The organism is Candidatus Nitrosoglobus terrae (assembly GCF_002356115.1).
In the GTDB taxonomy this organism is placed as follows: domain Bacteria; phylum Pseudomonadota; class Gammaproteobacteria; order Nitrosococcales; family Nitrosococcaceae; genus Nitrosoglobus; species Nitrosoglobus terrae.
In genome coordinates, this window is sequence record NZ_AP014836.1 from 1295685 (window position 1) to 1411027 (window position 115343).

A 115343-nucleotide genomic window follows, 5' to 3' on the forward strand; every position below is an offset into this window, starting at 1 on the left:
TTGCTGAAAGCGAAGTACTAACAGGCTAAGTGCAAGAAATGGCCAGCTACCTAGAAGAACATTAATAGTATTCATTAGATCACGATTAAGATACCCTTGAAATAGTATTGAGTTAAAATTAGCAGGGGCAACATTAGTTATAGGATCTAGTCTATTAATCGTAATAGCCCCAAAAAGCGCAGCAATACCCCCCACAATAATAATCTTGCGCGGTTGCTTATACAGCATAGCAAAACAAAGCATTCCAATCCCTGTGCCTACGATAGCTTCGGCAGTGAGTACGTGATTTATGATAGATACCTGAAGAATAAAGACTGCACTAACAAACCCTAAAAACCACCAAAATACGGGTTTATCAGGCTTAAAAGTTAAAGCAATGATTAATCCAAGGGCGGTAGTCTCTAAACTGTAGACTATCGTTTGCCCAACTTCGAGAGAAGATCGCTGAGTAAGTACATACCAAAGTGGCTTAAGCCCTTGGCGTAAATTAGAAATATCAAGTGAAGGTATCCAAGGCATGGTTTGAGAAATAGCCCATAGTCCCAATAAAAATAGGCTTATATTTGCTAGTGCCCCAGACTGTATATAAGCCTGACGTATCGACAATAACCATATATAGATCCCCTCTTGCGGGAAGAATGAAATACAAATTCCCCCACCTATGAATGCTCCAGCAACATTAGATATTATATCCCAGAGTGAAGGCACGCGAGCCGGCAAGAAAATTTGCAAAAACTCAAGAAAAGTGCTTAATAAAACTCCCCCTAATAAAGCTATCAAAAGCTTAATTACTGAAGATCGAGAAACTGTAGCATTAGCAAGTAGAAAACCCAGCGGTATATACATACTAACATTAGCAAAAATATCCGTATAACTCAGCTTCCATCCACGCTCAAAATCCAACTGCTGTTGGGTTTCAGAAGGTATTCGCCATCCCTGCCATGGATAAAGAGTCCCATAACACAAAAAACTCACATAAAGAATCACCGGCAGTAAGGAAAGCCATTTACTCTGCTGCTTAAATCTCACGGTATATAATTTTTCTTTAAGCATACAACCAGTAAACATAGCGAATAAAATTCATGAGCTAACCTTACTCACCTAGCTAATGCCTAGAAAACACCCCTTTTATCCCTGTACTTACTAGCGTTTAAATACTAATAGATTAACCAAAGTGTAAGTACAGCCCAGCCTATTGCAGAAAATAAAATATGAGGATCTCGCCTCAGATCTTGGGATGGCTCTCCCCCTTTTCCTTGGTGATGAAGCAAAAATATATACCGAAAAATAGCATAGGCTACTAACGGCAATGTATAAATGAGGTTTTCAGTCCCATGAGCTTGAATAGTTTCCGGGCTCATAGTATAAAGGCCATAGGACATTAGCACGCAAGCTGCAGTTACTGTAATCATTTTATCCAGTAAAATTGGACTATAATCAGCCAATACACGACGATGATTTGCTCCGCCTTCCTGTAAAACCATAATTTCAGCCCGCCGTTTTGCAAAACCTAAAAATAGAGTAAGCATTAAAGAGCACAGCTCTAACCATCGAGAAGGGGCGATACCTACGCCCACTGTACCTGCCAAAATACGCAGCAAAAACCCAGTAGCGATAATAAACACATCTAAAATTACGACATGTTTAAGCTTAAAGGAATACGCTAGATTCATAATAACGTAGCTCAACAAAATTAATAGGGCAGCACGAGAAACCCATTCACCTAATCCTAAGCTGATAACTCCTAGAACCATTGCTAAACTAATGGCGGCCTTTACCCCCACAGTGCCAGCAGCTAATGGTCGATATTGTTTAGTAGGATGGCTACGATCGTTTTCCCGATCAATTAAATCATTAAAAATATAAATAGCACTAGAAATCAGAGAAAAAGCAATAGCCATGGTAACCACCTGAGTAACCATAAAAAGATTACCCCAAGCGTGGCCAAAAAAGATACCCACAAGGACAAAGCTATTTTTCACCCACTGGTAAGGGCGCATCAAGTAAAACAGATCGCCCAAGCGATTCAAAAGACATTCTCCATGGGAAATTGGCGATAATAAGCATAATCTGCGTAATCTAGCAGTGCTTGATCTCCTTCACTATCTCCATAAGCATACAAACAGTAATTACGACGATCTCCTAACAACGCTGTTAAACGTCGGATTTTTTCATCGCCATAGCAGTTTTCCCCATTTAACCGTCCCGTTACTAAACCATCAATAGTTAGTTCTAGACGCGAACCAAGTACAGCAGTAAAACCTATTTTATTAGCCCAAGGTTTTAAATAAAGCTCCAAGGAGGCACTCACCAAAATACAGCGATGATTCTGACACTGGTGCCATGCTAAGCGCTGTAATGCCTTACCGCGTAATAAATAGGGAAGAGGATATTGAATAAAATATTCTGCACTTTGCTCAAGCTTAGCCAGATTTTGCCCTGATAGGAAACGGGTTAAAACCCGCTGCTTAGCTTCATGATTACTTAAGTAGCCGCATTTATAGGCCAACAAAATAGGAGATACCTTAGTTAAATATTGAGTAAAACGCAGAGTTCCAACCACAGTCCATAGAAAAGGAAACAAGCTGTCCAGATAAGTCAGCGTACCATCGAAATCAAACGCAGCAACAACAGGCAGGCTCTGATTTGCCATTAAAGCTTAAGGCGCTTAAACAAAAATTCCGGAATAGCGCAAATAATAAACATAATATAACGCCAAAACCAAGGGACGTAGACTCTATCTTGGCGTTGTTCCAAAGCAATGATAATCCGCTCACCTACGGTATAGGGTAAGGCAACCCAAAAAAGCCTAGGTAACCCAAAGGTCATTCCAGTATCTACAAAGCCTAGCTTAACTGTGAGTACCTGTACTCTTGAGACAAATAAACGGTTACGCAATCCTTGAAGAAAAATACTGAGCCCACCCTTAGCAGCACCATAATAATAATTACTTTGCCGGCCTCGATCCCCTGCCACCGAAGATAAACCAATAATAAAACCTGATCGTTTATTTTCTAAGTAATTCGCACACTCATTAAGTAGGGAAACAGCACCGATGAGATTTATAGCCATAATCTTTTTTACTTCTTCAAATTCTGTCCGAGCTGCCACCGTATCACCTAAATAGCCGAAAGCTAATACTACCCCTTCTAGTCCCCCCATTGTTTCAACCGCCTGCTCTAAAAACAAACCATGGGCTGCATAGTTACCAGCATCAACAGTTCCCCAGTGCACCTTTATCTGATAGCGAATTATAAGATCTGCTGCAATTCGTGCTAACTCAGCTTCATCTCGCCCACCCAAGTATAGCGGATGGCCACGGCGTGCCAATGCTACTGCCGTACCACGGGCGATTGCAGAGGTAGCGCCTAGAATCAGAACAGCGCCCCTCATAGCGTACCTGCCAGTTGAAGGCGGCGAGAGAGGTCAGATTGAAATCGCCTCTCTGGATCAACGACCTGCTTAATACGCTGCCATTCTTCGAGCCGTGGGTACATAGCTCGTAGACTCTCAGGACTTAAACAAGCATCCTTGGCTAAATACACCCGCCCTCCATATTTGATGACTAATTCATCTAATTGCTGTAACAGATTGAGCACCTTTTTACCCGTCATAGGTAAATCTAAGGCTAAGGTATAGCCCGCTACAGGAAAAGATAAAAGCCCCGCGTTAGCCGAGCCAAATCTTTTAAGTACTGCTAAAAACGCTCCCTGCCGACTATTGATGAGATGCTCTAATAAACGGCGTATCCCCTCATGGGCATAGGGATCAGGGATTGCTACTTGATACTGAAGGAATCCTCGTCTGCCATATAAGCGATTCCAATGAGCTAACGCATCCAAAGGATAAAAAAAGGAAGCATAATCAGTAATAAAAGATCCTTTTTTCCTTCCTTGATGGCGATAATAACGTTCATTAAAAACAGCCATAGTAAACCGGTTAAGCACAAAAGAAGGAAAGTTAAAAGGAATACTTTTTGAGCATAAAGGGGGAACGAAAAACGGATCTTTCCAATCATCTGGTAGCTCATCACGACGCGCATGATGTCCTTTCATTACAATACTGCGACCAAAATGACGGCGAGCACTGGCACAATCGATCCAAGCAACTGTGTATTGATCATCATAGTCCGTATCTTCAAGCCACTTGAAAGTGACCTCTAGATCAGAGGCGGGATTATGTTCAGCCATAATAGCTGCTGTTTCAATGGGAATTAGCCGAAAACTAGCCTCAGTAATAATGCCAGTTAAACCCATTCCTCCCAAGGTAGCCCAAAAAAGCGATTCATTTTTTTCTGGAGAACAACGCTGACGATGACCATCAGCGAGCATTAGCTCTAGTTCCGTAACATGAACACCCAATGTCCCCGCATGATGATGGTTTTTACCGTGAACATCAGCCGCTATGGCTCCACCAATAGAGACATACTGCGTCCCAGGAGTAACTGCTGGAAACCAGCCTCGAGGGACAAAAGTTTCCAAAATTTCAGCTAAAGTAGCCCCAGCCTCAGCTGTCAATATCCCTGTAGAGTCATCAAAAGCTAGAAACCGGTTAAGACGTTCACTTAACATCACTTGGCCTTGGGAAGAAATGGCTGCATCTCCATAGCTTCGTCCCTGCCCCCGGCAGATAAGACTACCCTGCTTTGGTATATTTACATCCCGCATTAGCTCAGGGCGAATAAGTATAGATTTTGCTGTGGGATAACACCCCCAGCCAGAGATAGTTTTACTCAGTGATCTTGTCATCGAAATGCGCGAGAGACCCTGGTGTTCAGGCCGGGGAGGGATAGCGCATCGGCGTAAAGCCGACCCTGTTCTCGCTTCTCCTTTGTCGTTGGCTATCTTTTTGTTTCGGCATTATCACATAATCTAAGATAAAATGTGAATTATGAAAGTCAAGCGCGCATACAAATACAGATTCTATCCAGACCCCGAGCAAACAGAACTGCTTGCAAAGACGTTTGGTTGTGTGCGCTTTGTCTACAATCACCTCCTGAGATACCGAACGGATGCGTACTATCAGGCCAAGGAGAAGATCAATTACATTGGCGCTAATGCCAAGCTGACCGAGATCAAACAAAAGCCTGAGTTTGCTTTTCTCAATGAAATTTCTAGTGTTCCTTTGCAACAATGCCTGAGAAATCAGCAGGCCGCCTTCAAAAACTTCCCCCAAGCGAACCTACGCTGCTGCCGGTTACCGATAAAAAGGTCGGCATCGATGTAGGCATTAAGAATTTATTCGTCACCAGTGATGGCTTCAAATCCGGAAATCCACGCCATAGGATGAAGTACGTCGCCAAGCTTGCCAAATACCAACGCCGCCTTGCCAAGAAAAAACTTGGCGGCAAGAACCGGCAAAAGGCAAAGCTCAAGGTGGCCCGTATTCACGCCAAAATCTCCGATTGCCGGATGGATAACTTTCCCGCAAAAACCTTGCGGTGAAGAACATGATTAAAAACCCGAAACTGGCAAAGCCCATCGCCGATGCAAGCTGGGGAGAATTTACTCGGCAGTTGGAATACAAGGCCAAGTGGGCCGGTAGAGTGTATATCGAAATTGACCGATTCCTCCCTTCGTCAAAACGCTGCCACTGCTGCGGGTTTGTTTCTGAATCGATGCTGCTTGATGTCTGCTCGTGGATCTGTCTAGAATGCGAGAGAAAACACGACCGCGATGTTAATGCGGCGTGTAATATAAAAGCCGCCGGACTGGCGGTGTTAGCCTTTGGAGACTGAGTAAGCGGCGGTAGCATTTCGCTGTTGTCGTTCCGCGATCGATGAATTAGGAATCCCCTTCCTTTGGGGAGGGGGATGTCAAATATCTGTTTTACTGCTTCTTTAATCTTAACTGATTCCGTCTATTCATTGGATATGGCTTCCTTTTAAAACGATTAGTACTTCCTTTTCTCGCTTCACTTATATTATTACCACGCTGCCACTCATCAACCTCTTTTTGCAAGATAGCACTCACAGCTACCCAAGTATAAAATAAATCAAAATAGGCAAGGCTGAGAAATGCACCCGAGACGCCATAGCCCACGAGAGAGATTTGTATAGCCTTTGCGTATGTTCTTATCCACGCCATTTCAGGGGGATATTCCAACTTGCTAAGCTTTCCTAACTGAAAAATTGTGCCCCACAGTAACAGCACAAACAAAAAAAATACGATAAAACCATGTTCCCCCATAGTTTGAAAATAGATACTGTGAGCTGCCTTTGCTTTTCTCTTCCAGTTGCCAATAAAATTGGCATAACTCAGCCAGCGCTCAGTATCCCCATTATAAAATCGCATCCCGGCCCCTAGAAAAGGGCGATCTTTAGCAACGTTAAATGCTACCCCCCAAGCCTGAATACGCTGCAGTGAGGAGCGATCTTTTTCATAGCTAACGGTGGTCTGTTGCCGAGCGACCCATTCTTGGGGCATCAGGTTTTTGCCAAACGTAAAAACTAAAGGGGCTATTAAAAGTACTGTAAACAACTGGCGCTTATACTGCCAAAAAATGACAAATATAACGACAACAAGACCCACCATGGCTCCACGGGAATAAGTTCCTAAGATAGCGGGAATAGTCAGCCAAAATGTAGCAAATAAAGCTAATCGAATCCACTTATCTGACTCCTCGCGAGCCATGAACAGAGCAAGGGGTAGTATCATAAGCAATACTAGTCCCATTTCGTTGTTATCTCCAAAAAAAGATTCTGGTGGCCCCAATACTCTATTATGCCCACCTGTTACAATAGTAAAAATCCCTCCCTTAACCCCATAAAACCCTAAGGATCCTACAATGACTAAACATAAAGCACGGATTCGATATCGCCCATAAATCATCATCGCTGTTATGAAGGTAAATAAAAAAACCTTCTCATCTCTATTCCATTCCTCATAGGCTTCTTCTGGATACCAAGCAAAAATCGTCGTAATTGTAAAATACACCATAAAGATAGCAATTGTGATCATTCCTCGCGTCCAAGGAATCGATCGCCGATCTTTAGCAAAGAATAGCCCAAAAATAGTGGCTCCCCCAATAGCCATGGCCACAGGCAAGCTTGCAAGAGTCCAGCTCAACTTATGAGGATTCATATAACTTAGCCATGACCAAGCCAATACGCCAATCCATGGCCGAATCAGACTCGCTGGCACTAACGCGACTAAAATTGCCAATATGACAATATCACGTAAACCCATGTTTACTTCCCTGAAAAAGAATTAGCAGCAGCTTGAAATACTGCATCTAATTCTTCGGCCTTCCGCATCCAAGTATAGTGACTACAAACCGTTTTTCGTCCCTCTTGGCCAAGGGATTGTTGCCATTTTCTATCCTTAATAACCTTTATTGTTGCTTTGGCTATAGCTTCGGCACCAGCACAAATAAGGATATTTTCATTTTCTTGAATTACCAACCCACCTGCAGCAACGGGTGAAGCAATAACGGGTTTACTCATTGCCCAAGCCTGTAGTATTTTATTTTTTATTCCAGCGCCCTTTCGCATTGGGCAAACAAATACGGTTGCTCGCGCTAAATAGGGTCTTACCTCTTCAACAAATCCCGTTACAATGACGTTATCTCTCGCCAATGCTTGTACGGCTGGAGCAGGATCTCGTCCCACAAGAATTACTTTTACCTCCGGTATTTGCTGTTGAATTCGAGGTAAAATCTCTTGTACTAAAAAACAGGCAGCATCTATATTCGGCTGAAATCCCATTGACCCTTCAAATACAATAGTTGCCGGATCTGAATCTCCCTCAAAAGGGTAAAAATAGTTTTCATCTACCCCATTGTGAATCGTATATATGGGCGTATTAGGGCACACACGGCTCAAAACACTTGCTTCTAGCTCGCTGACCACAATACAAGCATCGGCGGGACAAAAATAGCAGCGCTCAAATAATGCATTTTGCACTAAACGCTTTCCCATTCGTATCCGTTCCATAAAATGAGTAGCGGTACATAATTCTCGCCAATACTCGACAATTCCCTCGTCAACAATATCGGCAACAAAAGGCAGTGATCTAGAACGAGGTACATTCACCACGGTATTCCAGCCTGACATCCATACGAGATCATATGCTTGACTGGACATATGCTGCTGAAGCCAATCTATCATGGGCTGGCTTTGATGAGATAAATCTATTGAAAGCATTCTCCGTAACCGCATTCCTAGAGCCTCTTTTTTTGGTTGCGGTTGTGGAAAGACAATAATTTTATGAAACAAATCCTTTAAAGGAGAAGGGATATCCTTATCCCCGTAACAGGCCAGATCAAAACGATGTTTAGATAATAAGGAGCGCACATAATGATAAATACGAAGATTTTGCCCATTATGCAGCGGGAAGGGATAACGATCACAAAGAACAAGAATCCGCATTAGGTGTCACTTAATTGGGTCTTCGCCCTAGAAATAGCTCCACGAAAACCTTTACTAGACCAATAGCTGCAGTTTTATTTAAATTTGCCGCCAAGCTACCAAGATAACAGCTCAATGCATTCCCATAACGCCCCTGCTGCCGTGCTTGATAGGCACGCGCACATCGAACGATTCTAAGCTTCTTCATTAACGCTCTTTGCTGGCTTGTCGTTAACTTACCCACGCGTTGCCTAAATGTGGCTAATACCTGTTCCGTTTCTAATAATACTGCATCAAGAGCACTACCTAAACTATCTGGATAATCGTATGTACGCACAAGAGGCCTTTCTATGGCAGCTATCCTATAGCGCCTCGAAATTCGGAGCCATAAATCAAGATCTTCACCAATTCTAAATTGCTCATCAAAAAGATTTTCTCTAAAGAGCTCCGCACGCCCCACTACAGTGGGTGTAGCTACAAATAAGGAGGTGCAAATTCGCTCAAAGCCATCACGGAATATGAGACCCTCACTATCCCGCTCACCTCCCGGCAGATAAACGGAAGTATGTTGATCAAATCCATTTATAATAAATTGATTATTTCGCCATTTTTCAAAATTAGTACAGATTAAACCCACATCAGAGTAGCGTTGCATAATCTCCAATTCAGGGCGTAATTTGCCTTCTAGCCATTCATCATCTGCGTCAAGAAATGCAATATATTCCCCTTGGCTGGCTTTGATCCCTATGTTTCTAGCGCCTCCAGCACCTATCCCTGAGGTACGGATAACTTGCACTTCCTTATAACTAGAAGCTAGCGCTCCTGTCTCATCTGTTGAACCATCATCAATCACAATTAATTCAGTAGGTAAATTAACCTTTAAAACACTCTCAATAGCCCTAGATAATGTTTCAGTAGCATTTCGGGCAGGGATAATAACAGTTGTCTTCGCTACCCGCACAAATCACATCCTCAAGTTATTAGGTAAACCCTACCCTACCTACCAGCCGCTATCGCTTCTAAGCAAAGATTATCTAATATAGCAAGATTATGATTCGCGTCAAAGTACGTTGCTGCACGCTTATAGCCGGCTTTACCTAACCTAATTCGTAAATCGCGATCTAAGGCAAGCTGCTCAATAGCTAATGCCAATTCTTGATCACTACCTGCTTGATGAAATAACCCAGTTTGCCCTTCAAGTACAATTTCACGAGGGCCGGGTAGATCTGCAGCGATTACTGGACGTGATGCGGCCATAGCTTCTACCAACACCGTTCCAAATGGCTCTTTAAGAGAAGCATGAACAAAAAGATCAGCTGCAGTCATCACTGCAGGAATATCATTCATAAAACCTAAAAAATGCACAGACTCCGCTAATCCTAGCTGTTCCACAAGGCGGTAAATATCTTTCTTATAGGGCTCACCATCATGATAAAGGGTAGTATCACCCGCAATAATTACCTTAATTTGAGGTACCCGCCCTCGAACCTTAGCAACCGCCCGGAGAAATACCTCATACCCTTTCTGCGGTACCATACGAGCTACAAACGCTATTACCAAAGCTTCTTGTGAGATATTTAGATGAGCGCGAAGATCCTGCCCTCTATCTTGGGCAGTATTATAGGTATTGAGCGGAATCCCATTAGGGATAACTTCAACTAATGTAGGATTAACACCTGCCTCCAGCATAGCTTCCGCCTCATAACGGGTTGTTGCTGCTACACGGAATACGTTTTCATTAAGAAAGCGTACAAGTTCTTGGCGTTGCTCCAGCTTAATACCCCAAGGAACAAAGGTATCTGCTCTAGCACGCCATATCACTGTAAGCCCTCTTCGAACTGCTAACCGGCCACCCGTATTTAAATCAGGATAGGTATTACAAACAACTATTGACTTAAGACTAGATGTATTTTTTATTGTCCGGAATAAGCGATCAAGACGCCAACGGCCAAGACGTCGCGCTAGCAACCCAGTAATGCCGCTAGCCGATCCGTGCCAACCAGACACTAACACGCTACAGCCAAATGCTTGTACTCTATTTACAAGAGAACCATTTTCACCTAACACTACAGTGATATCTTTATGGGGAAACTTTGTGCCTTGAATATGATCTAATAACCTTAATTCACCACCCCCTAAATCTCCGTACCAAGACAAATAGACAAGATTACCTACAGCGCGATGAATCGCCGCTTGATCTTTATTAACGGCCATGTGCCAATATAAATTAATTTTTTTGTAAAAAATCTAAAAAACTAAGGAGTTTATCAATCGTGTTACGTTATTTATCTCTAAGTATTCTGCTGATCACCCTGCTTATACTACCGACAGAGAGCCAATCCCGGCGTGTATACGATTATTATGATCGGGCAAGCCAGCCATCTAATCTTTTAACCAACGTTGAAGGATACCATATAAATCTTATCTATGACGGATTGAGGGACAAGTATTATCCTAAAGTCGAGAATAATATTAAATTTATTCTTGATTATTTCCCCAACCACCCAAGGGCACTTACGATACTTGCGCAGTATACCTCTGAATTCCATAAATACAAATTTGCTGAGGAGTATTTTGGTCGCGCTTTAAAGCTGTTCCCTAATACAGCTTCTACCTATGGGATTTATGGATTCTATCTCCATCGCCAAGGAAAGCTTGAGGAGGCCATTGCTCAGTACCGTAAAGCAATTAGCCTAAAGGAAGATTACAGTGAAGCTTATTATAACCTAGGGCTAGCATTACTAGATGAAGGAAAGGCTAAAGAAGCTAATAAAGTAGCACAAAAAGCCTATGCGCTTAACTACCCCTTCCTAGGGCTACGTAAGCTACTAGAAAAACAAGGAGCATGGAAGCCCCTCAAAAAATCTAATTAATACCGCTTATTATCCTCACCATTACCCAGCGGCCGAAATTATATAACCGCTGGATAATTAGCTTAATATTAGTTAAATTACTGCTCTCATATTGTTTAAAAACCCTTAGGCAGCCACCTAATTATTCGGTATATTTTCCCCCGTACCCTCAAACTGTCTTAAATCCACCAGCCCAATATGAGTCATCGGATGAGAATAATCACAACCGGCATCCCCCACACAGCCAAAGAGCACCATCCAACCCGAGCTATGCCAAGTCATGGTGTTACCTTTAATCTTATCGGTTAACGTCGTCGCGGGATCATCCCACACCACCTTTTGGTAAGTATCTTTAGCGGCATCATAGACGTACACTGAAGAGGGATACGTAAACTGGTTTATCTTGCCTGATACGCCATTATTCATCTGCTTATACATGGCTATCTTATCGCCTAAGGCCGCCATGTACACTCTTCCCCAATCATCCCCATTCCCATCGCGCAAGTCATCAGGCAGCAATCCCATTTCCTCAAAGGTATGGGTATCAATATTCCAGCGCCATAAACTATAGACATCTCCAAAGCCTTTCATGATGCTGCTGGCCTCATTGGTAATATAGATATAGCGGCCTACCTGCGCTACCGTGCCATCGGCAAACAAGCCAAAGGTATGGGGATAGGTGGCCCATGTTTGGGTATCGGGGTCAAAGTAGTAGGCGCTACGGTCATCTAGGAAAATCAGTTTATCCGTTTGAGCATCATAAATCCCATGGGCAGAGGGTCTTGGTCGAGCTTGCATGGTCTTCATCGGCTCTGCCGGTAAGCCTTCCGGCTGTACCCATTGACGGCTGATAAAGTCAAAGTAAGAGAGAATACCAAAGCCCCCCCCTTGATTACAGGTGTCATTGTAGGGATACCAAATCCCAGGCCCTAGCCACATCCGTTGTCGTTTCGTATCCCATAGCTGGCCCACTTCATCGGGATGCCTAGGATAGTTGCCCGTCGAGTTACCACAGTAATGGGCTTCTATTTTCCAAGTGTTCGCAAGGACATCATAGCTGTGTAAATCTTGTCGGCCATCTTGGGCAACGACGCTATCTCCAAAAGGAAACGGGGTATAATCTCCTCCACCCCAGTCACCGGCCACCACATACAGCTTGCCATCTCCCAGTTCTGTTAAGCGCATATGCTTAGCGGCTCCATAGGGGCTTAGGCTGCTTTTTAACGGCGGTAGCGCTTGCGGGACGGCAGTCACTTTAATCTCTCCAGAAATAATCTGGGCCGGTGCACCAGAGGAACTTGGGGGGGGAGTTACCGGCGGACTTACCGGCGGAGTCACAGGGGGCGGGGGAGTAGGGTTTGAACCCACAGAAGAGCTGCCACTGATAGGAACGCCTAATTGTTGAGCTTTTTGTGCTAACAGTGCCATAAGCTCATTTTTAGTCATTACCACATCAGGATAATTTTCTGTGTACTGTTGTAGCAATATATTCAATTGCTTTTGTAGAGCTTGGATTTGGCTATCAGTAGAGCTTGATCCGCTCCCACCAGAGGAACTTGGGGGGGGAGTTACCGGCGGACTTACCGGCGGAGTCACAGGGGGCGGGGGAGGATCTGGATTTACCGGCGGTGAGGTAGGCGGTACAGAACCACTACTGCCCCCCGATACATTACCAGCCAACTGTAAGCACCAAGTATTACTACTACTATAGCCTCCAGAGATAATATTTCCATTGCTATCAAAATAGGCCCCCCCCCGATAACAGTGCTTCTCTGTCGTCGGATCATAGGCCCCAAACGGCATCCGTACCGCCGGCATATTGGCTTGGGCGGTAATGTCTACCCAAGCAGGCCCCTGGTTATGAATATTCCAAGTAAACACACTATTGGTGCCCGTCCAGTTGGCATTGGATCCCAGTGTGGTAGGATTGCCCCCATAGACAACAATGTCTCCTGTGCCTTGATCATAGGTGACTTGGGGATAGGAACGGCTAACCGGTAGATTAGGAAGACTCACATCCCATTGCCGGGTTACTAAATTAAATCTTCTAAACTTTTTGCTATCAACCAATACGCCTCCCTCATTACACACCCCGCCCACAATGTACACCCACTGTCCCGCCGCTACCGCGCTATTACGCATGTTTTCACAGGCATCGGTGTTGGCCACTCCATTTACAGGCTCCAAGCTATAAGTTCCATCAGACTGGGGATGAATCAGCGTAATAAATTTACTCGGGCTACCGTTGAACGCTCCACCATAGACAAAGCCCATGTTTTGATCTTCACTCCAGACCATCGCTGGATTAAAGGCAGACCAGTTAAATCCGGCAGGCGCTTTAAACAACCCGCCCATCACCGTATTAATATCAACCCACTGGAGGCTAGCGTAATCAAAGAAACCATTCTGGTTAGGTTTGCCATTTAAATAAGCGCCTCCCAAAATCACCAGCCCTCTACCAGGGATACTTAGACTTAAGTGGTTGTCTCGATCGTTAATTCCATTTCCCGTTATCGCAAAGGTGGGCCCTGAACCTTCATTGGCTTGTTGTAGATAGCTAAAGGTATTGCTCGATGAATCAAAACATCGTACTGAGTTGTTTGGCGTTCCTGCAGTGGCATTGCCAAATAAAAAAATAATACAGTTGCGTCCATCGCCTACCTTAGCATAAGCCCCTGAGGTCCACCCCGCAGTATAATTCGACGGATCATGATACGGGCCTGTAATCATTGCTGCTTGCGCAGATCCTGCTAGAATTACTAGAGCACATACTAATACCCAGCATTTAATAAAGCTAACAATCTCATGCTGTCTAAAAATGATGCTTAGCAAGATAAAATTAAAAGATAACATTATAAAATTATTTTTTGATTAAAATTTCATTTAAGTGTTAGATATCGAGTCTTTACTAATAATAGCTATCCGTTCACCAACCAGCGGTAGAAAATACAAAGATGGCCATCACAAGCAGAAAAACTAAAAGTATATTATCCATTTTTAGCTTTATAAATAGATAATGACTCTAGAGATTTCTGCTGCGCCAGCCGTGTAGATTCCTCTTCCTGAAGCCATTGCTCTAAAATCATAAGAACCCACGATAAAGTACCATAATAGGCTGCATGCTCATGAAGGCGTGGCCCAATAAGATCATCTATTAATGCCGGCTGTATAAACCCTCGGCCACGCAAGCTCATCAAGCTATCTCCTACAAGCTCATACAAAGGCTGATAATCCTTTAACCATACACCAACAGGCAATCCAAAACCGTGTTTATGCTTAGCTATCACCGCATCGGGGAGAAAACCTCGTAAGGCTTCCTTAAAAAAATAACGCAACTGTGTACGCTTGACTTTGAAATTAGACGGTAAAGATGCTGCAAAATCACCAACAGCATCATCTAACATCGGGAAAGCTACATCAACACCAGCAGCACTACACATCCCTACCACTTTAGGTAAATCGTTATCCGCCAACGTAATTCTTAAATCATAACCCAACATACGATTAATAAGACTCTTAGCAACAACTCCTTGATAAAGAGAAATCAAATGTTGCAGCGGTGAGTCTTGATTAATAGAAGTGAGGAAGTTTCCAGAAAAAATCTGCTCCGAACCTATTCTATTAATGAGATTATAAGACTCCATCCTGTTTGGCATTGGAACAGCTGCCCGTTCAATATAACGCTGTAGTTTCGCTATAATAGGTAGCCGCTGAGCTTGAGGAACTTTAATTATGGGCTCAATTAACCCTCTTCGCAGCATCTTTGGGATTTGCTCATAGAGAGAGAGTATCCATTGCTTAGCATAACGTGTATTGCCACCAAATAACTCATCCCCACCATCGCCCCCAAGTAAACAATCAATCCCATCTTCTTTAGCCAATTGGGCGCAGAAGAAAGTAGGAACCGCCGAAGCATTGCCAAAAGGTTGCCCGTAAGCACGGGTTATTTTAGGAATAGCCGTTATTATATCTTGGGGTGTTACATAATATTCATGGTGATCTGTGCCAAAATGATTAGCTGTAATACGAGCATAGTGGGTTTCATCATAACCATCAGCAGCAAAACCAATAGAGTAAGTACGTGCCGGCTGATCTAGGGCCTTACCTAGTAAACCCGTTACAGTAGAACTGTCTGTACCTCCGCTTAAAAACGCACCAACAGACTTATTCCCTTGCACAGATCGAGTAACAGCTTGACATAATGTATCCCGAAACGTTTCCTTAAGCTCTGCCAGTGGCGGTTGCCGAGCCTGCTCATGGAATACATAGCGCCAATAAGGTTTTGCTTCAATTACTCCTCGACGATAATGTAGTGCTTGACCTGGAGGTAGCCGCCATACTTTTTGATAGATAGTTTTTGGCGCTGGAATTATATGAAAATAGGCATAATCAAAAATAGATTGGGAATCTATTTCAGTGATTATGGCTGGGTGAGCCACTACTTCAGCGGGAGTGGGGCCAAAAACTAAAGATCCATTCATCTCGCTATAACAAAGCGCATAAGCTCCATAGCGATCTACAGCTAATAGCGCCTCATTCTCAGTGCTATCTAGTATTGCTAAAGCAAAAGCCCCTTTTAGCTGAGCTAACATTTCTAGCCTATCACGACGAAATCTGCTGACTAACCCTTGCAACATATCTTCATTTAGGGGATCATCATTCCAACGAGCATTACCCACTACAACTGCAATAACACCCTCCTGTTCTCTAATCAGTAGACGATCAGGATGATGGCCAGTGACTGCGATAGAATGGTTAACAAAAACAGGGCTACTGGCTAGATTCTCTTGAGCCATAATCGATAAAAGGCATCGCCCTATCTCTTCAGACCCTGGATTATATTGAAACCAACCCCATAGCCCTCTCATGATTTAATCTCCTTAGAGGTAGCAAAAACTTTAATAAAACTACGCAAGCGTCGCAGCAAAGGAATTCCATGCTCTTCCACAAAATAACTTAACCGGGCTAAAGCAGATTGACCATATACAAATCGCCGCTTTAAAGATTCAGCTGAATCCGTCCAGCGGAGCTTATAGCTATTATCACCGGGACCAAAGTAATAACGGGTTAAAGAAGTTTGAAATAAGGCTTCAATAATCTTCCAGTTCAGATAAGTACCGGGTGAAAGCTCTGCTTGAGTCAGATCATAGTCAGAACGTAGTGCATAAATATTATTTTGGCACTTAAGCTGATATTCACAGGCTAGCGGATGGCCATTAAGCCACAAAATCCAGATAGACAGCCAATCACAGTGTGCTGCATATTCCGTCAAACGCCGAATAAAAGCATAAGGGCCTGTTTTATTTAAAGCACCAAGCTTATCCTCTTTCCAACTGGACACGGACATTGCAACTGCAGTTTGTAGCGCTACTTCCTTCCGAGAAAAATCTTGTACCCACTCAAGCTCAATTTTACCTGCCCGAGTTAAATGATTAGCCACAAGATTATTGCCTTTTTTAAGGCGTCGACTACGCTTTTGGTAGAAATTTTCCCATCCTCCTTCTAGCGAGATATAATAATTTCGCGTTTCCGCGCCTATTGCTTGAGCAAACCCGCTAGCAGCAAGATTATCGACCAGAGTATCTATTGCAGCTGAAACTGGTAAATACCGTAAATCAACCAGATCCCACTGGTAACTGCATCTCTTTAACCAGCCTGCTAATGTACAGGTAATAAGAGATTCCTCTCCAGGCATAGCAATAAGATCGCAGTACTGAGTATCCGGCACAGATAAGAACTCTACAACGCGCAACGGTAACCCCCGCAACCGACAAGTAGAGCGGATAAAGGGACAGATCCCAATCAAAGTTGAGTCTCGCCACACCAATAATATCCATAGCTTAGCCTCTTGTCGACGCCATTGCCAAACCGAATCGAACCATTCATAGCATAGGAATATATGATGAGAACTAGAAACCTGATCTACCAACATATTCCATTGTGATTTCAGCCCTAAAAAGTGATCCTCATCCTCTACTACTTCTACTTGAATATGATTCATTATTTAAAACTGGTTTTATAGCTTAGATCTGAAAAGTCGCTTAACCGCCATATATCCCTAAGGATGATGAGCTATTTATATTTTTTATAAAGGGCAACTTACGGGTCGATATCGTAATGCATTTTCAGTTAACCTGGCGACAAAACGTAGTGGTGTACGATCCCATGGAGTAAACCGTGGTATCTGGTAAAGATCCACCCCTTGGCGAGCGGCTCCCCACGCTGTAGTCACTGCTGCTTTATAGCCAGCTGCCCTTACCATCTCCACGTGCTCCCGCCTAAAATCTATACCTGGCTTTCCATTGGGGTAAGCAAAAAGATCAATAGGCTCACCTAGTGTTTCCTCCAGTTCTTTTTTGTTAGAGATAATTTCTTCCTGTGCTCTCTCAAACGATAAGCAGGATAAAATAGGATGATTACGAGTGTGCCCGCCAATCTCCATCCCAGCTTGGCGAAGGGTCACTATATCAGAGCGATTCATCATGGGGCTATTTAAAAGCGGATTACCTGCCATTTCAAGTATATAAGCTGCTATCTCCTCTCGCCGATTAACTTCATCTGAATATTTTAGCTGAGCAATAAGCGCTGTAGCCGCCTGTCGACGAGATTCTAATGTAGTCAAATCATAGCAACCCAATTCCCGCTCTCTCAAATCTAAAATTGATCCTGAAGCTTGGCCTATCGCATCGATCACGGTATCATTCCACATCCGTCCGCCATCTAGATGCCCCGAGGCAATAAAAAAACTAGCGCATAAACCATGACGTTGTAGTATCGGTAGGGCATGGGTTACATTATCTTGATAACCATCATCAAAAGTCACACAAAGTGCTCGTCTTGGAAGACCGCCTTGATGTAAACATTGTATTGCTTCAGTAAGCGGTAGCACAGAAAAATACTGCTTTATAATTCTCATATGACCTTCAAAGGCTTCCGTATCCACTTCCCCTCGCCGTAGTGGATCGGGTTTAGGAAGCACTCGATGATAAATCAGCACGGAAAGTCGAGAACCACCTGGTAGGTTAAGAATTTTTCCTATCCAAATTTCAAAGAGATCTATCTTCATTATCTATAATACGACTACATATTAGGCAATTTGCCTACCTACTAATGCTCCCCCTGCAAAGCAGCAGGAAGAGAGGGTAATTTCTGTTTAATACTAACACTCTTAAAATGCCCAAGGTTTTCAATATTAGGTTTAGATGTGGTAACGATGATGCCATCCTAGCCGTAACAGCTTAACGCCTCGCGAAATCGGAATATGTCTTTAATATATCTGTAGCGAAAGGCTGATTCAAACTAACGACTACAAAGGGCATCTTGCCATGAAGTCTGAAGTTCTTTTCGACAATACCGATAGCTAATGCTTAGTATCCTAATTTTGTCAAACGCACCAACATAGCACCGTTACCGGCCTCAACATCAAGTACCTATCCTCCTTCAAGAATATGGTACTGAATTACTATTTCTAAAAAACCATGCAATCCTTGAATTGCATGGACAGGTAGTTCCTCAAAGGTTTCCCCTCGGTATTCTTTGCTCATCACCTGACGGTAAGAATTCACTAGTACTGTATCCTGATCTCTAAAATTCTTCATATCTTCATATTTTTACTTTAATATTACCGCCATTATCGCCTTTTTCATAATTACTTATGAGGCTACAAATGTCTAACTCGTTTTTCACCGCTTTTCATCAGTACACTCGGCGCCAACTTGGTACCATACTTGCTAAAGTAGGATTTAGATACACCAGCTATTATCAAAAGCAGCGCGCCATAGAACGACTATCTACCATTGCTGAAGGCATTAGATATCTGGAGCATTCAAGCACAGATAAAACACAACCCTCCTCGGAAGAGGCTCCTATCTTTATTTTCTCTGCCGGTTGGCGCAGCGGCTCTACCCTCCTTCAGCGCTTAATTTGCTCTAGCGGGAACACGCTTATTTGGGGTGAGCCATACGCTCATTGCAACTATATTCAAACTCTCGCCTCAACTTTACAGCCTTTCAATCAGAAATACCCACCAGAGCATTTTTATTTAAAAAATACCCCGCAATTAAAAGATCTATCTGCTGCCTGGATTGCCAATCTCTACCCAGAATCCCATCACTTGAAAGCGGCCCACCTACAATTTTTTGACTACCTTTTTGCTCAACCTGCAAAAGCGGCAGGAGCACAGCATTGGGGGCTTAAGGAAGTACGCCTTAATACCCAACACGCTTTATATCTTAAATGGCTCTACCCAAAAGCTAAGTTCCTATTCTTATACCGAAACGTCTATAATGCTTATCGCTCCTACAAAGGCCTAACTTATTATGCGGCTTGGCCTAATCACCCTGTACCAAACGCCTATACCTTTGCTAAATTCTGGACTCAGCTTGTTCAAGATTATTTACAAAATGCTAAACATATTGGTGGAGTACTAATACCCTTTGAAAAATTGACTAGTAGCTGCTATGAAATAAATCAGCTAGCCGAATATCTCAATCTTGAGTTAGATAGCAACGTACTATCTCGACGCATCACGGGGCATATAGGGATTGATGCCATACCTAGGCATCTCTCTTGGTATGAGTTAATGATCATCCGTCAAATCGCAGGTTCAGTAGCAAAACAACTCGGTTATAATCCAACGAATCATTAAACTAAGGCTGAAAAACAGGCTAGATTACCTTCCTATGGCTGAGGTAATTAAATTCTTCCATGACGACGGCATAAGCTAACCAATGCAGAGCCTAAATAGCTTCCCTTTATTTGAGGGCAGCTATCCGCTGTGGTACAAAAACCAAATCTGGTTCTAAGGCTAGATTTTACCAAAGATTATTATTCTCGTCTTATATAGAGGCAGACGCTCATTAAAATCTCCCGTTTGCTCAAAAAGGGAATAAATAACCAACATTATGCTTCCAAGCAACGTGGTGGCTAATCGCTAATTCCTCCGGCCAATTAAGTCACGTAGTTATATCATTTTTTCCAAAGCTTCAGCGACGATCCAGCCATAAAAGGCTTATCTTGATATAGGCAGCTGATTTTGATTATAAGAAATAGCCACTAAAACCCGATCCGAAAATGCGCTAGATATTTTATTGACAGATTACTCTCCTCTCACAGCATTGCAGCAGAATTTTTTCGGAATGCACGCAATGCATGGGTTATTTCATCCGCTAAAGGATGGTGAACTACCCATAAAGCAATTATCCATGCCCCTGCTGCCCCTAGAGCGGTTATTACAAACTCATTTACTGAAACATCCCACAGGTTATCATAGGCAAACCATAGGGGCATAATAGGTAGGACACTTACCAAAGTTACCAACATGCTCTTACTAAGTGATTGAAGATATCCCGCTATATCAATGCCAAGAAGTTTTTGTAACGATCTGATCCATAGGAGAATCTGGATAATAGTGGCGGCTATTAAACCTAGGGCGGCAGCCTTTAACCCGTAAGGAACAGTAATTATTAATATAGCAAGTTTAAAAATACCACTAATAATATTAATACGTAGTGTTACCCCTGGATTACTTAGTGCAACAGCAAGTTCTTGATTAAGGGAGAACAAAATCCGTAAGACACCCATAAAGCAGAGAATCTCAGCAATGGGTACCGAAGATACCCATTGAGGGCCATACAGTAACCGAATCACGGGTCCAGCCAGAAAAAATAGACACCCATAAAAAGGCCAGGCTAATCCTGTTACATAAGTCAATGCTTGCAAATAATGATATTTAATACTTTTTCCTTGACGCTTATGCTTAGAAAAATAAGGTAATATTACCGGACGGATAGAAGCTAGAATAACTTGCTCAAATATCTGGATAGTACCGACTGCGCGCCCGAATAGACCCACTGCATTAACATCCTGTAGTTTACCAATAACCAATTCAGGAGAACCCTCGCTTATCTCACGGGCAATACTTGCACTCATTGCTTTTGACGAAAAAGAAACTACAGAACGCCCACCATGCATAGAGGGGCGTAGCGGGGCTATTTCAGGACGAAAATAGGCAACCACCATCACCATAGCAAGCGTACCTGCGACTTGCGACCAAGCCATACTCATATAACTAAAACCTGTTAACGCAAGAGTAAGTACGGTTATAAACCGGGTTATCTGGGCGCTCATATGCACTAAATAAATACGCCCAAAACTCATTTCACGGTGCCAATAAGCCATGACTACAGTACACAATGGCAGCAGAAAGAAATTAGCTGATAAAACTAATACTACTTTATATACTCCAAGCTCACCGTAGAAATTCGCCAGAGGTTGAGCCAACATAACAAGCACTAACCCTAATCCTGAGGCTACCAGTAAGGTAATCCCTTGAGCTGTCTGCATTTTCTCTTTAGTCAGCTCAGAGGTGCAAATGATATACTGGCTAACACCAAAATCTCGTACTGAATCAGCAACCCTCACTAATACCATACCAATAGAGAAAATGCCTATTTCTTGAGGGGTTAATAACCGCGCAATAATTACCGTAGAGATGATCATTAAAACCATCGAAGAACCGCGCTCTGCTGTTGAAATCAGTAAGCTCTTACGAACGCTAGCCAATACTTATTTTCTCCACTTTTGAAAACTTCTCATCATAAATAAAAATATAAATAAAAAAGGTGCTAGAAGCCTTTATTGAAGTATTTTCACAGAATCAAAACTCTTGATTAATTTTTAAAGAAAGCGCCATAACTATGGGTGTGTTATTACATGGCTTACAACATAGCGAAATTTACCTGAGCGCTCAGGAGGTATTTCCGTAACTAAATTAACAATCACAGAAACCTCTTTACCAAGGCGATCTTGAAAACCCCGCCGAATCAGATCTCCCGTAAGATTATCGTATTTTTCTGTAGGAATTACTAACACTCGTATCTCAGCTTTACTTTCTTGAATAATCTTAAATGATCTCACTCCTGAAAGATCCCGCAAAACATAGATTAGAGCTAACCCGTGCATTACAGTTCCATCTAAGGCCACAATAAAATCGGTAGTTCGCCCCTGGATTTCTTTAACTACGGGAAGAGATCGTCCACAAATGCATCGTTGATCATCAAAAGCGGCTATATCTCCAGTACGGTAACGGATGAAGGGAAACCCATTAGTGGCAAGATGGGTAATGACTATCTCTCCTGAATCGCCCATTGGCACGGATTTTCCTTTATGGTCGATAAGCTCCACGACAATATCCTCAGCCATAATATGCAGGCTGCCGGCCTGACATTGATGGGCAATAAAACCTGCATCACGCCCACCATATCCATTTGCTACCGAACACCCAAACACCTCTTCAATAAGGAGACGCTGATTATTATAGAGGCGCTCTCCCGTGACAAAAGCTACCCGTATACCCAGAGTATTCATCTGCGCACCATACTCTTGTGCATGCCTTGCAACATGGGCAATAGCGCTTGGATAGCCAAATAGCATTTTTGGGCACAGACGCTGAATTTCAGCGATAAAATAATCTAAATTATGCTTAGACATCTCAAATGCCGGCAGTAAGCGGCTACGTAGAAGATGATCCCGCCATTTTCGCAGCCGATCTTGACTCTTAAGCTCTATTGGCGATCCCCATATGACAACTTCTGGATCGCCAATATCCACTCCCCACCATCGAGTTGCTCGCCATTTAGCAGCCACGTCATGGCTAACCCTATCTTTACTAAGATAAAAAATAAGCGGTTCACCCGTTGAGCCACCGGTGTTAAACGGCATTAAGGTATCTATATTATCTGCTTTAAGCTTTAAAGCATACTCGCGGATCGTCGATTTATCTAATAAAGGGATTTGTTGAAGATCTTGAAGGCTAGTTAGCTGCTCTGGCAAAAACTTTATCTGGTGAAATAAATCTCGATAATAAGGCGCATGTAATTGTGCTTCTTTGAGAAATACTCGTAGCCGTTCAATACGAAGAGATTCAAGCTTCTCAGGGGGCAGCCATTGTGATTTTTCTAGCCGTTTAAGAATTTGCGTAGTGGTATGACCTTTAAGCCGCTCATGCAAAGGAAATAACGCAGAAGCTACTAGCTTTGTATACAAGCTACGCTGCACCTGATCCCGCCTGACTTAAGTTATATCTATCATCGGTTGTTGAATAGCCATAAGCGGCAAATAATTTTGGCCGCACTGAATCCCATTGAAATTGCCGTACTTTATCCAAACCCGCAGAGATGATCCTATTCCGAAGATCAGCGTTTTTTAATAGCTCTATAATACAGGCAGCTAAAGCCTCAGCATCCCTTAAAGAGGTAAGAAGCCCATCGATACGATGGGTGATTAAATAAGGAATACCCCCAGCAGCAGTACTCACAACAGGTACGCCACTTGCGAGTGCTTCTAAAATCGAAATAGGCATATTATCAACCAAGCTGGTATTCAATACTATATGAGCAGAATCATAAAGATTCGCCATAGAATCGTTATCAATTCTACCTGTAAAGTAAATGCTATCGGAAAGTTCTAACTCATGAGCCAAAGCTTGTAATGACTCTAACTCAGCTCCTGACCCTGCAATCGTCATTCGAGCCGTAGGAAACTGACGATGTACTGCTTTCAGCGTATGTATAGCGGTAGGAATATCATAAATGGATTCTAAATTCCGAGAGACAACAATATGCGGATCAGTAGTAGCTAAATTTTTAGATCGCCCCTGTGGAGAGAATCTCGACAAATTAATAATATTAGGCACAATTGATACTGAGAATCCATATCTAGAAAAGATATCCTCAAGAAACCCCGAGGGTACAATAATCTGATTAACCCGCTTTAGGGTAGATCGAATCCAGCGAAATGATCTCTCAAAAAATACCCCAGCTTCTCCTCCCCGATAATTCAGAACAACACGCACCCCATGCCAAGAGCCAATCCATATAGCAGGCGCTGCAAAAAGATACCAAGACCAACCAGAGTTTCCCATAATATGAAATACATTCACCCGTCCTGATACTCTCCATAGTTGGAATAAATAAGGCAACAAACGCGCTATTGCCCTTAAACCATGAAACTGGCTTATCCACATTGGATGATAAGGGGCGTTCACCTGGATCAACTCAACTTGGATATTTGACTGACGTAGCAAACTGGCCAGCTGCAAAGTCTGATTTGCCATACCACCGCTCGGCGGAGGTAATGGACCAATCAAGCCAATCTTAAGCAATATCTTTAGCCTCTTATCTATCTATAAGACGGGAATATAATGAAGCATACTTCATCACGCTTTGCGTCCAAGTTCGCTCTGTCTCTACGAAAGCACGACCTGCCTCACGGAAAGCATCCCAACAATGAGGACTCCCGAGTAAAGCTATAATCGTAGAGGCCAACGCCTCTATATTTCCAGCTTTAAAGAGAGAACCAGTCTGCCCATCTCTAATCAGCTCTCGATGCCCGCCCACATCAGAAGCTACAACAAGCTTTCCCTGAGCCATCGCCTCCAGTGGTTTAAGAGGAGTCACTAGATCTGTAAGTCGCATCTGAAGGCGTGGGTAGACGGCAATATCCACTAAATTATAGTAGCGATATATTTCCGTATTTGGTACCCGACCAGTAAAAATCACCTTATCAGTTAGCCCTAACTTTAGAGCAAGCCGTTGTAAATGTTTACTCTGAGGTCCCCCGCCAGTCAACAACACTCGAGCATTTGGATATTCTTTTAGAATCTTTGGGAAAGCTTGTAATAATAGATCCAATCCTTCATAAGCGTAAAATGAACCTAGAAACCCTAAAACTAATTTCCCTTCAAGCCCTAGAGAAACTCGCAGCTGAGAATCTTCAAAATAACTATAACGAAACTGTTCAACATCAACTGCATTAGGTACCACAATAATTTTTTCTGACGGAACATCCCGCTCAATAATCTCACTCCGGAGTCCTTCACATATAGTCACAATACCATCTGCATGGGTTAATACCTGAGTTTCTAAATTTCGGGATAAGCGATAACGTATTCCCCATGCTTGATGTTTTCCATGATCTACGGCAGCATCTTCCCAGAAGGCTCGTACTTCATAAACTACGGGTATCCCAAATTGTTTGGCAGCACGAATAGCAGCCTTACCATTTAGGGCGGGTGAGTGAGCATGTATAATATCAGGTTTTATTATTGGAATTAATTTTAGTAGCCTATATTCTAATGCTTTAATAACCACCCATTGCCGTAGAAGAGGAATTTTATCTACCCTACTTAATGGATCTAAGACCCGAAAAAACTCAAATCCATCAAACTCTTCTTTTTCTACCACTTTGCCTGCAGCTACATTATGCTTAGGACTAGTGACATGAAAAGTTTCCCAGCCCAAGGCCCGTTGTTGTTTGAGGATAGACCAAGTACGAAAACTATACCCGCTTTGAAGTGGTAGAGAGTGATCAAGGACATGGAGGATTTTCATTCTTAACTTAAGCCCACTTCAAGGCTAATTTTAATTACGAACGCTAATAGCCTTATACCACTTTACGAAACGGACTCTCAGACTCATGAGTTATAGCGCTTTCCCCTTTAAGAGTTTGTCGTAAAAATGCCTCAAACATCAAAAGAGACCAAATAGGTGCACTATAATCTCGTAATCCTGATAAATGCTGATCAACAAGCCGTTGCAGAGATTTCATCTCAAAAAAACCAGTTTCAGTTAAATTTCTTCCAGTAACCACCGTCCGTACCCGTTCACGTAATGGTCCTCGAAACCAAGCTGCAAGGGGTACTGCAAAGCCCATTTTCGGCCGATACAAGATCTCATCCGAAAGATAAGGGCGTAAAGCTCGTTTAAATATATATTTACCTTCCCCGCTTTGATATTTAAGGCTAGGGTCAAGCGTCCCAACCCACTCTACAAGTGGATGATCTAATAACGGTACCCGTACTTCAAGCCCATGGGCCATGCTCGCCCGATCTACCTTAGTCAGGATATCTCCAGGTAAGTAAGTCTTCATATCTAAGTACTGTACCTGCAACAATGGGTGCTTAGGTCCATGGCAGGCATGCTCTTTTAAAACCTCCAGTGCGCTATAGCCTTGAAGATCACGGCGCATATCTTCACTGAAAAAACTATTACGTAATCCCTCCGAGATTATCGCTACACTGTGAAAGTAAGCTTCAACAGTATCTCGTGCTAGTGCCTGAAAAGTGGTTTTAGCACGAAAAACGCGAGGAGCCCAATCCAGCTTGGGATAAATTCGCCCAAGCCTACCAAATAACGGTCGTCGTAAACTTAATGGTAATAAATCACGTATTCGCTGCTCATGTAAGTGCCACCGGTAACGTCGATAGCCTGCGAAAAGCTCATCCCCTCCATCGCCAGATAAGGCAACTTTTACTTGTTGGCGAGCAAGCTCACAAACCCTATAGGTGGGAATTGCTGATGAGTCAGCATAAGGCTCATCATAAATTCCAGCTAAGCGATCAACCAGCCCAAAATCATCCTGATTCACCTGAGCATGGTAATGATCAGTACCATAGCGATGGGCGACTTGCTGTGCATAATTAGACTCATCAAATGCAGGGTCTGAAAACCCAATTGAGCAGGTATGTACCGGTTTATCCGAAAGCTGAGCCATCATCGCTACAACAGCACTGGAATCTACGCCTCCAGAGAGAAACGCACCCAGAGGTACGTCTGCAATCAATCTAATATCGACCGCTTCACGAATCTTCTCAACTAAAGTCTTTTCTATGGTTTCTTCTAACTCTAATGCTCTTGGCTCAAAAATGGCATCCCAGTATTGTCGTGGTTCTGGTATTACTGATCCCCGACATAACGTCAGCGTATGCCCCGGCGCTAACTTATGGACGCTAGAGAAAATAGTACGTGGATCTGGAATATATCCAAAGGCAAAGTAATCTTCTACTGCTAAAGGATCAAGATGACGAGGTAAATCTGGGTGTACTAATAACGCCTTAAGCTCAGAGCCAAAAACTAAACGCTTATCGGGCAGTAGTCCATAGTAAAGTGGTTTAATGCCTAATCTATCCCGAGCCAGAAAGACCGTTTCCTGTTTCCGATCCCATATAGCAAAGGCAAACATGCCCCGGAAGCGATGTACACATTTCTCTCCCCACTCCTCCCAAGCGTGGACTATAACCTCTGTATCACATCGGGTGCGAAAAATATGGCCACGACGACTCAGATCATCCATTAGCGCCTTAAAATTATAGATCTCACCATTGAAAATTACCCAAACTGTACCATCCTCATTACTCAATGGTTGATGACCAAAGGATAAATCAATGATAGAAAGACGGCGATGCGCAAAACCAATACCCGATTCAATATGAATGCCCCTATCATCTGGTCCTCGATGACTCTGAATATCATTCATACGAGAGAGAATGTCAGCGTCAATAGGACGGCGCTCGTAGAGATCAAAAATACCTGCTATGCCACACATACAAGAGTTTTGAAAAGTTATTTTTTCCTGAAAACCACCCTATTATTGTTAGCGACCTATTTCCATCTTACTTTAGATCATCTAACCAACCCAACATAACATCTCGAATTCTAAAGGCAGCTTTTCCATCCCAAAACTCTGGAATACGGCCAGATTTCCCGCCTGTAGCTAAAATATCATCAACAATTGAAAGTACTCGTTCCAAAGCAATACCTGCGACTGTATTCGTTCCTTCTTCTACCGTAATAGGACGTTCCGTATTATCGCGTAAAGTGATACAAGGAATCCCCAAAGCAGTGGTTTCTTCTTGTACTCCTCCAGAATCTGTGAGTACTAACCGAGCTTTCTTTAGTAATCCAAGCATCTCTAAATAACCTACTGGAGGGATAGGGAATATCCCCGGGATTTGTGCTAATTTTTGACGTAAACCACTTCGATCAAGCGCTGCATTTGTACGGGGGTGCACTGGAAAAACAATCGGGATACGCTCACTAATTTGCTGAAGTAGCAGAATTATACGCTGTAAGGTAGTAATTTCATCTACATTAGATGGACGATGCAAGGTTAATATTGCATAGCCTTTAGCACAGGATTCTACCGCACCCTCTCCTCTAGATTTCATCAGTGTTTCTTTGGCTATAACTGCCTTTGAGCAATGATTAAATAGGCTATCAATCATAACATTGCCGACAAAGTGAATACGATGATCTTCTACACCCTCTCGCAATAAATTTCCCCTAGCCGACCGTTCAGTGGTAAACAATAGCTGGGCCAGCTGATCAGTTAAGACCCGATTTATCTCCTCTGGCATACTGCGATCAAAGCTGCGTAAACCTGCCTCAACATGAATAACAGGGACTTGTTTCTTGGTAGCTACCAACGCGCAGGCAATGGTCGAGTTAACATCCCCGACCACTAATACTGCAACTGGATCTGTTGTTTCTATTATAGGTTCAAAACGTTGCATGATTTGCCCAGTCTGCCAGCCATGGCTACCGCTGCCAACTTCAAGATTAATATCCGGCTTAGGTATGCCCAGTTGCTGAAAAAATAGCAACTGCATGGCTGCATCATAGTGCTGCCCAGTATGTATTAAGCTTAAGGGTGCCAAACCATCAAGTGCTGCCATAATCGGTGCAATCTTCATAAAATTAGGCCGAGCACCCACAATACACATCACTGTTTTTTTAGGCAGACTCATCACTTTACTTCTTGTTATTAGTTATTTATAGCTAAATTTTAAGTCTGAGCTTCTAGTAAAGAATCATATAATGCAGTATAGCGAGCTACCATGGATTTAATCCCAAATTTCTCTTCAGCGCGCTGGCGTGCTGTATGACCATGCATTCTTATCAATTCTCGATTATCAACATAATTGACTAAAGCTCCCGATATAGCTTGGGGATCAGCGGCAGGTACCAAAACCCCAGTTACAGAATCTATCACTAATTCTGGATTTCCTCCTACATGGGTGGCCACTACAGGTAAACCTGTTGCCATGGCCTCTAATATAGTGTTGGAAATTCCTTCTGCTAACGAAGGCAAAGTAAATATATCCATAGCTTGTAACAATACGGGTATATCGTCACGATCACCTGCTAACCAAACAAGATGAGTAAGATCTGACTCTGCAATAAGGGCTTCAATCTTAGGATGCAGAGATCCAGCGCCTACAATAACAAGTCGTAAATAATTTTTACCACTTGGTATTTGATTCACTAATTTTACAAAAGCGTGCACTAAAGTAACTTGATCCTTAATAGGTTCAAGCCGGCCAACAGTCCCAATTACTAAACTGTCTTCACTGGCAAATCCTGTGGGTAATACTGAGAGATCTCGCTTAGGATAAAAACGTTCTGTGTCAACACCATTACAAATAGGATTGATACGGGAAAGTGGTACATTTACTCCTTGATGTAAATAGTTAGCAATATGTTGTGATACCGCAATATATTGATGTATTAACGGTTGATGTAAGCGACGTAACCAGCGATAGCGCCAATTTTTTCCCTCCGGATCCTGAACATCCCAGCCATGCTCACCATGAATGCGTGCTCTTACTCCTGCTAGTGCAGCAGATCCTTGCATTTCCAAGGCCGCAAGGTTCCGCGTATGAATAATGTCAGGTTTAATATTACGTATCAGCCGCCAAAATCGAAAGTAAATGGCTATATCCTTCCCTTCTCGTTTATGCAATGCATAGATAGGCAAATTAGGCTGTTGAATACGCTGAGCAAAAATTGATGAGAAATCTCGCAGGCAAATGATAATATGCTGATACCTATCAGCAGTATGATTAATCAGATTAACAAGCCCATTTTCTAAGCCACCTATTTGCAACCGGAAGATCACATGGGCAATCACGGGTCGATTTTTATGGTTAAAAACCACAGCATAGGGCTGACCTCTTCTTAGAGAAGATACAATCATTGATTTTATGCTTTTCTCTAATTTTGCTTACAAGCAAGCATGGAACTAGGCACTGAAATTACTGGCATACCATTTAAAAATTTTGATAACAACGCGCGAGCCTCCTCTATCTCACTATCATCTTGGCTATCGGCAGCTACTGCAATAAGCATAGAACCTCTAGTTTGCTGAGTTAGGTGAGCCCAAGATTCAAGAAATTTAGCTTTTATAGGATTTATCGCCAATTGACCTGCAATATCATACCAATGCCAGACTACACGTACTGTATTAGCGGAACGCATTACAGTTTCATGAACCTGAAAATCGCTATTATCTAAAGAAACTACGCGATCATTTTCCGCTATTCGACGCCATCTCTCCTCATCATAAAGATGATTCTGAGAGCTAACAAGTTCAACCCCTTGGTGTTCCTGTGCGTAATAGATCACCAGAAGCTGCACCGAGTTGCCATCCGACAGATAGGTGCGACGGATACTTTGATCCATCTGTAGAAAATTGGGCTCCCATATATCTACCGGAGTCGAAGGACCCACCCAATTGTATTGCCCATTAGGAATGGATATCGCGCAATCAGTAGCAAACTTTTGGGGTTTTAATAGCGCACTGCTACCTACAGGGCCTACCCCCGCTATTATTAGGAGGATGATACTCGTTAGAATTAATTTTCTGATTAAATAAGGATTATTGTCTCTAACAGAGCTAGGCTGCTTTTTAGCTAATGAAACTCCACTGTTGTTGTGATTAATTTCACGCCAAAAAGATCCAATCCAAAAAAGTAAAAACATGACAATACCAAAAAAAATCCATCCGTAAATAATATGATCTACTCCGGTAGCAAGTTTCATATTACTTAGATGAGCCAGCATTATAATACCGTATGCACGAATACCGTTAGCAATAATAGGCACAATAACAGCGGCAATAATAAATAGCGCTCGACGCCAATAGCTATAATAATTCAGATAGGCGTAGAGCGTACCAAGAGCAACTGAGGCAATCAGATAACGCACGCCGCTACAGGCCTCTGCGACAACGAAAGTCCCAGATGGAATCACTAAATAACGCCCTTCCCAGTAAACGGGTATTCTACAGAATTGTAGGCCTTTAACAGCAAAAGCGGCTGTAAAATCTTGTAATGGTGGGATTAATGCTTCACCTAGAGGTACCGCAAAAAACAAATATGCAAGCGGAAAGGCAAGTGCACGCACCACCTTATCTCCAAGCATTCCCCATACCATCACCAAAAGCATAGCCATTAACAGTAGTTGTTTAGCAAATAGCACATCAGCAGCCTTAGCAAACAACCATCCTATGGTTAATAGCAGCATTGGTAACGCAGCAATGAGTCGAGGCCTTGGCTGAAGCTGACGAAGTATTTCCCGTCGTGTCCAAATCATATAGGCACTGATCGGGAAAACAAGCATACCATGGGCAAAAGTCTCAGAACGCCACCAAATAGCCGTGATAGAAGTTATAGTACTAAAATAAAGTAGCAATAGGCTTATAAGTGCTAGACTGGTAACTCCTGCCGCTAATGTCCAGCCAGAGACCCAATCTAATCGTTCTTTATATCCTTGCATCACAAAACTCATTGGTAACCTCCTCTAGCATGGCGACTATTGAGTAATTCCCCAAAACGTTCAAGATGGCTATTCCAGCAATAATTTTGCAGAACATGCCTCCGTCCAGATAAACCTGCACTAGATTCATCCCCATTTACCAGCAGATTTATTGTTTTTTCCTTTAATTCTTCAGGGGTTATACCGATTAGATAGCGACATATCTGTGGTAAATCAATACCTTCTTCAGCCTCCGGAGTTGCAATGACGGGCCGCGCCATAGCCATAGCTTCCAGCATTTTATTTTGAACCCCACGGGCAATACGCAGCGGTACTGCTACTATATAGGCATGGGCCAAATAAGGACGAACATCCGTAACCGTACCCGTTACATAGACCTGAGGATAAGCTGCAAGACGACGAACTGCCTTAGTTGGCTGTGCACCAACGATATAAAAACAGGCTGAAGGAACTACTTCCAAAATTTTCAGAAAAACTGATTTAACAAACCAAATAACCGCATCAACATTAGGGCGATAATTCATTGCTCCAGTAAACACAATGACTTGCTGATTAGACTCATAAGGAGAGGGATAATGTCGATCGGGTGAGAAAAAATCAGTATCAACCCCATTCGAAACATAAGCAACTCGATGGGCTACCTCTGGGGCTAAGCGACAAAATAGCTTAGCTTCGGCTTGAGAAACAAATACAGAAGTCTTTACTTGAGCAGCTATCTGTCGTTCAAAAGCCAACAATGTACGTGCTTCACGACGGTAGATCCATGAAAAAGGAGGCATAGATGCTCTGCTATAGATGCGCCACTTCTCTGAATCTACATCAACAAAATCCACTATAATTGGAATTTCCGGCGAAAGAATAGGTAGATACTGCGCCATCGTAGAGGAGAATATCACCACGCCTTCTAACGAGTACCGCATAGCAATATCTTGTACCCATTGTTTCATATGCCGATCTTCATAATAAGACAAGCCAAGAGGCTTCCCAATTATAAGCCCTTTCAAAGAGCGGGCTAGCGCTAACCTAGGCGATAAAGGTCGTAAAAACACCTCACCTGTACATAATTTCTGCAGATCAGTAGTATATTTCCAATCGGAGCCATCATCTACAAAAGCCCCCATATGTACACGATAGCGCTGAGCAAGGAAGTGCAATAAGTGATAGGAACGTATTTTATCCCCCTTATTGGGCGGGAACGGTATTCGGTGTGCAAGAAACAGTAAATCACCCATAGAACTATTTACCCAAGATTGCGTGCAATTCTAGGCCCTATCAACCAAGTAAGGGGAATGGGTAGTCGCTGCCAAGCTTTAACAAAGAAGCGATAACGTGGGTTAAGGGGATTTTTTTCTGGTATCTTATTGGCTTTAATCAGTTTATATTCATAGTGTAGCGGCTTAGGCTCAAACCCCCAATGAGTTTTAAACCGATAGGATCCCGTATTAAGCTTGCTACGCCCATAGTCAAACATCTGTATGCCTCTTTCAGAAGCCCGTCGCATTAGCTCCCAGTACATAAAATCATTCGCTTTAAAGTCCCTAGCGCTTGCAATCCCTCCTCCATAATAAGGAAGGACTTCATCACGAAAATAAAAACTCATCACACTGCTTACTGGACGCTCATTGTGAAGAATCGTCAACACTTCACAGCGATCACCAAACACCTTCTTCAGCACTTTAAAATAATATTTCGGAAAAACTGGCGTACCCAAATTGCGTACACTTTCAGAATACATACGAAAAAAACGTTCTATATTATCTGTATCAATTACACTGACTAATCCTGATTCTATCCCTTTACGCACTATCGCTCGTTGCTTACGTGGAATTGCTCCTAGATTTTTTTCTGGATCAGGATCAATAGGTTTGCGAAATGTCACATAAAGATCAGATCTAGGCCAATTTGGATAACGGGGCTGAAGATTACGTAGCTCCAGATAATCTACGCCTAAATGCCAAGCTAACCTGCCGGCAGCTGCTTCTAAAGCTTGACAAGCTTTTTCAGATCCTACGGCTCCCCCATAAACACAAAAAGGTGTTGATATCAGCGCATCTCCAAATAATCGGCTACGAACGCGCCCTAAAGGCAATATCCCTATAATTTTTCCATCCTCTTCTGCATAAAAATAATAAGTTTTATGCTGATAAACTTGCTCAAGCACTTCTCTCCAGCCAGCTAAGTGGAAAAAGGTTGCCTCTGGATGAGCCTCCACAAACTCATCCCAGCGGATTTCTTCTGCTTTAGTTAAAGTGCAAACCCTTAAAGAAGGCTCTTTGCTTTTTTGAGCTATAGTATTAATCATCTGGATTTAAATTTTTGATGCAAACACTCGATCCATGCGATCCCATTGGAAATCTTTTAGCAATTGTAATAATCGCTGCTCCATATGCTGGAGATTAAGATAATGTCGAACACGCGTTTTTATATTAATTCCTTGCTGACGCGGTTGATCAGGATCGATTTCCCAAGGATGGAAATAAAAAATACTGGGCTGATTATCATGCTGATTAACTCTACGTAATGCCCAGCGAAATAAATGATAGGGAAGAAGACGAAAATATCCTCCTCCTCCACAAGGAAACTTATAGCCAAATATCTCTACGGTAGTTACAGGAATCTCAAGAATAGGGGCTTGTGTAGATCGAAAGGCAAAACGAGGCGCTTCCGGCATACCGTAAAGATCATGGTAGATGGGGTAAATGCTCGAACTATAACAATAGCCTACTTCTGCTAATACCTCATGTGCCCACAGATTATCTCGACCAATAGAATAACTTGCTGCACGATATCCCACCACTGGAGTACCTGATAGATCTTCTAATAACTTTCGGGTACGCAATACATCTTCTCGAAAGCTCTCTTGATCCTGCGCGGTTACTCTTACGTGGGAAAACCCATGGGAGGCAAGCTCATGGCCTGCGGTTACAATACGCTGTATCAGAGCAGGATAACGCTCAGCTACCCAGCCCAACATAAAAAAAGTACCATGTACCTCATGATCCGCAAAGAGCTGCAGTATCCGGTCCGTATTTTGCTCAACACGGCATGGCAAGGAATCCCAAGAACTACGGGTAACCACCGTTTCAAAAGCGGATACCTGAAAATAATCTTCCACATCCACCGTCATTGCATTAGTGATTGGGTTGAGTTGTTCCAAATAAAAACTCCCTAAACAGTACCTACTAAGAATAGATGAATAACATTAGCAATTCTCTCGTTTCAAAATCACTCAGAAGTCTTAATTTTTATGCCTATCCCAAGATAAAACCAAAACAAGAGAGCATCTCAGCGCTCGATATTTTTCTACTCCTTCTCCTTATAGATAATGCTATCAGCCATCAAGGGGTACAACCATCTTAAAGATATGTATCGGCTTTAATCATCCAGACATGAGCTTTAATCAATAGTTATTTAATAACTCATTTCAGAATCGCATAAATACCATAGCGGTAACCATATTCAAATTAAAATTACGACTAAGGTCATTCGGATTATTAGCATTTGTAGCTGTGCTCTGATTACTTCCCGCCCCACCTCCTTGCCCATAAACATACTCCAACATTAGGCTCACATCTGGACCGAGTCTATGTCCTACTCTGAGAAATGCATTCCATAGATTAGTGCTACCCATACCAGAGTTCTCAGAGGAAGAAGGAGGTATCGAAGGAGAGGAAGAGCTTAAAAATTCGGGAAAAGAAGCATGCATCAACATACCTCCAAACATAATATTGGTCTTCCGAGAAAAATTCCAAGCCACAAATGTGCTCCCACCTTGTAATTGTTCTTTAAAACCATTTCCTTGAAATTGGCGATCTACATCAAATCCATCAATCATAAATCGGATTTTCTTGGTTAGCCTATGGGACCAGAACAATATAGTATTCGTGCTTAAAAAGGTTTCTCCCGCCAGAGATAGAGACGGTAAAGTGATAATTGGCCCGCTATTTGTCGCTCCGGTCTGTGCAAATAATAGCTGATCAAAGGTAAAAAGCGCCTGGCTATAACTGGCTCCAAAAGTATTACGCTTTGTACTATAGCGAGCCGTGACAAAACCCGTAGTGCCAAAAAAACGCTGCCCACCACCACCCGAAATAAAAGTTCTACGAGTTGGCTGATAGGAGAGTCCTACCGTCCATAGTAGCCCGCTGTTTAACCTATTTCCAATACCTCTCTGAAAGCTGTTATCCTCGTAACCCGCTATTCCAAAAAGTGACACTTTTTGAAAAACACGCATTTGACCCCTAAAATAATTCATATCGAACTGAGTGCTCGGCTCATTACCATTATGATGCAAATAATATTGGTTAGTGAAAAACATCCAAGTAAAACGGTTAAAGCTTGGACCACTTTGAATCGTTCCATTTACCCTATCTGCGCTGGTTCCAGATAAATTCGCTGGAGCCACTAGAACCTCTTGGCGCCCATAATTTAATCGGAATCTAGCGCTATCTCCCCATCGCCAACAGCCGGAGACCATTGGCTCCGCAGTCAATACAGTATCGATATTGTTGGCACCCGCTACATTTCCTGTTCCACCAAACCCACCGCCCATGCCACCACCGCCCATGCCACCCATACTCATGCCGTTGCTACCACAGCTTCTGCCGCCAAAGCCACCGCTCATACCCGTCATACCCATACCGCCCATACCGCCCATACCGCCCATACCGCCCATACCACCAAAACCGCCTCCTCCAAAACCGCCTCCTCCAAAACCGCCTCCTCCAAAACCGCCTCCTCCAAAACCGCCTCCTCCAAAACCGCCTCCTCCAAAACCGCCTCCTCCAAAACCGCCTCCTCCAAAACCGCCTCCTCCAAAACCGCCTCCTCCAAAACCGCCTCCTCCAAAACCGCCTCCTCCAAAACCACCACCACCAAGCCCACCTAGACCACCAAGCCCACCGCTGCCAAGGCCGAAGCCGCCACCACCAAAGCCAAAACCACCTTCACCGAAACTACCAAAACTACCTAATGGCGTACCAGTAGATAAGTTAAATATCTGAAAAGCTGACGTTCCAAAATTGAAAACGAGATGATTTTTAATTAACTCTGCGCCCGCTATGCCAAAAAGCCGATGAAAAATCCTATCTGTACCTTCGTTATCAAATATAAGGTTTTCCATAAAGTAGGTTGCCCCTATCCGAAACCGCCCGCCGCTACGGCTAAAAGATAAGCCTGGTATAATTTGTGTAATAAAATTGCTTTGGCCCCCACCCGATGACAGGGAAGCGGAACTATTTAAATAAGTCTCTCCTGTAACCAGCATAGGCCTAAATCGCCATTTTCCATTAGCAGTTTGATTACCAGCAGCAGGAGCTGCGGTTGCATTAACTGCTGTTTTATTAGCAGGAGCCTGATTAGCTGGGGCTGCATTAGCAGAAATACTAAAAAATAAAAACCCTGCACCTATAAAAAGACCAGAGTAATCCTGTATCCGCACCAAAAAATTCCTTTATAAGCAAATGCCTGATATCAAGTCCATCATGAATAATTATAATTATTAGAGAGTTTACCGTAATATGAAGATCCCCATGGTCGCTTTCCTTTATTCATAATCATCCAAACTGATTTAGTTTCATCTAAGTGGGAAACTGCCTCTTTAACAGCAGTCTGTGGTGTACGTCCAGATTCGACAACTAGCACTACTTGTCCTACGAGATGAGCTAACACGCTAGATTGACTAGTAGCAAGCAAAGGCGAGCTATCGATAATAATAATCCGCTCTGGATAACGTTTAGCGATATTATTTGCAAGGGCTGCCATCTGGTAGCTAGCAAGCATCTCTGTTGATAAGGGATGGGGGCGCCCTGATCCTACAACACGAAGATTAGCGATATTGGTACGTACCATCACATCAGCTAAATCCACACTACTCTCCATAAGTACTTCCACCAAACCAGATTTCTCTCGAATGTTAAATATACGGCTGAGCTCTGGTTTAATCATATCTGCATCTATTAAAAGCACAGTATGATCGTACTCCATGACTATACTCATGGCTAAATTAATTGCAGTAAAAGTTTTCCCCTCTCCTGCCAGTGCGCTGGTCACGAGAATTAAATTGTTATGCTCATCGGCTGGGAGACTGCGATCAAGAGCTCTTTTTAAAAGAGGTCTTTTTATCCTACGATACTCCTCTGCAATTTGGCTCCTAGGATCATCTGGCGTAATAAAGCCTTTTTCGCTAAGTATTTTCAGGTCTAAATCCACAAAAAATCCTGTCTTTCGACGATTAGATGATACCTGAGCGCTGGCCAACTTGCGATCCACTGCATCCAAGGATAAGGGATTTACCGTAGGGGCAGCTCCTTCGCTACTGCTACTAGCTGTCCCTATCTGATTCATTGCTTTTTCGATACTATTATTCATAAGGTATTCCTTGGTTTTTCTTTTCGTCAGCCTATCTGCAGTAGCTCGGAGGGTTCATTTTAAGTAGGGTTTATTTTAAAAAGCTTCTTAGGGTTTAAAGATTATTGATAAGAGGGGTAATACTTGCAGTCTTAAATAAATTCTTCTACTGGATCCTACTCAATTTAGCCCCTCCTCACGCTCTTTGATCTTAATAAAGCACTTTAAGACTCAATTCTAAGCTTAGCATTAAATTATTTTTGAAGCGGCTTTCTTCAGGAAGGAGTGGATAAAATCTGAGTTTATAAATCTTCATACTTACCTTATTAAAAAATACAAGATAAGCCAGCAAGAAAAACACTAATATTATAGTGCTTTTTCACTTTGAGCGATTATACGTTATGGTATTGTTATACGCTCTACGGATTAAAAATGGTTAAGAAACCAATTTCTTAACCATACTGAATAATTGAATATTAAATAAATAATTTGCTATTAATAATCCATACCCAGCTACAAGAACACCCAACGCAGAAAAGAAATATATTATATCAGCTCGCTTTTTTCGTAGATCACCACCTGATATCGCTACTGACACGATTCCTAAAACGGGAACTCCAGTTGTATCTTCTAAGTTTTCACGAGTGTAAAAAACCAGCTTTAACTGAGATAGAAGAAACGCAAAGGCTGCCCCAGCACCTATAGCGACAAATAAAACTGCTGTTATTAATAATGGCCGTTTTGGACTAGAGGGTATCACTGGCTCAGTAGGAGGATCCACGATCCGAAATTTAACATTTTCCGGCGACTCATCTACATTTCCCCCTATCTTTGCTGACTCCCGGCGAGCAAGTAGTTGCTCATAATTTTTTTTATAAACCCCATAATCTCGCGTTAAAACAGCTAACTCCACTTCCACCTTAGGGATAGTATCCACAAGTTCCCGCAGATGAGATACGCTCTTATCTAAGGCATCAATTCGAGCTTTCTGTGTCGCTATCTCGGCATCAGCTTCAGCCAAAGAAACCTGCATTTGCTGATAATAAAAATTACCCGCTAGCGGAGAAAGATTAATCTCTGGCTGATATTTTTCTGCTTCACCCCCACTAGCATCATTCATTTTATTGTTAGCTGAATTTTTCGATGGAGATTCATCTTTTTTCCTACGTAACATCGCAATTGTTTCTTTAAGCGCCGTAACATCTGGATGTTTATCTGTATACTTAAGTAATGCCTCATTTAACTGCTCTTGCAGTAATTGAATACGCATATCACCAGCCCCGGTAATAGAGCCTATAGGATCTTTAATTGAGCCAGCCTCATAAGAAGAGCCAAACCCGATAACTGGTGCCTCCCCACCTAATTGACGCTTAATTGCTTCCCTACGGCTTTTCGCTATATTAAATTTGGTATGAGCGTCCTCTAGCTTCTCCAGCTCTCCTTGTAATCGCTGATAATAATCTCCTTTTTCACTTGGCATTAACCCCACATGCTCACGTTTAAAATCCATTAACTCTTTTTCGGAAGAATTAAGTAATTCTTCATATACTTTTATCTGCTGTTCAATAAACTGCCTAGCATTAGTACTATCGCTTTGGGAAGATCCCAACGTTTTTTCTACAAAGATATTTAATATGGATTGCACTACACGTCGAGCAAGCTGTGATTCAGAAGCTTCATAAGAAATTTGATATAAATTATCTTTGCTTACTTGCAGCTTGATAGCTTGTTTCAGCTCCTTCAGCAGGATTTCTTTCTCCTTTGGCGTTTTAATCGATAAATCCATGTCCGTTTGTTGTATGACTTTGTCTAGGTTAGGCTGACTTAATAAAGTCTGAGTCATAATTGAAAGACGCTGCTCTACATTAGGCTGAACTGCTAAACCACTTAGAAGGGGGCGTAATAAAGATTCAGTATCCACATAAACACGGGCTGTAGACTCGTATTTATTAGGCATATGAATTACATATGCCCAACCCACGATAGCAATTACCCATGCCCCTAAAATGCCATACCAACGATAATGTTGGATTCCACACCAATAGCCATATATCTGTGACCAAATCTTATCCATAGCTTATTCCCTAAAAAAATGACTCCGGAATAATTAATATATCGCCTGGTAACATTTGGATATTAGCCGTGATATCTCCACCCTTAACTAAATCATCTATCCGCACTCTAAATTGTCTTGTTTTGCCATTTACAACCCGTACAAGGGTCGCACTATTACCTGAAGCAAATTCTGTAAGTCCGCCTACTGCGATCATTACATCTAACAGACTCATATTTTCTTCATAACTCAATGCTTGAGGATCTGTTGCTTCGCCAACAACCCGAATCTGTTCTTTAAAGCGGCCAACAAACTCGCTTACCATAACCGTAACAATAGGTGTTCTTACATAATTGGACAGAAGTTTTTCTATATCACGAGCAAGCTCAGTGGGTGTTTTACCACTTGCCTGTAGATCATCAACTAAAGGTGAGCTAATACGCCCATCAGGGCGAACAACAATACTGCTTGAAAGCTCTTGATTTCCCCAAACAAATATGGCCAACTCATCCCCAGGACCAATCACGTAATAAGGAGATTCACCCTCTTGAATAGCGACAGCAGGGGCCAGTGGTCTAGCGCAGCCATAAAATAAAGTACTCATTGCAACTATTCCAATAAAAAACATGGGTGAGAACCAGAAAAATTTACGAGCTTGAGGGTACATTATTATAATTAACCTTATCTCTTAGTTTGCGAGAGCAATATCCTTTAATTTTATAACTATAAGAATAAAAACTATGTATTCCTATAATATTTAATTTCAAAACTAATATTATTGGCTAATACTTTGATTACTTTATTTAAAATTAAGATACTGAAGATGTATATGTTACGAGGATTATGTATGGCAGATTAAGACTAGACTCTTCTCCTTACTAGGAAAATAGCTTATTCACATCAGATAATTATCAGTTCATACTATATTTTATCTCATAGCTTTTTATTGAGTATAAAGACTCAATTACTTCCCAAAACAACCTTATAAGCACAACAGTAGATAAAATCTCTATCCCTAATAATCTAGGATTTTTTGACCCTATATATAATCGACCTGGGCTTATATCTATACTGCCAAATCTATTTATAATACCTATCAATTCACATGCAGCTAAATGGACTTTTTACATTCGATTCATCCTTCTTTAAAGATACGGCGAAATATTATACATAAATAGAGAGAACAGCAGCTAAGCAACTTAAGAAATACGCAATTAGCAACACTATTAAAAATTATAAATATTTAAAAAACTACTTAACTTAACTAGTTAAGGCTTTAATAAAAAAACATACAGCAGAATATGAATCTAGAGCACATTCGGCTAGATTATAGTTAATTTCTACACCTATAGTGATAAATTTTCGTCAAGCTACGCCGATATGCTCGTAGATATATTCTATAAGTTTAGTACTGAGGCCACCTATGTTTAATAATTTATCAACAAACCCTATCGCGCTCTGCTTATTATTATTAACCGCTACACTCTTATCTAGCTGTGATAATAGCGCTAACCTTACTCCTGAGGAGTATATTTCCCGCGCTAAAGCGTATCAAAACAAAAACGAAATGAACGCAGCTATCATTGAGCTAAAAAATGCACTACAAAAAGCGCCCGATAACATACAAGCCCGCTGGCTATTAGGTAAAGCCTATGTAGAGATTAATAATGGCACCGCTGGTGAAGAAGAATTACAACGATCACTTAAGCTGGGGCTTACCCCACTGGATGCTGCTATCCCACTTACTCAAGCCAGGCTTTTACAAGGAAAATTTAAGGAGGCCATCGATCACTTAGCCGATTATCCAGATGTATCCAATCTATCTAAAGATGAGCAGGCACAACTACTAACACTGCAAGGAAATGCTCATTTTGGGCTAAATGATCTGGGGAAAGCAGAAAAATCCTATAGCTCTGCTCTAGCTATTAAAGCTGATGAATCAAAGGCTATGTTAGGAGAAGCACGGGTTGCAATGGTTCAAAATTCTTTTGATGAAGCCCGAAAATGGATTAATAAAGCCCTCCAAACCACACCTAATTTCGCACCCGCTTGGACTCTGTTGGGTGATTTAGAACAGTCTCAAGGAAATACTAAGGAAGCTGAACAGGCCTATGGAAAGTCAATTGCCCAGCAAAATAACCTTGATGTTCTGATTAATAGAGCTTTAATGCGTGTCTATCTTAATGATTATGAAGGAGCAACCAGTGATATAGCCACCCTCAACAAGCAGGCACCTAATCATCCAAACACGGGTTATGTTCAAGGACTCATTGATCTTCAGCAGAAAAGATACACTGAAGCTCAAATCAATTTTCAAAAAATGCTGAACTATAACTCAAACTACATGCCAGCTCTTTTCTATTTAGCGACTGCTGAGTATATGCAAGGCCAAACTAAACAGGCTGAACAGCATTTAACTCAATTTCTAACTCGTCTTCCCCAATCCGATCCGGCAGCAAAACTTTTAGGAGAAATACGTGTTAGAAAAGGAGATTACGCTGGGGCTAGCTCCGTACTTAACGATATACTGGCCCGAAACCCTAATGATGCACAGGCATTAACCTTAATGGGGGATGCTGCTCTAAGGCAAGGAAAACCTAAGGAAAGTGTCGATTATTTTCAAAAAGCGGCTATCCAAGAACCTACATCTGCTTCGGCCTATATGAATTTAGGGATAGGTTTAGGGCTTTTGGGCGCGCATGAACAAGGAATAGAAGCGCTGAAAAAAGCAACAGAGTTAGGGCCTCAAACGCCGCAAAACGATTCTCTCTTAATTATAGGCTATTTACAGGCTCATGAATTTGATAAAGCTATCATAGCCAGCCAGCAAATGCGAGAGAAATATCCAAATAGCGCAATCCCCCTAAACTTAATAGGTGCTGCTTATCTTGGAAAAGGCGAGGAGGCTAAAGCTAAAGACGCTTTCCATGAAGCTCTAAAGATTACTCCCGGTGATTCCAGTGCTGCTCACAATCTTGCTAACCTTGAAATTCAAAAAGGTAACCTTAAAGAAGCGGCTGCTTTATATCATCAAGTGTTAAAGTATAACCCTGACGATGCTCAAACTCTGATACGGTTAGCTGCCCTTGAACAACAAGAGGGAGATATTCCTAAAGCTAAAGCATTAATTGAGCAAGCTATGGAAAAAAACCCTCAAGCATTGGAACCCAGAATCCTGCTTGGAGAATACTACCTTCGAAACAAGCAGCCCCAAAAAGCCTTAGATACCCTCTCGGACATACAAAATACTTATCCGAATAACCCAGCCTTAGTAGCGCTCACTGGAAGAAGCCAATTAGCTCTAGGAGAATCTAACGTCGCTTTAAAATCATTTCAGAAATTGGCTAAGTTACAGCCAGAATCAGCATCGGCTCATTACGAGCTAGCACGCGCCTATAATGAAACAAAACAACCTACTAAGGCCCGACAAGAGCTAGAGAAAACGCTAGCCTTAGATCCAAATCATCCGGAAGCTAGGTTTGTTATGGCAAATATATTCATACGTGAAGGAAAGCTAGAAGATGCCCAGCAGCAAACCCAAATGCTCAAGAAAATGAACCCAGATGCACCTCCGGTGGCAATTCTTGAGGCAACAATTGCTCTGCAACAAAATCATCCCCAACAAGCAATAGAAATCTACCAACAAGCAAGTAAACGCTTTCCTAATAGTAACTACTGGCCTCTTCAGCTAGCTAAAATTCAGCAGCAAACAGGGCAATCAGAAGCTAGCTTAGCGACTTTGGAGGCTTGGCTTAAGACACATCCAGATGATTTTCTGGTCAGATTCACTGTAGCCAGTAACTACCTTTTCCTAGGACAACACGATCAAGCACAATCACAGTTCACTAAGCTGTATGAACAGGCACCAGAAAATGTACCTGTGCTCAACAATTTAGCTTGGCTTACCCGTAAAGAGGATCTAACAAAAGCATTAGGATATGCCCAGCAGGCAGCAAAATTAGCACCGGATAATCCAGAAGTCATGGATACTTTGGGTACTATTTTATTAGAAAAAGGTAATACCCAAGAAGCGCTGCGGTTATTTAAAAAAGCAGCCGACCAGCTGCCTCAAAGCCAAGATATTCAATTTCATTTAGCCCAAGCGCTTATTCAAACTGATAGCGTGGAAAAAGCAAAGAAAATACTACAGAGTTTATTATCTAATGATCAACCATTTCTAGAGCGTGATAAGGCGCAAGCATTACTTAAAAAATTAGGAGGGTAACTTATTATATAATAGCTGTTACTGCTCTCCAGCCCAAATAAGTTGAGGACAAGGGTTTCGTTTGAGAATTACTAAAGCTTTTAGCAGCTTAGATTTTTCTTACTTTCCCTTGTCCTCTATACAAAGCTATAGCTATTATTTTATTGACCGTCGCATGGATCTAACAGGTTCTGTTTCACAATAGCCAATGCGTAATAACATATATAAAAAGCTATCTGTAATGTTTAGCTCAGATTGTAGCTGACTCTTCAAGTCAGTAAGCTGCTGTGATAAGACCGGCGGGATCTGTTTCTCCCTTAGTCGATATAATTGATCAGAAACCACAAAGATAGGCTGAATACTTAAACCAAGCTCATTTAATCTAATCCAAATTTTTTCCATCAACTGACCGGTCTTAATGGCCGACTCAGTGTCTAATGGGGCAATCAGCCCCACTAAGGCTGAGGAATTTTTAATATTTGCAACCTCCATTTTTGCAATCAGCTTATAGGCACCAAATTTATTTAAAACCCTCATGCGCGCCCATGATCTTATAATCCTCAGAAAATACTTACCGCCAAAAGGTAACCCAAGCGTATTTACATCTAACCCTTCGTTAGCAGAGACTTCCCTAGGCGTAAACTTAAGGCTTTGGCCAAACCATTCATGAACACTGGGTGTTTGAAAGCGAACCTCAGAAGCAGCCCGAATCCATTCAGACCATTGATTTAACTGTTCTTTCTTTTGAAATAATAAAACTTGGCAAGTAGCATTAGAGAAGCTTAACATCTCATGGACAACCCTATCGGGTAACGCTTTTTTAATAAAGGGTAAACGGTTGGTACACCTCGTAAATAACGGGTGAGCTCTAGCATTTTCTGGAAGTCCAGTAGGCATCCCAGCAAGATAAAAGACTGCACATTTCCCAGTCTCTGAGCATAAACAATCACTATAATCAATTTTTACACTAATCCAGTTTGCTGCCTGAAGAATATTCTCTATAACAGCGCCAATAGCCAGCAAAATGGCAGGGTGGTATATATCAAAACAACTGGGTTTTATTTTTTTTAAGTCTATAAATAATTCAATACTTTGCTCGCTTAAAACAAATTCCCAAGGCTGGGAATTATCTGCTGAGGGCGCAGATTGGCCAGCGCTAGCTAAATATTTGATGAGTTCAGGTATCATAATTCTAAAATCCCAATAGTGTTTTTAATTATCTAGGATAGTCGTGTTTAATCTTAGCAAAACACTCGCTCCAAGACACAACATAAGGAATTAAAATAATGACACCTCAACAACCTTTGGACGATCTAGATCTTGACTCATTTTTCTTAATTTTCGCCGGACATAGCGCCTTTCAGCTCCTTTGGGCAGGGGTTGAGCTTGGGCTTTATGATGTATTATCAAAAACCCCGGAAAGTTCTTTTGACGACATTTCCTATGCCCTTCATTTGGAACCGCAACCTACCCGAGTATTGCTCACCGGTTTAACTGCTTTGCGGGTTATCAAAAAAAATAATGAAAAATACACCAATGCAGCACTAATTGAGGAAATACTGGTAAGCGAAAAACCAAACTCATTTGCCCCTGTTTTAGGCTGGCAACGTTATATTGTCTACGAGGGGTTAATTGATTTTGTTGAATCCCTTAAAAAAAACAGTAACATCGGCCTCAATCGTTTTCCTGGACAAGGCAATACTCTTTATGAACGCCTCGCCAGCGATCCCTTTAGAGAAAGGGTCTTTCAAGACGCTATGAGCGCTTTATCCCATCAAGCTAATTTCTGTCTACACAATTTAGAAGCGCTAAAAAACATAGGACATATCGTGGATGCTGGCGGGGGGGGGGATGGCACAAATGGGATTTCACTCTGTAAACACTACCCCAAAATAAAGGTCAGCATTTTTGACTCTGAATCAGTGTGTAAAATAGCTACACAGCATATTGAAAAAGAAAACTTATCAGAACGTATAAAAACATGGCCAGGTAATTTCCTCTATGATCCTTTTCCAGAGAATATAGATGCGGTTCTATATGCCCATATCTTCACCATCTGGTCGCCTCAAACAAATTTAGCCTTATTGAAAAGAACCTACGAAGCCCTGCCTAAAGGCGGGAGTGTCATTATTTTTAACATGATGGGCGCTGACGATGATAGTGGTCCCATCAGTACTGCCCTCGGATCACCCTATTTTCAAGCAATTGCAACCGGTGAAGGGATGCTCTATTCAAAAGCTGATTATGAAAAATGGCTTAAAGCATCTGGTTTCTCAATTATCGAAAAGCATGATCAACTCCCACTTAATCATGTAATACTGATAGGTAAGAAATAAAGCAAAAATATTGAATAGGTAAAGCTCATGACAAATTTTGATTATGATACCGCTTTTATGAGAAACCGAGGGTTTATTAGCCTCAGTGAACAGCAAAAACTTAAGCAAAGCCGAGTAGCGATTGCTGGATTAGGAGGCACTGGGGGTGCTCAATTAGCGGCACTGAGCCGACTTGGAATAGGGCGCTTTAATCTTGCCGATCTGGATGAATATGAGCTGAAAAACTTTAATCGCCAGTATGGGGCCACTATGAAAACGCTGGGGGAGCAAAAAACCACTGTAGCTCAAAATATCGTGCAGGATATTAACCCCGATGCATGTGTAAAAATTTTTGACAGTGGTATCCACTCTGGCAATATAGAGTTGTTTCTTGAGGAGGTGGATATTGTGGTTGATTCACTGGATTTCTATTGCTTTAAGGAACGATTTCTTCTTTATGCTGCAGCCAAAAAGAAAGGCTTATGGGTATTGACCTCCCCTCCGCTGGGTTTTGGTTTTACGTTACTGTGCTTTGATCCAACCGGAATGGGGTTTGAAGAGTATTTCAACTTTAACCCTCATGACAGTGAGTTTGAGTTATCGGCAGCATTCATCGCTGGGCTTGCCCCTAAAGCCTATATGTTTCGATACCTCGATCAAGCTGGGCTTGATATCGACAACCACCAGTTACCCTCTGTTTCCCCCGCCCCTTTTATAATTGCTGGCGTGATTGCGACCCAAGTGTGTAACCTGCTCTTATCCAAGGTAAAACCGGTAGCGGTGCCTACTGTCATTCAATATGACGCTTTACTTCACATCTATAAAAAACACCAGCTTAGATGGGGAATGAAGGGGCCACTACAACGGATCAAAAAAATGATCTTGCAGGCTAAGCTACGTAAAGCAAAGCCCCACTAAGCTAAGCTTAGTAGGGCTTTATATTAGTAAGATAAAAGCTTACGTATGTTACGAGCTGGCGTTATGCTTTTTTACGACGCACTGATGAAGAAGCCGCTAGCCCAAGCAAACCAATGCCTAATACCGCTAATGAGCTAGGCTCAGGTACAGTTTTCAGAGTCAAGCTACCACTGACCGCATAACCATTAGTTGCGCCACTATTAAAGATACTCCCTAAAGAAATAGGGTTATTACCTACATTGCCCAGCTGGCTACCGCCAGTCGCCTGTAAAAATCCCGAGCCAGAACCTGCTGTAATTTTTTGCAGTGATCCACTATTGATAAAAGATTGCAAGACAACGTCTTGGGTACCGTTGCTACCCACCAAACCCCCAATAGGAGCGCCAACAGCACTTAAAAAGAGGCCTGTTGAAGTACCTGTGATAGTGCTCTGATCCTGACTAAAGCTACCCGTTGGCTTAATACGGCTATTAGAAGTATAGATATTAAGCGCACCACCCGTAAACAAAATTTCAATAGGCGCAGTTGTTCCGCTTATAGTATCAGTCCTAAAGCTATCAAAGGTTATATTCAGAAATTCGCCACCATCACCAGACTGCCACACCGTATTACCATTAACGTCATTAATGGCATTTACATACCCTACGCCCTCAAGCATATCACCCATCTGTGTAACAGGTCCCTTGCCATCGGTAGCCGCTGTTCCTTCATAAATAGTTGAAACTGTAAAAGAGCCGCCTTTGGGGATAGAAGGAATAGCCCAGCTCACATTAGCCCATAAAAAAGCGTTGGCAAGGACAAGAATAAGTTTAGTTTTAAAGCTCATTGCATTCATGGTATTCAATCCTCGGAAAATGAAAGGTAATAATACTTATGCAATAGATAGGCCAATATTAAATTTTAATGATAAAACAATAAGATATAAATAATAGAAAATTCTAATGATTTTATTTAATCCTAATATGTAAAGAAACATGACAGTTAAAACCCTGCAAATAGAGTAAGAAAGTAATTTTACAGCAGAATATTTGTATTTAAACTATTGTTTTAAAACATAAAAATAAAAAATAAACCTACCTATGGCTACTCAAAAAATAATATAAAATTTTTTGACACATACCGCAGATATCCCACCCTATTTATGTTACTATGCACTTGAAAATTAGAGACCTATCTGGCTTTGCAGATTAAGATAAAATCGGCAGCTGCTTTCTAGCAGCCACTATTAGCTGGTTTTAGTAAGGCTCAACTATGAGAAAGGTAATTAAATGATTTTGAAGGTTTGAGTATTAAACAAGTACCCTGCCCAAACAAAACAGCGATTAATAGCAGCCTGTATCAATTCAGGTGGCGATGCTTTCTTATTTATTCATATAGATATCACGATAGAGAAGTTACATTTAGATTTGTATAACTAACTGTAAAAGGAAATACGTCTTGTTAACAATATCAACTAAAAAATATAGCCAACCCTATAGATATTCTCCTCTACTAGATTCTGTCTTTTCAAAGAATTATCCCTGTCTTTGCACTTAAACCATAGCCGAAGCACAGTGCATTTCTAGTTTAATTTAAGAAAACCGATGAATCCTAGTTATCCACTATGAGTAGCCTATTAAGCTGCTCTAGTTTGAATAATCAGGATTTTAAGCATCTTATAATTCATCAGGTGAGAGAGAAAAATCATGCATATTTCCACTTATCATCCGCGCAGCTTTCAGCAAACAGCTAATAGTAACCTAGAATTATCCCGTATCCATAGATTTTTTTTACAGCATTTTGAGGTACTAGAAGCCAATAGCTCACCTCATCTATTAAATGAGGTGTATACTTTACGCTATCAGGTGTATTGCCTTGAAAATCCTTTTGAGGAGGCTAATCGTGTCTATCGCCAAAAAGAAAGGGATATATTTGATGAGCATGCTTTACATATCCTGATCCGCCATAGAAATACGGGCGAATCTATTGCAACTGCTCGACTAGTACTCCCTAATCCTTCTAATTCTCGCTATCAATTGCCCCTCGAACTTCACTGCACTACCCTACGTAAAGCCGCCTTAAAGCATTTAAGAAATTCAACAGTCTATTCACCCGCAGAAATTTCTAGGCTTGCAATCTCAAAAAACGCTAAACAGCAGATTATAGATACGCTTCCAAAACTGATAGGGCATATTAGAAAATTAACCGACAATCAGACTTATTGGAGTCGCTTACTTCACTCCCACCTGACCTTAGAGCTGCTGGCGGCTGCAATGAAATTGAGCTATAAGCATGGAATTACTCACTGGTATTCACTTGCCACACCAGCACTCATCAGAGTTTTAAATCGCTTTGCATTTCAACTTACCCCTATTCATCCCGTCATTGAGCATCGGGGCAAGCGCTATCCATGTTTAAATAATTTAAAAATCTTATTGGCACATACCTACCAAGAGTGCTCCGAAGCTTGGAACATCTTAACCAGCAACGGTGCCTTATGGCCTGATTCTATCCATAACGTGCTATCAGAATCAGAGGAACATGGAATTAAACCCAGCTTATCTGAGCTGTTTTTTAACCATAGTAAAGCGCCTGTAAAAAGTATGGCTTTAAGCTAAATTTACCCAAAACGCTGGGTAATAATAATTACAATAGCCTATTTTCTAAATTTTTATAAAACTGGATAAGAAGAGATAAGAGCATTGTATTACTCTAAATCAGTGAGCTTAGTTTCCCAATACTTGTATAACTTAGTGAATATTCCAATTATCTATAACCTAAGATAGCTACTATGCTTCTTTAGCTACGCATCTCATATTTATCCAGTAATGCATATAATGTAGGGCGGGTGATTCCAAGCAACTCAGCAGCCCTTGATAAATTGCCATTTACAATAGCCACCGCTCGGGATAGGGCCTCACGCTCACTATGCTCCCGTATTTGGCGTAAATTCAATGATAAATTTTCCTGCTCTACTGAAATGGATAAACCCAAATCTTTCGCCGTAATACGGCTACCCTCTGCCATTACAACAACCCGTTTGATGCAATTCTCAAGCTCCCGCACATTACCAGGCCAAGAATATCGCTCAATGGCGGTCACAGCATCATCGGTAAAACCTCTAATCGCTTTACTATAAGTTTGTGCAAAGCGATCAAGTAAAACCCGAGCAATAGCTACCGCATCACCTAAGCGCTTTCGTAAAGGCGGAAGGGTAATAGTAATTTCAGAGATTCGATAATAAAGATCTTCTCGAAATTGGTCTAGGCTAATAAGCTTTTCCAGATTCTGATTGGTTGCGCAAATAACGCGAGCATTTACTGGAATCTCCTCCCGCCCCCCTACTCGTTCAATGACTCGCTCCTGTAAGAATCGCAACAGTTTAGCTTGTAGACCTTGGGGTAAATCTCCAATTTCATCTAAAAATAACGTTCCCTTATCAGCATATTCAATCTTACCGCGGTTTTGTCGAACAGCGCCGGTAAAAGCGCCTTTTTCGTAACCAAATAGCTCGCTCTCTAAGAGATTTTCTGGAATAGCAGCGCAATTAATAGCTAAAAAAGCCTGATTATTGCGATGACTCATTTTATGTAAAGATCGAGCAATGACCTCTTTCCCAGTACCACTTTCACCTAAAATAAGCGCAGTCACATCTGTAGGGGCAATTTTCTCAACCGTATGGCAGACTTTCATCATCTCGGGACTAACCGCAATAATCCCCTCTAAAGGAAACCGATCGGCCCGCAAACACCGATTTTCCATCTCTAGCCCATAAAGCTGATAAGCTCTATCAATGATGAGCTTAAGCGTGCTTGGATCAATAGGCTTTGAATAAAAATCATAGGCACCCGCGCCTACTGCCCGCACTGCATGCTCTCGGCTATCGTTCCCAGTAATAACAATAATTTTGGTATAAGGCGCAATAGTTAAAATTTCTCGTAAGGTTGCCATACCCTCACTAACCCCACCAGGATCTGGTGGCAAACCAAGATCTAAAGTCACTACCGGTAGCTCATGGCGACGCACTAGCGCAATAGCTCCTTGACGATCTTCCGCCGTTGCAATTTCATAATCGGAAAATGACCATTGCAATTGCTTCTGCAATCCAAGATCATCTTCCACAATCAAAAGATTTTTTTTATCGCTCATGAAACCGCCTTTTTCAGATCTGTTATCTGGCTTTTCTCTATTTTACTTTTAGGCACTTTCAATATAAAACAGGTTCCTTTACCTAGGGTGCTATGAACCTCCATTTCTCCTCCAATGGTGTGAATATATTCCCGGGTCTCAAAAACACCAATACCCATACCTGTCAGCCCCTTAGTACTATCAAAGGGACGAAATAAGCGCTCCCGAATAAATGCGGAATCCATACCCTGGCCAGTATCTTCAATTTCTATTTGAATCCATTCTTTTTTATCCTTTATTCGCAAAATAACCCGTCCTTCAGCAGACGTAGCTTCTTGGCTATTCTGAATCAAATGCCCTAAAACAGCACCGAATCGATCTCTATTAGCATGTATATTAAAAATAATCCCCCCTTCCTCCTCTAGCTCTGGCAATGGCTGGCGAGCAGCGTAACGAATCACCAGCTCTTGGGCTAACATTCCTAAATCAAAATGCTCCTGCTGCTCACTCTTACCTGCGCTACGAAGCTGACTCATAAGCCGTTGCATACGTTTAACCGCATGCTCAATAGTTTGTAGTGCATCATCAATAAACTTTGGATTATGCTTATGATGGCTAGCATTACTTACCAATAAAGATAGCTGGGCAATTAGGTTTTTTAGATCGTGGATCACATAAGCAGAAAAACGATGAAAAGCAGCAAATTGTTGAGCTTCAGCCAACTGCTTGGCAGCTTCTTGATAGGCTAAATGGCTAGCAACTTGCCTACCAACAGTACGCAAAAGATCCCGATCTTCCCAACCTAAAGTGACCCCAGCCTGAGATCGGGCTAAAACTAAAAAGCCAATCAATAGCTCCCTATGAATCAAAGGAACAACAAGCCAGAGATTTTTAAAGTTAGCAAACCAAGCAGGCATAGCTACAGTATGAGCCGCTGATCCTTTGGCTCCTTCTTCTATGATCCACTCTTGTTCGCATAAAAGGGAAATAAATGATGAATGCATAGACTCCGAAATACTTTCAGGAAAAGGAAGATTCCAACTATAAATCGGCACATAATGCTTTTCCTTTAGCTGCCATAAGATTCCTGCTGGACTCTCTACAATCTGAGCCATTGCTCGAACAATGCGTTCCCCTAGAGGAGTTGAAGAATCCTCTGACAGTAAAGTAATCAGGCGCAACCATTGATCGCGATAATCATATTTATAGTTAAAGAAATGCTTACTAATAAAAACCCTTAGTTTAGCCTTTAATCGATCAGAAGAGAGTAAGGATAAAAATAGTAATCCAGCCGCAAAGAAAAATACGGCTTGAGCTAAAACTCCCCAAGATTCACCAAAATAACGAACATAATAGCCAGCGCTGGCCATGGCTAATAAATATAGCCCTGCCCCTAAAAAAGTAGCAGTATGAAACACCATCCATCGAGACACATAAACATCAGGTGACCATTGAAGATTACGCGCTGCTGAAACCGCGATAAAAGGAACCACTATGGCATTTACTAACCCACGAGCAAACCATACCCCAGCATCGATTGCTTGCAATAACAGAGCGTCCGTGTAGAGAAAAAAATCATAAATAAATAACCCGCCAAGACCTAGACATAGGTATTTAACTGCCCATCGCTTCTCTCGGGGAACAGATCGTAGTAACTGCTCTACCAACATTAAACCAATAATGGCAAATGATATTTGCCCTATCAGTACAGTTTTATAGTTTAGGAGGCTAGCGAAATTTCCTGATAGAAAAAACTCCCCTAACAATATTCCTATTTGTAAGGAGACTAAAATAAAAATTAGTAAAGCAGTTCTACGAGCAAGGCTTTGAATTTTATAATCAAAGCTAAAACCTAGCGCCTGAAGAAGAAAAGCATACCAAGCACCATCTCGAAGAGTCTCCATGATTTGAACCCAAGGAGGTAAAAAATCACTCACATAAGAAGCATAGGCTGAAACAGCAAGCCATACCGTATTTATTCCCACCGCAGCTAGCAGTAATCCACCTGAGCGACTCTGGCCACGATAACCAATCACGAGCACTATAAATAGCACTGTAAAAGAGACCGCGCCTACACCATAGCTAATCAGTCCTAGATTAGTGCCCATAGCATGTATTCATAAGGGTAGATTTAGCGAGCGCCTTTCCCGATAACCACTACTTCAATGGTTTGTAACAAGATCATAAAATCTAAAAAAAGGCTATAATTCTTGACGTAATAAAGATCGTACTCAAGCTTTTCAAAAGCATCCTTTTCTGTACTGCCATAGGGATAACAAATCTGAGCCCACCCTGTTAACCCCGGCTTGACTCGATGCCGCTCGCTATAATAAGGTATTTTTTTAGCTAAAATTTCCACAAACTCTGGTCGTTCAGGCCTTGGCCCTACAAAGCTCATCTTTCCTTGAAGGATATTAAAAATTTGTGGCAGCTCATCGATTCGTGTACGCCGCAACCATCGTCCAACACGAGTAATACGAGAATCGCCACTGGTGGCCCAACGGGCTTTTCCATCAGACTCTGCGTTTTGAAGCATCGTACGGAATTTAAAAATATTAAAAAACTTACCCTGCTCCCCAACACGGTATTGACGATAAAATACGGGGCGACCACTTTCAGTTAAAATCGCGATTACTGCAAATAGCATTAGCGGCGAGCACAAAATAAGTAGTACCATGCTGACAATCACATCAAAAATTCGCTTACTCACTTGCCGTGAAAAATCACGATGAAAGCCAGTGGAAAATACCAGCCAACTGGGGTACATCACATCGATCTTTATTTTACTAATTGTTTGTTCAAAAAAATCAAGCACATCTGTAATGTCAACTCCAGCTAAGCGGCAGCTTAATAATTCATCTACAGGGAGATTCTCTTTACCCTCATCGGCTGCAACTACGATCTCATCAATACCTTCACGCTTTACATATTGCTGCAAAGAAGGCTCTACCTCAATTAATTGCTCATTCGGAATCAGAACTGACTCCCCCGATAAAGGAGCGTAGCCCACAATATCAATTCCAAGCCGATCAGATCGGCGACGTAGTGTCGTACCGATGGACATAGCTCGTTTACCCGTCCCCAATATAAGAAATCGCCGCTTCAGGCCCTTTATTTCCATTATGTAGGCAAAAAGCTTTCTAGCGAGCAATAACGCAGAAAGGGTAATCATAAAACTAAGCGCAAGAATACCTCGCCCCATATAAAATTCAGGTACTATATAAAAAGCGGCTACCATTACTAACCATGAGGCTAACAGTGCTACTATCAAACGGTTGAAAATACCAACGAATCCATAGCGCTGACGACGACGATAAAGCCCAGATGCAATCAGAGAAATAGCTACTATAGCTGTGTAACCTACTGCCTTAAGCCATACAACTCCCAGATTTTCTTCGATAATCTGATGTTCCCCAGTAAAACGGATATAGGTTGCTAACCAAGGACTAGAAAACAAAATAATTAGCTCAAAAAAAGCAAGGATCAAAAAAGCGTCTTTAACATAATGATTGAAAAAGCGAACAGTATTCACTTTTATTGTCCTATAGGTTGATAATAATCATTTCTCTTCATACGAAATTTTAATACCAGCAATATTTTTCGTACTCAGCCTAGAAAACTTGAATTAATTTATAAATAACCCTAACTAATAAAACCTAGCTATCAAGTTAATCTGGTTTTATTCTAGGAGGTTAATTACAGCACAAATACCTAAAAATATATCCCCAATCATAAGGTAAAAATTGGTGCTCGCCCACATTACTTTCAATACGCTTGTCTATTCATTGGTACTGAGTTATCGATTTTAGATAATAACTACATTAATCACGAACTATTAAAACCATCCTCTTTTTTATGCTTAAACTGTGATCTATTTCTCATATCAACTTTTATTAAAAAACTTTAATAGATGTACTATTAGAATAGATTTCAATTTTTATCTTTTATTAATTATGGAAATATCCCCTAGGTTGAGTGATCTAACCCCCTTTATCATCATAAAACCCTTGAATATTTATTGCCCCGGATTAAAGACTGGCTAATTAATCAATAAAGCTAAAGAAAGCATTTATTGAACCGAATCCCCTTATCTCAGGAGGGGCATATGAATAAGCAAGATCGACTAAAAAAAGCAATAGAGAGGGGAGAAGTATTAAAAATAATATATTACGATGGAGGTCAATCTGGGGTTTTTAGATATATTTCACCACTTCAAATCGAGAATGGAAAAATTAGATCACACTGCTATTTATCAAAAAATATTAAATTTTTTAATATCAATCAGCTTACAATTGTAGAAAAAAATAACAGCTCAAAAATTAAACTATGGAATTCTGATTTTAAAGAAAACCTCTACTATGAATCTGTTTCTGATTTCATTAACAAGGAAATTATTACCCTTACTCAACTTGGGTGGTATATCGCCAATGATAAAGATCAAGTTTTTCTATATAGTAAACCTAATAACAGGTACTTATATAGCAATAACTATGCTGACATATGGTTAGTGCAGCAAAAACACATAAATAAATTAAAGATTAATAACCCTAATGGGATGCCAGTATATGGGGCTAATAAGAAAATGCTTTGGGATGTTGGGGGTAGAAATCGGAATACTAAGACTTATAAAATGTTAGATAAAGCAGCAGGTCAATTTATGAATCTGGCTAGATTACTTGCCCCCAAATTAGAAGACATGATTATTTATGGCAATTAAATTACTTTTAATAACAATAAAAACTATAATTCTTAGTAAATTGTTATTCTTTAAATATTTTAAGGCTTGTATAGATATGTATATAGATAGGATTGGCGCGCCCGAGGGGACTTGAACCTCTGACCTTTGGCTCCGGAGGCCAACGCTCTATCCAACTGAGCTACGGGCGCTTTAACCTTAAAAATAATACCTGTTTCTAAGCTTGTCGTCCACGTCTCTAGCAAAAAGTTTATTTATTAACAAGTTTTTATATCACTAGGATTAGTAAAATCTGATTTTTATCAGCTTAAAAGTATTTACTGCTATCTATAAAAATTCTGATGTAGATGCATATAGATCTCATCAAATAAATTACTGAATTTTTTAATGACTTTGCCTAAAATACTCATCATTTAAAATTTAGATGCAAAAACTCATAGCGCTACTCAAACAAAATAGGGTAGCTACGATTAGTATGAAATATTTGTATAACAGTAATTTATAAAGAGAATTAATTTATCTTTTGCCTTTGATCCAGTAAGCCAGCACTGAGAATGGATATTAGATAATAATCTTCCTACTTGTGAATAAAAAAATAATCTTGCTACTTAAAAAGTGATTTAATTTAAGGAGGCTGTCATGAAAAATTTCACTACTATTATCTGGGATTTAATCTTAGCCATTATTGGCGCAACCATTGTGATTGGACTTATTTTCCTTTTTGTAAAATTTTATCTTACTCCAGTGGGTTATTCATGGAAAAATTTCTTTTTCCCTACATCTATAATTTGCTTACGTTGTTAAATGCAAAACCTCCTAAATATATCAACCCAAAGTTAGTTTAACAGCAAGATCTATATCTTGATCTTAGCTACCTTCAAATGATCACAAAATGAAACCTGCTTTAAAATAGAATTATCAAACCAAGCTAGCCAAGGAGCCTAGTGCTTGCCGTTACGTCTGGAACTGGGTGTTACCTACTGGTAGCGATATTTAAAAAGAGCATAAAGAGAGTTTGAATAAGGATTGGGTAGCCTTCGCGACCTTTCCTAAAGTAAAGGTCGCCAGCGCTACACGGCAAGGATGCCGTTAGCAAAGCATATCCAATCCTTGCGATTACGACGCATAAGCGGTTAACTCCGAAAATAAATCAGATCAATACTTTCGAATCTAGGCATTCAAAGTTTTTTATAACCACTCAATTTAGGGAGCAAAAGGCCGCTAAAATAAATTAATAGCTTAATTTATATTTAGGCTAGACTTTGATTATCTACATAAACTCCTGAGGTCAATATGGACTGGAATCCAGAACAACACTATAAAAATCAAACTATCGCGGGCGAATATGATAAAAAAAGATTTTCTAGCATTGCAGGGAGGGTTTTCAATTACCTAGAGAAACGAATAATAACTAAGTGCTTCGGTGAATTACCAAAAGACAAGATCATTGTTGACGTTCCATGTGGTACAGGACGCCTTGCTGAAATATTGTTGGAGCAAGGATATAAAGTTCATGCAATAGACATCTCTGATGAAATGCTTACCATAGCGCGCCAGCGATTAGCAAAATATAGCGATCATTTTACAACAGAGGTAGGGGATGCTAAGCAGTTAGATCAGCATCCAGTCCAATACGATGCAGCCTTATGCGCAAGAGTACTTATGCATTTTCCATTAGAGCAGCAGATTCATTTTTTGCGCGGTGTCAGCAGCTTAAGTAATGGCTTAGTGGTTATCAATCATAGCCTAAATTCAAGATATCAGCGCTTTAGGCGGCTGATTAAGAAGTTATTAAAACACCAAGCATCAGTGAATTATCCAGTCACAGATGAAGAATTAAATACCCTGCTAAGTAGCGCTGGACTAAAAGAGATAAAGCGCTACCGTATGCTTCCCATTATCAGTGAGGCTATCTACGTAGTTGCAAGCAAAGGCGTGATATCCGACGATAACCATCATCATGAAATTTAACGCAACTAATCGAAAAGCTCTAAATAAGATAACAATTTGTGATTTTATCACTACCTATCAATGTGCTTATTGCAAATCACAGAATAGCTGGCATAGCAACGCTAAAGCTGCAATGAGAGATAACTCTGTTATTAATTATTTAATTTGTAGCCACTGCAGAAAAGAAGTCATCATAAAAGTCCCTTTTAAAGAGAAATTGCTAGAATATGATATAAGTCAAGGGTTAAATGAGTATTTAATTCAAAGAAAGCTTGAGACTAAATACCCCCAAAGCCATCAGTTTGGAACCATCATTCCATTTGGCTATATGGATAAATATGGGGCAATCATTATGGAAAGAATTAGAGGAGATGATCTTAAAACCTATCTCCTGAAATCTAATCACCATCTTCATACAAAAGCCCTTGGCTGTGCTGGTGCTTGGCTCAGATATCTGCATAACTCATGCCCTCGAGGATATGAAAATCAACATATTGATGTTGAAGCAAGAATTCAATATCTCGACTACACTTATGGTAATCCACTTCGCAGAAATAAAACTGCGTATTCTGCGTTCTCTTATCTAAAGAAAGAAAGCGCTAAGATTAAGACAATATCTATTCCGGCAACCTGGGGTCATGGTGACTATAAGCCCGAAAATATCATTTATGATGGCGTAAAATATATTGGACTGGATATTCAGCTCAAAGACTACAGCGTATTTGTCTATGATTTAGCCTCATTCCTAAATCACCTCATCATTATGGGACAGGGTATCAGATACCGTAGGATGAAATCCTGTTACTCTCAGCTAGAGAAGGGCTTTTTAGAGGGATATGGCAATATCGGTCAAGCTGATAAATATTTGCTTCATTGGATACAACTTTATTTTATGCTGTGCTACTGGGGGCGATATCAGCTTCAGAATCGATTCTTTGCCGCATACGCTAACGGGTATATCCTACCTACCCTTACAGATTTACAGGCTAAGATTTATAGTGAGCGCATATATGAAGTTGGATAATCTCTAATAAACTCATAGAATCTGATTGAAAATCTATCTCTAAAAAACTAGCATAGTAAATATATGATAAGTATCTTTCAATTTAAGTTAAGAGCATAGATTCCTATGGGCTTATTTCGTCGCCTTATAGTACGTCAAATAGTGACTGCAATCTTTTTGCTCATGGGCCTATTTACCCACGCCCAAGAAGTTTTTACCTGCCAATTGATGGGTAACCAGCCTCAGTTTTCCTGTTGCTGCCTTCAGCCTACTGATGGCTGTGAAATGGGCGACGGATGTGGAATTCTTGAAGGTGACAACAGGACAGATTGCTGCGAGATAAGTGTAGTAGATTTACCTAGCTTTCAAGCGCCTTCCTCTATTTCACCCCATCTGTTAATGGCATCGCTAGAGGGGCCACAACCCCCTCTAGGAATCCTTCTTTTTACCCTTAGCAATATAACTTTATCAGACCAACGTCTTACCCATTCTCAACCCTTCTCTCTTCCGCCTTGGTACTCAGGTACATACACCTATCTTTTAACTCACCGCCTTCGTAACTAACTATTCCTCTGGTTTTTCAGATTCTTAGGCGCATAACTAAGATCCACTTAAGTTATGTGAGCTTTGATCTTCCTTTTACCGGAGGTATCCGATGCTTCAGGCTATCCCAACACTCCATAGGCTGGTTTTGATTGTTGCAATGGCGACAGTAGAAACACAAATATTCGCAGCCAATCCCAATTTATCTACCGATTCACAACTCATGACAGTCACCCAGTTAGTAGAATTAGCACTTAATCGCAACCTAGGGATTAAGGCCCAGCAAGCCTCAACTGAGGCGGCTCAATATCGCATTGCCCCAGCAGGGGCTTTAGACGATCCAACCCTCAGCTATTACACTGCTCCTGGCACCCTTGTTGGCAATCGATTTAGTGAGCAATTAGAATTTAGCCAGCCCCTACCTTGGCCTGGCAAGCTGACACTGCGTAAACAGGCTGCCCAAGAAGAGGCCCAAACCGTAGTTGAAGATGAAAAAATCTTACGCCTACAAGTCGCAACAGCAGCTAAAACCCTCTTTGCTGAATGGTTCTATGTATATCAAGCATTAGCCATTAACCAAGAACACCAAGCACTGCTAGAAGAGCTTCGGCGCAACGCTGAGGTTCAGCACGCCGCTGGACGCGTAGGACAGCAGGATGCGCTGCAAGCAGAAATAGCGCACACTCAACTTGAAGTGGAGGCAGCGACTCTTGATCATCGCCGCCATGAGGTTCAGGCTCGAATTAATACCTTATTAAATCATCCACCTCAAGCCCAGATACCGCTACCTGCTGATCTTCCCGAACCCATTGAACTCCCTTCGCTTACTGAACTTCAAGCGATCTCTCTACGAGAGCACCCCACGCTTGCCAGAATACGAGCGCAGATTGCCAAAGCAATAGCTCAAGAAAAACTTGCTAAGAAAGACTTCTATCCAGATTTTCGTGTTACCACTGGCTACAACAGCTTCTGGGATAATTTTAGCCAACGGCTAGCCCTTGGCTTCTCAATTAATCTTCCCCTTAATTATGGCGATAAACGATCAGCAGCTTTGGACGCTGCCCATGCTGATCTTCGCCGAGAACATTGGCAACTTACCGATCAAGAAACCCAGTTACTGAGTAAACTCGCCATCAGTCGCTCAGCGGTGGAAGAGATTGAAATTGTTATCGGCGCCTATACTCATCGCCTGATACCTCTTGCGCAAAATAGCCTTAACGCCGCTCAAGCCGATTACCGCGCCGGAGCTGGCTTATTTATCACTATCATTAATGCCGAGCGTCAACAGCTACGCACTACAGAAGGATTAGTCCGAGCACGAGCTGATTACTCGCGCCAGCTCGCTGAGTTAGAACAGGGAATGGGTATCCCTCTCAATAGGCCAATTGCCCCCTCCACTCCCTACTCTCAACCTACTAAGGAGATCATCCCATGATTCGATTCATCCGCCTGTTTACCATCAACGCTACCCTGCTAGGCTTGGGGATTATCATTGGATTACAGCTCCAGCCATTAGCCTATCCTCAGCAAGCTGTCCCAAAACCTGTGCATCCTCAGCTACCCTATCGCTCAGGCCCCTTCCAAATCGATGTAACCATAGCACCACAAACCCCAAAGGTAGGCAAAAATACCTTAACGCTTCAGCTTCAGGATTCTAAAGGTAATCCCGTTGCCAATGCGAGTATTAAGGCTACAGCCACTATGCCCGCCATGGGTTCTATGGCCGCTATGCCCATTCCAATAGAAATGACAGCGATCAGACAAGGCTTATATCAAGGTACCTTCAATCTGCCCATGGGAGGAAGCTGGCCCCTCACTTTAGAAATTACTACCAGTGCTGGTAAAGCTCAGCTTAGCTTTGATATGGTTACTGGACGCCTAGGGTTACAGCTCATTTCAGGAGCTATCGCTCAAGATAAGAAGCAACAAGCAATGAAAGCTGAGGAAGTGCCGTCAAATGCCATCATGGTGGATAGCCATCGTCGCCAGCTCATTGGAGTAACAACTGATAAAGTTACCTATCAACACCTTACCCACACTATCCGTGCCGTCGGCCTAGTCATTTATGATGAAACCCGGCTAGTGGATGTAGCCCTCAAATTCAATGCTTGGATTGGTAATCTGTACGTAGACTATGTAGGGGCTCCAGTTGAGAAGGGAAAGCCTTTATTTACTGTCTATGGCCCAGAGCTGCTCGCCACTCAGCAAGAATATTTAGAGCTTAAGCATCATCATGAACAAGGCACCCATTCCAAGGCGCTACTCACCGCATCCCGTAAACGCCTTTCTTTATGGGATATGACAGCTAGTGAGATTACTGCCTTAGCACAACGCGGCACCCCCAATGATTATGTGCCCATCCATGCGCCACGCAGCGGTATAGTCATTACTAAAAACATTGTAGAAGGCACAGCCCGTCAAGCGGGAGAGACACTGATGCGCATCGCCGATTTATCTCAAGTGTGGGTGGAAGCTGAGGTCTACGAGGATGAAGTACCCTTGATCCAGTTGGGCATGCCAGCTACAGTCACGCTCCCTTATTTACCTAACAGGATTTTTAAAGCTAAGGTTGATTATATCTATCCTTATCTTCAAAACACCACGCGTACTGGTCGTATTCGATTAATCCTGCCTAATCCGATGGGCATCCTCAAACCTAATATGTATGCCGAAGTTAATCTTAAAGCCGATTTAGGAAACCATCTAATAGTGCCCGAGGAAGCCGTCCTGTTTGCAGGTCAGGATCGAGTGGTATTTAAAGATTTAGGAGAGGGGCACCTAACAGCTCGCAAAGTTGAGACTGGGCAACGTAATGAAAATTACATTGAAATCCTAGCTGGGCTACAGTCAGGAGATAAAGTTGTGACTTCTGGTAATTTCCTGATTGCCTCGGAAACTCAATTAAAGACAGGCATTAAGCAATGGTAGCCTCTGATCAGCTCACCATTTTACAACGAATTATTGGCTGGTGCGCACGAAATTGGCTCTTAACCTTCATAGTCACTGTAGCAGCAACACTCTGGGGGTATCGCTCACTGATAAATGCTTCCTTAGATGCCATGCCTGATCTCTCAGAGGTGCAAGTCATTGTTTACACTAAATGGGAGGGGCGTAGTCCAGATCTAATAGAAGATCAAATTACTTATCCCCTCGCTACCACACTACTTTCCATCCCTAAAGTCAATTATGTGCGAGGGCAAAGCATGGAAGGATATTCCTTCCTTTATCTTGTCTTTGAAGAAGGCACCGATATTTATTGGGCGCGCTCACGGGTGTTGGAGTATTTAAGTACAGCACAAAATAAGGTTCCAAAAGAAGTACAGCCGACACTTGGTCCCGATGCCTCTAGCGTTGGCTGGGTATATCAATATGCCTTAAAAGACACCAGCGGCCATCACAATGTTGCCGAACTTCGTAGCCTTCAAGATTTTAAGCTTAGATATGCTTTAGCATCCGTTAAAGGGGTTGCTGAGGTAGCCTCGGTTGGGGGCTATGAAAAAGAATATCAAATTGATATTGATCCCAATAAACTAGCCTCCTTTAAAATTCCACTAAATAGAGTTATTGCTGCCGTGCGGGCATCAAACAATCAAGTGGGCGGCCGAATGATTGAAGTCAGTGGCTATGAGCAGTCAATTCGCGGTCGAGGCTATATCAGTTCCATCGAAGATTTAAATAAAGTCGTCCTGAAAGTAAGTAAAAACGGTACGCCTGTAATTTTAGATCAAGTGGCTACCGTCCATCTAGGCCCTGCTTTTCAGTCTGGGCAAGCCGATTTAAACGGCGAGGGAGTCACCGTAGGCGGTATTGTGGTAATGCGCTATGGCGAAAATGCCTTGAGCGTCATTGCGGCAGTCAAACAGCGCTTGGAAGAACTTAAAGCTAACCTTCCCCAAGGGGTTGAAATTGTACCGGTATATGATCGATCTGATCTCATTAAGCGGGCAACAGCAACTCTAAATCATACTTTGATTGAAGAAATGCTTATTGTCTCTTTGATCATTACCCTCTTTTTGCTTCATGCTCGATCAGCCCTCGTGGCTATTATTACCCTACCCATTGCGGTACTACTGGCATTTATCCCTATGTATTACCAAGGACTCACTGCCAATATCATGTCTTTGAGCGGCATAGCGGTAGCTATCGGCACCATGGTAGATGCAGCCATCGCCATGATCGAAAACGTGCATCAACGATTAAGCTTATGGCAAACCCAAAAGCTTGTTGGCCTAGCGTCCAGTCCCTCTTCCCGTACCGAGGTTATCATCAGCGCTATGCAGGAAGTGGGGCCTAGCATCTTCTTTGCGCTGCTAATTATTACTATTTCCTTTATCCCTATCCTTACCTTGGAAGGTACCGAAGGTAGGCTCTTTAAACCACTCGCCTTTACAAAAAGCTATTCTATGTTTTTTGCCGCCTTACTCTCCATAACCTTAATTCCAGCACTAGCTGTATTGGTTATTAAAGGGGCTATTCACGGCGATCAAAGCTGGCTTAATCGTACCCTAGTAGCGATTTACATACGGGTAGTTCGGCTAACCGTAAAATTTAGATGGCTTGTGATCATTGCTGCCATGATGGCGCTCATTACCGTAGTGCCCATGTATCGAATGCTGGGTACAGAATTTATGCCGGCTCTCAATGAAGGCACGCTCCTTTATATGCCAACGACTTTACCTAGCATCTCCATCAGTGAGGCGACTCGAATTCTACAGACTATGGATCGAATGCTCGTAAAACTTCCAGAAATAGCGCAAGTGTTTGGTAAAGCGGGGCGCTCAACTAGTCCTACTGATTCCGCTCCTCTTTCTATGTTTGAAATTATGATTCAGCCCAAACCCCAGAGCGAGTGGTCTCAAGGGATGAGCTGGGATCAGCTTATCCAAAAACTAGATCAAACTATGCAATTTCCAGGAATGCCTAACATTTGGTGGATGCCGATTCAAACCCGTACTGAAATGCTGGCTACTGGTATCCGATCAGCCCTAGGTATTAAGGTATTTGGCCCTGATCTTGAGAGCATCCAAAAAACTGCAATTGAGATTGAAAACGCCCTTCAACAAGATCCACGTACTAAGCCTTATACTCGCAGCGCCTTTGCTGAACGCACAACAGGGGGCTATTTTCTCGACTTTGATATTAGCCGTGATAAAGCAGCTCGCTTTGGACTTAATATTGCCGAGGTACAAAATATCATCGTGGCGGCTATGGGCGGTGAAGTCATCTCTCAAACCATAGAAGGACGAGAACGATATGGCATTCTGGTACGTTATGGGCGACCGTACCGAGATCATATTCAAGCACTTAAGCGGGCATTAATTTTTACTGCAACCGGTGCTCAGATTCCTATCTCTCAGGTAGCAGATATTAAATTTCGCACCGGCCCAGCGATGATTCGCAGTGAAGATGCGCAATTAGTCGGCTTTGTGAACATAGAGGTGACAGACAAAATTGGTATCGTTGATTATGTCCAAAACGCTAAGCAAGTCGTGGCTGATAAAGTTAAGATTCCTGATGGCTACCGCTTAGATTGGGCAGGGCAGTTCCAGTACTACACCCGCGCTAAAGCCAGTCTGGCAATCCTAGTGCCCTTAACCCTCTTCTTAATCTTCTTTATGCTGTATTTTCACTGCAAATCTCTTGTGGAAACTTTGATTATCATGCTCGCACTACCCTTCTCATTAGTAGGTAGCGTAGGGATTCTCCTCTGGCTTCAATACAGGATTAGTGTAGCAGTCGCCGTGGGTATGATTGCTGTTGCTGGGTTAGCAGTAGAACTTGGCGTGCTCATGCTGCTTTATCTGAATATGGCTTGGTCCCGCTATCAGGCTGAAGGTAACCTGAATACCCAATCCGATCTAACCAACGCTATCGTTGAAGGTGCCGCTAAACGCCTAAGGCCAAAACTGATGACTGGATTGGCGCTTTTTATCGGCTTAATACCCATTATGGAGGCAAATGGTACTGGTGCTGATGTCATGAAACGTATTGCCGCACCTATGCTAGGCGGCATTGCCTCTTCATTGCTACTTGTCCTTATTGTATTTCCAGCTATCTTTGCTATTTGGAAAGGAAAGGCACTGCCCTCATCACCTAAACAACAGAAACCTAGATCTTGCCATACTGTATAAGGCGATATAGCATAATGATATTATAATTTTTATGCCAAAAACCTTATGCTGATATATGACGCTGAAAGCCCAGCACCACGATGTTTACGCATGTTTTTATTGGAAAAGCAATTACAGCTACCAGCGGTCGCCGTAGATGTCTTTGCAGGGGAAAATCGCCAGCCTGCTTATTTAGCAATTAATCCCGCTGGGCAGATACCTGCCCTACGCTGTGATGATGGTAGTATCCTAGCTGAATCAGTAGCTATTGCTGAATATTTGGAAGAGCTATACCCTTCCCCACCTTTGATTGGTAGCAGCTCCAAGGAACGAGCTGAAACCCGCCAGTGGTGGCGCCGAGTAGAACTCAATATCACCGAGTTTATCCACAATGCCTATCATTATGCTGAAGGGTTAGCTCGATTCAAACCTCGAATTCCGGTATTACCCGAAGCCGCCGAAGGCTTAAAACAAGTAGCACAGGATCGTTTGCACTGGTTAGATAGTATGTTAGGTAACGGCCTCTATCTATGTGGTGATCGTTTCAGCGCCGCAGACATTTGGCTTTATGTATGGCTAGATTTTGGATTAGCGGTTAACCAACCATTTGATCGCAATCTTTCAAAGATTACACCTTGGTTTGATCGAGTAGCCAAGCGACCAAGCGCAACCCTTAGCCGCACCTTACTCTCAGAGATTTCTTAATAACCTGCTATCACTAACACTAAAATCCTAAGTTTTGCCCTACTAAGCACCTTTAGCTTAATAAATTTAGGTTAGGATTTCGCTAAGTAGCCTAGTTTTTTCAAATGCTCTATCACCGCTTCTCTGGTTTTATAAGGATAAGCCACTTTCTTTCCCTCCAGTACCCCTTCAAATCCTTCAGATATGTCTGAGAATTTCGTTTCAAAACTATCTAAGGCTCCCCAACCAACACCCTTTGCATTAGCAAAATCCCGGGCTGAAAAAAACATAGTATTATATAAATACCCTCGCGTCTCTAACGCTGGTATGTCTCCATTCCACCGTACAATAAGTACCATGGTTTTACCAATACCATGGCTTAATTGCACGGTAAACGCGTCTACAACCTGCGGATCGACACCCGTTTCATTACCAAATTCTTGCGGTAAAACTAGATTCTTCCCCCTCTCATCTACATAGCGTAAGCAGCCGACCATTCCTATCTCTTCATCCCGCTCAGCTTTAAGTTCAGGTTTAAGCTCAATCCCCGGGTTAAGGTAAAAAAACTGAATACTTGACCCAGGGTTAGGAAAGTCTACTTCCAACGCTTGGGAAGCGGCGCGCACGCTACCCATGTCAGCGACTGAAACCGTATAGAGGCTAATGGCATCGGTAGAAGCTCGTGTTTCAGATTTATAGGTAATAGCGCTACTGGGTATCTTACATATTTTGCTTAATTCATTAGCGTAAGCCTGAGGGGTTAAATACCCTAGCAATGCAATAACAAACATAGCATATACGCTAAATACCCATATTTGCTTCATTTTCAATACTGTTTCCATCCCCTTTGCCTCAAAACTATTATTTACTACGAGGAATCACCTTTCTATAGTTTCTTCCCCATTAAAAATAAAAAGCCAAAAAATCACCTAAAATTTTTCACTGATTATAATATTACTTCTATTACCTTAAATATTACTAGAAATTCATTTTCATTTAATCTAAATAAGGTATATTTCACCCTAAGAAAAACATTCTTGCTCTCAATTAGATTAGTGAGAGGAGTTGCTACAAATCCATTATAACGGAGAAGATAGATGCAGCGTAAGGATTGCAGTTTAAAGCAGGGTTTTTATAGCTTCATGCTACTACTTACCGGATTATTAAGCTATAGCGGAGTAAGCTGTGCTGAAAATGTTGATCGCGCTGCTCAAAACGCACTACATATGCTGGATTACATTAGCGTAGATTACCCAGAGTTTATCCGCAATGGCCAAGTACTTAATCCGCAGGAATATCAAGAACAGCTAGAGTTTGCTCAAGCAGTAGTAGATATAATAGAAAATCTACCCACTCAACCACAAAAAAATACACTCATTAAACAATCCCAAGGACTGTTAGTCGCTATTCAGAGTAAAGTCCAAGGAGAGAAAGTCGCAGTAGCCGCTCATCATTTACATACAAATCTTGTTAATATTTATCATCTTAAGATTGCCCCTCAAAGCCCGCCAGATTTAACTATTGCCAAAACGCTCTATCAAACTCACTGCGGGAGCTGCCACGGTACCGAAGGCTATGGAAATGGGCTTGCTGCCCAAAACTTAGATCCAAAACCAAGCAACTTCCATGATGAAAACCGTCAAACGCAGCGCAGTATTTATAGCCTCTTTAACACCTTAACTTTAGGAGTACCTGGCACTGGAATGCCTAGCTTTCAGCAATCGCTAAACGATGAACAACGATGGGCCTTAGCCTTTTTTGTCAGCGCCTTTCCAACTACAACTGAAGAACTAGCTTCCGGGAAAGCCCTCTGGCAACAAGGGACAGGTAAGAAATTTTTTACCAATTTACAAGCGCTCACTAGCCAAGCACCCAAAGAAATAAAAACCCAATATGGAGAAGATGCTTACCAAGTATTTACCTACCTACGCAGTGATCCTGCTCAGTTAGTTAATGGGAGATCACCGCTACAGCTTAGCCGTCAACGCCTAGAACAAAGCCTTGAGGCTTATCAGCAAGGCCATCATTCACAAGCACAACAGCTGGCCGTAGAAGCCTACTTAGAGGGCTTTGAACTGATAGAGAGCAGCCTTGATACCGTAGACTCACCCCTACGGCTACGTATTGAGCAGGAGATGATGGCTTATCGGCAGCTGATCCGCCAAAAAATCCCTATAGCGATGCTGAAATCCCAGCAAGTACAGTTACAAAGTTTATTAGATCAAGCCCAAAATCGCCTTGAAAACACGCAGCTCTCCGCGACGGCCATTGCTTTTAGTGCGCTGACTATTATCGTGCGGGAAGGACTGGAAGCTGTTCTCGTTGTGGGCACTCTAATCTCAGTATTAGTTCGTACTGGGAGGCGCGACGGGCTAGTATACGTACATCTTGGGTGGATAGCGGCTTTAGGACTAGGCGTACTCACATGGTTTATAGCAACGTACTTTATCGCCATCAGCGGCGCTAGCCGAGAAATTACTGAAGGCGTTGCAGCTTTGGTAGCCGTGATTATTCTACTATACGTAGGATTCTGGCTACACGGCAAAACCTACGCTGATAGCTGGCAGCGCTTTATTACGAAACAAGTTCAAGGTGCACTCAATAAACGTACCCTCAGAGCGCTGGCAGTACTCTCCTTTTTAGCAGTCTATCGAGAAGTCTTTGAAACCATACTATTCTACGAAGCACTATTGGCCCAAGCGGGAACTTCCGAGCAAATGGCGGTATTTAAGGGTTTTGGCGCGGGCGCGGGAATATTGGCTATCTTAAGCGGAGCTATCTTTTATTCTAGTATCCGCCTTCCTCTTAAGCTGTTCTTCGGGGTGACATCTGCAACTATGGCTTTGCTTGCTGTGATTATGACCGGTAAGGGCATCGGCGCTTTACAAGAAGCAGGTTGGATTCCTTTAAATCCAATCGCTTTTCCTGCCATACCCACTTTAGGTATTTACCCCAGTTGGCAAGGGCTCACACTCCAAGCGTTGATCTTAATTCTAATTACTGCTGGCTTTCTCTATCAACATTATATTTCCCGGCAATCTTCAGTAAAGAACCCTTAAAAGATTTATAACAACGGCTAGTAGCAGATGAATAAACACTCATTAATTGGTAGCATCTGCCTACTAGCCTATCTTTTAGGCTGGTTAGGCAGTGCTCAAATGACAGTGCTACTGCTAGCCAATCTAGGGCACTCCCATAAACTATTTTTAGCCCAACAAGGCAGCGCCCTCCAAATCACCTTACACCATCCGGGCTATATAGATGATCATAACCCAGACTTAACCCTCCATCAGCATGATCTGCTAGATGAAATCATCTTTACCCTTTCTAGCCAAGATAATAGCTATGACTGTACCGACCATATTATTCATATCCCTACAGATAAAGAGCTCATCGTAGCTACCAGTAACAACATCAACGATAAAATTAACTTATCTATAGGTTTTACGTTCCTAGCTACTATTTTTCTGTTTCCTATTTTCATCTCGAAGGTTATTGATTCCTCCTGCTCAGATCAGCTGCAACCAGATATTCCTTCAGTTCCATTACACTTACCTACTACTGTTCTTCTAAATTAAGCCGTTAAAAAAGCATTATTTACCTTCTGCCTTCAGAAGGGGTTTTGTTATTTTTTTACCTTGCTTTGACCATTACTATAACTTTATGCAGAAGATATAGAACATTTGTTATGTCCGTTCAAAAACTCTCTCCCTTACTACTAGTTAGTTACTGCTTAGTATTAACCACTGGGTGTACGACTACTTATTCGGCCTCCTCTCTCTCAGCCGCAGGAACACCTGCACTATGGAGTGAAGAGCCCATAATTAAAAATGTGATGCAAACCCCCTTAGTAACGGCAGTTAAAGAAAAATCTCAGGCTTCCCCAGTAGAAAATAGTGAGCCTACCGGAAATATTACTTTGCAACAGATCCTTGCTTTAGTGCTCATGGGAAATCCTCAGTTGGCTGTCTTTTCGACAGAAATTCGGGCTAGAGAAGCAGAGATGATCCAAGCCAGCTTACTACCTAACCCCGTATTTAGTATAGAGGGTGAAGATCTCGCTAATAGTGCTCTCAGAGGACTTGACGGTAATATTATAACGAGCAAACTTAGCCAAGTGATTCTACTTGGAGGTAAACGAGTCAAGCGAATGATTGCAGCCGGACTTACCCGAGATCTTGCTGGCTGGGACTATGAAGTCAAACGCATTGATGTGCTCACTCAAGCCGCTAAAGCTTTCATTGCAGTGTTAAATGCTCAAGAAAAAATCGCTTTGACCCAAGAGTTTATACGTTTCTCCGAGCAAATTGTCAATTCCGTGACTAAACGGGTACAGGCGGGTAAGACCTCGCCAGTTGAAGAAACTAAAGCTAAGGTAGCCCTCTCTTCGGTCAAGATTGAGCTTGCCTTAGCTGAACAGAAACTCAGAGCTGCTAAGAAACGGCTAGCTGCCACTTGGGGCAGTACAGCACCACAATTTCAGAAGGCGATCGGTCAACTACAAGCTATTTCCCCGATTCCTCCTTTAGAACAACTGGCTAATCTCATAGACCAAAACCCTGATCTTGCCCGATGGACAACAGAGCTTGCGCAACGGCAAGCCCTTATTGAGCTAGAGAAAAGCGAAGCTATACCTGATCTTACGATCAGTTTAGGAGAAACTTATTATGCTAACGGTGCCCCTCATGTCTTGGATATTGGGGCTCCAGCCGCTTCTGCTCCGCATGCTAATGCTCTGATGGCGGGTATTTCCATTCCTATTCCTATATTCAATCGAAACCAAGGGGGAGTTCGGGAAGCTCAGCAGCATTTTACTAAGGCACGACAGGCTTGGCGAGCTACTCAAGTACAGGTAGTCGCTGACCTAAGTACTGCCTATCAACAATTAGCGGGCGCTCACGCTGAAGTTACTATACTTGAAACTGAAGTTCTCCCTGGGGCAAAAAGTGCTTTTAAGGCAGCTACCCGCGGTTTTCGTCTAGGTAAATTTGATTTTCTAAGCGTTTTAAATGCACAGCAAACCCTGTTTGATTCTAAATTACAATACCTAGATGCCTTAACAGAATACCATCAAGCGGTCGCTGGAGTTGAACGACTCATTGGAGAGCGACTTGAAGTGGCTGCAAGCACTGATAGCCCTGAGGGATAATTCATGAGAAACAAAACCTCATCGGCTATCTTAATAGTGATTGGGATAGGAATTGTGCTTGGATGGCGTATCCTGCAAATAGACTCTTCCCATGAAAATAATGAACAGACAGAAGATCTACAAGTTGAAACAAATAAAGAGGGAGATCCAGCGGAAGAATCCCAAATTCAAATCAGCAATCTTGAGCGTAATTATATTAAGCTCACCCCTGAAGCTCAGCGAAAGGCAGGCATTCAAGTAGAAGCAGCAGGATCAGGGATCATAAAAACCACGCTCACGCTTCCTGGAGAAATCCAGCTCAACCCTCGTCAAGAAGCCCATGTAGTCCCGCAGATACAAGGTATTGCTATTGAAGTACGTAAATTTCTTGGAGATAAAGTCAAAAAGGGTGAGGTTTTGGCAATACTACAAAGCCGAGATCTGGCCGATCTGAGAAGCCAATATCTCGTGGCACTGCAGCAATTGGATTTAGCCCATCAGATTGTAAATCGAGAAGAGATCTTATGGAGAGAAAGAATATCAGCTAAGCAAGACTATCTCATTGCTAAGATAGAGCTAGCCAAAGCTAAAGTCATGGTTGAGGCCGCCGCTCAAAAACTCTATGCCTTAGATTTATCTAAGGCTGATCTGGCTGAAAAAGACGTGGCGCTTTTCAGCCATTATCGACTGCTGGCCCCTTTTACCGGCGAAGTCGTTGACCAAGATCTATCACTAGGTGAGTCCGTCTCGGTTGGCACAATAGTCTGTACGATTGCTGATCTTTCTACCGTTTGGGCTGGAATCACGGTTTATACTAAAGATTTAGCCACCATTCAGCTAGGCCAAAAAGTAAAAATTAAAGCCGTAAATACTGGACTAGCCACTAAAGGCTCTATATTTTACATGGGGCCATTGGTTGGGAAGCAAACCCGTTCTGCTAAAGCTTATGTAGAAATTCCTAACCCCAAGGGGTACTGGCGACCTGGATTGTTTATTACTGCTGAAGTATTGCAGGAAGAAATCGAGATCCCGGTAACTGTCGTCCCTGAAGCTATCCAAACCTATCAAGATCATCCCATAGTATTTGTTCAGCATGAAGGTATTTTCGAACCTCGAGAAATTATCCTAGGTCGACGAGATAGTCATTGGGTTGAGATCAGTGAAGGCCTCTTAGCCGGTGAACGGTACGTTACCCGTAACAGTTTTGTACTTAAATCCGAACTCAACAAACCTGTTGAAGAAGATTAAAAAAACAGATCATGCTAGATCGCCTCTTAAAATTCTCTATCAACCGACGATGGCTAGTCATGTTAGCTGTCTTTGGGTTAGTTCTGTTTGGGATTTATAGCTACCACCAGCTACCTATCAGTGCCGTACCTGATGTCTCTAATATCCAAGTCCAGATTAACACGGAAGCACTAGGCTACTCTCCCTTAGAGACAGAGGAGTTAATTACTTTTCCGATGGAACTAGCCATGCTAGGGACACCCAAACTTCACAAAACTCGCTCTATCTCAAAATATGGATTATCTCAAGTCGTTGCTATCTTTGAGGATAGCACCGATATTTATTTTGCCCGCCAGCAAGTCAACGAACGCATTCAGCAAGCAAGAGGCTCGCTCCCCCTTGGGATTAGACCCCAGATAGGCCCTATCGCTACTGGCTTAGGAGAAATTGTACTATGGACTGTAGAGGCTATTCCCAGCGGGCGTAAATCAGATAAGAATCCTCATACGCTCACTGATCTACGCACCCTTCAAGACTGGGTCATTCGACCCCAATTGCTGACTGTCCCTGGGATAACAGAAATCAACAGCATTGGTGGCTATAAGAAACAATACCATGTCACCCCGGATCCCCAGAGGCTTATCGCCTATGGTTTAAATTTTCAGGATGTGATGAGGGCATTAGCCAAGAACAATAACAATATAGGCGCTGGCTATATTGAGCATGCGGGAGAGCAATACCTGATTCGGGTGCCGGGGCGAGTTTATACCTTTAATGAAATTGGTAATATCCAAGTAGGAATCTCTCAAGGAGTACCTATCCTGATTCAGGATGTGGCTGAGGTTTTATTAGGCAAAGAGTTACGCACCGGCGCAGCTACCCGAGACGGTAAAGAAGCAATTATTGGCACGGCGGTTATGTTGACAGGGAAAAATAGCCACGTTGTTGCTCGGGCAGCGGTAAAAAAATTAGCTGAGGTTAATCACTCGCTGATCGCAGAAGGGGTGGAGATTAAACCCTTTTACGATCGGACTGTTTTAGTAGATACGGCTATTGCCACCGTCAAAAATAATCTGCTCGAAGGGGCGGCTCTAGTCGTTACCATCTTATTTCTGCTACTGGGCAATATCCGAGCGGCGCTGATTACCGCTCTCGTCATCCCTCTTGCTATGCTCTTTACTATCGCCGGCATGATCGTAAGTGAAGTCAGTGCCAACCTAGTCAGCCTAGGCGCAATTGATTTTGGGATTATCGTTGACGGTGCTGTCGTCATTGTTGAGAACTGTATCCGCCATCTGTCAGAAACACAAGAGCAGCTAAAACGGCCTTTAACCCTAGATCAACGCCTCAAGATAGTCTATGAGGCTTCTGCAGAAACCCTCCGAGCGCTCCTATTCGGGCAACTGATCATCATGTCCGTATATGCCCCTATTTTCGCCCTTACTGGAGTAGCCGGAAAAATGTTTCATCCGATGGCCCAAACGGTCATTATGGCCCTGCTTGGGGCTACACTCCTCTCTGTCACCTTTATCCCGGCAGCGATAGCGTTATTTATTGGTAAAAAAGTCTCAGAGAAGGAGAGCGGGCTTATCAGGCTAGCGCAAAAAGCTTATCTGCCCATCCTAAACTTCGTACTTCATAATCGTGCCTTGATGACGACCATTGCAGTCGTCATTGCCATCCTAAGTGGCCTGATCGCCACCCGTCTAGGCACGGAATTTGTCCCTCATCTTGATGAAGGCGATAGCGCTTTGGTAGTTGTTCGCTCGCCAGGTACCAGCCTGAGCCAATCCATTGCCATGGAAAAAAATCTGGAAAAATTACTGAAAACATTCCCTGAGGTAAAAACAGTAGCCGGTCGAACAGGCACCGCCGAAGTAGCTAATGATGTAATGGGGCCAGAGCAAACCGATGTCTATGTGATGCTCAAGCCCAAGAAAGAATGGCCTGACCCAAGCCGACCCAAAGAAGATCTTGCCCAAGCGATTTCCCAGCAGATCAACGATCTTCCTGGCGGCGCTAACTATGAGGTGAGCCAACCCATTGAGGATCGAGTTAATGAGATGCTTTCCGGCGTTAAGGCCGATGTGGCGATTAAAGTCTTTGGTGATGATAGATCAATCTTATTAGCCACTGCAGAGCAGATCGCCACTATTCTCAGGACGGTGCCAGGAGCCACAGATATACGGGTGGAGCAGATTGCAGGACTGCCGACGCTAAGTGTGAATATAAAGCGGCAAGAGCTAGCCCGTTATGGGCTTAATGTGGCCGATATTCAGGGAATCGTGCAAATTGCCATGGGCGGGGTAGCCACTGGTAAGATCTACCAAGGAGATCGTCGCTTTGACTTAGTAGTACGACTACCGGAGCAATATCGAGTGGATATTGAGACCCTAAGCCGTCTACCTATTCTGCTTCCTGCTATCCCCCCTACTCAACAAGCACCAGGACAGGTTACCGCTCAAGCTATCGGGGCAGCTTATGTTCCCTTAAGTACGGTGGCTGAGATACAAATTCAATCTGGCCCTAATCAGATCACACGAGAAAATGGAAAGCGCCGGATAGTGACCACTTTCAATGTTCGAGGTCGAGATCTAGGATCAGTGGTGGCAGAAGCCCAAGCTAAAATTCAAAAACAAATTATGCTTCCGGCAGGCTATTGGATTCACTGGGGAGGAGAATTTGAGCTGATGATTGAGGCGGCAAACCGCCTGACTATCGTCGTTCCTATTACGCTACTGCTTATATTTCTTTTCTTATATAGCGCTTTCGGTAATTTTAAAGACGGCTTGTTGGTTTTTACCGGTGTTCCCTTTGCATTAACGGGAGGAATAGTTGCCCTTTGGCTACGGGATATCCCCCTTTCTATCTCCGCTGGAGTAGGCTTTATTGCCCTCTCTGGCGTAGCTGTACTCAACGGCTTAGTCATGATTACCTTTATTAATAAACTCTATGCAGAGGGCTTACCTTTAGATCAAGCTGTTCGGCAAGGTGCACTCACTCGCTTACGCCCGGTACTAATGACTGCCTTAGTCGCTTCCTTAGGTTTTGTACCGATGGCTATAGCGACTAGCGCAGGAGCGGAAGTACAGCGCCCCCTTGCAACGGTAGTCATTGGCGGTATTATTTCCTCGACTATTTTGACTTTACTGCTTTTACCTATGCTCTATCATTGGGCTTACGCCACTCTATCCAGCCGGTATAAAATAACTAATAATAACAACGTACCTCCAAGCAACCATAACGAGCCAAATAACCATAACGATAAGGGAATAGAAAAATAATAACCTCGCATCCCTAAAGTGTAGTGATTTGCCCCTCGTTTCAATATCTCTATGACGGCATTGACGCTAATACCTGATTCTTGGTATTCAGCGATATTAATCATAAAGCTGGTATGGTTATAGTAGCGGATTGCTAGCACAAAATTAAAAAAAGAAAAAAAGAAATCTCCGCTCAGTATTATCAGCTTTAATAGCCACAGTATTTCATTGTTATAGCCAAAATAATTAAATAATTTAGATAACTCAGGCTGTTTCTCGACGAAAAAAGCGGCATTAAGAATACCTAAGGCAAGTAGAATCGCTGTAGAAGCCAGAAGGGTTGCGGCCATAGTCCAATTGCGTAAAGTTTGGACCGCCAGTATATCGCGCCCGTCTTGTATGATTTTTCGTACCCACAACCTGCGAGCCTGTTGCGATAACCCAATCGCAGTTGATAACGGCTGTCTTCGTATTTGCCGTAATAGCTGAACATGGTAACCCCCTAACAATATAAAGGCTAACAGTATTAATCCGTATTCCCAGTCAGGCATAAGATATATCAAAGCATATTAGGATCAAAACCACTTTCGCCGCTTAAAAAATGCTAAAAGCAAGACGGCTATGGCAATCATCACTAACCATACCCCCGGATACCCATAGTGCCATCTAAGCTCTGGCATTGCCCAAGGATTATTAGGGTTACTCTCAAAGTTCATACCATAAACACCCACAATAAACGTTAGCGGAATAAAAATAGTGGCAATAATGGTCAATACCCGCATAATCTCGTTAGTATGATTGCTAACACTAGAGAGATAGATATCTAGCATATTGCTAGTAATTTCCCGATAGGCTTCTAATAACTCCATAAGCTGGATGCTATGATCATAGCAATCACGTAAATATATTTTAGTGGCGCTACTAATTAAGCTATGCTCCTCTCGTAGTAACCCATTCACCGCCTCCCGCTGTGGCCAGAGTGTCCGCCGCAGCGACAATAATCCCCGCCTAAGCTGATGAACCCATAGCAAAGTATCTGAGGTTGGGTTGCATAAAAGCTCTTCTTCTAAATCATCAATCTCCTCACCTACTCTCTCTAAGAGAGGAAAACCGCTATCAATGACTAAGTCAATTAAGGTATAAAATAAATAATCTATAGCATTAGATTGGATGTGGTTACCTTTTTTCCGCAATCGTTCTCTAATTGACTCGAAAGGATCCTCATTGCCATCACAAAAACTCACTATATAACGTTTATCTAAAAACAAGCTAATCTGTTTGGTAGTTATTGTTAAATCGTCCTCCATGGTCGCTAGCCCCAAAATTACAAATAGCTGATCATCATAGCTTTCCATTTTTGGGCGCTGTCCTTTTTTAGAAACATCTTCCATGGCTAACGGATGAAGATTAAGCAATGTCCCAATATTATGTAAGATCGCTGATCCCGGAGAACCTTGAATATGGATCCAGAGATTAGGTGAGTCATGAAAATAATCTTGGCATTGGCTAATATCAGCTAGCTTCTCCTCCTGAAATTCGGTGATGGTATAGCTCATTAGGTTAATTGAATGTTGGCTTTCTATACCCTCTTTTATTGCCATCAAAGTACCTGGTGGGGTACCCGGAGGAGAATAATCCTTAATAAAATAACTCATATTTAGCCCCCTACCTCACCATGGATCATCTTCTGCTTACCTATATTTTATTCGCCTAAATAAATAAGTGTATTTATTATCCTTTCCATAAACCCACACACTTATTACTTCTGTACATTAAATTATTTGTAACCATACTACTAATAATATAGTGAGCCATTTATATCTACACTTACCAGATGGGATTATAATCTTAGCCCTTTAGTAAAACTGTAACTAACTTAAGAGAGGATAATAATGAAAACACTTGGAAAAATTATATTTGGAGTACTCATCACACTACTCATTATCATCAGTATTGCCTTATATTTCGCTTGGTCAAATCTTGATAGCATAGCGGCAGGGGCTATTGAAAAATATGGCTCCCAAGCCATTGGTACCCCAGTAACCGTAGGTAAAGTAGAGATCTTACTTGAGAAAGGTACAGCTCAAATCAATAACCTGACGATTGGTAACCCCCAAGGCTATCAATCAGACCATGTCATGGAAATTGGAACCATTCAAGCAGGTTTAGATATCTCTTCTCTGAAGACTAACACCATCGTGGTGAATGAAATCGTTATTGACGGTGCCGGTATTAACGCAGAAATTAAGGGGACACAAAGTAACCTTACTCAGATTCGTGATAACTTAAAGCAGCAGGCCAGCTCTGCAGAGCCATCAGCTCAGCCGGCAGAAACAGAGACAGAAACAACAACAGAGCAAAAACCAGCAGCGCCGGGTAAAAAATTCATCGTCAAAGCATTTCGCTTTACCAATGGGCAGGCCACTGCACTTATCGATGCGGTCAATATCAAGCAGGCTATTAAAATTCCCGATATCTCGCTTCAAGATATTGGGGCAAAATCAGGCGGCGTAGCCGGATCTGAGCTAGCGCAGCAAATACTACAGCCCGTAATTGAAAAAGTGATGGAGCAGGTGCGTAATCAAACAGGAAAACAAGCTATTGACACTTTGAAAGAAACAGGTAAAAAAGCGCTAGAGAATTTACTGAAGTAGAAGCAATAAAAAGAAGCAAAATTTTATCCAAGAGATAGGGTGCTACATCGGTAGCACCCTACTGCCATTACAAACGCCCTGCTTGAAAATCTTCCATAGCAGCTCGAATTTCATCCTTAGTATTCATCACAAACGGCCCATAACGGGCAACCGGCTCCCGAAGAGGTTGGCCAGCAACCAATAGTAATTGTACTGGGTCAGCATCTGTTGCAGCCAGCGTTACTAACCCCCCAGTTCCCAGTACCGCCAACTCGCCCTGAGTCACTAACTTAGCTTGGGCACTAATCTGGGCAGCTCCACCATAAACATAGACAAAGGCATTATGATTTATAGGTAAATCAAGCTTATAGGTTGTTTTTGGCTGTAGCTTAATATCAAGATATATCGGTTGAGTAGCCACTGCCGTGATGGGTCCTTTAATACTGTCAACCTCACCAGCAATTACTTTAACCCAAACCCCCTCTTTTACCTTAACCTCTGGAATGGCCTCTGGGGCAATATCCTGATAACGGGGTGCCGTCATTTTATCCCGCGCGGGTAGGTTGACCCAGAGCTGAAAACCCCATAGTAAACCATTCTCCTGTTCGGGCATTTCAGAGTGTACAATGCCACGCCCAGCGGTCATCCACTGCACGCTACCCGCAGTCAGCAATCCACTATTACCTTGATTATCCTCATGACGCATACGCCCAGCTAACATGTAAGTTACCGTCTCAAAACCACGGTGAGGATGATTGGGAAAGCCTGCAATATAGTCATCGGCATTATCGGAATGAAACTCATCAAATAGTAAAAAAGGATCTAATTGAGATAATTCAGATGTTCCTATAATCCGGCGTAGACGTACGCCTGCTCCATCATTGGTTAGCTGCCCTTGCACTATTTGCATCACCTCTCGCTCACTATTATTTGCCTTAGATTTCGTCATAATAATCCTCGCTTATAGTCGTACTCTCGGCTCAAAATACCGGCTCTTAAATGGTTTTTTTATCCCATATAAGCAATAGCAGCACGGGTATATTCTAGTAGGGTTTTATTGTCTGTAGGATTAAAATGCAAGCCAATTGTTTGAGGAAGTACAGGGGTTTCCCCTGTCAGCCGATACTCTTTTGCCACGCTATTTAGTAACCTCCCTTTATCTTGGTGTGCGAACAATATAAATAATACTTTTGTAAGTGAACGGCTTAGTTTCTTATTCTCATCTAATTGATGGATATTCAATAGGTATTTCAAAGTTAAACTATCAAAATCATACTCTTCTACGGATTGTTGGTCTTTATACTTTGCATCTAAAATTAAAATTAAAGAAGCTGACCACCACGGAGAGGATATTTTTATAATAAAATCTGGGCAAATATGATAATGCCCATATTTTTTTGAACCATTATTATTAGAGATATTAATTAAATCACCGCTCGCATTCATATCATTTAGCGAAAAAATCTTAGGCTCATAGTAGAGATCTATCGTTTTATCTTCATAACTAAATGAATAAAAATTATTGACAGCCCCTTCCGGAGCTTTAGATTTCTTACCGCCAAATGGATACTTTTCGAATGGGCTATATGCTCTATACGCTCTACCGACTTCCTTTGCATTAAATTCTGTCGTTATCATCTTATATAAACTAACCAGTACCACTATCTCGTAGATAATGGCTAAATTCTTCAACCCTAATAGTAATTCGCTTCCAACTATTTTGGGTGAAGGTGATTTTAGGCATCTTGTGATTAATGAAAACATTTCCCTATAATGAAAATGCCTATTCACGTATGGCGTAAATCTCGGGTATATGTTTTTAATTACTTTGCTGGGGAGTATTTTATTAAATAGATGGTGTATTTCTTTTAGTTTTTGTTGCAGGGTATCAATCTCTCGTACTTTATATTGCAATGTAATATTCATATACCCAGACATAGTATGATCAAAGCGGACATAATCGCTTTCTCTACTCTGGGGGATATCCTGTTTATATTTTGAATATTCTCGCTTTAAATGGTTTAAAAACTCCGCTGCCTGCAGCAAAAACGAATTGATGACCCTATTCTCGTAAGTATCGGTATCTTCAAGTATTATTTCCTTTGGCACCAACGGGAGTGAATACCCCCGATTGTTATAAAAAATATTAATACCCTCATCATTACAAGGTGATATTTTATCTAAGTTAGAAAGTACCCAATAGATTGAGTCAATACCCGTTGGCTGGCCGCTCTCAGATAACATCATATCTGTTTTCCAAACATGCTTATGCTCTCTAGAGAATAAAGAGATATGCTCTCTTAAGAACTCGACTGTTTCTTTAATCAAGTTATATTTATTAAAATTAAACTTTTCATTATCAGAATAATCTCCTTTTATATGACTTCTTGAAAAACAAATCGCTACAGCATCCTCCACTTTAGAGGTTAAATAATCTAGCATTTGTTTTGCAAACGTTGCATTCTCCTTTCTCGCTAAAACATTAAATCTTAATTTAATCTGCCTTTCAGTGTCATTCTCAAAACCAAGGGTAATTTCGCTTTCACCAAAAAAATTATAAAAATACCTAGACTCAGCTGAGCCAATATCTTTAGAGGTTTTGAATATAATTTCATTTTCAGCATCACTTTCACGATTGAGTTCAATCGGTATATCACCAATGATTAATACCGGTGCCCCAAGCTTAGCTAAGCTGTCCTCAGTATCCTCATTGATTTTAATAGTAAATAACAACCTACCTGTTTCCTTAACCTCTATTGGTGGCATGCCTGCTCTTAATTCAATGGGATTATCATTATCAATCTTTAGCCACCAGCTAATCATAACAATCCATATCCAAACATATTCTGGCTATCATAGCTCATGAGTCTTTTAAGCTGTTTTTTAGATATTTCCATCTCATCTGGCAGCGCTTGATCTAAAGCCTCCAATCTTTTTTTAAATCCACCTCCATAGCCATTTAATAAGGGAATAACATGCTGAGAGATTGCGTAATCTAGGGCGGTATAATGACCACCCACCATAGAGTGGGCAACATTACAATAAGCGCGAATGAATTTTATTTTTCTAGGAGAGATATTAATTGGATGGCCAAGCGCTAAATTATCCTCTCTTAATGTTCTCCTTATTGCTTCTAGCACGGATTCAATATCCTGGGGCATCATTTCCAAAGGGTTGGGGCGAAAAATCTCAATAAACCTGTTCCCGCTGATAGCTTCTACTTGTTGTTCTTTTGGTTGTTCTTTCGTGTTCCATTCCAGTACATTTAATTCATCATCTGGCTCAAATTCATCAAAATTTATTATTGCAGCCCTATCTAGTAAACGGGGAGTTAACGTTTGAACTGATTCGTCTTGATTCAGTGTTCCTAAAAACCTCAGATACTGCGGGATCTGTAAATAAGGTTCCTCGGGGTTCCCAGTGGTCAGCGCTCTTTTAGATTCGGGATCGGCCATTTCCAAGAATGGGCTAAAATAATGTTCTGGCTGCGATAGGTTAAATTCATCCAGTAATATTATGGATAGGGCACCCTCTATTTTTTCCTTATGTTCATTATGTTCATTATGTTCCTTATGTAGAAACTGTAATAATTCAAATAATCCTGATGATGCGCTTGTATAACTTTGAGATAAGGCATTATAAAATCCTAATATATCCCGATATGAAGTCCATCCACGGGCAACGGGAATATTTAAAAATCTATTACCTAACCCTAAACTGATACCCAGCATTTTTGCTAAAGAGGTTTTACCCATACCCGGTAGGCCGCTAAAGAGCGTAAATTGGCATTGGGCAATGGTGATTAACAGGTTGGCGATAAAATAATAATCGAGTTTTCTTCCTTGGCTATTGAGGGAATCTAATACACTATTGATTAATTCTTCTCTAGTATCTTCCAGGCTTTCATTAGAATTGGTCCTTACCTTAACCCCATAATCTAAAGATTTAAGCGCTGGTTTAGGGCTTAGCCCACAGAGCGCATCTACCTCTGGTTTTAACTTAACTAATTTAGCAATCAGCTCGTGATTTTCTTTATTTAACTCGTCTTTAACTTTTTTTACTTGCTTCTCCATTTCCTCCTTTCTACGCAAGAAGCCATCTCGTTCATCTTCTAACTTTTTAATTTTATTCTTTAATTCATGAATAGTTTTATATGAGTCATGCTTTTCTTCTAGTTTATCTAACTTATTTTGTTTATCGGCAATACTTTGGGTTATATTTTTCTCTTCTTCGGTTAGGGCTGAAACCCGTGAGGGGTTATTTGTTTCCAATTCATCTCGTTCCCTAGATTTTTTTATAATATCTAACTTTAATTCCTCTTTTTCTTGTTTAAATTTTTCGATTTCTTCGCGTTCTTTTTTAGAATTTTCCTTCAGCCCTTCAAGATATGATTGCTTTTCCGCTTTAAAATAACGCTCTTTGTTTTCCTCAATATATTTATTTAAAATTTTTTCCCCTTTTGGGCTTGAAAAGAAATTATCCAATAATTCTGTACGAGTATTCCCCCACTGCCCTGCATTGTCTAAGCATTCAAAGAACCGCTCAAATCTGTCAGGGAATCTCTCATAGTCTGGTATAGAGGAATAATGTTTCTTTATCTGATCAATAGTACTTTTACTAAAATTTTTTATTTCAGAGTTTGAGGCAATTTTCTTACCATAGGTGGAAATGAGCTGCTCATCAGATATAAAGTCGATAAAATTATTATCTTTACGGTCTATAATTGTTTTTACATTGCCTAAAAACACTGTGCCTTGTGTTTTATTTTCAGCAATGAAGCTTTTTATTTTTGCTTTATTTATTTTAGCAATATGAAATTTTGGAATATCACTTGGTGTGTCTATGCTTTTTAGCGTTAACGTATATTGATTCAATGTATTAACAGATGTGTAGCTAAATGGACCATAAATTATTTGGTTATCTTCTAAGAAGATTATGTTGGCACTTAGGAAGATCTGAGACGCTGATGGTAGGGTTAGATATAGCTGGTAGTGGGAAAGACAAGATCTGACCTACCATTAACCCCCTAATTTCCTCACAGGGGAATATGTTGTTATTCGTTACATATCTACAAGCACCCTCCTTGAATGTATTTTGATAATATGCATTTTGCTTCAAAAATAGAGTCCTTAAAACGTTCTTTAATCTCGCCATAGCCTCCCGTTACAAAAACTTGTTCTGTTTTACAAAAAAATTCATCTTTATTGACTGGGTGAATACCGCTTGGAAGGATTTCAAATAGAACCCTTAATTTCCCTTGGTCCTTTTCAGAATAAAATTCTTTTTCTAAGGTACAAATAATTTTTCTTTCTTCTGGCATCATTTAATCCCTATTTGGAGCAAAATTCATTAAAATCAAATAATTAGATATAATATTACATTGTTAAAATTCACAATTTGATATATCGGCTATAGGCAGAACACCTTTACCGCTAGCGGTTTTTAGATAGGCGGTATTAGAAGATGTTAAATACGTAGTGCTACAAAGCTTAAGTAAAAGTGAATATTATATATAGCTTATAGGTTTATGTTATATTTAACTTGATTATCTTCACGTTTTATAATTAAAGGAGGTTCGATATATGATCAAACTCTACTACAAACCCGGTGCCTGCTCCCTTGCTCCTCATATCGTGCTCGAATGGATCCAAAAACCGTATGAAACTGAAGCGGTTAACCTGAGTGATCCGGCATTTCTAAAACTCAATCCCGCAGGCTCCGTCCCAATCCTCGACACAGGTGAAGGTTGGATGTTGACTCAGGCTGGCGCCGTACTCAACTATCTTGCTGATCGCTTTCCCGAAGCAAACCTTGGTGGAGGGGGATCAATCCGTGATAAGGCTGAGCTGAGGCGCTGGCTATCTTTTTTTACCGGCGATCTACACCCCTCCTTTTACCCTGTCTTTGCACCCCAGCGTTATACCACTGCTGAGGATGAGGCAGCACTTAATATGGCAAAAGCTGCAGGGATAAAACTTGTCCACAAACGCTATCAATTGCTTGAAGATCATCTCAAAGGTAAGAAGTATATTTTAGGTGACAACCGGTCAATTCTTGATGCTTATGCTTTTCCCATGCTTCAATGGGGTAAAAAAGTACTCCCTGAAGGGATTAGCCATTATCCAAATTTGGTTCGCCTTCACGATACGTTAGCAGCTGATTCAGCCGTACAAAAAGCATTGAAAAAAGAGGGGTTAATATAAATCTATTAGCGGTCACTGCTTACAATCCTTGTTTACTACTTAAATAGAGGCCGACGCGTTTTACTTAAAACCTAGAAAAAGGATTTCTAGGGAATGTATCCTACCCAGATCGGTCTCTTTTCTTGATTTTAAAGATATTTACTTATTAGCACTTCTGACGATTATCTGACGTTAGCAGATTAATACTGTTGATCGCTCATGCTAGAGTAAATTAATCTCCTCCGCCTTAAAAAAAGATAGAAAATTGCCCACCTTTAGGCATTATTAATCTCCTTTACAGGCTCGTAATTCTAAATTTCCCTACTAATAGCGTATAAATTAACAGTTACGCCATAAATCGATACCACCTTAGGTGTTTCTATTTTAAAATCGTTAAATTAAATTTAAGCTTGATATAAGGAGAATTATCTACATGCTGAATATATACCTTAATTCTACTACCCGTACCCTACTCATTAGCAGCACCTGCGTTTTAGCACTTGGCTGCCAAACGGCTTATTATAAGGCCATGGAGAAGTTTGGTTATCAAAAACGAGATATCCTATCGTACCGTGTTGAGAAAGTACGGGATGCTCAAACAGAAGCTAAACAGCAGTTTAAATCTGCCCTAGAGCAGTTTTCTTCTGTCGTTAATTTCAATGGCGGCGATCTAGAAGTACTTTATAATAAACTTGATGGAGAATACCAAGACAGCAAGGATAAAGCTGAGAAAGTGCATAGCCGAATTTCCGATGTAGAGAGTGTTGCTGGCGCTTTATTCTCTGAATGGAAAGAGGAAATCGGTGAATATCACGATGCATCTTTGAGACGTAAAAGTGAGCAGCAATTAGCTCAAACTAAAGTTAAGTATGAGAAGCTACTTGAAGCTATGAAACGCGCCGAATCGAAAATGGAGCCAGTACTGGGTACTTTTCATGATCAGGTATTATATTTAAAGCATAATTTAGACGCGCGAGCCATTGCTTCACTACAGAGTGATCTTAGCACCATAGAAGCCAACGTAAATCAATTGATTAAAGAGATGGAATCCGCTATCAATGAGGCGAATACCTTCATTAAAACCTTAAACTAGCCCGTATTGATACATTGTAGGGAGGGGGTAACTCTTCCTCCCTATTTATCTAAGATCAGGAAGGAAAGAAAGGAACGACTCTCAGATCTCTAGATAGAATTTCTATCTTCGGTAAGTCGTTGCTCTAAGGCTTGGCTTAATTGTTCAACTGCTGATCCCATAATAAGACCCGCATGCATATGATAAAAACACAGCTCACATTTTACCGGCTCATGAAGACCCTGGCGTTCAACCATAGCAAAAGATCGCCACGCGAGAATTAACCGATCTTCATGGCAACTATCTACGCATAGCCACACTTGATTATCTAAAATAACCTCAAGTCCACGATGCTCCGGTAGTGCAACCCGCAGAGGACTCCCCAGCCGCCGTAATGCCAAACGTACTCGATTAAAATCAGCTGCATCAATCGTTTTTGATATGACTCGAAGGGGCGATACCTCATCGGATATCATCTTTAATTAAAGCTCTTCTTTGTATCTATTAATTTCTCAGATGATCATCTGGCGTACCTTCCAGAAATACGCGACTTGCTCGAATATCTTCAGCTTCTATTGTAATTAAATCAAGCTGGGTAAGCTTCTTTCCGCGGGATGCAAAAAGCCGATTTGCCTGACGAAGACGTGCTCGATCTAGGGCATTACGAATAGATCTGGCGTTAGCAAAATGGGTAAGTTTCATGCGCTGTGGAATATACTCAACAAATGCTTGTTCTCCGGTGGTACTAAAACGGTAGTTCTGGCTTGCTAGCATCAGTTTAGCAATAGCCATCAGTTCTCCCGATGAGTAATCTGGAAAATCCAGATGATGGGCAATACGTGACCTCATGCCAGGATTACTCATAAAAAACCGATCCATCTTGTCTTTGTAGCCCGCTAAAATTACCACTAAGTCATCCCGATTATTTTCCATCACCTGTAACAGGATTTCAATTGATTCTTGGCCATAATCCCGTTCGTTCTCAGGCTTATAAAGATAGTAGGCTTCATCAATAAATAGCACCCCCCCCATAGCTTTTTTGATAACTTCTTTTGTTTTAGGGGCGGTATGACCAATATACTGACCCACTAAGTCATCGCGGGTTACCGTCACTAAGTGGCCTTCTCGCACATAACCCAGTCTTTTTAAGATCTCACCCATCCGCAATGCGACAGTGGTTTTACCCGTACCTGGATTACCCGTGAAGCTCATATGCAAAGTGGGTGTTTCAGAGGTAAGCTCAAATTGCCGACGCAGCCGATCTACCAGCAAGAGCGCTGCAATTTCATGGATTCGAGTCTTAATCGGCTTTAAACCGATCAGCTCGCGATCCAGTTTATCAAGTACCTCTTGAATATTAGAAGATTTGAATTCCGCATCCAGATCCACTGGCGTATCACTCTCGCAGCCCGTTTGATGCTTCATAGCGCTCCCGTTCTCAGCGTTATTCATGATATCTACTCCTTTAATATCATAAAGTAAGTAACGGGCCTTACTTAAAAGACCCGCTACCCCTCATTTCACTTTATATGGTATTAATACCGCTCGCCTTCTGGCTTCTCTGTAGCATAGCTACGTACAGTATAGCGTACGCGTCGCCCATCGATTTCTTGCCGCTCCAGCCCAAACCCAGGCTCGTTTTTAGGGCGATTGACAATAAACGACATAGCTGGGGACTCAGTACCCCGTACACTGCTATACGCCGTTACCCGAACATAATGGTTAGAGAACGTTTTACGGCACTCATTGATTTCCATCAAAATACCAGCGGGATCTTTCAAATCAAACATTGGAATGCCAAACATTTCCCAATAGGTATTACGTGGATGGGGGTCGTCTGTATACTCCACATTCACGGCCCAGCTATTCTTTAGCGCATATTTAACTTGAGCTAAAATTTGCTCATCCGTCAAATCAGGCAGAAAAGAGAACTGCCCTTGCGTTAGACGGTTTCCAGGGTTAGTCATCATAACTGAATTTCCTCACACTTAAACATTAACGGCTAGCAGTAGCTGTGGGTACAAAGTCCGCAGTATCTGTGGACTCGTAGTTAAAGGTGATATCCTTCCAAGTATCAAGGGCTGCTCTTAGGGGTGAGCACCACTTCGCAGCCGCTTCAAGAATCTGAGGACCTTCCTTCACAAAATCACGGCCTTCATTGCGCGCCATCACCATAGCTTCTAAGGCTACCCGATTAGCGGTTGCACCCGCTTGAATTCCCTGTGGATGCCCGATGGTGCCGCCACCAAACTGTAATATCACATCTTCACCAAGATAATCTAACAGCTGGTGCATCTGTCCTGCGTGAATGCCGCCAGAAGCCACGGGCATAACCTTATTCAAGGAGCCCCAATCTTGGTCGAAGAACAATCCATGCTCAAGGCTGGTTGGGGTATGGGTATCACGTAGGGTATCGTAGAAGCCCTTAATCATGAGCGGATCGCCTTCGAGTTTACCGACGACGGTACCGGCATGAATATGATCAACTCCAGCCATACGCATCCATTTACAAATAACGCGGAAGTTCATGCCATGATTCTTCTGGCGAGAGTAGGTAGAATTACCTGCGCGGTGCAGATGTAAAATCATATCGTTCTTACGCGCCCACTTGGCCATAGACTGAATAGCGGTATAGCCAATGACCAAGTCAATCATCACGATGACTGAGCCTAATGATTTGGCAAACTCAGCCCGCTCATACATATCTTCCATGGTGGCAGCCGTGACATTAAGGTAATGTCCCTTAACTTCGCCGGTAGCTGCAGAGGCCTTATTGACGGCTTCCATACAATAGAGGAACCGATCACGCCAATGCATAAAAGGCTGAGAATTGATATTCTCATCATCTTTCACGAAATCTAAACCGCCTTTCAGAGCTTCATACACAACGCGACCATAGTTACGGCCAGAAAGCCCGAGTTTTGGCTTAGTGGTTGCTCCAAGCAGCGGACGACCAAACTTATCCAAGCGCTCCCGCTCGACCACAACACCCGTGGCCGGACCCTGGAAGGTCTTCAAATAAGCCACTGGAATGCGCATATCTTCTAAACGTAGGGCTTTTACAGCCTTGAAACCAAATACATTACCAATAATGGAAGCGGTTAAGTTAGCAATAGATCCAGGCTCAAAGAGATCCAGATCATAAGCAATATAAGCAAAATATTGTGCTTCGGTTTTAGTGCCTGCACCGGTATTAGGTACTGGATCTATGCGATAGGCTTTAGCGCGATAGAGTTCACAAGCAGTAAGGCGATCCGTCCATACCACTGTCCAAGTTGCTGTAGAGGACTCTCCTGCAACGGCAGCAGCAGCTTCTTCAGCATCAACACCTGCCTGGGGAGTAATACGAAACAGGGCGATAACGTCAGTCTCTTTAGGCTGATAGTTAGGCTCCCAATAACCCATTTTTTTATAAGGGATAACGCCAGATTTATAGCGTTCTTTCCCTTCGGCCATAGTCTCTGATTTGCTCATAGTCTATTCTCCTACGTTAAAGATTTCCTACATTCTACCAAGCTTAAAACCGCTCTGGCTCAATGTTCAGGATTAATCTATCATGATAAGTCAGTTAATAATATTAGATTTTTCATATGATAATGATAGATTATTATCTATGATGAAAGATAAAGAACTACAACTTGCACGTCATGCAACTCTCCGGCAGTTGCAAATCTTTGAGGCTATGGTTCGTCACAACAGCTTTCGGAAAGCTGCTGAGGAGTTATTTCTTACCCAACCCACTGTGTCTATTCAAATCAAAAAACTTAGCGAAGCTATCGGGTTACCCCTATTTGAGCAGATTGGAAAAAAAATACATTTAACCCCCTCTGGTAGAGCGCTCTACAAGGTATGCTGTGAGATAATTGATTCTCTAGCTAATCTTGAAGTCGAAATTGCTGATTTAAAGGGACTTAAACAGGGGCAATTAAAATTAGCAGTGATTACTACAGCAAAATATTTTACTCCCCGTTTACTGGGTTTATTTTGCCAGCGTTATCCTGAGATCGATATCTCCTTAAAAGTCACTAACCGAGAAAAACTTCTAGAACGTATCATTCAAAATATAGATGATTTATATATCCTTGGCCGCCCACCTCAGAATTTAGCCATGATGTTTCGGCCTTTTCTACCCAATCCTCTAGTCATCATCGCCCCTAGAACTCATCCTTTAGTAGGGGCAACTAATATTTCACTCCAGAGAGTTGCTCAAGAGCGCTTTATTATCCGAGAATTAGGGTCAGGAACTCGCATAACGCTAGAGCAACTTTTTCAGCGAAACGGCTTGGATTTAAATGTTCGCATGGAATTAGGTAGTAATGAAGCCATTAAGGAAGCTGTTGCCAGCGGCCTAGGGCTTGCTATTTTATCTCAGCATAGCCTTGCAATTGAGGGGATAACAGGACAAGTAGCAGAATTTGAACCAGTCACGACACTTGATGTGCAAGGATTCCCAATCCTACGCCATTGGTATATTGGTTACCCTACTGGTAAACAATTGTCTGTGGTAGCCCTAGCTTTTCTTGAATACCTTCAAAATGAAGGTAAACAGCTTACAGAATCACCTTACTATTGAGCCTCTCTGTTAGATACTATTAGATTCTCAAGAGCAGTTAACTTAGCTAACAAATAATTAATTTATCACGGAATCCCAGCTCACTATAAACTAAGTTAATTTTTAGCCGCTAATACTTGGTGCGATTATTTAATTTTTCTAGAGATTATTATTTGGATAAGATAGAATAATGATTAAGATTTTAGGATTGAAACTATAGTTTTCACTTTAACTATCAAGTGTGGAAAGCTTTGAGTTCAATTCTTACTAGATGTATTGGCAAGCAATAATATATGTTCTGGTCCCGCATCACTCTACTTCCATATTCTTACCGCCACCTCTAATTCAGGGTTTTTCGTTAGAAAATATGGCCGCCTATCCAATCCCGCCTCAATCTTGGGATCTAGTAAAAATACAGGAAATTTAGGTTTAAAAACTGCGGGATATTAATATTAAGCCAAATTCAAGGAGATAATTAAAATAAATGGTCGAAAGCAATACATATCGGTCTATTTTTTCCCCTTGTTCAGCCCAAGAGCAGGAAGAAAACTTTGAAAGCTACTGGCGCTTCACTCAGCAGCACGCGGGTAAACTTTTAGAAGAAGATAAAGATCTCACCAATAAGCGAGAAAAGCTTAAGTACTTTCAGGATAACCCCGTTCGCTCTCGCAACCCACTCCCAAACCCCGAGTTGTTTTATCGTAATTATATAAAATTTAAAGACGATCCTCAGCTTATTGATCGCAAAACTCTGCTTTTAACAGCCATTTATAAATTTGCTCGCCACGAATGGGTAGGTATTTCAGAGGCATGGAACGTCATACCTGATATGGCAGCATCAAAAAAACTTACCGATAAGATAAGCCGAGTCCATTTAGCTGAAGAGTTCTGCCACATACGATTCTTTAATGAAATGCTATGTATCTTCCACTTAGATAAAGTCGAATGGGTGCCCTTAGGACCTATAAAACAAAGGGTATATCGTATTTTCCCACGCCTACCTGGCGCTTTAATGGATGCCCCCGCCTTTATTACCGAGCTTATGGGAATGACATTTTATCAACACTTAGATACGTTATTTGGAGAAATACTTGCTGATGAGCCTGAAGCCCAGCAACGACTCAGGGAAATTCTCCATGAAATTATGGTCGATGAGATGGCGCACGTAGGCCAACGTAGAAATTTCATTGGTCCCGTTGGTATCAAATTGGCACAGCTCATGCTGCCCACTATTTATAGGTTATTTTTCTGGGGAATCCCAGAGGCAAAATACTTATTTAACGTTGAAAAAATGATTCAAGATGGCCTCTCGTTTGATTATACCTCGGTATCCTCTAACCTATTAAAGCGCAGTTGGGTGCCAAGCTATTGCCAAATCCAAAATTAAGCTAAAGTAGATAATAAAAATGATTACCTCATAAGAATTACTATGCTAGATTTTTTACGTCTTATAACTGCGGGACTTAAAATAAAGCTCACATCTCGGCTCGCTAACCAATGACTAGCTAGATAATATTAGGCTTAATTTTATTCTTCCACTCCCAACCGTTTCACGCCATTTTTATCCCCACCTTCGTGCTGTCTTTTTACATCTCTAATCAAATTTATACTAAGCTATAATTAAGCTTTCTAATCACGCCAATAAAATATCACATGGATTATTCACCGCTCACTGCTATTTCTCCAATTGATGGCCGTTACGCTAATAAAGTGGATGTTCTTCGCCCAATTTTCAGTGAATATGGATTATTGCGTTACAGAGTAATCGTAGAGATAAGATGGTTACAACTATTAAGCGCTTGCCCTAAAATCCTTGAGATCCCAGAATTAAGCAAAGAATCTGAGCTATTTTTAGAATCTACTATAGATAATTTTTCAGAAAAAGACGCTAAGCGCATCAAAGCTATTGAAGCTGCAACTAACCATGATGTAAAAGCCGTAGAGTATTTCTTAAAAGAAAAGTACAAACCTCAGGATGAGCTAAATAAAATCAGTGAATTTATTCATTTTGCCTGCACTTCAGAGGACATTAATAACATCGCCTATGCGCTGATGCTTAAAGAATCTCGGGAGAAGATACTACTCCCGCAGATGAAAGCTTTAATAACTGAAATACGAACCCTTGCTCACCGCTACCAGCAAGTCCCTATGCTCTCTCGCACTCATGGACAGCCCGCTTCGCCAACCACCCTAGGGAAGGAAATGGCAAATTTTGCCCATCGCTTAGAGTTACAACGCCAATCCATCGAAAAAATCCATCTCTACGGTAAAATGAATGGCGCAGTGGGAAACTATAATGCTCACCAAATTGCCTATCCAGAAATTAACTGGCCCCTAATAACTCGCACCTTCATCACTCAGTTAGGCTTACAGTGGAATCAATATACTACGCAAATAGAACCTCATGATTATATGGCTGATCTCTTTCAAGGGGTGATGCGTTTTAATACGATATTGCTTGATTTTTGCCGCGATATTTGGGGCTATATTGCTTTAGGATATTTTAAGCAGAAAGTGGTAGCCGGTGAGGTAGGCTCCTCCACCATGCCCCATAAGGTAAATCCTATCGATTTTGAAAATGCTGAAGGTAATATTGGAATTGCAAATGCTATTTTTCAACACCTCGCAGAAAAACTCCCCATCTCTCGCTGGCAGCGAGATCTCTCTGATTCCACTGCGCTGCGAAATTTAGGGGTTGGATTTGCTCACTCTCTGATTGCCTATTCCTCTGCCCTCAAAGGAATTGGGAAATTAGAAGTTAATAACCCACAAATAAATGCAGATTTAGAAGATAGCTGGGAGATTCTCTCAGAAGCAGTACAAACAGTTATGCGTCGCTATGGAATCGATGAACCTTATGAAAAGCTCAAAAAATTTACTCGGGGGCAGCGTATTGATAAAAACAGCCTCCAAGCATTTATCCGCAATCTAAATCTTCCGATCGAAGCTAAAGAGCAATTATTAAATTTAACCCCTCAAACTTATGTAGGTAATGCTGCACAGCAGGCAAAGGAAATCTGATGATTAAATCTCCCACCCCTTTTTCTTACAAAGTAGTTTAAAAATCCTGTATAATATATAGCTTAGCGCATTCTTAAGTGCATCCATTTCTATTGCCTCTTTTCTTCCTCTTTTTTTCTCTTAATTTCTTCTAATCGCTTATTTCTCTCTATAAGATCAACATATTGGCTAGAAAACTCCCTAAAATTTAATACTCTATCTTGATTAATATCTGATTTTATGAAATACCTATTTAAATCTGATCTGTTTAGGATAGTATCAATCTCATCAAAACTTAATACCTTATCTCTCTCTATTCTTACCTGCATTAGTAAAATCAATATAAGACCTCATTGTAGTAGTAAATCTAATATATTTATCCTTTATTTTCTTCTTCTTTAACTTCTTATCGTATCCTTTTTTGGAAATAACCTTATTACTATATTCTTCGTAATCTAATCCTCTATTGTCAGTCATCCTTATCGTAATTTGAGAAATCCCACATATCTTCACTTCATAATCAGGCGTGTGCATAAAGCCTGAATAAGCTTCATTTAAGTCCAGAAGTTTATCTTTGTTCCTATCCCTCTTAAAGAACTTATGATGGATATTCAGATCAGTTTCAAATTTAGTGTCGTAATCTCTAGCTATAACATTAGAACTAATACCTACTACTAAAAATACCGCTACTGCTAGCTTATTAAATTTCACGCCCTAACCTTTTTTAACTTAATTAATTTCATAAAACCTATCGACAGCACTCATCTTAAATTGAGTGTAAAATTAAAGAAGAATCAAGGGAGTTGGGCGTAACAGCACCCTTAACAAGCCAATTTTATAACTTGTTATGATGAGAAATGATTATAGGTTTTTATTCTAGGAGAGTCTGCTCCTAGGCAGTTTTTGCTGAATAAGTTGGGGGGTTATATTTGAAAAGGAAGTTTAATAAGCTTAGGCTAGAGAACTTATTAAATTGTTTCCCTTTAGAATTATCTCATCTTATTATTCATCGCTTTAATACGTAACCGAAGGGCATTAAGCTTAATAAAACCTTCAGCATCTTGTTGATTATAAGCGCCTAAATCTTCTTCAAAAGTAGCCATCTGGGGCACAAATAGGCTATCAGTTTCAGATCGACGGCCTATGATCATCACATTACCTTTATACAACTTAAGACGCACTACGCCATTAACGGTATTCTGAGAGGAATCAATAAACTGCTGTAGTAAAATGCGCTCTGGAGACCACCAGTAACCATTATAAATAAGGCTTGCATAACGGGGCATCAGCTCATCTTTAAGATGAGCCACCTCTCGATCCAAAGTGAGAGATTCTATCGCTCGATGCGCTTTAAGCATAATTGTGCCCCCCGGAGTCTCATAACAGCCCCGAGATTTCATTCCAACGTATCGGTTTTCTACTAAATCTAAACGACCAATACCATTTTTGCTACCAAAGCGGTTAAGGGTCTCCAGAACCTTGGCGGGGCTAAGAGATTCCCTATTAATTTTGGTAATATCACCACAGCGGTATTCTAACTCTATATAGGTTGGCTGATCAGGCGCTAGCTCTGGAGATATAGTCCAGCGCCACATGGTTTCTTCAGACTCAAGCCAAGGATCTTCTAGGATACCTCCCTCATAGGAAATATGCAATAAGTTGGCATCCATAGAGTATGGAGATCTAGATCCTCGCTTTCCTTCCACTGGAATCCCATTTGCTTCTGCATAAACCAGTAGTTTTTCTCTTGAAGTTAAATCCCACTCCCGCCATGGGGCAATTACTCGAATATCAGGCCGTAAGGCATAAGCCCCCAGTTCAAAACGTACTTGATCATTTCCTTTACCCGTAGCCCCATGGGCAATAGCATCGGCAGCAGTTTCATTAGCAATCCCCACTAATCGCTTAGCAATCAGGGGCCGTGCAATAGAAGTACCTAGTAAATATTCCCCCTCATAGAGGGTATTGGCTCGAAACATGGGAAAGACATATTCTCGTACAAACTCCTCACGTAAATCCTCAATATAAATTTCCTTGACTCCTAAAACTTTAGCTTTAGCTCGGGCTGCTCCTACTTCCTCCTCTTGACCGATATCTGCAGTAAAGGTAACCACTTCACAGCCATAAGTTTCCTGTAGCCACTTAAGGATTACAGAAGTATCTAATCCCCCTGAATAAGCAAGTACAACTTTTTTTATCGTGGTCATGAAAAACTTATCTGATTTTCAAAGAAATATTTGAGAACTTAAGTATACGACTTTTCCTATCAACTACCGCTGAGTACGGCGTAGGCGCGATAACAGTCTACGGGCCATCTCTCCAAATATCTCAGTCTGGGTAGGATGGGGATGGATAGCTCTAGCTACTTGTTCCAAAGTCATCTCCCCCGTAACAATCATGACTGCTTCTCCAACTAACGTATCCGCATGATCAACCAAGAAATGAACCCCAATAATGCGATGGCTTGCTTTATCTACTACCATCTTAATAAAGCCCTCAGTCTCATGATTAATCATGGCCTTTGCATCAATGCGAATAGGTGATTTTACCTCCACCGCATCAACCCCTCTCTCCTTAGCTTGCGCTGTGGATAGACCTACAAAAGCCGCCTGCGGTCTAGTAAAGATTACGCCGCAGTCCTTCTCTAACTCATAGATATGAGGTTTTCCTAAGATAGTGGCTGCTGCAACTCGCCCTTGCTGCCCTGCTGTATGGGCCAGCATCAAACCGCCAATCACATCACCCACTGCAAAGATATGAGGCTTAGAAGTACGGCACTGGGCATCCACCTGAATGACTCCATTTTCTACTGCTACCCCCACCACTTTGTCTAAGGCTAATGGCTCTAACTTAGGCCGCTTGCCCGTAGCCATAATAATGCGATCCACTTCTAACGTATGGTGATTACCTTCAGAGTCATCAAAGGCAACTTGCATCACCCCTGATTGGCTGCTGATGATCTTTTGCACTTTAGCTGAAGTATATACGATAAGATTTGGATCAGCATTCAATACATCCCTTAATTGTTTACTGACTTCTGGTTCTACTTCTGCTAGTAAGCGATCTTGAGCTTCTAGCAACACAACCTCAGAGCCAAAATCCTGAAAAATTTGAGCCATCTCTACACCAATAGCCCCACCACCAATTACGGCTAAACGTTTAGGGACATGCTCTAATCCCCACACAGTATCGGAAGTAAGTACTCCACCTGTAGCTAAACCCTCTTGAGCACCTAGGATAGGCGGAATAAATGGAGGGGCACCTGTGGCAATCACTGCCCCTGCAAAACTTATCTTTTGTCCTTGAGAGCCCTCACTAGGCTGAGTACGAGTAAACGGATCTTCGCTATTGCCTACGGTATCAACAATAATATGGTGCTCATCAACAAAACGAGCATACCCGTGGATATATTTAATCTTCATCCCTATATCGGCTTTTAGCGCCATTTCACCTCGGGACTGAAGAATATATCGGCGAGTTTTTTCGAGCGATTCCCAATTAAGGGATGGTAGCCCTGCATTTTTTACCCCTAAATGAGAATCATGAGCCCGATCTCGAATACGATCGGCAGCCGCCCGCCAAGTCTTAGAAGGGATACAGCCACGCCATAAACACTCACCTCCTGGTAAAGATGAGTCGTTAATTAAAGCCACTTTAACACCATGCTCAACTAGATCTCGGGCGCAATCCTCTCCGCCAAGACCTCCGCCAATCACAACGACATCATAATCCCAGCTCCCCTCTAAAGATAATGGGATGCTAAGCTCCTTAACTGCTGATGAAGAACTACTACTGTCTTTAATCCATGTCTCGGGATGCTCTACTCGTTCTTTAAGGGTATTTAAGAAACGAGCTGCATCAGCGCCATTAATGATCCTATGATCAGCAGTAACGGTTACCGGCATTCCCTGAGATCCGGTGGTTGCCACTGCTAGAATAGCCGAAGTTCCAGGTGAAGGAATAGCATCAAAATAAGCTACTCCTAACATCCCCATATTGGAGATAGTAAAAGTTGGATTAGCGTACTCCTCCGGCTTTAATCGCTTAATTCTTGCTCGCTTTGCCAGATCAACCCAATTAGCGTTTAAATCATCAAGGTTGCGTTCGAGCGTATTTCGTAATACAGGCACAACTAAGCCCATACTTTCTGTTTCTACCGCAATTCCTATATCAATTTGCTTCCGCTCTAAAATATGGTCTTTATGCTGGTAAGCGTTATTGATTTTAGGGTGATCTTGAATAGCTAATGCTGCTGCTTTCGTTAAAGCTATAGTTACCGAAACGCCTTGCTTCTTAGATATTGCAACTAGCCGCGAAGAATCTATGTAAATAGTTGCTCTAAACAGAGGCGTGGAGAGAGAGTATTCCATATTATGAGCAATAGCTTTCTCCATACTATCCATAGCTCTGCCCACACCCGAAGCTTCAAAACCCTGACGATTTACCTGATTAGAGTCTGTATTAGCGAGTACGTCAGCCGCTATAATTACCCCTTTACGTCCATTTCCTGTAATCCCAGTAAGATCAACTCCATAGGTACCTGCAAGCTGCCGGGCATAAGGAGTTGCCCGAGTATGATTTGGATGAGGTGCAGGTACTCCTGCTTCTAACATTACTGGAAGAACTTTGATTTCAGATTTTGGTTTCAAGGTATTATCAGAATCAATCTCAGCTTTTTTCTTTGGCTGAGATTGTTTAGATTCTATCGTGGCCTCACCTTTAGTGACTTGATCAACTTCAGCCACTAAATAGGCAATAGGATTACCTACCGCAGTAACTCCGTCTATAGGTAAGCGAGGTCCAGAGAGATAGCCTTCGCGAAATACCTCCACGTCCATAATAGCTTTATCGGTTTCTATTGTTGCGACGACAGTACCACGCTCGATAAAATCACCGATTTCCTTTTCCCATGAAACCAGCACTCCTTCAGTCATGGTATCTGAGAGCTGGGGCATTTTGATAACATAAGGTTCAGCCATAAGATCAACTCAAATATTTACTTGCTACTCACTCTTCCCTAATACTTTAAGTACCCCTTGATAAACACTCTGAGCATTAGGAATTGCTGCTTTCTCTAAACGATGATTATAGGGTACTGGTACATCTGCCGCGTGGACTCTTACCGGTTGAGCATCCAGTGCAAAAAAACAATCTTCAATAATTCCAGCTATTATCTCGCTACCAACACCCACAGGCCCTTCATCCTCTTCAGCTACTAAAACCCGATGAGTTTTTTCTATAGATAAACGGATAGTTTCCCGGTCGATAGGTTTAAGAGATCGTAAATCTATTACCTCAGCATGGATATTTTCCTGAGCTAATTTATTGGCTGCGGCGATACACCAATGCGCGCTATAGTTATACCCTATCAGGGTAATATCAGTCCCTTTACGGACAACTTCAGCACCCTCCAACGGGCGGAATATTTCCTCATCGGGCACTTCTCCTTTCAGGTTGTACATGCTCTCATGTTCAATAAAAATCACCGGATCGTTACAACGCACTGCAGATTTGAGCATGCCGTAGGCATCTAGGGGGGTGCTAGGGGTAACAACTCGAAGGCCAGCTACCCCCATAAACATCTTCTCTAGCCGTGCTGAATGCTGGGCTGCTAATTGATGTGCAGTTCCTCCAGGAGTCCGCATTACAATGGGGCACTGAGCACGACCTCCAGACATATAGCGGATTTTAGCAGCCGCATTTACCAAAGTATCCATTGCAAGTAAAGCAAAGTTGATGGACATAATCTCAATAATAGGCCGCATCCCGGCCATGGAAGCGCCAATGCCTATACCAGTATAAGAATTCTCAGAGATAGGGGTATCAATAATTCTCTCCTCTCCATATTTCTCATAAAGGCCAAGCGTAGCTTTGTAAGTACCTCCTGCTACACCAATATCTTCACCCATCGCAATAACACTGGGATCATTCGCTAATTCTTCATCATGGGCTCGCCGTAATGCTTCCCAATAAGCGAGCTCAGCCATGGGCTTCCCCTCCTGCCCGTAATGGTCCAATCCAACGCGGATCTGGGTTATCCTCAAACACGTATTTAGTTAAATCTTCTACTCTTGGCTCTGGGCTTTCTTCAGCGAATTTTATAATATCATTATCAATCTCATTCTGAACTTCCTGCTCTAAATCCTTTAACTCTCCTTCAGTTAGCTCGTTGGCATGGATTAATCTTGTAGCTAAAATTTGAATAGGATCTTGTTGCATCCAGTCCGTTACTTCCTCCTTACTACGGTAAGCCCCAGAATCTGACATAGAATGACCTCGATAACGGTAAGTTAGAAACTCTAGAAAATAGGGTCCATTACCATTTCGTACATGGGTGACAGCTGAACGAGTAGCCTCCATAACTATCTCAATATCCTGTCCCGAGTGTTGGCTAGCAGGTATCTTATAAGCACCTAAACGCTGGTATTGATCAAGGACAGCCGTTGAGCGCTCAATAGCAGTACCAATCGCGTAAAGATTATTCTCACACACAAATAATACCGGCAGTTTCCATATGGATGCCATATTCATGGTTTCATGAAATGTACCTTGGTTATTAGCGCCATCCCCTAAAAAACAAACAGCAATTCTCCCTTCTCTTTGATGCTTACAGGCTAAAGCTAATCCGGCAGCAAGAGGAAATGGCTGTCCTACCAAAGCATAACCGCCCATAAAATGCGCGCTCGGGTCAAAAATATGCATTGATCCCCCGCGACCTTTGGAGCTTCCAGTTTCCTTACCATAGAGTTCAGCCATTACTTCCCGAGCTGGTGCTCCACTTTTAATAGCATGGATATGATCTCGATAGCCGGTTATGACGTAGTCAAAGCCAATCCCGCGATCAGCCTGTACCATCTGAAGCACTCCCGTTGCTACCGCCTCTTGTCCCGAGTACAGGTGCAAAAACCCACCAATTTTACGTTCCATGTAAGCTTCAAACGTACGCTCCTCGAAACGTCGGTAAAAAATCATCTCCCGCAGCAGTCGTTTACGATCAGTTTTACTCATATCCCCTCAGCGTATAAATCCGCAATTTTGTCAAAAACATCGTATAATGGCTTTTTTTATACTAGGCGGTCAAGATCTAATAGAAAATCGGCAAAAATATCCTAGATTGCTATCATTTAATATTCTCTAACATATGTAGCTCTGATTCAGAAAACCCTGCCTCCAGACGCGCTTGACGATGCAAGGAGCTATGCGCTTTACCCTTAAAATAACGGGTAACCAAATGACAAAACGTGGTCTCTGGATCAAGTCCACGAATCTTGCATAGGTAGTGAAACCAATGAGATCCTATTGCTACGTGACCTACTTCATCGCGAAAAATAATTTTAAGAATTGCTACCGCTTGTAAATCACCTGCTTGCTGTAATCTATCTACCATCCCAGGGGTAACATCAAGTCCTCTTGCTTCTAGTACCCTAGGAACAAGCGCCATTCTTACAAGCGGATCATGGGCTGTCTTTTGAGCCATTTCCCAAAGCCCATTATGGGCTGGGAAATCTCCATATTTATAACCTAACGAGTGTAAATAGGTATCTAATAAACAAAAATGATAAGCCTCCTCAGAAGCTATTTGTATCCAATTATCATAAAAAGCTTTAGGTAACCCATGAAAGCGGCAAACAGCATCCCAAGCCAAATTAATGGCGTTAAATTCAATATGGGTAATTGCATGAATCAACGCTGCCCGTCCCGCAGCTGAAGTTAATTTACGTGTCGATAATTTTCGTGGGGCTACTAAAGTTGGCCGCATAGGGCGACCTGGAATATTAGGTAAGCAATTAATCGTAAAATTAACTTCTAAGCATTCAGCCTTCCAAAGCTGTACTACATTATGGGTAGCCTTAATTTTCTCTTCTGGATCACAGGCTATAAGGCACTTAAGAGCAGCATTACCTAAAGACAATTTTTTCATACTTGAAATACTTTTAGTATCCATGCTTATTCTAGCTGCCCCGTACTTATTCCTCCCCTTTTTTCAATAGACCATAAACTTGTAGCAAGAAACCTTCTCTAGAAAACCCGCAGCTATTAACGCCTTTATACGGAAAATTAAGAGATTAAATCCAATGAGATGACCAATTTCTAATTATTTAATAATACCAAACAGTTAATTAACATTAACCTTAAAAATATTTAATATAGCCTCTCGGGTTACATTGAAATGCCCTCTGTAGAATAGGCTGGAACCTGATCTAACCTCCAAATATCGGTATTATATTCCTTAATAGTCCGATCCGTAGAAAATTTACCACTTGCAGCCGTATTTAGAATAGACATACGAGTCCATCGCTCTTGATCTCGGTAAGCCTCAGCAACCCGGCGCTGAGCATTAACATAACTTCTAAAATCAGCAATCACCATCCAAGGATCTCGAGGATTACGTAATGAGTCTATAATAGGATTAAAAATCCTCGAATCGACACGTATTGAGTCTAAAACAGGATTAAAAGCCCCTGGCTGAAACTGATTAAAATGACCACTCTCAAGTAAGTGCATCACTCGTTGCAAATCCTCATCACCAGCGATGATAGCATTTGGATCATAGTGATGGCGTGTCTCTTGTACCTCTTTAGCTGTTAATCCAAATAAAAAGAAATTTTCATCACTTACTTCCTCACGAATCTCAATGTTAGCGCCATCTAAAGTACCAATAGTAATAGCACCATTCATCATAAACTTCATATTACCAGTACCAGAGGCCTCCTTTCCTGCAGTGGAGATTTGCTCCGAGAGATCAGCGCTAGGGCAAATAATCTCCATAGCTGAAACTCCATAATTAGGAAGGAAAAATACTTTAAGCGCATCACCTACTTTCGGATCATGATTAATTACCGTTGCAACATTATTAATAAGCTTAATAATTAACTTTGCCATCTGATAGCCTGGCGCCGCCTTCCCGCCGATCACCACACAGCGAGGCACCCAATTTGCTATATCTCCTCGGATGATTCGATCATACAAATGAATAATATGTAAAACATTAAGTAATTGCCGCTTGTACTCATGAATACGCTTTACTTGCACATCAAATAAGGAATCAGTACCAGCTTGAATACCGTGATGAGAAAAAACTGCGAGCAGCTGCTTTTTATTCGCTTGTTTAATATCACGCCAACGCGCTCGAAATTTTTTATCATCTGCATAAGAGGCAAGGCGGCGAAGTTGACTTAAATCAGTAACCCAACCTTCTCCAATAGTCGTAGTAATTAAACTGGCTAACCTTGGATTACATTTAGCTAGCCAGCGGCGTGGAGTCACACCATTAGTTTTATTATTAAATTTATGTGGCCAAAACTCGGAAAAATCTCGGAATAACCCCTGCTCTAATAAACGAGTATGCAAAGCAGCCACCCCGTTAACTGAAAAACTGGCAATAATAGCAAGATACGCCATACGCACCTGCTTAATCTCATCTTCTTGGATGATAGACATACGAATTTGTCTATCGGTATCATGAGGCCAGCGCTGCGCTACTTCTGCTAAAAATCGAGTATTAATTTCATAAATAATTTCCAAAATTCGAGGCAGCAACGAGCCAATCATATTTACCGGCCACCTCTCTAAAGCTTCTGGCAACAAGGTATGATTAGTGTAAGCTACTGTACTGCTTGTAATCTTCCAAGCCTCCTCCCACTTTAGATTATATACATCCATCAATAGACGCATCAGCTCTGGTATTGCACAGGTGGGATGGGTATCATTAAGCTGAAACCGATTTTTCTCAGCAAATTTAGTGAAATTCTCCCCATAACGATGTACCCAATCATGAAGAACATCTTGTAAGCTCGCTGAAACAAGAAAATATTGCTGGCGCAGACGTGTCTCTTTACCATGTTCTGTCGCATCATTAGGGTAAAGTACCATGGTAATGTTTTCAGCAGCATTCTCCTCTGCTACTGCTTCTGGATATTCTCCGGCATTAAATTTACCTAAATCAAAGACATGAATAGCCTTAGCTTTCCATAAACGCAAGGTATTTACTGTACCGTTGCGATACCCAGGAATAGGAATATCATAAGGCACAGCAAGAACATCCTTGGTATCAACCCAGCGTATACGCCAATTCCCACTGCCATCATCTACATACTCTGTGCGTCCACCAAACTTAATTCTTTGTTTATATTCAGGTCTTTTTATTTCCCATGGGTTACCTTCTCGTAGCCAGTTATCAGGCTCTTCTACCTGATAGCCATTATTAATGGTCTGACGAAACATACCATACTCATAGCGTAAACCATACCCAATAACAGGAAGCTGTAAGGTTGCGCAACTATCTAAAAAACAGGCGGCCAAACGCCCTAAACCCCCATTACCTAAGCCTGCATCCGGCTCTAGCGTAGTTAACTCTTCTAGCTTCAAGCCATAAGCTTGTAATGCAGCCGCTAACTCATTTTCAAGATTTAAATTAAGCGCAGCATTGCCTAGGCAACGGCCAAGTAAATATTCCATAGAAAGATAGTGAGATCGAGGGCAACCGCTTTCATCATAGGCACGTTTAGTGCCTTTCCAGCGCTCTATTAACCGATCACGGATAGTAAGTGCTAAGGCAAAATATAGATAATGCTTCTCAGATTCTCGCCCCTCACGCCCTAAAAAATAGGAAAAATAGCGCTTATAGTCACTCGCTAAACTCTCTTTATCAATACCTAATGCTGGTAATTTTGTAAGCTTAGATAACCCCATTATATTGTCTATAGGTTCAGCTACCACGGCATATCTCCTTGCGCTATTTAGGTATGATTTAGTGAGATCTTTTCTCTATATTAAATTGAGGCTTAAATGTTATCTATTTATTCTCAGCAGTAAATATTGCCTTCATACTTAAACGAACTCGACCTTGTTTATCTATTTCTAGAACTTTAACACGGATAATATCCCCCTCCGATAGCTTATCACTAACGTTATTTACCCGTTCATCCGAGATCTGTGAGATATGAAGTAAACCATCTTTACCGGGTAAAATCGTAACGAAGGCGCCAAAATCCATTAACCGAGATATTCGTCCTTCATAAATTTTACCAACCTCCACATCAGAAACAATTTCCTCTACTCGACGTTTAGCCTCTTGTCCATCCGCCTTATCAGAAGAAAATATTTTCACGGTTCCATCGTCATTGATATCAATGGTAGTACCTGTTTCCTCTGTAAGCGCCCGGATAGTAGATCCTCCTTTGCCAATCACGTCCCTGATCTTTTCTGGATTTATTTTAAAAACAATCATACGAGGTGCATATTCAGACATCTCTTGGCGTGGTACAGAAATAATCTCGTTCATTTTTTGAAGGATATGAAGACGTCCTTCCCGTGCCTGAGACAAAGCAGTACGCATGATCTCTTCAGTAATACCATCAATTTTAATATCCATCTGTAAAGCAGTAACACCTTTCTCTGTACCTGCTACTTTAAAGTCCATATCACCTAGGTGATCTTCGTCACCAAGAATATCAGTTAAGACAGCAAACTGATCTTCCTCTTTAATGAGACCCATGGCAATACCCGCAACAGGAGATCTGACTGGAACCCCTGCATCCATTAAAGAAAGGCTAGTACCGCATACAGTTGCCATAGAACTAGAGCCGTTAGATTCCATAATCTCCGAAACTACCCTTATCACATAAGGAAAATCCTCCTCATTGGGCACTACAGCATTTAGACTACGTTTAGCTAAACGGCCATGACCAATCTCTCGTCGCTTAGGAGAACTTACAAACCCTACCTCACCTACACAGTAAGGGGGAAAATTATAATGTAACATAAAGCGCTCCCGGTGCTCCCCTTCGATAGAGTCTACCACTTGAGCATCACGTTCAGTACCCAAAGTAGTCACTACTAGAGCTTGAGTTTCACCTCGGGTAAATAAAGCTGAACCATGGGCTCGTGGTAACAAACCGGTTATAATACTAATAGGCCGAACAGTCTTAGTATCACGGCCATCTATACGCGCTTTACCCGCTAAAATTTGTTCCCGTACGAGGGATTTTTCTAGAGCATGAATAGCCTCTAGCACCTGAGCTTTATTCCATCGAGGATTTTCTTCTGAGACTAAATGCTCAATAATAGAGTTTCGTACTTCCACTAAACGGGCTTGACGTTCTGGCTTTGATCGTAATTGATAAGCGATTTTTAGAGAATCCTCCCCCGTGCTTTGAACAGCAAATTTCAAATCTTTCTCTTCGGCTAACGCCTCCCAATCCCAAGCGATTTTTCTAGTCTCTGCGGCTAATTGTTGAATTAATTTAATCACTCCTTGCATTTCTTGGTGACCAAATACCACAGCGCCAAGCATTATTTCCTCAGGCAACTCTCGGGCTTCAGATTCTACCATTAAAACTGCTTTTTCTGTTCCAGCTACTACTAAGTCAAGGGCTGATTTCTCCATTTGATCCAGTGTTGGGTTGAGTACATATCGACCATCAATATAACCAACCCTAGCAGCTGCAATTAGGGTATTAAAAGGAATTCCTGAAATAGCTAGAGCAGCAGATGCCCCAATAATAGACGGGATATCTGGATCGTTCTCTCCATCGGAAGAAATAACAGTTACAATTACCTGAACCTCATTGGTAAAACCTTTTGGGAATAAAGGTCGTAATGGGCGATCAATTAGTCGCGAAGTTAATGTCTCCTTCTCAGTAGGTCTCCCTTCACGTTTAAAAAATCCTCCTGGAATTTTACCAGCAGCATAGGCTCTTTCTTGATAATTGACTGTCAGCGGGAAAAAATCGCGACTCTCAACTGTCTCCTTCACCCCTACTACTGTCACCAGCACGGCGGTTTCACCGTAATGAACGACAACAGCTCCATCAGCTTGTCGAGCCATATGACCGGTTTCAATAACTAAGGGACGATCACCGTATTCAGCTACCTTTCTAACTGGAGTCACATTCTATTTCCTTATTATATATGGCTAGAGGAGCAGCTTATAGATACCATAACTATAAACTACTTACTGTATGCGCTTGACCTCGTCTATAGAGCACCTGCTTAACTACGGCAGCAATATTCCACTTTAATTTAATAACATAGGGGTTATTAGCGGCGCAACCCCAATGCGCTAATTAAATTACGATAACGATCCAAATCTTTTTTCTTTAAATAATCTAGTAATTTACGGCGCTTGCTGACAGCTCGTAATAACCCCTGTCGTGAGTGATGATCATGTATATGTTGTTTAAAATGATCAGATAACTGACCAATACGCTCTGATAGTAAGGCAACTTGTACTTCAGTTGACCCTGTATCGTTGACAGAGTGCTGGTAGTCCCTAATAACTTGTGCTTTTTTTTCATGGCTCAAGGGCATATCTCTTTATTCCTCATCTCAGATCACATCTAGTATGTCTTTTATTTTATATCATCGGTTAAATCAGCAATTTTACTAATATCAACTATCCTAGGTAAAGATCAACCGGCGTGGGGCAATACGACCATCTTCTGTTACTTGTCCTATTCCAAAGAATCCCTTGTCGCGTTCTATTAAACGAACCCAGCCTTTATCAGGAGTTTGTGAAACCCGTACTGGTCGCCCTTGTCGAAGATAGTGAGCCAGATCAGCAATTAAATCTATTGCAGGCCAGTCTCCCAAGGCTCGTTCTAAAGGTAAAAGCAATGTGTTAAGCTGCTCAATACCAGCTTTAGCTAGCTCTTTTAATCGTTTTAGTGATACCATTTCAGATGAATCAAAACATCCAGACTGAGTACGCCGCAGTGCTGTCACATGAGCACCACATCCAAGCGCCCAGCCTATATCTTCTACTAAAACCCGAATATATGTTCCTTTAGAGCAAAATACCTCAAATTCTAGCTTATCATTCATCAGATCAATAAATTTAATATTATAAATAATTACCTGACGAGGCTCCCGTTCTATTTCAATACCTTGACGGGCAAGCTCATAAAGTCGCCGCCCTTGGTATTTAAGCGCTGAATACATTGGAGGTATCTGTTTCTGTGAGCCAGAAAAACTAGCTAAGGTTTTTACTATTTCATCCGCTTTTAACGCTTTAATCGCGCTAACTTTAACTACCTCACCACTCACATCTCCAGTTGTAGTGGTTATACCTAAGCGACAGGTTACCTGATAACGTTTATCAGCCTCTAAAAGGAACCCTGAAATTTTAGTAGCTTCCCCAAAACAAATTGGTAATAATCCAGTAGCTATAGGATCTAAGCTACCTGTGTGGCCTGCTTTGCAAGCTTGGTAAATTTGCTTAACTTGCTGCAAAGCACTATTAGAGCTAATCCCTGCTGGTTTATCTAGTAAAATTACCCCATGAATGTTTTGGCCTTTAGGCTGGCATTGTTTCATATTAGCGTTTACTCACGCTCACTAACGTTTATTTTAACACCTGAATCTTTTTTATAGCTTCATCAATAAGAGCGCTTAAATATCTGCCACGTTCAATAGAATGATCATAAACAAACTGTAAATAGGGAGTAACTCGCAGGCTGACTCGCTGACTTAAACTACGCTGAAGAAATCCTGACGCTCTATTTAAAATCTTTAATTGCTCTTGGCTATCTACCTCCCCGTGGAAGAAGGTAACGTAGACCTTTGCTTGCCTAAGATCTGGTGCTACATCTACATGAGAAACTGTGATTAACCTTATTCGAGGATCTTTAAGATCCTCTTGAATCAGCTGCGCTAGTTCTCGCTGTAGCAATTCACCAATACGACGAGTACGAGAAAACTCTTGACTCATAATATATTTATTTTATAAAACAATTTCTATTTTTACTCTCTCATAGACTTCAATCTGATCTCCTACCTTAATATCCTTATAGTCCTTAACGCCAATACCACACTCGGTTCCCGATCGTACCTCTTGAACATCTTCCTTAAAACGACGTAAAGACTCTAACTGCCCTTCAAATATCACTATATTATCACGCAGCACCCGAATAGGGCTGTTACGACGTATAGTACCTTCAATGACTAAACAACCCGCAATAGCACCAAATTTAGGCGAACGGAATATATCATCCACACGAGCTAACCCAATAATGTTCTCCCGATATTCAGGATCTAACATACCTGTTAAAGCCCGTTTAACCTCATCAATAGCATCGTAAATTACACCATAATAATGTAAATCAATTCCTTTTTCAGTAATAGAACGGCGGGCTGTTGCGTCAGCACGAACATTAAAACCAATAATAATAGCATTAGAGGCTACCGCTAAATTAACGTCAGTCTCATTAATTCCACCTACCCCAGAAGCTACAACCTTAACCTTAGCTTTATTAGTAGAGATTTTTGCTAACGCATCAGAGAGAGCCTCAGCAGATCCCTGCACATCTGTCTTAATTATAAGATTAAGTACTCTAACTTCACCTTCTCCCATCTCACTAAACATATTCTCTAGTTTAGCTGATTGTTGTCGTACTAATTTAGCTTCACGCTCTTTAGCCTGGCGAAATTCAGCAATTTCTCGTGCTTTACGTTCATCCGATATTACTATTGCCTCATCACCAGCATTTGGTGCCCCAGATAATCCTATAATCTCCACTGGTGTTGAAGGCCCTGCTTCCACTATCTCATAGCCAGATTCAGTAAGCATAGCTCGAACTCGACCCGTCTCTATCCCGCTAAGAAGGATATCACCCTTACGTAAGGTACCGCTTTGCACTAATACGGTAGCTACCGGCCCTCGCCCTTTATCTAGCCGAGATTCAATTACTACTCCACGAGCGGAACCTTCAGGAGAAGCTCTAAGCTCCATTATCTCAGCTTGAAGTAAGATAGCTTCAATTAAGCTATCAATTCCCTCTCCAGTCTTAGCTGAGACACTTACAAACTGAGTATCACCTCCCCATTCCTCCGTGATAACCTCATGATTAGCTAACTCTTGCTTAACTCGATCCGGATCAGCATTAGGCCGATCAATTTTATTAATTGCCACCACTATTGGAGCCCCTGCTGCTCGAGCGTGCTGGATAGCTTCTATAGTTTGTGGCATTACTCCATCATCTGCCGCAACAACCAACACAACAATATCTGTAACTTTAGCCCCTCGAGCGCGCATCGCAGTAAACGCCTCGTGACCTGGAGTATCAATAAAAGTAGTTTCGCCTCTCCCTGATCGTACCTTATAGGCACCAATATGCTGAGTAATGCCACCAGCTTCACCAGCAGCAACCTTAGCTCTTCGAATATAATCAAGAAGTGAAGTCTTACCATGATCTACATGACCCATAACAGTCACCACAGCAGCACGTGAAATTTCTTTCCCTTCTTTTTGCTCAGATTGGGCTAATTCAAGTTCAAGTAGATTTTCCTGTAAACGCTTAGGTTTATGTCCCATCTCCTCTACAATAATTATCGCCGTATCTTGATCCAAGGACTGGTTAATTGTGGCCATAATACCTAAATTCATCAGCGTCTTAATTACCTCAGCTGCCTTTACAGACATTTTCTGAGCTAACTCAGCTGCAGTCGTTGTTCTAGGCACAGATACCTCCCGCACAATAGGGGCTATAGGTCTCTCAAAACCATGCTTAGGTATTAGCATTGGTTTTTTAGGCCGTAATTTCTTGCGCTTACTAGAAGGTTTACCTGGAGCTATATGTAGCTCTTTACGGCTAGATTTAGATTCTTGCTGTTCTTTATCATTAAACTCCCAATCCCCAACAGCGTGGCGGGGTTTACCTTTTCGTCCAATAAATCTATCCGGTTTATCTTCTTCAGAACTTAGCTTAGATTTTTTCTCTTCCTCAGCTTGATGTTTAAGCCCTTCCTCAGCTTGATGTTTAAGCTCTTCCTCAACTGTTTCAGTTATAAACTGCCTCGTTTGCTCTTGTTGAGTATGAGGTTGGATCTGTTCTTGAATTACCTGCTTATCTTCTTCCTCTTGATAACCTCTTGCTTTCGATTCTTCTAAACGCTTCTGTTCCTGCTCTAATATTACGCTGCGTTTAATATAGGTGCGTTTTTTACGCACCTCAACGCTAATTACCTTAGACCGACCTCCACTTGCATTTACCTGAATTTCACTATGGCTTCGGCGCTTTAGGGTAATCTTTTTAGGCATAGCAATATCTGCATTAGCCCCAGGACTATGCCTTAGATATTGCAGCAATTGGAGCTTCTGTTCCTCTGTAATTGTCTCATCTTCACCATTGACACCAATACCCGCTTCTCGCAACTGCTCAAGCAAACGACCAACAGGAGTGCCAACCACATCAGCCAATTGTCGTACAGTTACATAACTCATTGCCGCCCCTCCATCCCTTCATCCTGCTGCTCATCTGCAAACCAGGATTCCCGTGCTGCCATAATTAAGCAGGCAGCCTGATCCCTGTTCATTCCCTCAATCTCCATTAAATCATCTACTGACTGCTCTGCTAAATCATCTTTGGTAATAATACCTACACGAGCTAGCTTATAAGCTAGCTCGTGATCAATTCCTTCTATCTCTAATAAATCCCTATTTGGATCTGTAGTATTAACAGCTCCTTCACTAGCAATTGCTCGCGTAAGTAGGACATCACGAGCCCGTTTCCGTAGCTCCTCAACAATTTGGGTATCAAACTCTTCAATAGCAAGGATTTCTTGCTCTGGCACATAAGCAATTTCTTCAATACTCGAGAAACCTTCATGTACTAAGATAGCAGCTACTTCTTCATCTACATCAAGCTGTTTCATAAACACTTCTTGACGCGCTTTAGCCTCAGCCTCACCTTTCTCCCCAGCTTCCTGCTCAGTCATCACGTTAAGATCCCAACCAGTTAATTGACTAGCTAGGCGTATGTTTTGCCCTCCACGACCAATGGCCTGAGATAGACCTCCTTCAACCACAGCAATATCCATACTGTGACTCTCTTCATCAACGACTATAGAAGCCACTTCTGCTGGAGCCATTGCATTAATTACAAAACGAGCAGGATTTTCATCCCAAAGCACAATATCTACCCGTTCCCCTGCAAGCTCATTGGATACTACCTGAACTCTAGAACCACGCATACCCACACAAGCCCCTATAGGATCAACGCGAGCCTCATTAGTTTTTACCGCAATCTTAGCTCTTAGCCCTGGATCTCGTGCAGCTCCTTTAATTTCAATACGATTCTCATTAATTTCAGGAACTTCTAATTTAAACAATTCGATCAAAAGCTCTGGAGCGGTACGACTAATTATTAACTGAGGGCCACGCCCCTCATTCTGCACTTCCTTAAGATAGCCACGTAATCGATCTCCTGGCCGAACCGCCTCACGAGGTATCATCTCTTCCCGTGAAATAATACCTTCAGTATTTCCTCCAAAGTCTAAAATAGCGTTACCACGGTCAATGCGTTTAACAACGCCTATGACCATTTCTCCAATCCGTTTTTTATAGGTTTCAACAATTTTAACCCGCTCTGCCTCTCGAACTTTCTGCACAATAACCTGCTTAGCAGCCTGAGCAGCAATACGCCCAAATGATATGGATCCTACGGGTTCCTCTATAAAAGCGCCGACCTTAATATTAGGATCCTTTTTATAAGCCTCGCTGAAATATATTTGCCGCTGAGGTGCTTCTAGTTTCGCCTCATCTTCGATGACTTCCCAAGTCCGAAAAGATTGATAATCACCCGTAGCTCGCTCAATTGCTACGCGTACTGCAATATCTTCTGGGTAGCGCTTGCGGGTTGCTATCGCTAAGGCGGCCTCTATTGCCTGAAAGATAACTTCCTTACTTACACCTTTCTCATTAGAAACAGCATCTACTACCATCAATATCTCTTTATTCATTGCTGCCCCCAAGACAGATCTACTCCAAACATCTTCCTCCAAATTCAAAATTCTGGTACTAGTCGAGCTTTTTTAATATTCTCTAATGACAATTCAATCTCTTCATTTTCCATCAAAATCACTACATAATCACCATGAATTTCTTTAAGTAAACCTTTAAATTTACAACGCCCGTTTAATGGTGTCTTTAACACAATAGAAACATCTTTCCCCGTAAAACGTCTAAAGTGCTCTCTATTAAACAGCGGTCGATCTAATCCAGGGGAAGAAACTTCTAAAATATATGCTGATGCTATTAGCTCTTCCACATTTAATAAAGCGCTAACCTGATGACTCGTTCGCTCACAATCTTCTAATGTAATCCCAGAAGGGGCATCAATATATATCCGTAAAAGTACCTTTTTACCTCGTATTAATAGATTCTCGACTCCTAATAATTCATAGCCTAAAGCAGTAACCACGGGTTCCACTAGTTTTCTAGTTTTTTCATCGCCCCACATATAGCTAAAAACAAAAAAGGGCCAGTGGCCCCAATCTTTTTATTCTCTGATTAATATAATAGAGATAGAAACACTATAGAAAAATTTATGTATTATAGATACATACATTAAATCTATATCTTGGGTTTTACTATCTTAAATTTGGTAGCGGGGGCAGGATTTGAACCTACGACCTTCGGGTTATGAGCCCGACGAGCTGCCAGACTGCTCCACCCCGCATTCGTAATTCCAACATATTTTTACATGATACTTAATATATAGAAAATTTTCAAGTAGCTACACTAAAAATGCTTTCTTAATGCAAGTATTTTTATATAAAATAATAGCACTACATACCAGAGTCTAAAATGAACCAAATTAAAAATGGAATCTCCTACCCAGCAACTCATTGAAAAAACATCCAATCTCCTTGATCGGCTGGAAGGTTTACTCGTTCCCCAAGCACCGATACCAGATTGGGAGCATTCAATTGCCTTTCGTTGGCGCCGAATACATTTACAAAATTCCGGTTATTTAGAGGCAGTATCTTATATTCACAATATCCAATTAAGCGATCTCCGTGGTATTGAATTCCAAAAACAACAGTTAGTTCAAAACACCCGCCAATTTCTCTCCGGTTTACCGGCAAATAATGCTCTTCTTTGGGGAACTAGAGGTACTGGTAAATCTTCACTTATCAAAGCCTTACTTAACGCTTTTGCTAAACAAGGCCTACGGCTTATCGAAGTAAATCGACATGAGTTGGTAAATTTACCCGATATTATAACACCTCTCACTCAGCGCCCAGAGCGTTTTATTTTATTTTGCGATGACCTCTCCTTTGAAGCCGATGACCCTAGCTATAAGGCCCTTAAAGTAGTCCTTGATGGATCGGTTAGTGCTACTCCCGAAAATATTCTCGTTTACGCTACTTCCAATCGTCGCCATCTACTACCTGAATATATGGAAGAAAACCAGCGGTCTCGGCTAGAAAAAGGAGAAATCCATCATGCTGAAGCAATAGAGGAGAAAGTAGCGCTTTCTGATCGGTTTGGACTCTGGCTGTCTTTTTACCCTTTTGATCAACAACATTATATTGAGATTGTTAACGCTTGGCTTCAGCACTATGGTATTACTGCGGAGTTAAGGAATCAGGCTACCGAAGCTGCTCTACAATGGGCTTTACTTAGAGGATCTCGCAGTGGCCGTACCGCATGGCAGTTTGCTCGTGATTTTTCTGGTCGCTATAAACTTAACAATACTTTATAAGTTTTAACAGCTTACTCCTCCCATGATAAATCCTAGATTTACTAAACTACAATCTTACCCCTTTGAGCGCCTAGCTCAACTGATCCAAGGAATTACTCCATCAGCATCAAAATCCCCTATCACCCTCTCCATTAGTGAACTAAAGCATGCCACACTTAGTTTTATTATCGAAACCGCTATTAGCCACTTACAAGAAGGTCTATCCATTTACCCTACAACACGAGATACTATAGCTCTCTGAAAAACTATTGCTAATTGGCTAATCCAGCGCTTTTATTTACAGGTAGAGACAATTGACTCCGAGCGCCATATTTTACCCATTATATGGAACACGTGAAAGGCTCTTTGCAATTGCTCATGAAAATAATTTTATACCCAATTACCACACTGTACCTACACAAGTATGGCAACGTTGCCAACTTCTCTATCTCTGCTCACCTAATAACCCTACTGGTGTAGTTCTAGATTTAAAAACACTTATGGAACTTATTGAGCTAGCGCAACGTTTTGATTTTGTTATTGCTGCAGATGAATGTTATTCTGAGATTTATTTTAACGAAGATAATCCACCACTCAGCCTACTGCAGGCCGCCATCCAAGCTGGTTTAAATGATTTTCGCCACTGCTTAGTATTTCATAGCCTATCTAAACGATCTAATGTACCTAGATTACGCTCAGGTTTTGTAGCAGGGGATAGTCATATTATCCAGCAGTTCCTGTGCTATCGCACCTATCATGACTGTGCCATGTCACCACTAGTACAAACCACTAGTATTGCAGCTTGGGGTGATGAACAACATGTCATAGAAAATTGCCAAATTTACCAAGAAAATTTGCTGCCGTGTTAGATATCCTAGCACCTGTAATACCTATCTCTTTGCCTGAAGCAGGCTTTTATCTCTGGCTAGAAACACCCATCTCTAGCACTGATTTTACTCGTAAGCTATATCAGCATGAAAATATATTAGTATTACCGGGCTGCTTTTTTGCCTGGGAGATTAATGGCATTAATTTAGGAGATCGGCGGGTACGTTTAGCGCTCGTAGCTCCAATGGATGAATGTATTGAAGCAGCACGGCGAATTAAAAATTTCATGCTTACTTTTTGCAAATAAAAATTATTAAGGAATTACTTATGAATAGTACCCAAGCAATTATTGAAGAGGCTTTTGAACGTCGAGCTGAGATCAATCCGCGTAAAGCAGAAGCTTTAGTCAAGGACGCTATAGAGGAGGTAATCCAACAGCTAGATACCGGTCAAATTCGAGTTGCAGAGAA

The 115343-nt window shown here is 41.8% G+C and carries 90 protein-coding genes, 2 tRNA genes and 1 pseudogene (2 of these 93 cut by a window edge); 32 read left to right on the top strand and 61 right to left on the bottom strand.

The window, feature by feature from the left end; translation table 11 throughout:
• The 5 genes from TAO_RS06190 to TAO_RS06210 all read right to left on the bottom strand — a co-directional run.
• Positions 1 to 1029, bottom strand: partial view of a VanZ family protein gene (locus TAO_RS06190; protein ID WP_096527783.1) — the 5' portion only. 192 nt of this gene lie to the left of the window's left edge; only the first 1029 of its 1221 coding nucleotides appear in the window; the start codon lies at positions 1027 to 1029; its stop codon lies beyond the left edge, outside the window.
• A gap of 128 nt (positions 1030 to 1157) precedes the next feature.
• Positions 1158 to 2030: a decaprenyl-phosphate phosphoribosyltransferase gene (locus TAO_RS06195; protein WP_269459385.1), complete on the bottom strand. Its 873-nt coding sequence runs from the start codon at positions 2028 to 2030 to the stop codon at positions 1158 to 1160.
• Positions 2027 to 2653 carry an HAD-IB family hydrolase gene (locus tag TAO_RS06200; RefSeq protein ID WP_096527100.1) on the bottom strand — a complete coding sequence of 209 codons (627 nt, stop codon included), beginning with the start codon at positions 2651 to 2653 and terminating at the stop codon, positions 2027 to 2029. Before TAO_RS06200 ends, TAO_RS06195 begins: the two co-directional genes overlap by 4 nt.
• Positions 2653 to 3393: an SDR family oxidoreductase gene (locus TAO_RS06205; protein ID WP_096527101.1), complete on the bottom strand. Its 741-nt coding sequence runs from the start codon at positions 3391 to 3393 to the stop codon at positions 2653 to 2655. Before TAO_RS06205 ends, TAO_RS06200 begins: the two co-directional genes overlap by 1 nt.
• The gene (locus TAO_RS06210; protein ID WP_096527102.1) at positions 3390 to 4748 is read right to left on the bottom strand and encodes an FAD-binding oxidoreductase; all 1359 of its coding nucleotides are present in this window, start codon (positions 4746 to 4748) and stop codon (positions 3390 to 3392) included. The genes TAO_RS06205 and TAO_RS06210 overlap by 4 nt, the downstream gene beginning before the upstream one ends.
• 142 nt (positions 4749 to 4890) lie before the next feature.
• On the opposite strand from TAO_RS06210, the gene TAO_RS09935 reads away from it, so the two are divergent.
• Genes TAO_RS09935 through TAO_RS09945 form a run of 3 tightly spaced genes read left to right on the top strand, consistent with a single transcriptional unit; the run spans position 4891 to position 5737 of the window.
• Complete coding sequence (locus tag TAO_RS09935; RefSeq protein ID WP_231910608.1) at positions 4891 to 5226, top strand: helix-turn-helix domain-containing protein; 336 nt, start codon at positions 4891 to 4893, stop codon at positions 5224 to 5226.
• Entirely contained in the window at positions 5133 to 5444 is a 312-nt protein-coding gene (locus TAO_RS09940) for a transposase (protein ID WP_102135942.1), read from the top strand. The genes TAO_RS09935 and TAO_RS09940 overlap by 94 nt, the downstream gene beginning before the upstream one ends.
• A 5-nt stretch (positions 5445 to 5449) precedes the next feature.
• A complete protein-coding gene (locus TAO_RS09945; protein WP_102135943.1) occupies positions 5450 to 5737 on the top strand; it encodes a zinc ribbon domain-containing protein in 288 nt (95 codons plus the stop codon).
• Positions 5738 to 5828: 91 nt separating this feature from the next.
• Here TAO_RS09945 and TAO_RS06220 read toward each other — a convergent pair whose 3' ends face one another.
• The 4 genes from TAO_RS06220 to TAO_RS06235 are packed head-to-tail and all read right to left on the bottom strand — an operon-like array spanning position 5829 to position 10561.
• Positions 5829 to 7187 carry a putative O-glycosylation ligase, exosortase A system-associated gene (locus TAO_RS06220; RefSeq protein WP_096527103.1) on the bottom strand — a complete coding sequence of 453 codons (1359 nt, stop codon included), beginning with the start codon at positions 7185 to 7187 and terminating at the stop codon, positions 5829 to 5831.
• 2 nt (positions 7188 to 7189) lie between these two features.
• On the bottom strand, positions 7190 to 8368 hold the full coding sequence (locus TAO_RS06225; RefSeq protein WP_096527104.1) for a glycosyltransferase family 4 protein: 1179 nt from the start codon (positions 8366 to 8368) through the stop codon (positions 7190 to 7192).
• Between the two features lie 10 nt (positions 8369 to 8378).
• Entirely contained in the window at positions 8379 to 9308 is a 930-nt protein-coding gene (locus tag TAO_RS06230; RefSeq protein ID WP_096527105.1) for a glycosyltransferase family 2 protein, read from the bottom strand.
• A gap of 35 nt (positions 9309 to 9343) precedes the next feature.
• Complete coding sequence (locus TAO_RS06235; RefSeq protein WP_096527106.1) at positions 9344 to 10561, bottom strand: glycosyltransferase family 4 protein; 1218 nt, start codon at positions 10559 to 10561, stop codon at positions 9344 to 9346.
• A gap of 59 nt (positions 10562 to 10620) precedes the next feature.
• On the opposite strand from TAO_RS06235, the gene TAO_RS06240 reads away from it, so the two are divergent.
• Positions 10621 to 11220: a tetratricopeptide repeat protein gene (locus TAO_RS06240; protein WP_172419069.1), complete on the top strand. Its 600-nt coding sequence runs from the start codon at positions 10621 to 10623 to the stop codon at positions 11218 to 11220.
• A gap of 117 nt (positions 11221 to 11337) precedes the next feature.
• Here the strand turns inward: TAO_RS06240 and TAO_RS09645 are convergent, their stop codons facing one another.
• The 5 genes from TAO_RS09645 to TAO_RS09650 form a co-directional block, all read right to left on the bottom strand.
• Positions 11338 to 14031, bottom strand: a complete 2694-nt coding sequence (locus TAO_RS09645; protein ID WP_172419070.1) for a Kelch repeat-containing protein — start codon at positions 14029 to 14031, stop codon at positions 11338 to 11340.
• Between the two features lie 155 nt (positions 14032 to 14186).
• Entirely contained in the window at positions 14187 to 16067 is a 1881-nt protein-coding gene (locus TAO_RS06250; protein WP_096527109.1) for an asparagine synthetase B family protein, read from the bottom strand.
• Positions 16064 to 17200: a GNAT family N-acetyltransferase gene (locus TAO_RS06255; RefSeq protein ID WP_096527110.1), complete on the bottom strand. Its 1137-nt coding sequence runs from the start codon at positions 17198 to 17200 to the stop codon at positions 16064 to 16066. Before TAO_RS06255 ends, TAO_RS06250 begins: the two co-directional genes overlap by 4 nt.
• Before the next feature lie 84 nt (positions 17201 to 17284).
• On the bottom strand, positions 17285 to 18265 hold the full coding sequence (locus TAO_RS06260) for a polysaccharide deacetylase family protein (protein WP_096527111.1): 981 nt from the start codon (positions 18263 to 18265) through the stop codon (positions 17285 to 17287).
• Between the two features lie 364 nt (positions 18266 to 18629).
• Positions 18630 to 18797, bottom strand: coding sequence for a hypothetical protein (locus TAO_RS09650; RefSeq protein WP_172419071.1), 168 nt, complete (start codon positions 18795 to 18797; stop codon positions 18630 to 18632).
• Between the two features lie 68 nt (positions 18798 to 18865).
• Between TAO_RS09650 and TAO_RS06265 the strand changes: the two genes are divergently transcribed.
• Positions 18866 to 19846 (top strand): sulfotransferase, encoded by a 981-nt coding sequence (locus TAO_RS06265; protein ID WP_172419072.1) that lies wholly within the window; start codon positions 18866 to 18868, stop codon positions 19844 to 19846.
• Between the two features lie 461 nt (positions 19847 to 20307).
• Here TAO_RS06265 and TAO_RS06270 read toward each other — a convergent pair whose 3' ends face one another.
• From TAO_RS06270 to TAO_RS06345, 15 genes are all read right to left on the bottom strand, one after another.
• Complete coding sequence (locus tag TAO_RS06270; protein ID WP_145955147.1) at positions 20308 to 21762, bottom strand: lipopolysaccharide biosynthesis protein; 1455 nt, start codon at positions 21760 to 21762, stop codon at positions 20308 to 20310.
• A 132-nt stretch (positions 21763 to 21894) separates the two neighbouring features.
• Positions 21895 to 23256, bottom strand: coding sequence for a phenylacetate--CoA ligase family protein (locus TAO_RS06275; RefSeq protein ID WP_096527114.1), 1362 nt, complete (start codon positions 23254 to 23256; stop codon positions 21895 to 21897).
• Positions 23246 to 24361 carry a glycosyltransferase family 4 protein gene (locus TAO_RS06280; RefSeq protein WP_231910609.1) on the bottom strand — a complete coding sequence of 372 codons (1116 nt, stop codon included), beginning with the start codon at positions 24359 to 24361 and terminating at the stop codon, positions 23246 to 23248. The genes TAO_RS06275 and TAO_RS06280 overlap by 11 nt, the downstream gene beginning before the upstream one ends.
• Before the next feature lie 13 nt (positions 24362 to 24374).
• Positions 24375 to 25589, bottom strand: coding sequence for a TIGR04063 family PEP-CTERM/XrtA system glycosyltransferase (locus tag TAO_RS06285; protein WP_096527115.1), 1215 nt, complete (start codon positions 25587 to 25589; stop codon positions 24375 to 24377).
• 52 nt (positions 25590 to 25641) lie between these two features.
• Positions 25642 to 27582, bottom strand: coding sequence for an XrtA/PEP-CTERM system amidotransferase (locus TAO_RS06290; protein WP_096527116.1), 1941 nt, complete (start codon positions 27580 to 27582; stop codon positions 25642 to 25644).
• Between the two features lie 67 nt (positions 27583 to 27649).
• Entirely contained in the window at positions 27650 to 28783 is a 1134-nt protein-coding gene (wecB, locus tag TAO_RS06295; protein ID WP_096527117.1) for a non-hydrolyzing UDP-N-acetylglucosamine 2-epimerase, read from the bottom strand.
• Positions 28784 to 28821: 38 nt separating this feature from the next.
• On the bottom strand, positions 28822 to 30012 hold the full coding sequence (locus tag TAO_RS06300; RefSeq protein ID WP_096527118.1) for a TIGR03088 family PEP-CTERM/XrtA system glycosyltransferase: 1191 nt from the start codon (positions 30010 to 30012) through the stop codon (positions 28822 to 28824).
• Positions 30013 to 30029: 17 nt separating this feature from the next.
• Positions 30030 to 31604, bottom strand: a complete 1575-nt coding sequence (gene xrtA, locus TAO_RS06305; RefSeq protein ID WP_096527119.1) for an exosortase A — start codon at positions 31602 to 31604, stop codon at positions 30030 to 30032.
• Positions 31601 to 32824, bottom strand: a complete 1224-nt coding sequence (locus TAO_RS06310) for a TIGR03087 family PEP-CTERM/XrtA system glycosyltransferase (RefSeq protein ID WP_096527120.1) — start codon at positions 32822 to 32824, stop codon at positions 31601 to 31603. The genes xrtA and TAO_RS06310 overlap by 4 nt, the downstream gene beginning before the upstream one ends.
• Before the next feature lie 8 nt (positions 32825 to 32832).
• Positions 32833 to 33894: a FemAB family XrtA/PEP-CTERM system-associated protein gene (locus TAO_RS06315; RefSeq protein WP_096527121.1), complete on the bottom strand. Its 1062-nt coding sequence runs from the start codon at positions 33892 to 33894 to the stop codon at positions 32833 to 32835.
• 6 nt (positions 33895 to 33900) lie between these two features.
• On the bottom strand, positions 33901 to 34719 hold the full coding sequence (locus TAO_RS06320) for an XrtA system polysaccharide deacetylase (RefSeq protein ID WP_172419107.1): 819 nt from the start codon (positions 34717 to 34719) through the stop codon (positions 33901 to 33903).
• 297 nt (positions 34720 to 35016) lie between these two features.
• Positions 35017 to 37032 carry a TIGR03016 family PEP-CTERM system-associated outer membrane protein gene (locus TAO_RS10175; protein WP_231910610.1) on the bottom strand — a complete coding sequence of 672 codons (2016 nt, stop codon included), beginning with the start codon at positions 37030 to 37032 and terminating at the stop codon, positions 35017 to 35019.
• 41 nt (positions 37033 to 37073) lie between these two features.
• Positions 37074 to 37961 carry an XrtA-associated tyrosine autokinase gene (locus TAO_RS06335; RefSeq protein WP_231910611.1) on the bottom strand — a complete coding sequence of 296 codons (888 nt, stop codon included), beginning with the start codon at positions 37959 to 37961 and terminating at the stop codon, positions 37074 to 37076.
• Positions 37962 to 38376: 415 nt separating this feature from the next.
• Positions 38377 to 40014, bottom strand: coding sequence for an XrtA system polysaccharide chain length determinant (locus TAO_RS06340; protein WP_096527125.1), 1638 nt, complete (start codon positions 40012 to 40014; stop codon positions 38377 to 38379).
• A gap of 10 nt (positions 40015 to 40024) precedes the next feature.
• Complete coding sequence (locus TAO_RS06345) at positions 40025 to 40597, bottom strand: XrtA/PEP-CTERM system exopolysaccharide export protein (protein ID WP_231910612.1); 573 nt, start codon at positions 40595 to 40597, stop codon at positions 40025 to 40027.
• Between the two features lie 819 nt (positions 40598 to 41416).
• Here TAO_RS06345 and prsT point away from each other — a divergent pair.
• Entirely contained in the window at positions 41417 to 44218 is a 2802-nt protein-coding gene (prsT, locus tag TAO_RS06350; RefSeq protein WP_096527126.1) for an XrtA/PEP-CTERM system TPR-repeat protein PrsT, read from the top strand.
• Positions 44219 to 44353: 135 nt separating this feature from the next.
• On the opposite strand, the gene TAO_RS06355 is transcribed toward prsT, so the two are convergent.
• Positions 44354 to 45385 carry a hypothetical protein gene (locus TAO_RS06355; protein WP_096527127.1) on the bottom strand — a complete coding sequence of 344 codons (1032 nt, stop codon included), beginning with the start codon at positions 45383 to 45385 and terminating at the stop codon, positions 44354 to 44356.
• 98 nt (positions 45386 to 45483) lie between these two features.
• Between TAO_RS06355 and TAO_RS06360 the strand changes: the two genes are divergently transcribed.
• Together TAO_RS06360 and TAO_RS06365 are read left to right on the top strand one after the other, a co-directional pair.
• Entirely contained in the window at positions 45484 to 46533 is a 1050-nt protein-coding gene (locus TAO_RS06360; protein ID WP_096527128.1) for a methyltransferase, read from the top strand.
• A 27-nt stretch (positions 46534 to 46560) separates the two neighbouring features.
• On the top strand, positions 46561 to 47430 hold the full coding sequence (locus TAO_RS06365) for a ThiF family adenylyltransferase (protein WP_096527129.1): 870 nt from the start codon (positions 46561 to 46563) through the stop codon (positions 47428 to 47430).
• 61 nt (positions 47431 to 47491) lie between these two features.
• On the opposite strand, the gene TAO_RS06370 is transcribed toward TAO_RS06365, so the two are convergent.
• The gene (locus TAO_RS06370) at positions 47492 to 48265 is read right to left on the bottom strand and encodes a PEP-CTERM sorting domain-containing protein (protein WP_096527130.1); all 774 of its coding nucleotides are present in this window, start codon (positions 48263 to 48265) and stop codon (positions 47492 to 47494) included.
• Positions 48266 to 49115: 850 nt separating this feature from the next.
• Between TAO_RS06370 and TAO_RS06375 the strand changes: the two genes are divergently transcribed.
• The gene (locus TAO_RS06375; protein ID WP_096527131.1) at positions 49116 to 50027 is read left to right on the top strand and encodes a PEP-CTERM/exosortase system-associated acyltransferase; all 912 of its coding nucleotides are present in this window, start codon (positions 49116 to 49118) and stop codon (positions 50025 to 50027) included.
• A gap of 181 nt (positions 50028 to 50208) precedes the next feature.
• Here TAO_RS06375 and prsR read toward each other — a convergent pair whose 3' ends face one another.
• From prsR to TAO_RS06390, 3 genes are read right to left on the bottom strand one after another with little or no spacing between them, the layout of a single operon-like run.
• On the bottom strand, positions 50209 to 51558 hold the full coding sequence (gene prsR, locus TAO_RS06380; protein WP_096527132.1) for a PEP-CTERM-box response regulator transcription factor: 1350 nt from the start codon (positions 51556 to 51558) through the stop codon (positions 50209 to 50211).
• Positions 51555 to 53645 (bottom strand): XrtA/PEP-CTERM system histidine kinase PrsK, encoded by a 2091-nt coding sequence (gene prsK / locus TAO_RS06385; RefSeq protein WP_096527133.1) that lies wholly within the window; start codon positions 53643 to 53645, stop codon positions 51555 to 51557. Before prsK ends, prsR begins: the two co-directional genes overlap by 4 nt.
• Positions 53646 to 53668: 23 nt before the next feature.
• On the bottom strand, positions 53669 to 55069 hold the full coding sequence (locus TAO_RS06390) for a TIGR03013 family XrtA/PEP-CTERM system glycosyltransferase (RefSeq protein ID WP_096527134.1): 1401 nt from the start codon (positions 55067 to 55069) through the stop codon (positions 53669 to 53671).
• Between the two features lie 573 nt (positions 55070 to 55642).
• On the opposite strand from TAO_RS06390, the gene TAO_RS06395 reads away from it, so the two are divergent.
• A complete protein-coding gene (locus TAO_RS06395) occupies positions 55643 to 56254 on the top strand; it encodes a WYL domain-containing protein (protein WP_096527135.1) in 612 nt (203 codons plus the stop codon).
• A 93-nt stretch (positions 56255 to 56347) separates the two neighbouring features.
• On the opposite strand, the gene TAO_RS06400 is transcribed toward TAO_RS06395, so the two are convergent.
• Positions 56348 to 56424 (bottom strand) — tRNA-Arg (locus tag TAO_RS06400).
• A 448-nt stretch (positions 56425 to 56872) separates the two neighbouring features.
• Here TAO_RS06400 and TAO_RS09655 point away from each other — a divergent pair.
• The 8 genes from TAO_RS09655 to TAO_RS06435 all read left to right on the top strand — a co-directional run bounded on the left by TAO_RS09655 (position 56873) and on the right by TAO_RS06435 (position 66544).
• Positions 56873 to 57037: a hypothetical protein gene (locus tag TAO_RS09655; protein ID WP_172419074.1), complete on the top strand. Its 165-nt coding sequence runs from the start codon at positions 56873 to 56875 to the stop codon at positions 57035 to 57037.
• Between the two features lie 489 nt (positions 57038 to 57526).
• The gene (locus tag TAO_RS06405; RefSeq protein ID WP_096527136.1) at positions 57527 to 58204 is read left to right on the top strand and encodes a methyltransferase domain-containing protein; all 678 of its coding nucleotides are present in this window, start codon (positions 57527 to 57529) and stop codon (positions 58202 to 58204) included.
• 112 nt (positions 58205 to 58316) lie between these two features.
• Positions 58317 to 59207, top strand: coding sequence for a phosphotransferase (locus tag TAO_RS06410; RefSeq protein ID WP_172419075.1), 891 nt, complete (start codon positions 58317 to 58319; stop codon positions 59205 to 59207).
• Positions 59208 to 59312: 105 nt separating this feature from the next.
• The gene (locus tag TAO_RS06415) at positions 59313 to 59750 is read left to right on the top strand and encodes a hypothetical protein (RefSeq protein ID WP_096527138.1); all 438 of its coding nucleotides are present in this window, start codon (positions 59313 to 59315) and stop codon (positions 59748 to 59750) included.
• Between the two features lie 91 nt (positions 59751 to 59841).
• On the top strand, positions 59842 to 61164 hold the full coding sequence (locus TAO_RS06420; protein ID WP_096527139.1) for a TolC family protein: 1323 nt from the start codon (positions 59842 to 59844) through the stop codon (positions 61162 to 61164).
• Positions 61161 to 62657: an efflux RND transporter periplasmic adaptor subunit gene (locus TAO_RS06425; RefSeq protein WP_096527140.1), complete on the top strand. Its 1497-nt coding sequence runs from the start codon at positions 61161 to 61163 to the stop codon at positions 62655 to 62657. Before TAO_RS06420 ends, TAO_RS06425 begins: the two co-directional genes overlap by 4 nt.
• Positions 62651 to 65860: an efflux RND transporter permease subunit gene (locus TAO_RS06430; RefSeq protein WP_096527141.1), complete on the top strand. Its 3210-nt coding sequence runs from the start codon at positions 62651 to 62653 to the stop codon at positions 65858 to 65860. The genes TAO_RS06425 and TAO_RS06430 overlap by 7 nt, the downstream gene beginning before the upstream one ends.
• 45 nt (positions 65861 to 65905) lie before the next feature.
• Positions 65906 to 66544 (top strand): glutathione S-transferase family protein, encoded by a 639-nt coding sequence (locus TAO_RS06435; protein WP_096527142.1) that lies wholly within the window; start codon positions 65906 to 65908, stop codon positions 66542 to 66544.
• Positions 66545 to 66615: 71 nt separating this feature from the next.
• Here TAO_RS06435 and TAO_RS06440 read toward each other — a convergent pair whose 3' ends face one another.
• Positions 66616 to 67365: a hypothetical protein gene (locus TAO_RS06440; RefSeq protein WP_096527143.1), complete on the bottom strand. Its 750-nt coding sequence runs from the start codon at positions 67363 to 67365 to the stop codon at positions 66616 to 66618.
• A gap of 255 nt (positions 67366 to 67620) precedes the next feature.
• On the opposite strand from TAO_RS06440, the gene TAO_RS06445 reads away from it, so the two are divergent.
• From TAO_RS06445 to TAO_RS06465, 5 genes are all read left to right on the top strand, one after another.
• Positions 67621 to 69582 (top strand): cytochrome c/FTR1 family iron permease, encoded by a 1962-nt coding sequence (locus TAO_RS06445; protein WP_172419076.1) that lies wholly within the window; start codon positions 67621 to 67623, stop codon positions 69580 to 69582.
• Between the two features lie 27 nt (positions 69583 to 69609).
• Positions 69610 to 70101: a hypothetical protein gene (locus TAO_RS06450; protein ID WP_096527144.1), complete on the top strand. Its 492-nt coding sequence runs from the start codon at positions 69610 to 69612 to the stop codon at positions 70099 to 70101.
• A 110-nt stretch (positions 70102 to 70211) separates the two neighbouring features.
• Positions 70212 to 71672, top strand: coding sequence for a TolC family protein (locus tag TAO_RS06455; protein WP_096527145.1), 1461 nt, complete (start codon positions 70212 to 70214; stop codon positions 71670 to 71672).
• Between the two features lie 3 nt (positions 71673 to 71675).
• On the top strand, positions 71676 to 72899 hold the full coding sequence (locus tag TAO_RS06460) for an efflux RND transporter periplasmic adaptor subunit (protein ID WP_096527146.1): 1224 nt from the start codon (positions 71676 to 71678) through the stop codon (positions 72897 to 72899).
• A gap of 11 nt (positions 72900 to 72910) precedes the next feature.
• On the top strand, positions 72911 to 76162 hold the full coding sequence (locus tag TAO_RS06465; protein ID WP_096527147.1) for an efflux RND transporter permease subunit: 3252 nt from the start codon (positions 72911 to 72913) through the stop codon (positions 76160 to 76162).
• Here the strand turns inward: TAO_RS06465 and TAO_RS06470 are convergent.
• Entirely contained in the window at positions 76057 to 76692 is a 636-nt protein-coding gene (locus tag TAO_RS06470; protein WP_096527148.1) for a DUF599 domain-containing protein, read from the bottom strand. The two genes, TAO_RS06465 and TAO_RS06470, sit on opposite strands and share 106 nt — an antisense overlap.
• Before the next feature lie 24 nt (positions 76693 to 76716).
• The gene (gene corA, locus TAO_RS06475; protein WP_096527149.1) at positions 76717 to 77796 is read right to left on the bottom strand and encodes a magnesium/cobalt transporter CorA; all 1080 of its coding nucleotides are present in this window, start codon (positions 77794 to 77796) and stop codon (positions 76717 to 76719) included.
• A 237-nt stretch (positions 77797 to 78033) separates the two neighbouring features.
• Between corA and TAO_RS06480 the strand changes: the two genes are divergently transcribed.
• Entirely contained in the window at positions 78034 to 78795 is a 762-nt protein-coding gene (locus TAO_RS06480; RefSeq protein WP_096527150.1) for an AsmA family protein, read from the top strand.
• Between the two features lie 67 nt (positions 78796 to 78862).
• On the opposite strand, the gene TAO_RS06485 is transcribed toward TAO_RS06480, so the two are convergent.
• The 4 genes from TAO_RS06485 to TAO_RS06500 all read right to left on the bottom strand — a co-directional run bounded on the left by TAO_RS06485 (position 78863) and on the right by TAO_RS06500 (position 84097).
• On the bottom strand, positions 78863 to 79723 hold the full coding sequence (locus tag TAO_RS06485; RefSeq protein ID WP_096527151.1) for a pirin family protein: 861 nt from the start codon (positions 79721 to 79723) through the stop codon (positions 78863 to 78865).
• A 59-nt stretch (positions 79724 to 79782) separates the two neighbouring features.
• On the bottom strand, positions 79783 to 81597 hold the full coding sequence (locus TAO_RS06490) for a DUF2357 domain-containing protein (RefSeq protein WP_096527152.1): 1815 nt from the start codon (positions 81595 to 81597) through the stop codon (positions 79783 to 79785).
• The gene (locus TAO_RS06495; RefSeq protein ID WP_197702529.1) at positions 81594 to 83648 is read right to left on the bottom strand and encodes a hypothetical protein; all 2055 of its coding nucleotides are present in this window, start codon (positions 83646 to 83648) and stop codon (positions 81594 to 81596) included. The genes TAO_RS06490 and TAO_RS06495 overlap by 4 nt, the downstream gene beginning before the upstream one ends.
• A 194-nt stretch (positions 83649 to 83842) precedes the next feature.
• Positions 83843 to 84097: a hypothetical protein gene (locus tag TAO_RS06500; RefSeq protein WP_145955149.1), complete on the bottom strand. Its 255-nt coding sequence runs from the start codon at positions 84095 to 84097 to the stop codon at positions 83843 to 83845.
• Between the two features lie 259 nt (positions 84098 to 84356).
• On the opposite strand from TAO_RS06500, the gene TAO_RS06505 reads away from it, so the two are divergent.
• Both TAO_RS06505 and TAO_RS06510 read left to right on the top strand, forming a co-directional pair.
• Positions 84357 to 84977: a glutathione S-transferase family protein gene (locus TAO_RS06505; RefSeq protein WP_096527154.1), complete on the top strand. Its 621-nt coding sequence runs from the start codon at positions 84357 to 84359 to the stop codon at positions 84975 to 84977.
• 412 nt (positions 84978 to 85389) lie between these two features.
• Positions 85390 to 86049 carry a DUF2959 domain-containing protein gene (locus tag TAO_RS06510; RefSeq protein ID WP_096527155.1) on the top strand — a complete coding sequence of 220 codons (660 nt, stop codon included), beginning with the start codon at positions 85390 to 85392 and terminating at the stop codon, positions 86047 to 86049.
• Between the two features lie 89 nt (positions 86050 to 86138).
• Here TAO_RS06510 and TAO_RS06515 read toward each other — a convergent pair whose 3' ends face one another.
• The 4 genes from TAO_RS06515 to TAO_RS06530 form a co-directional block, all read right to left on the bottom strand.
• Positions 86139 to 86504: a hypothetical protein gene (locus TAO_RS06515; RefSeq protein WP_096527156.1), complete on the bottom strand. Its 366-nt coding sequence runs from the start codon at positions 86502 to 86504 to the stop codon at positions 86139 to 86141.
• A 28-nt stretch (positions 86505 to 86532) separates the two neighbouring features.
• Positions 86533 to 87480 (bottom strand): CbbX protein, encoded by a 948-nt coding sequence (cbbX, locus tag TAO_RS06520; RefSeq protein WP_231910613.1) that lies wholly within the window; start codon positions 87478 to 87480, stop codon positions 86533 to 86535.
• Between the two features lie 83 nt (positions 87481 to 87563).
• Positions 87564 to 87998 carry a ribulose bisphosphate carboxylase small subunit gene (locus TAO_RS06525; protein ID WP_096527157.1) on the bottom strand — a complete coding sequence of 145 codons (435 nt, stop codon included), beginning with the start codon at positions 87996 to 87998 and terminating at the stop codon, positions 87564 to 87566.
• Between the two features lie 25 nt (positions 87999 to 88023).
• Positions 88024 to 89502, bottom strand: coding sequence for a ribulose-bisphosphate carboxylase large subunit (locus tag TAO_RS06530; RefSeq protein ID WP_096527158.1), 1479 nt, complete (start codon positions 89500 to 89502; stop codon positions 88024 to 88026).
• Between the two features lie 142 nt (positions 89503 to 89644).
• On the opposite strand from TAO_RS06530, the gene TAO_RS06535 reads away from it, so the two are divergent.
• From TAO_RS06535 to purB, 3 genes are all read left to right on the top strand, one after another.
• Positions 89645 to 90601 carry a LysR family transcriptional regulator gene (locus TAO_RS06535; protein WP_096527791.1) on the top strand — a complete coding sequence of 319 codons (957 nt, stop codon included), beginning with the start codon at positions 89645 to 89647 and terminating at the stop codon, positions 90599 to 90601.
• A 463-nt stretch (positions 90602 to 91064) separates the two neighbouring features.
• A complete protein-coding gene (locus TAO_RS06540; protein ID WP_096527159.1) occupies positions 91065 to 91967 on the top strand; it encodes a hypothetical protein in 903 nt (300 codons plus the stop codon).
• A 266-nt stretch (positions 91968 to 92233) separates the two neighbouring features.
• Entirely contained in the window at positions 92234 to 93601 is a 1368-nt protein-coding gene (gene purB, locus TAO_RS06545; RefSeq protein ID WP_096527160.1) for an adenylosuccinate lyase, read from the top strand.
• A gap of 282 nt (positions 93602 to 93883) precedes the next feature.
• Here purB and TAO_RS06555 read toward each other — a convergent pair whose 3' ends face one another.
• From TAO_RS06555 to TAO_RS06625, 15 genes are all read right to left on the bottom strand, one after another.
• Entirely contained in the window at positions 93884 to 94291 is a 408-nt protein-coding gene (locus TAO_RS06555; RefSeq protein ID WP_096527162.1) for a hypothetical protein, read from the bottom strand.
• A gap of 278 nt (positions 94292 to 94569) precedes the next feature.
• Entirely contained in the window at positions 94570 to 95787 is a 1218-nt protein-coding gene (locus TAO_RS06560) for an argininosuccinate synthase (RefSeq protein ID WP_096527163.1), read from the bottom strand.
• Positions 95788 to 95850: 63 nt separating this feature from the next.
• Complete coding sequence (locus TAO_RS06565; protein WP_096527164.1) at positions 95851 to 98559, bottom strand: FAD-dependent oxidoreductase; 2709 nt, start codon at positions 98557 to 98559, stop codon at positions 95851 to 95853.
• A 24-nt stretch (positions 98560 to 98583) separates the two neighbouring features.
• Complete coding sequence (locus tag TAO_RS06570) at positions 98584 to 99567, bottom strand: alpha-ketoacid dehydrogenase subunit beta (RefSeq protein WP_096527165.1); 984 nt, start codon at positions 99565 to 99567, stop codon at positions 98584 to 98586.
• Positions 99560 to 100588, bottom strand: coding sequence for a pyruvate dehydrogenase (acetyl-transferring) E1 component subunit alpha (pdhA, locus tag TAO_RS06575; RefSeq protein ID WP_096527166.1), 1029 nt, complete (start codon positions 100586 to 100588; stop codon positions 99560 to 99562). The genes TAO_RS06570 and pdhA overlap by 8 nt, the downstream gene beginning before the upstream one ends.
• A 112-nt stretch (positions 100589 to 100700) precedes the next feature.
• Positions 100701 to 101501: a ferritin-like domain-containing protein gene (locus TAO_RS06580; RefSeq protein ID WP_096527792.1), complete on the bottom strand. Its 801-nt coding sequence runs from the start codon at positions 101499 to 101501 to the stop codon at positions 100701 to 100703.
• Positions 101502 to 101740: 239 nt separating this feature from the next.
• Positions 101741 to 104272 (bottom strand): glycogen/starch/alpha-glucan phosphorylase, encoded by a 2532-nt coding sequence (locus tag TAO_RS06585; protein ID WP_096527793.1) that lies wholly within the window; start codon positions 104270 to 104272, stop codon positions 101741 to 101743.
• A gap of 103 nt (positions 104273 to 104375) precedes the next feature.
• Positions 104376 to 106472 (bottom strand): polyribonucleotide nucleotidyltransferase, encoded by a 2097-nt coding sequence (gene pnp / locus TAO_RS06590; protein ID WP_096527167.1) that lies wholly within the window; start codon positions 106470 to 106472, stop codon positions 104376 to 104378.
• A gap of 149 nt (positions 106473 to 106621) precedes the next feature.
• A complete protein-coding gene (gene rpsO, locus TAO_RS06595; protein WP_096527168.1) occupies positions 106622 to 106891 on the bottom strand; it encodes a 30S ribosomal protein S15 in 270 nt (89 codons plus the stop codon).
• 90 nt (positions 106892 to 106981) lie between these two features.
• Positions 106982 to 107896, bottom strand: a complete 915-nt coding sequence (gene truB, locus TAO_RS06600; protein ID WP_096527169.1) for a tRNA pseudouridine(55) synthase TruB — start codon at positions 107894 to 107896, stop codon at positions 106982 to 106984.
• A 28-nt stretch (positions 107897 to 107924) separates the two neighbouring features.
• A complete protein-coding gene (gene rbfA / locus TAO_RS06605; protein WP_096527170.1) occupies positions 107925 to 108290 on the bottom strand; it encodes a 30S ribosome-binding factor RbfA in 366 nt (121 codons plus the stop codon).
• Positions 108291 to 108302: 12 nt separating this feature from the next.
• The gene (gene infB / locus TAO_RS06610) at positions 108303 to 110801 is read right to left on the bottom strand and encodes a translation initiation factor IF-2 (RefSeq protein WP_096527171.1); all 2499 of its coding nucleotides are present in this window, start codon (positions 110799 to 110801) and stop codon (positions 108303 to 108305) included.
• Positions 110798 to 112318, bottom strand: coding sequence for a transcription termination factor NusA (nusA, locus tag TAO_RS06615; RefSeq protein WP_096527172.1), 1521 nt, complete (start codon positions 112316 to 112318; stop codon positions 110798 to 110800). The genes infB and nusA overlap by 4 nt, the downstream gene beginning before the upstream one ends.
• Before the next feature lie 44 nt (positions 112319 to 112362).
• A complete protein-coding gene (gene rimP / locus TAO_RS06620) occupies positions 112363 to 112818 on the bottom strand; it encodes a ribosome maturation factor RimP (RefSeq protein ID WP_096527173.1) in 456 nt (151 codons plus the stop codon).
• Between the two features lie 142 nt (positions 112819 to 112960).
• Positions 112961 to 113037 (bottom strand) — tRNA-Met (locus TAO_RS06625).
• Positions 113038 to 113181: 144 nt separating this feature from the next.
• Here TAO_RS06625 and TAO_RS06630 point away from each other — a divergent pair.
• The 3 genes and pseudogenes from TAO_RS06630 to dapD form a co-directional block, all read left to right on the top strand.
• Positions 113182 to 114066, top strand: coding sequence for an ATP-binding protein (locus TAO_RS06630; RefSeq protein ID WP_096527174.1), 885 nt, complete (start codon positions 113182 to 113184; stop codon positions 114064 to 114066).
• A 25-nt stretch (positions 114067 to 114091) separates the two neighbouring features.
• Positions 114092 to 115180 (top strand): annotated as a pseudogene (locus TAO_RS06635) (aminotransferase class I/II-fold pyridoxal phosphate-dependent enzyme).
• 20 nt (positions 115181 to 115200) lie between these two features.
• A protein-coding gene (gene dapD, locus TAO_RS06640) for a 2,3,4,5-tetrahydropyridine-2,6-dicarboxylate N-succinyltransferase (protein ID WP_096527175.1) crosses the window boundary here: on the top strand, positions 115201 to 115343 show its start. It continues 679 nt past the right edge of the window; only the first 143 of its 822 coding nucleotides appear in the window; its start codon is at positions 115201 to 115203; the stop codon falls past the right edge of the window.

What these genes read in the sequence shown, in the direction of transcription:
- TAO_RS06560 (WP_096527163.1), bottom strand. Translation starts at nt 95,787, where the DNA reads ATGACCACGATAAAAAAAGTTGTACTTGCTTATTCAGGGGGATTAGAT.
- TAO_RS09945 (WP_102135943.1), top strand. Translation starts at nt 5,450, where the DNA reads ATGATTAAAAACCCGAAACTGGCAAAGCCCATCGCCGATGCAAGCTGG.
- prsT (WP_096527126.1), top strand. Translation starts at nt 41,417, where the DNA reads ATGTTTAATAATTTATCAACAAACCCTATCGCGCTCTGCTTATTATTA.
- TAO_RS06375 (WP_096527131.1), top strand. Translation starts at nt 49,116, where the DNA reads ATGCATATTTCCACTTATCATCCGCGCAGCTTTCAGCAAACAGCTAAT.
- TAO_RS06450 (WP_096527144.1), top strand. Translation starts at nt 69,610, where the DNA reads ATGAATAAACACTCATTAATTGGTAGCATCTGCCTACTAGCCTATCTT.
- TAO_RS06205 (WP_096527101.1), bottom strand. Translation starts at nt 3,393, where the DNA reads ATGAGGGGCGCTGTTCTGATTCTAGGCGCTACCTCTGCAATCGCCCGT.
- TAO_RS06470 (WP_096527148.1), bottom strand. Translation starts at nt 76,692, where the DNA reads ATGCCTGACTGGGAATACGGATTAATACTGTTAGCCTTTATATTGTTA.
- TAO_RS06220 (WP_096527103.1), bottom strand. Translation starts at nt 7,187, where the DNA reads ATGGGTTTACGTGATATTGTCATATTGGCAATTTTAGTCGCGTTAGTG.
- TAO_RS06480 (WP_096527150.1), top strand. Translation starts at nt 78,034, where the DNA reads ATGAAAACACTTGGAAAAATTATATTTGGAGTACTCATCACACTACTC.
- TAO_RS06440 (WP_096527143.1), bottom strand. Translation starts at nt 67,365, where the DNA reads ATGGAAACAGTATTGAAAATGAAGCAAATATGGGTATTTAGCGTATAT.
- rpsO (WP_096527168.1), bottom strand. Translation starts at nt 106,891, where the DNA reads ATGCCCTTGAGCCATGAAAAAAAAGCACAAGTTATTAGGGACTACCAG.
- TAO_RS06405 (WP_096527136.1), top strand. Translation starts at nt 57,527, where the DNA reads ATGGACTGGAATCCAGAACAACACTATAAAAATCAAACTATCGCGGGC.
- TAO_RS06360 (WP_096527128.1), top strand. Translation starts at nt 45,484, where the DNA reads ATGACACCTCAACAACCTTTGGACGATCTAGATCTTGACTCATTTTTC.
- TAO_RS09940 (WP_102135942.1), top strand. Translation starts at nt 5,133, where the DNA reads ATGCCTGAGAAATCAGCAGGCCGCCTTCAAAAACTTCCCCCAAGCGAA.
- TAO_RS06535 (WP_096527791.1), top strand. Translation starts at nt 89,645, where the DNA reads ATGAAAGATAAAGAACTACAACTTGCACGTCATGCAACTCTCCGGCAG.
- TAO_RS06355 (WP_096527127.1), bottom strand. Translation starts at nt 45,385, where the DNA reads ATGATACCTGAACTCATCAAATATTTAGCTAGCGCTGGCCAATCTGCG.
- cbbX (WP_231910613.1), bottom strand. Translation starts at nt 87,480, where the DNA reads ATGAATAACGCTGAGAACGGGAGCGCTATGAAGCATCAAACGGGCTGC.
- TAO_RS06250 (WP_096527109.1), bottom strand. Translation starts at nt 16,067, where the DNA reads ATGAGAGGGCTATGGGGTTGGTTTCAATATAATCCAGGGTCTGAAGAG.
- TAO_RS06335 (WP_231910611.1), bottom strand. Translation starts at nt 37,961, where the DNA reads ATGAATAATAGTATCGAAAAAGCAATGAATCAGATAGGGACAGCTAGT.
- TAO_RS06525 (WP_096527157.1), bottom strand. Translation starts at nt 87,998, where the DNA reads ATGATGACTAACCCTGGAAACCGTCTAACGCAAGGGCAGTTCTCTTTT.
- TAO_RS06505 (WP_096527154.1), top strand. Translation starts at nt 84,357, where the DNA reads ATGATCAAACTCTACTACAAACCCGGTGCCTGCTCCCTTGCTCCTCAT.
- purB (WP_096527160.1), top strand. Translation starts at nt 92,234, where the DNA reads ATGGATTATTCACCGCTCACTGCTATTTCTCCAATTGATGGCCGTTAC.
- TAO_RS06315 (WP_096527121.1), bottom strand. Translation starts at nt 33,894, where the DNA reads ATGATTAATACTATAGCTCAAAAAAGCAAAGAGCCTTCTTTAAGGGTT.
- infB (WP_096527171.1), bottom strand. Translation starts at nt 110,801, where the DNA reads ATGAGTTATGTAACTGTACGACAATTGGCTGATGTGGTTGGCACTCCT.
- TAO_RS06300 (WP_096527118.1), bottom strand. Translation starts at nt 30,012, where the DNA reads ATGATTGTATCTTCTCTAAGAAGAGGTCAGCCCTATGCTGTGGTTTTT.
- nusA (WP_096527172.1), bottom strand. Translation starts at nt 112,318, where the DNA reads ATGAATAAAGAGATATTGATGGTAGTAGATGCTGTTTCTAATGAGAAA.
- TAO_RS06485 (WP_096527151.1), bottom strand. Translation starts at nt 79,723, where the DNA reads ATGACGAAATCTAAGGCAAATAATAGTGAGCGAGAGGTGATGCAAATA.
- TAO_RS06530 (WP_096527158.1), bottom strand. Translation starts at nt 89,502, where the DNA reads ATGAGCAAATCAGAGACTATGGCCGAAGGGAAAGAACGCTATAAATCT.
- TAO_RS06580 (WP_096527792.1), bottom strand. Translation starts at nt 101,501, where the DNA reads ATGAAAAAATTGTCTTTAGGTAATGCTGCTCTTAAGTGCCTTATAGCC.
- pdhA (WP_096527166.1), bottom strand. Translation starts at nt 100,588, where the DNA reads ATGAGTAAAACTGATCGTAAACGACTGCTGCGGGAGATGATTTTTTAC.
- TAO_RS06420 (WP_096527139.1), top strand. Translation starts at nt 59,842, where the DNA reads ATGCTTCAGGCTATCCCAACACTCCATAGGCTGGTTTTGATTGTTGCA.
- TAO_RS06365 (WP_096527129.1), top strand. Translation starts at nt 46,561, where the DNA reads ATGACAAATTTTGATTATGATACCGCTTTTATGAGAAACCGAGGGTTT.
- TAO_RS06260 (WP_096527111.1), bottom strand. Translation starts at nt 18,265, where the DNA reads ATGAAGATAGATCTCTTTGAAATTTGGATAGGAAAAATTCTTAACCTA.
- TAO_RS06585 (WP_096527793.1), bottom strand. Translation starts at nt 104,272, where the DNA reads ATGGGGTTATCTAAGCTTACAAAATTACCAGCATTAGGTATTGATAAA.
- TAO_RS06465 (WP_096527147.1), top strand. Translation starts at nt 72,911, where the DNA reads ATGCTAGATCGCCTCTTAAAATTCTCTATCAACCGACGATGGCTAGTC.
- corA (WP_096527149.1), bottom strand. Translation starts at nt 77,796, where the DNA reads ATGAGTTATTTTATTAAGGATTATTCTCCTCCGGGTACCCCACCAGGT.
- TAO_RS06255 (WP_096527110.1), bottom strand. Translation starts at nt 17,200, where the DNA reads ATGAATCATATTCAAGTAGAAGTAGTAGAGGATGAGGATCACTTTTTA.
- TAO_RS06500 (WP_145955149.1), bottom strand. Translation starts at nt 84,097, where the DNA reads ATGATGCCAGAAGAAAGAAAAATTATTTGTACCTTAGAAAAAGAATTT.
- TAO_RS06320 (WP_172419107.1), bottom strand. Translation starts at nt 34,719, where the DNA reads ATGACGGTGGATGTGGAAGATTATTTTCAGGTATCCGCTTTTGAAACG.
- TAO_RS09655 (WP_172419074.1), top strand. Translation starts at nt 56,873, where the DNA reads ATGAAAAATTTCACTACTATTATCTGGGATTTAATCTTAGCCATTATT.
- TAO_RS06460 (WP_096527146.1), top strand. Translation starts at nt 71,676, where the DNA reads ATGAGAAACAAAACCTCATCGGCTATCTTAATAGTGATTGGGATAGGA.
- TAO_RS06510 (WP_096527155.1), top strand. Translation starts at nt 85,390, where the DNA reads ATGCTGAATATATACCTTAATTCTACTACCCGTACCCTACTCATTAGC.
- TAO_RS06265 (WP_172419072.1), top strand. Translation starts at nt 18,866, where the DNA reads ATGTCTAACTCGTTTTTCACCGCTTTTCATCAGTACACTCGGCGCCAA.
- TAO_RS06235 (WP_096527106.1), bottom strand. Translation starts at nt 10,561, where the DNA reads ATGGCCGTTAATAAAGATCAAGCGGCGATTCATCGCGCTGTAGGTAAT.
- TAO_RS06370 (WP_096527130.1), bottom strand. Translation starts at nt 48,265, where the DNA reads ATGAATGCAATGAGCTTTAAAACTAAACTTATTCTTGTCCTTGCCAAC.
- TAO_RS06490 (WP_096527152.1), bottom strand. Translation starts at nt 81,597, where the DNA reads ATGATTAGCTGGTGGCTAAAGATTGATAATGATAATCCCATTGAATTA.
- TAO_RS06410 (WP_172419075.1), top strand. Translation starts at nt 58,317, where the DNA reads ATGAGAGATAACTCTGTTATTAATTATTTAATTTGTAGCCACTGCAGA.
- TAO_RS06395 (WP_096527135.1), top strand. Translation starts at nt 55,643, where the DNA reads ATGAATAAGCAAGATCGACTAAAAAAAGCAATAGAGAGGGGAGAAGTA.
- xrtA (WP_096527119.1), bottom strand. Translation starts at nt 31,604, where the DNA reads ATGAGTTTTGTGATGCAAGGATATAAAGAACGATTAGATTGGGTCTCT.
- TAO_RS06285 (WP_096527115.1), bottom strand. Translation starts at nt 25,589, where the DNA reads ATGAAAATCCTCCATGTCCTTGATCACTCTCTACCACTTCAAAGCGGG.
- TAO_RS09650 (WP_172419071.1), bottom strand. Translation starts at nt 18,797, where the DNA reads ATGAAGAATTTTAGAGATCAGGATACAGTACTAGTGAATTCTTACCGT.
- TAO_RS06570 (WP_096527165.1), bottom strand. Translation starts at nt 99,567, where the DNA reads ATGGCTGAGCTCGCTTATTGGGAAGCATTACGGCGAGCCCATGATGAA.
- TAO_RS06225 (WP_096527104.1), bottom strand. Translation starts at nt 8,368, where the DNA reads ATGCGGATTCTTGTTCTTTGTGATCGTTATCCCTTCCCGCTGCATAAT.
- TAO_RS06445 (WP_172419076.1), top strand. Translation starts at nt 67,621, where the DNA reads ATGCAGCGTAAGGATTGCAGTTTAAAGCAGGGTTTTTATAGCTTCATG.
- prsR (WP_096527132.1), bottom strand. Translation starts at nt 51,558, where the DNA reads ATGAGCGATAAAAAAAATCTTTTGATTGTGGAAGATGATCTTGGATTG.
- wecB (WP_096527117.1), bottom strand. Translation starts at nt 28,783, where the DNA reads ATGAGTCTGCCTAAAAAAACAGTGATGTGTATTGTGGGTGCTCGGCCT.
- TAO_RS06630 (WP_096527174.1), top strand. Translation starts at nt 113,182, where the DNA reads ATGGAATCTCCTACCCAGCAACTCATTGAAAAAACATCCAATCTCCTT.
- rimP (WP_096527173.1), bottom strand. Translation starts at nt 112,818, where the DNA reads ATGTGGGGCGATGAAAAAACTAGAAAACTAGTGGAACCCGTGGTTACT.
- truB (WP_096527169.1), bottom strand. Translation starts at nt 107,896, where the DNA reads ATGAAACAATGCCAGCCTAAAGGCCAAAACATTCATGGGGTAATTTTA.
- TAO_RS06435 (WP_096527142.1), top strand. Translation starts at nt 65,906, where the DNA reads ATGCTGATATATGACGCTGAAAGCCCAGCACCACGATGTTTACGCATG.
- TAO_RS06200 (WP_096527100.1), bottom strand. Translation starts at nt 2,653, where the DNA reads ATGGCAAATCAGAGCCTGCCTGTTGTTGCTGCGTTTGATTTCGATGGT.
- TAO_RS06345 (WP_231910612.1), bottom strand. Translation starts at nt 40,597, where the DNA reads ATGAGTACTTTATTTTATGGCTGCGCTAGACCACTGGCCCCTGCTGTC.
- TAO_RS09935 (WP_231910608.1), top strand. Translation starts at nt 4,891, where the DNA reads ATGAAAGTCAAGCGCGCATACAAATACAGATTCTATCCAGACCCCGAG.
- TAO_RS06415 (WP_096527138.1), top strand. Translation starts at nt 59,313, where the DNA reads ATGGGCTTATTTCGTCGCCTTATAGTACGTCAAATAGTGACTGCAATC.
- TAO_RS06340 (WP_096527125.1), bottom strand. Translation starts at nt 40,014, where the DNA reads ATGGATAAGATTTGGTCACAGATATATGGCTATTGGTGTGGAATCCAA.
- rbfA (WP_096527170.1), bottom strand. Translation starts at nt 108,290, where the DNA reads ATGAGTCAAGAGTTTTCTCGTACTCGTCGTATTGGTGAATTGCTACAG.
- TAO_RS06310 (WP_096527120.1), bottom strand. Translation starts at nt 32,824, where the DNA reads ATGGGTGATTTACTGTTTCTTGCACACCGAATACCGTTCCCGCCCAAT.
- TAO_RS06290 (WP_096527116.1), bottom strand. Translation starts at nt 27,582, where the DNA reads ATGTGTGGCATAGCAGGTATTTTTGATCTCTACGAGCGCCGTCCTATT.
- TAO_RS06515 (WP_096527156.1), bottom strand. Translation starts at nt 86,504, where the DNA reads ATGATATCCGATGAGGTATCGCCCCTTCGAGTCATATCAAAAACGATT.
- TAO_RS06540 (WP_096527159.1), top strand. Translation starts at nt 91,065, where the DNA reads ATGGTCGAAAGCAATACATATCGGTCTATTTTTTCCCCTTGTTCAGCC.
- TAO_RS06565 (WP_096527164.1), bottom strand. Translation starts at nt 98,559, where the DNA reads ATGGCTGAACCTTATGTTATCAAAATGCCCCAGCTCTCAGATACCATG.
- TAO_RS06430 (WP_096527141.1), top strand. Translation starts at nt 62,651, where the DNA reads ATGGTAGCCTCTGATCAGCTCACCATTTTACAACGAATTATTGGCTGG.
- TAO_RS06455 (WP_096527145.1), top strand. Translation starts at nt 70,212, where the DNA reads ATGTCCGTTCAAAAACTCTCTCCCTTACTACTAGTTAGTTACTGCTTA.
- prsK (WP_096527133.1), bottom strand. Translation starts at nt 53,645, where the DNA reads ATGGGCACTAATCTAGGACTGATTAGCTATGGTGTAGGCGCGGTCTCT.
- TAO_RS06425 (WP_096527140.1), top strand. Translation starts at nt 61,161, where the DNA reads ATGATTCGATTCATCCGCCTGTTTACCATCAACGCTACCCTGCTAGGC.
- TAO_RS06210 (WP_096527102.1), bottom strand. Translation starts at nt 4,748, where the DNA reads ATGACAAGATCACTGAGTAAAACTATCTCTGGCTGGGGGTGTTATCCC.